This is a genomic window from Methylobacterium sp. E-012, assembly GCF_057836545.1.
In genome coordinates this window covers 1-113,070 of record NZ_JBYQEY010000001.1, presented here as the reverse complement: position 1 = coordinate 113,070, position 113,070 = coordinate 1, and the positions used below count along the sequence as shown (strand labels likewise).

101 protein-coding genes and 1 riboswitch (1 of these 102 only partly in view) are annotated in these 113,070 nt (G+C 69.2%); of the genes, 54 read left to right on the top strand and 47 right to left on the bottom strand.

Annotation, left to right across the window (positions count from 1 at the left end):
- Window positions 1–703: the beginning of a TonB-dependent receptor gene (locus tag AC3IF1_RS00505; protein WP_489215017.1), read on the bottom strand. 1,460 nt of this gene lie to the left of the window's left edge; the window shows 703 of its 2,163 coding nt (coding positions 1–703); its start codon is at window positions 701–703; its stop codon lies beyond the left edge, outside the window.
- Window positions 704–813: 110 nt separating this feature from the next.
- Window positions 814–1,011: riboswitch (cobalamin riboswitch) on the bottom strand.
- 515 nt (window positions 1,012–1,526) lie between these two features.
- Between AC3IF1_RS00505 and AC3IF1_RS00500 the strand changes: the two genes are divergently transcribed.
- Window positions 1,527–3,614 (top strand): hybrid sensor histidine kinase/response regulator, encoded by a 2,088-nt coding sequence (locus AC3IF1_RS00500; RefSeq protein WP_489220293.1) that lies wholly within the window; start codon window positions 1,527–1,529, stop codon window positions 3,612–3,614.
- Window positions 3,615–3,669: 55 nt separating this feature from the next.
- Window positions 3,670–4,641, top strand: a complete 972-nt coding sequence (locus AC3IF1_RS00495; RefSeq protein WP_489215015.1) for an NADPH:quinone oxidoreductase family protein — start codon at window positions 3,670–3,672, stop codon at window positions 4,639–4,641.
- Between the two features lie 4 nt (window positions 4,642–4,645).
- Here the strand turns inward: AC3IF1_RS00495 and AC3IF1_RS00490 are convergent, their stop codons facing one another.
- The 6 genes from AC3IF1_RS00490 to AC3IF1_RS00465 form a co-directional block, all read right to left on the bottom strand.
- Entirely contained in the window at window positions 4,646–5,659 is a 1,014-nt protein-coding gene (locus tag AC3IF1_RS00490; protein ID WP_489215013.1) for an adenosine kinase, read from the bottom strand.
- A 219-nt stretch (window positions 5,660–5,878) separates the two neighbouring features.
- Complete coding sequence (locus AC3IF1_RS00485) at window positions 5,879–7,288, bottom strand: MFS transporter (RefSeq protein WP_489215011.1); 1,410 nt, start codon at window positions 7,286–7,288, stop codon at window positions 5,879–5,881.
- 181 nt (window positions 7,289–7,469) lie between these two features.
- Complete coding sequence (locus AC3IF1_RS00480) at window positions 7,470–8,399, bottom strand: glutaminase (RefSeq protein WP_243973401.1); 930 nt, start codon at window positions 8,397–8,399, stop codon at window positions 7,470–7,472.
- 121 nt (window positions 8,400–8,520) lie between these two features.
- Complete coding sequence (locus AC3IF1_RS00475; RefSeq protein WP_489215008.1) at window positions 8,521–10,284, bottom strand: ABC transporter ATP-binding protein; 1,764 nt, start codon at window positions 10,282–10,284, stop codon at window positions 8,521–8,523.
- 258 nt (window positions 10,285–10,542) lie between these two features.
- The gene (locus AC3IF1_RS00470) at window positions 10,543–11,910 is read right to left on the bottom strand and encodes an MFS transporter (protein WP_489215006.1); all 1,368 of its coding nucleotides are present in this window, start codon (window positions 11,908–11,910) and stop codon (window positions 10,543–10,545) included.
- On the bottom strand, window positions 11,907–12,572 hold the full coding sequence (locus AC3IF1_RS00465; protein WP_489220292.1) for a PRC-barrel domain-containing protein: 666 nt from the start codon (window positions 12,570–12,572) through the stop codon (window positions 11,907–11,909). Before AC3IF1_RS00465 ends, AC3IF1_RS00470 begins: the two co-directional genes overlap by 4 nt.
- Window positions 12,573–12,904: 332 nt before the next feature.
- On the opposite strand from AC3IF1_RS00465, the gene AC3IF1_RS00460 reads away from it, so the two are divergent.
- The gene (locus tag AC3IF1_RS00460) at window positions 12,905–13,312 is read left to right on the top strand and encodes a hypothetical protein (protein ID WP_243973404.1); all 408 of its coding nucleotides are present in this window, start codon (window positions 12,905–12,907) and stop codon (window positions 13,310–13,312) included.
- A gap of 46 nt (window positions 13,313–13,358) precedes the next feature.
- On the opposite strand, the gene AC3IF1_RS00455 is transcribed toward AC3IF1_RS00460, so the two are convergent.
- The 3 genes from AC3IF1_RS00455 to AC3IF1_RS00445 form a co-directional block, all read right to left on the bottom strand.
- Window positions 13,359–13,793 (bottom strand): PRC-barrel domain-containing protein, encoded by a 435-nt coding sequence (locus tag AC3IF1_RS00455; RefSeq protein ID WP_489215004.1) that lies wholly within the window; start codon window positions 13,791–13,793, stop codon window positions 13,359–13,361.
- 94 nt (window positions 13,794–13,887) lie between these two features.
- A complete protein-coding gene (locus tag AC3IF1_RS00450) occupies window positions 13,888–14,373 on the bottom strand; it encodes a DUF2721 domain-containing protein (RefSeq protein WP_243973406.1) in 486 nt (161 codons plus the stop codon).
- A gap of 49 nt (window positions 14,374–14,422) precedes the next feature.
- On the bottom strand, window positions 14,423–14,545 hold the full coding sequence (locus AC3IF1_RS00445; RefSeq protein WP_279598656.1) for a hypothetical protein: 123 nt from the start codon (window positions 14,543–14,545) through the stop codon (window positions 14,423–14,425).
- A 243-nt stretch (window positions 14,546–14,788) separates the two neighbouring features.
- Here AC3IF1_RS00445 and AC3IF1_RS00440 point away from each other — a divergent pair, with 243 nt between their 5' ends.
- Window positions 14,789–15,148, top strand: a complete 360-nt coding sequence (locus AC3IF1_RS00440) for an SWIB/MDM2 domain-containing protein (RefSeq protein WP_243973407.1) — start codon at window positions 14,789–14,791, stop codon at window positions 15,146–15,148.
- Window positions 15,149–15,406: 258 nt separating this feature from the next.
- Here AC3IF1_RS00440 and AC3IF1_RS00435 read toward each other — a convergent pair whose 3' ends face one another.
- From AC3IF1_RS00435 to AC3IF1_RS00415, 5 genes are all read right to left on the bottom strand, one after another.
- A complete protein-coding gene (locus AC3IF1_RS00435; RefSeq protein WP_489215001.1) occupies window positions 15,407–16,204 on the bottom strand; it encodes an SDR family NAD(P)-dependent oxidoreductase in 798 nt (265 codons plus the stop codon).
- Window positions 16,205–16,273: 69 nt separating this feature from the next.
- Window positions 16,274–17,689 carry an MFS transporter gene (locus AC3IF1_RS00430; protein ID WP_243973409.1) on the bottom strand — a complete coding sequence of 472 codons (1,416 nt, stop codon included), beginning with the start codon at window positions 17,687–17,689 and terminating at the stop codon, window positions 16,274–16,276.
- Between the two features lie 436 nt (window positions 17,690–18,125).
- Window positions 18,126–19,472: an ATP-binding response regulator gene (locus AC3IF1_RS00425; RefSeq protein WP_489214999.1), complete on the bottom strand. Its 1,347-nt coding sequence runs from the start codon at window positions 19,470–19,472 to the stop codon at window positions 18,126–18,128.
- Window positions 19,469–20,692 carry an FIST signal transduction protein gene (locus AC3IF1_RS00420; RefSeq protein WP_489214997.1) on the bottom strand — a complete coding sequence of 408 codons (1,224 nt, stop codon included), beginning with the start codon at window positions 20,690–20,692 and terminating at the stop codon, window positions 19,469–19,471. Before AC3IF1_RS00420 ends, AC3IF1_RS00425 begins: the two co-directional genes overlap by 4 nt.
- A 133-nt stretch (window positions 20,693–20,825) precedes the next feature.
- Window positions 20,826–21,407, bottom strand: a complete 582-nt coding sequence (locus AC3IF1_RS00415) for a c-type cytochrome, methanol metabolism-related (RefSeq protein ID WP_489214995.1) — start codon at window positions 21,405–21,407, stop codon at window positions 20,826–20,828.
- A 251-nt stretch (window positions 21,408–21,658) separates the two neighbouring features.
- Between AC3IF1_RS00415 and AC3IF1_RS00410 the strand changes: the two genes are divergently transcribed.
- Together AC3IF1_RS00410 and AC3IF1_RS00405 are read left to right on the top strand one after the other, a co-directional pair.
- Window positions 21,659–22,339 carry a transglutaminase-like cysteine peptidase gene (locus tag AC3IF1_RS00410; RefSeq protein ID WP_489214993.1) on the top strand — a complete coding sequence of 227 codons (681 nt, stop codon included), beginning with the start codon at window positions 21,659–21,661 and terminating at the stop codon, window positions 22,337–22,339.
- Window positions 22,340–22,500: 161 nt separating this feature from the next.
- Window positions 22,501–22,785: a hypothetical protein gene (locus AC3IF1_RS00405; protein ID WP_489220291.1), complete on the top strand. Its 285-nt coding sequence runs from the start codon at window positions 22,501–22,503 to the stop codon at window positions 22,783–22,785.
- A gap of 176 nt (window positions 22,786–22,961) precedes the next feature.
- Here the strand turns inward: AC3IF1_RS00405 and AC3IF1_RS00400 are convergent, their stop codons facing one another.
- The gene (locus tag AC3IF1_RS00400; RefSeq protein WP_489214991.1) at window positions 22,962–23,405 is read right to left on the bottom strand and encodes a hypothetical protein; all 444 of its coding nucleotides are present in this window, start codon (window positions 23,403–23,405) and stop codon (window positions 22,962–22,964) included.
- A 182-nt stretch (window positions 23,406–23,587) separates the two neighbouring features.
- The gene (locus tag AC3IF1_RS00395; RefSeq protein WP_243971688.1) at window positions 23,588–24,058 is read right to left on the bottom strand and encodes an arsenate-mycothiol transferase ArsC; all 471 of its coding nucleotides are present in this window, start codon (window positions 24,056–24,058) and stop codon (window positions 23,588–23,590) included.
- Between AC3IF1_RS00395 and AC3IF1_RS00390 the strand changes: the two genes are divergently transcribed.
- Window positions 24,033–24,116: a hypothetical protein gene (locus tag AC3IF1_RS00390; protein ID WP_409564864.1), complete on the top strand. Its 84-nt coding sequence runs from the start codon at window positions 24,033–24,035 to the stop codon at window positions 24,114–24,116. The two genes, AC3IF1_RS00395 and AC3IF1_RS00390, sit on opposite strands and share 26 nt — an antisense overlap.
- Here AC3IF1_RS00390 and AC3IF1_RS00385 read toward each other — a convergent pair.
- Genes AC3IF1_RS00385 through AC3IF1_RS00375 form a run of 3 tightly spaced genes read right to left on the bottom strand, consistent with a single transcriptional unit; the run spans window position 24,082 to window position 26,369 of the window.
- Window positions 24,082–24,564 carry a UPF0262 family protein gene (locus AC3IF1_RS00385; protein WP_243971686.1) on the bottom strand — a complete coding sequence of 161 codons (483 nt, stop codon included), beginning with the start codon at window positions 24,562–24,564 and terminating at the stop codon, window positions 24,082–24,084. The genes AC3IF1_RS00390 and AC3IF1_RS00385 overlap by 35 nt on opposite strands.
- A 10-nt stretch (window positions 24,565–24,574) precedes the next feature.
- Window positions 24,575–25,870 (bottom strand): histidinol dehydrogenase, encoded by a 1,296-nt coding sequence (gene hisD / locus AC3IF1_RS00380; protein WP_489214988.1) that lies wholly within the window; start codon window positions 25,868–25,870, stop codon window positions 24,575–24,577.
- A gap of 19 nt (window positions 25,871–25,889) precedes the next feature.
- Window positions 25,890–26,369: a DUF2948 family protein gene (locus AC3IF1_RS00375; protein ID WP_243971682.1), complete on the bottom strand. Its 480-nt coding sequence runs from the start codon at window positions 26,367–26,369 to the stop codon at window positions 25,890–25,892.
- Between the two features lie 212 nt (window positions 26,370–26,581).
- On the opposite strand from AC3IF1_RS00375, the gene AC3IF1_RS00370 reads away from it, so the two are divergent.
- Window positions 26,582–26,992 carry a hypothetical protein gene (locus AC3IF1_RS00370; protein WP_489214986.1) on the top strand — a complete coding sequence of 137 codons (411 nt, stop codon included), beginning with the start codon at window positions 26,582–26,584 and terminating at the stop codon, window positions 26,990–26,992.
- A 591-nt stretch (window positions 26,993–27,583) separates the two neighbouring features.
- Here AC3IF1_RS00370 and AC3IF1_RS00365 read toward each other — a convergent pair.
- Window positions 27,584–28,825, bottom strand: a complete 1,242-nt coding sequence (locus AC3IF1_RS00365; RefSeq protein WP_489214984.1) for a transglycosylase SLT domain-containing protein — start codon at window positions 28,823–28,825, stop codon at window positions 27,584–27,586.
- A gap of 336 nt (window positions 28,826–29,161) precedes the next feature.
- On the opposite strand from AC3IF1_RS00365, the gene AC3IF1_RS00360 reads away from it, so the two are divergent.
- The 11 genes from AC3IF1_RS00360 (at window position 29,162) to AC3IF1_RS00310 (ending at window position 42,218) form a co-directional block, all read left to right on the top strand.
- Window positions 29,162–30,352, top strand: a complete 1,191-nt coding sequence (locus AC3IF1_RS00360; RefSeq protein ID WP_243971677.1) for an inositol-3-phosphate synthase — start codon at window positions 29,162–29,164, stop codon at window positions 30,350–30,352.
- A 147-nt stretch (window positions 30,353–30,499) separates the two neighbouring features.
- Complete coding sequence (locus AC3IF1_RS00355; RefSeq protein WP_489214981.1) at window positions 30,500–31,429, top strand: HD domain-containing protein; 930 nt, start codon at window positions 30,500–30,502, stop codon at window positions 31,427–31,429.
- A 44-nt stretch (window positions 31,430–31,473) separates the two neighbouring features.
- Window positions 31,474–32,856 (top strand): class I SAM-dependent methyltransferase, encoded by a 1,383-nt coding sequence (locus AC3IF1_RS00350; RefSeq protein WP_489214979.1) that lies wholly within the window; start codon window positions 31,474–31,476, stop codon window positions 32,854–32,856.
- Entirely contained in the window at window positions 32,856–33,851 is a 996-nt protein-coding gene (locus AC3IF1_RS00345; protein WP_489214977.1) for a Gfo/Idh/MocA family protein, read from the top strand. Before AC3IF1_RS00350 ends, AC3IF1_RS00345 begins: the two co-directional genes overlap by 1 nt.
- Window positions 33,852–34,070: 219 nt before the next feature.
- Window positions 34,071–35,672 (top strand): YcaO-like family protein, encoded by a 1,602-nt coding sequence (locus tag AC3IF1_RS00340; protein WP_489214975.1) that lies wholly within the window; start codon window positions 34,071–34,073, stop codon window positions 35,670–35,672.
- Window positions 35,669–36,541 (top strand): sugar phosphate isomerase/epimerase family protein, encoded by an 873-nt coding sequence (locus AC3IF1_RS00335; protein ID WP_489214974.1) that lies wholly within the window; start codon window positions 35,669–35,671, stop codon window positions 36,539–36,541. The genes AC3IF1_RS00340 and AC3IF1_RS00335 overlap by 4 nt, the downstream gene beginning before the upstream one ends.
- 313 nt (window positions 36,542–36,854) lie before the next feature.
- A complete protein-coding gene (locus AC3IF1_RS00330; protein ID WP_489214972.1) occupies window positions 36,855–38,093 on the top strand; it encodes a glycosyltransferase family 4 protein in 1,239 nt (412 codons plus the stop codon).
- A 176-nt stretch (window positions 38,094–38,269) separates the two neighbouring features.
- Window positions 38,270–39,031 carry a PIG-L deacetylase family protein gene (locus AC3IF1_RS00325; protein WP_489214970.1) on the top strand — a complete coding sequence of 254 codons (762 nt, stop codon included), beginning with the start codon at window positions 38,270–38,272 and terminating at the stop codon, window positions 39,029–39,031.
- Window positions 39,021–39,686 carry a uracil-DNA glycosylase gene (locus tag AC3IF1_RS00320; RefSeq protein WP_489214968.1) on the top strand — a complete coding sequence of 222 codons (666 nt, stop codon included), beginning with the start codon at window positions 39,021–39,023 and terminating at the stop codon, window positions 39,684–39,686. The genes AC3IF1_RS00325 and AC3IF1_RS00320 overlap by 11 nt, the downstream gene beginning before the upstream one ends.
- A gap of 159 nt (window positions 39,687–39,845) precedes the next feature.
- Window positions 39,846–40,931, top strand: coding sequence for a lysylphosphatidylglycerol synthase domain-containing protein (locus AC3IF1_RS00315; protein ID WP_243971660.1), 1,086 nt, complete (start codon window positions 39,846–39,848; stop codon window positions 40,929–40,931).
- Window positions 40,932–40,946: 15 nt separating this feature from the next.
- Window positions 40,947–42,218 (top strand): ATP-binding protein, encoded by a 1,272-nt coding sequence (locus AC3IF1_RS00310; RefSeq protein WP_489214966.1) that lies wholly within the window; start codon window positions 40,947–40,949, stop codon window positions 42,216–42,218.
- Here AC3IF1_RS00310 and AC3IF1_RS00305 read toward each other — a convergent pair.
- Entirely contained in the window at window positions 42,200–42,811 is a 612-nt protein-coding gene (locus AC3IF1_RS00305; RefSeq protein WP_489214964.1) for a glutathione S-transferase family protein, read from the bottom strand. The two genes, AC3IF1_RS00310 and AC3IF1_RS00305, sit on opposite strands and share 19 nt — an antisense overlap.
- Before the next feature lie 262 nt (window positions 42,812–43,073).
- On the opposite strand from AC3IF1_RS00305, the gene AC3IF1_RS00300 reads away from it, so the two are divergent.
- On the top strand, window positions 43,074–45,560 hold the full coding sequence (locus tag AC3IF1_RS00300) for a heavy metal translocating P-type ATPase (RefSeq protein WP_489214962.1): 2,487 nt from the start codon (window positions 43,074–43,076) through the stop codon (window positions 45,558–45,560).
- Between the two features lie 37 nt (window positions 45,561–45,597).
- Here AC3IF1_RS00300 and AC3IF1_RS00295 read toward each other — a convergent pair whose 3' ends face one another.
- Window positions 45,598–47,442, bottom strand: a complete 1,845-nt coding sequence (locus AC3IF1_RS00295) for a hypothetical protein (protein WP_489214960.1) — start codon at window positions 47,440–47,442, stop codon at window positions 45,598–45,600.
- Between the two features lie 174 nt (window positions 47,443–47,616).
- Here AC3IF1_RS00295 and AC3IF1_RS00290 point away from each other — a divergent pair, with 174 nt between their 5' ends.
- Window positions 47,617–48,789 (top strand): M20 aminoacylase family protein, encoded by a 1,173-nt coding sequence (locus tag AC3IF1_RS00290; RefSeq protein WP_489214958.1) that lies wholly within the window; start codon window positions 47,617–47,619, stop codon window positions 48,787–48,789.
- Entirely contained in the window at window positions 48,747–50,120 is a 1,374-nt protein-coding gene (chrA, locus tag AC3IF1_RS00285; RefSeq protein ID WP_489214956.1) for a chromate efflux transporter, read from the top strand. Before AC3IF1_RS00290 ends, chrA begins: the two co-directional genes overlap by 43 nt.
- Window positions 50,121–50,128: 8 nt before the next feature.
- On the opposite strand, the gene AC3IF1_RS00280 is transcribed toward chrA, so the two are convergent.
- Window positions 50,129–51,529, bottom strand: a complete 1,401-nt coding sequence (locus tag AC3IF1_RS00280; RefSeq protein WP_489214954.1) for a leucyl aminopeptidase family protein — start codon at window positions 51,527–51,529, stop codon at window positions 50,129–50,131.
- Between the two features lie 125 nt (window positions 51,530–51,654).
- Between AC3IF1_RS00280 and AC3IF1_RS00275 the strand changes: the two genes are divergently transcribed.
- On the top strand, window positions 51,655–52,464 hold the full coding sequence (locus AC3IF1_RS00275; protein WP_489214952.1) for a CDC27 family protein: 810 nt from the start codon (window positions 51,655–51,657) through the stop codon (window positions 52,462–52,464).
- A 66-nt stretch (window positions 52,465–52,530) separates the two neighbouring features.
- Here the strand turns inward: AC3IF1_RS00275 and AC3IF1_RS00270 are convergent, their stop codons facing one another.
- The 3 genes from AC3IF1_RS00270 to dnaK all read right to left on the bottom strand — a co-directional run bounded on the left by AC3IF1_RS00270 (window position 52,531) and on the right by dnaK (window position 56,728).
- A complete protein-coding gene (locus AC3IF1_RS00270; RefSeq protein ID WP_489214950.1) occupies window positions 52,531–53,169 on the bottom strand; it encodes a class I SAM-dependent methyltransferase in 639 nt (212 codons plus the stop codon).
- Between the two features lie 140 nt (window positions 53,170–53,309).
- The gene (dnaJ, locus tag AC3IF1_RS00265) at window positions 53,310–54,452 is read right to left on the bottom strand and encodes a molecular chaperone DnaJ (protein ID WP_489214948.1); all 1,143 of its coding nucleotides are present in this window, start codon (window positions 54,450–54,452) and stop codon (window positions 53,310–53,312) included.
- Window positions 54,453–54,811: 359 nt separating this feature from the next.
- The gene (dnaK, locus tag AC3IF1_RS00260) at window positions 54,812–56,728 is read right to left on the bottom strand and encodes a molecular chaperone DnaK (RefSeq protein WP_243971636.1); all 1,917 of its coding nucleotides are present in this window, start codon (window positions 56,726–56,728) and stop codon (window positions 54,812–54,814) included.
- 393 nt (window positions 56,729–57,121) lie between these two features.
- Here dnaK and AC3IF1_RS00255 point away from each other — a divergent pair, with 393 nt between their 5' ends.
- A complete protein-coding gene (locus AC3IF1_RS00255) occupies window positions 57,122–58,114 on the top strand; it encodes a hypothetical protein (RefSeq protein WP_489214946.1) in 993 nt (330 codons plus the stop codon).
- Between the two features lie 4 nt (window positions 58,115–58,118).
- Here AC3IF1_RS00255 and AC3IF1_RS00250 read toward each other — a convergent pair whose 3' ends face one another.
- Window positions 58,119–58,739 carry a YqgE/AlgH family protein gene (locus AC3IF1_RS00250; protein WP_243971633.1) on the bottom strand — a complete coding sequence of 207 codons (621 nt, stop codon included), beginning with the start codon at window positions 58,737–58,739 and terminating at the stop codon, window positions 58,119–58,121.
- A 172-nt stretch (window positions 58,740–58,911) separates the two neighbouring features.
- Between AC3IF1_RS00250 and AC3IF1_RS00245 the strand changes: the two genes are divergently transcribed.
- Both AC3IF1_RS00245 and AC3IF1_RS00240 read left to right on the top strand, forming a co-directional pair.
- Window positions 58,912–59,190, top strand: coding sequence for a hypothetical protein (locus AC3IF1_RS00245; RefSeq protein ID WP_489214944.1), 279 nt, complete (start codon window positions 58,912–58,914; stop codon window positions 59,188–59,190).
- A gap of 105 nt (window positions 59,191–59,295) precedes the next feature.
- Window positions 59,296–59,775: a peroxiredoxin gene (locus AC3IF1_RS00240; RefSeq protein WP_243971698.1), complete on the top strand. Its 480-nt coding sequence runs from the start codon at window positions 59,296–59,298 to the stop codon at window positions 59,773–59,775.
- A gap of 66 nt (window positions 59,776–59,841) precedes the next feature.
- On the opposite strand, the gene AC3IF1_RS00235 is transcribed toward AC3IF1_RS00240, so the two are convergent.
- A complete protein-coding gene (locus tag AC3IF1_RS00235) occupies window positions 59,842–60,591 on the bottom strand; it encodes a restriction endonuclease (protein ID WP_489214942.1) in 750 nt (249 codons plus the stop codon).
- A gap of 96 nt (window positions 60,592–60,687) precedes the next feature.
- Window positions 60,688–61,101, bottom strand: coding sequence for a Ros/MucR family transcriptional regulator (locus tag AC3IF1_RS00230; protein WP_243971628.1), 414 nt, complete (start codon window positions 61,099–61,101; stop codon window positions 60,688–60,690).
- A gap of 399 nt (window positions 61,102–61,500) precedes the next feature.
- Between AC3IF1_RS00230 and AC3IF1_RS00225 the strand changes: the two genes are divergently transcribed.
- Entirely contained in the window at window positions 61,501–64,191 is a 2,691-nt protein-coding gene (locus AC3IF1_RS00225; RefSeq protein ID WP_489214940.1) for a bifunctional acetate--CoA ligase family protein/GNAT family N-acetyltransferase, read from the top strand.
- Between the two features lie 274 nt (window positions 64,192–64,465).
- Here AC3IF1_RS00225 and AC3IF1_RS00220 read toward each other — a convergent pair whose 3' ends face one another.
- Complete coding sequence (locus tag AC3IF1_RS00220; protein ID WP_489214938.1) at window positions 64,466–66,139, bottom strand: L,D-transpeptidase family protein; 1,674 nt, start codon at window positions 66,137–66,139, stop codon at window positions 64,466–64,468.
- A gap of 221 nt (window positions 66,140–66,360) precedes the next feature.
- Here AC3IF1_RS00220 and AC3IF1_RS00215 point away from each other — a divergent pair, with 221 nt between their 5' ends.
- Window positions 66,361–67,488, top strand: a complete 1,128-nt coding sequence (locus AC3IF1_RS00215) for an acyltransferase family protein (protein ID WP_489214936.1) — start codon at window positions 66,361–66,363, stop codon at window positions 67,486–67,488.
- On the opposite strand, the gene AC3IF1_RS00210 is transcribed toward AC3IF1_RS00215, so the two are convergent.
- Window positions 67,475–68,650: an endo-1,4-beta-xylanase gene (locus tag AC3IF1_RS00210; protein ID WP_489214934.1), complete on the bottom strand. Its 1,176-nt coding sequence runs from the start codon at window positions 68,648–68,650 to the stop codon at window positions 67,475–67,477. The two genes, AC3IF1_RS00215 and AC3IF1_RS00210, sit on opposite strands and share 14 nt — an antisense overlap.
- 211 nt (window positions 68,651–68,861) lie before the next feature.
- Here AC3IF1_RS00210 and AC3IF1_RS00205 point away from each other — a divergent pair, with 211 nt between their 5' ends.
- From AC3IF1_RS00205 to AC3IF1_RS00195, 3 genes are all read left to right on the top strand, one after another.
- Complete coding sequence (locus tag AC3IF1_RS00205; protein WP_243971612.1) at window positions 68,862–69,704, top strand: SDR family NAD(P)-dependent oxidoreductase; 843 nt, start codon at window positions 68,862–68,864, stop codon at window positions 69,702–69,704.
- Between the two features lie 406 nt (window positions 69,705–70,110).
- The gene (zwf, locus tag AC3IF1_RS00200) at window positions 70,111–71,583 is read left to right on the top strand and encodes a glucose-6-phosphate dehydrogenase (RefSeq protein ID WP_489214932.1); all 1,473 of its coding nucleotides are present in this window, start codon (window positions 70,111–70,113) and stop codon (window positions 71,581–71,583) included.
- Between the two features lie 123 nt (window positions 71,584–71,706).
- Window positions 71,707–71,907, top strand: coding sequence for a hypothetical protein (locus AC3IF1_RS00195; RefSeq protein WP_489214930.1), 201 nt, complete (start codon window positions 71,707–71,709; stop codon window positions 71,905–71,907).
- Between the two features lie 6 nt (window positions 71,908–71,913).
- Here AC3IF1_RS00195 and AC3IF1_RS00190 read toward each other — a convergent pair whose 3' ends face one another.
- The gene (locus AC3IF1_RS00190) at window positions 71,914–73,428 is read right to left on the bottom strand and encodes an OpgD/OpgG family glucan biosynthesis protein (RefSeq protein ID WP_489214928.1); all 1,515 of its coding nucleotides are present in this window, start codon (window positions 73,426–73,428) and stop codon (window positions 71,914–71,916) included.
- 295 nt (window positions 73,429–73,723) lie between these two features.
- On the opposite strand from AC3IF1_RS00190, the gene mdoH reads away from it, so the two are divergent.
- Together mdoH and AC3IF1_RS00180 are read left to right on the top strand one after the other, a co-directional pair.
- Window positions 73,724–75,685 (top strand): glucans biosynthesis glucosyltransferase MdoH, encoded by a 1,962-nt coding sequence (gene mdoH / locus AC3IF1_RS00185; protein ID WP_489214926.1) that lies wholly within the window; start codon window positions 73,724–73,726, stop codon window positions 75,683–75,685.
- A gap of 235 nt (window positions 75,686–75,920) precedes the next feature.
- Window positions 75,921–76,577, top strand: a complete 657-nt coding sequence (locus AC3IF1_RS00180; protein ID WP_489214924.1) for a L,D-transpeptidase — start codon at window positions 75,921–75,923, stop codon at window positions 76,575–76,577.
- A gap of 51 nt (window positions 76,578–76,628) precedes the next feature.
- On the opposite strand, the gene AC3IF1_RS00175 is transcribed toward AC3IF1_RS00180, so the two are convergent.
- Together AC3IF1_RS00175 and AC3IF1_RS00170 are read right to left on the bottom strand one after the other, a co-directional pair.
- Window positions 76,629–76,955 (bottom strand): cupin domain-containing protein, encoded by a 327-nt coding sequence (locus AC3IF1_RS00175; RefSeq protein ID WP_243971601.1) that lies wholly within the window; start codon window positions 76,953–76,955, stop codon window positions 76,629–76,631.
- A gap of 285 nt (window positions 76,956–77,240) precedes the next feature.
- Complete coding sequence (locus AC3IF1_RS00170; protein ID WP_489214922.1) at window positions 77,241–77,666, bottom strand: gamma-butyrobetaine hydroxylase family protein; 426 nt, start codon at window positions 77,664–77,666, stop codon at window positions 77,241–77,243.
- 81 nt (window positions 77,667–77,747) lie between these two features.
- Between AC3IF1_RS00170 and moaA the strand changes: the two genes are divergently transcribed.
- The 3 genes from moaA to AC3IF1_RS00155 all read left to right on the top strand — a co-directional run bounded on the left by moaA (window position 77,748) and on the right by AC3IF1_RS00155 (window position 81,844).
- Window positions 77,748–78,806, top strand: a complete 1,059-nt coding sequence (gene moaA, locus AC3IF1_RS00165) for a GTP 3',8-cyclase MoaA (protein WP_489214920.1) — start codon at window positions 77,748–77,750, stop codon at window positions 78,804–78,806.
- A 129-nt stretch (window positions 78,807–78,935) separates the two neighbouring features.
- On the top strand, window positions 78,936–79,622 hold the full coding sequence (locus AC3IF1_RS00160) for a metal ABC transporter permease (RefSeq protein WP_489214918.1): 687 nt from the start codon (window positions 78,936–78,938) through the stop codon (window positions 79,620–79,622).
- 524 nt (window positions 79,623–80,146) lie between these two features.
- Window positions 80,147–81,844 carry a methyl-accepting chemotaxis protein gene (locus AC3IF1_RS00155; protein WP_489214916.1) on the top strand — a complete coding sequence of 566 codons (1,698 nt, stop codon included), beginning with the start codon at window positions 80,147–80,149 and terminating at the stop codon, window positions 81,842–81,844.
- A gap of 28 nt (window positions 81,845–81,872) precedes the next feature.
- Here AC3IF1_RS00155 and AC3IF1_RS00150 read toward each other — a convergent pair whose 3' ends face one another.
- Complete coding sequence (locus AC3IF1_RS00150; protein ID WP_489214914.1) at window positions 81,873–82,535, bottom strand: CoA transferase subunit B; 663 nt, start codon at window positions 82,533–82,535, stop codon at window positions 81,873–81,875.
- A gap of 25 nt (window positions 82,536–82,560) precedes the next feature.
- Window positions 82,561–83,301, bottom strand: a complete 741-nt coding sequence (locus tag AC3IF1_RS00145; RefSeq protein WP_489214912.1) for a CoA transferase subunit A — start codon at window positions 83,299–83,301, stop codon at window positions 82,561–82,563.
- Between the two features lie 317 nt (window positions 83,302–83,618).
- Here AC3IF1_RS00145 and AC3IF1_RS00140 point away from each other — a divergent pair, with 317 nt between their 5' ends.
- Window positions 83,619–85,451, top strand: coding sequence for an AsmA family protein (locus AC3IF1_RS00140; protein ID WP_489214910.1), 1,833 nt, complete (start codon window positions 83,619–83,621; stop codon window positions 85,449–85,451).
- A gap of 85 nt (window positions 85,452–85,536) precedes the next feature.
- The gene (locus AC3IF1_RS00135; RefSeq protein WP_489220290.1) at window positions 85,537–86,316 is read left to right on the top strand and encodes a DUF1499 domain-containing protein; all 780 of its coding nucleotides are present in this window, start codon (window positions 85,537–85,539) and stop codon (window positions 86,314–86,316) included.
- A gap of 16 nt (window positions 86,317–86,332) precedes the next feature.
- On the opposite strand, the gene AC3IF1_RS00130 is transcribed toward AC3IF1_RS00135, so the two are convergent.
- Both AC3IF1_RS00130 and AC3IF1_RS00125 read right to left on the bottom strand, forming a co-directional pair.
- On the bottom strand, window positions 86,333–87,253 hold the full coding sequence (locus AC3IF1_RS00130) for an MBL fold metallo-hydrolase (RefSeq protein WP_489214908.1): 921 nt from the start codon (window positions 87,251–87,253) through the stop codon (window positions 86,333–86,335).
- A 291-nt stretch (window positions 87,254–87,544) separates the two neighbouring features.
- Window positions 87,545–87,721, bottom strand: coding sequence for a hypothetical protein (locus tag AC3IF1_RS00125; protein WP_489214906.1), 177 nt, complete (start codon window positions 87,719–87,721; stop codon window positions 87,545–87,547).
- 204 nt (window positions 87,722–87,925) lie between these two features.
- Between AC3IF1_RS00125 and AC3IF1_RS00120 the strand changes: the two genes are divergently transcribed.
- Window positions 87,926–88,102 carry a DUF1328 domain-containing protein gene (locus tag AC3IF1_RS00120; RefSeq protein WP_007568853.1) on the top strand — a complete coding sequence of 59 codons (177 nt, stop codon included), beginning with the start codon at window positions 87,926–87,928 and terminating at the stop codon, window positions 88,100–88,102.
- Window positions 88,103–88,224: 122 nt separating this feature from the next.
- Here the strand turns inward: AC3IF1_RS00120 and AC3IF1_RS00115 are convergent, their stop codons facing one another.
- Window positions 88,225–88,494: a NepR family anti-sigma factor gene (locus tag AC3IF1_RS00115; RefSeq protein WP_489214904.1), complete on the bottom strand. Its 270-nt coding sequence runs from the start codon at window positions 88,492–88,494 to the stop codon at window positions 88,225–88,227.
- A 237-nt stretch (window positions 88,495–88,731) separates the two neighbouring features.
- Between AC3IF1_RS00115 and AC3IF1_RS00110 the strand changes: the two genes are divergently transcribed.
- Together AC3IF1_RS00110 and AC3IF1_RS00105 are read left to right on the top strand one after the other, a co-directional pair.
- On the top strand, window positions 88,732–89,535 hold the full coding sequence (locus tag AC3IF1_RS00110) for a response regulator (protein WP_043349459.1): 804 nt from the start codon (window positions 88,732–88,734) through the stop codon (window positions 89,533–89,535).
- Window positions 89,536–89,970: 435 nt separating this feature from the next.
- On the top strand, window positions 89,971–90,336 hold the full coding sequence (locus AC3IF1_RS00105) for a hypothetical protein (RefSeq protein WP_489214902.1): 366 nt from the start codon (window positions 89,971–89,973) through the stop codon (window positions 90,334–90,336).
- Window positions 90,337–90,492: 156 nt separating this feature from the next.
- Here AC3IF1_RS00105 and AC3IF1_RS00100 read toward each other — a convergent pair whose 3' ends face one another.
- Window positions 90,493–90,681 (bottom strand): con-10 family general stress protein, encoded by a 189-nt coding sequence (locus AC3IF1_RS00100; protein ID WP_043349455.1) that lies wholly within the window; start codon window positions 90,679–90,681, stop codon window positions 90,493–90,495.
- A gap of 255 nt (window positions 90,682–90,936) precedes the next feature.
- Here AC3IF1_RS00100 and AC3IF1_RS00095 point away from each other — a divergent pair, with 255 nt between their 5' ends.
- Window positions 90,937–91,143: a hypothetical protein gene (locus AC3IF1_RS00095; protein WP_489214900.1), complete on the top strand. Its 207-nt coding sequence runs from the start codon at window positions 90,937–90,939 to the stop codon at window positions 91,141–91,143.
- Window positions 91,144–91,155: 12 nt separating this feature from the next.
- Here the strand turns inward: AC3IF1_RS00095 and AC3IF1_RS00090 are convergent, their stop codons facing one another.
- Window positions 91,156–91,953, bottom strand: a complete 798-nt coding sequence (locus AC3IF1_RS00090) for an SCO family protein (protein WP_489214898.1) — start codon at window positions 91,951–91,953, stop codon at window positions 91,156–91,158.
- Between the two features lie 79 nt (window positions 91,954–92,032).
- Here AC3IF1_RS00090 and AC3IF1_RS00085 point away from each other — a divergent pair, with 79 nt between their 5' ends.
- Window positions 92,033–92,476, top strand: a complete 444-nt coding sequence (locus AC3IF1_RS00085; protein WP_489214896.1) for a cyclic nucleotide-binding domain-containing protein — start codon at window positions 92,033–92,035, stop codon at window positions 92,474–92,476.
- Window positions 92,477–92,482: 6 nt separating this feature from the next.
- On the opposite strand, the gene AC3IF1_RS00080 is transcribed toward AC3IF1_RS00085, so the two are convergent.
- Window positions 92,483–92,926 (bottom strand): VOC family protein, encoded by a 444-nt coding sequence (locus AC3IF1_RS00080; protein ID WP_489214894.1) that lies wholly within the window; start codon window positions 92,924–92,926, stop codon window positions 92,483–92,485.
- 180 nt (window positions 92,927–93,106) lie between these two features.
- Here AC3IF1_RS00080 and AC3IF1_RS00075 point away from each other — a divergent pair, with 180 nt between their 5' ends.
- A complete protein-coding gene (locus AC3IF1_RS00075) occupies window positions 93,107–93,778 on the top strand; it encodes a L,D-transpeptidase (protein ID WP_489220289.1) in 672 nt (223 codons plus the stop codon).
- Window positions 93,779–94,074: 296 nt separating this feature from the next.
- Here the strand turns inward: AC3IF1_RS00075 and AC3IF1_RS00070 are convergent, their stop codons facing one another.
- Window positions 94,075–95,475, bottom strand: coding sequence for a hypothetical protein (locus AC3IF1_RS00070; RefSeq protein WP_489214892.1), 1,401 nt, complete (start codon window positions 95,473–95,475; stop codon window positions 94,075–94,077).
- 1,102 nt (window positions 95,476–96,577) lie between these two features.
- On the opposite strand from AC3IF1_RS00070, the gene AC3IF1_RS00065 reads away from it, so the two are divergent.
- A complete protein-coding gene (locus AC3IF1_RS00065) occupies window positions 96,578–97,384 on the top strand; it encodes a phytanoyl-CoA dioxygenase family protein (protein ID WP_489214890.1) in 807 nt (268 codons plus the stop codon).
- 156 nt (window positions 97,385–97,540) lie between these two features.
- Here the strand turns inward: AC3IF1_RS00065 and AC3IF1_RS00060 are convergent, their stop codons facing one another.
- The 3 genes from AC3IF1_RS00060 to AC3IF1_RS00050 all read right to left on the bottom strand — a co-directional run bounded on the left by AC3IF1_RS00060 (window position 97,541) and on the right by AC3IF1_RS00050 (window position 101,049).
- The gene (locus tag AC3IF1_RS00060) at window positions 97,541–97,843 is read right to left on the bottom strand and encodes a hypothetical protein (protein ID WP_489214888.1); all 303 of its coding nucleotides are present in this window, start codon (window positions 97,841–97,843) and stop codon (window positions 97,541–97,543) included.
- A 42-nt stretch (window positions 97,844–97,885) separates the two neighbouring features.
- Window positions 97,886–98,755: a glycosyltransferase family 8 protein gene (locus AC3IF1_RS00055; RefSeq protein ID WP_489214886.1), complete on the bottom strand. Its 870-nt coding sequence runs from the start codon at window positions 98,753–98,755 to the stop codon at window positions 97,886–97,888.
- Between the two features lie 614 nt (window positions 98,756–99,369).
- Window positions 99,370–101,049: a GumC family protein gene (locus AC3IF1_RS00050; RefSeq protein ID WP_489214884.1), complete on the bottom strand. Its 1,680-nt coding sequence runs from the start codon at window positions 101,047–101,049 to the stop codon at window positions 99,370–99,372.
- Window positions 101,050–102,050: 1,001 nt separating this feature from the next.
- On the opposite strand from AC3IF1_RS00050, the gene AC3IF1_RS00045 reads away from it, so the two are divergent.
- The 9 genes from AC3IF1_RS00045 to AC3IF1_RS00005 all read left to right on the top strand — a co-directional run.
- A complete protein-coding gene (locus AC3IF1_RS00045; protein WP_489214882.1) occupies window positions 102,051–102,779 on the top strand; it encodes a sugar transferase in 729 nt (242 codons plus the stop codon).
- An 88-nt stretch (window positions 102,780–102,867) separates the two neighbouring features.
- Window positions 102,868–103,098, top strand: a complete 231-nt coding sequence (locus AC3IF1_RS00040) for a hypothetical protein (RefSeq protein WP_243965135.1) — start codon at window positions 102,868–102,870, stop codon at window positions 103,096–103,098.
- Between the two features lie 108 nt (window positions 103,099–103,206).
- Complete coding sequence (locus AC3IF1_RS00035) at window positions 103,207–103,392, top strand: hypothetical protein (protein ID WP_489214880.1); 186 nt, start codon at window positions 103,207–103,209, stop codon at window positions 103,390–103,392.
- Window positions 103,393–104,873: 1,481 nt separating this feature from the next.
- On the top strand, window positions 104,874–105,665 hold the full coding sequence (locus AC3IF1_RS00030) for a sugar transferase (RefSeq protein ID WP_489214878.1): 792 nt from the start codon (window positions 104,874–104,876) through the stop codon (window positions 105,663–105,665).
- 912 nt (window positions 105,666–106,577) lie between these two features.
- A complete protein-coding gene (locus AC3IF1_RS00025) occupies window positions 106,578–107,027 on the top strand; it encodes a hypothetical protein (RefSeq protein WP_489214876.1) in 450 nt (149 codons plus the stop codon).
- 109 nt (window positions 107,028–107,136) lie between these two features.
- On the top strand, window positions 107,137–108,420 hold the full coding sequence (locus AC3IF1_RS00020; protein ID WP_489214874.1) for a hypothetical protein: 1,284 nt from the start codon (window positions 107,137–107,139) through the stop codon (window positions 108,418–108,420).
- A gap of 33 nt (window positions 108,421–108,453) precedes the next feature.
- Window positions 108,454–109,622 (top strand): IS3 family transposase gene (locus AC3IF1_RS00015; RefSeq protein ID WP_489220288.1). Its coding sequence is split into 2 segments (ribosomal slippage): window positions 108,454–108,718 and window positions 108,718–109,622, totalling 1,170 coding nucleotides; the frame shifts between segments, so codons are not numbered across the junction.
- 183 nt (window positions 109,623–109,805) lie between these two features.
- Window positions 109,806–112,007 (top strand): GmrSD restriction endonuclease domain-containing protein, encoded by a 2,202-nt coding sequence (locus AC3IF1_RS00010; protein ID WP_489214872.1) that lies wholly within the window; start codon window positions 109,806–109,808, stop codon window positions 112,005–112,007.
- 687 nt (window positions 112,008–112,694) lie between these two features.
- A partial coding sequence (locus AC3IF1_RS00005) for a DUF3768 domain-containing protein (RefSeq protein ID WP_489214870.1) occupies window positions 112,695–113,070 on the top strand: 376 nt, incomplete at its 3' end.

Genomic DNA, 113,070 nt, shown 5'->3' with positions numbered 1-113,070 from the left:
CAGCCAGGAGCAGGTTGCCCTCGGCCAGCGGCACGGTGGTGATCGACAGGGCACGCTTGTAGCCGAAGCTGCCGATCGAGGTCAGCGCGACGTTCTTGGCGGTCGTATCGAGGTAGTCGATCCGGACCGAGCCCGCGGAGGCGAAGTCGCCGTCGCGCACGAAGTACGGCCCCTTGTGGAACTCCACGGCGCCGACGAGTTCGGGGATCAGGAAGTTGATGTCGGCGTAGCCCTGGCCGTGGGCATGGGTGCGCATGTTGAGCGGCATGCCGTCCAGGAACAGGGCGATATCGGTGCCGTGGTCGAGGTTGAAGCCGCGCAGGAAGAACTGGTTGGCCTTGCCCTCACCGGAGTGCTGGGTGACGATCAGGCCCGGCACCGCCTCCAGCACCTCGCCGGGCCGGGTCACCGGCCGGCTGTTGAGCTGCGCGCCCGTGATGACGCCGGAACTGGCGGAGGCTACGGGCGTGCTGATCCCGCCAATGCCGGTCGTGCCCCCGACATAGCCTGCGCTGGCAGATGGACCGGCCTGCGGTGACGCCGCTGCCGCGGTCTCCGCGGTTACCGAGATCTCCTCCAGCGTCGTTTCGGTGGTTGCGGCACTGGGAATGGATCGGTCTTGAGCTACAGCCGCTGACGCTAGGACAGCGAGGCTGACGCCCGACAGGGTCGCGAGCGTTCGGGTGGTCGGACGATGAGACACGGGACCTCGGGCGACGGCAGTGGCACGTCACCGCGAATGAAGCCTCGCCGATCGCGCACGGGCACGAGCGTCTCGGCACCCGCCAGGACACCCCGCCCGGCGCGTTTCGCGTGTGACCACGGCTGACGGCAGGTCTCCTGGCTCGCGGGTCACCGCCCTCGCACCGTCTTCCCGGATGAGGCTCATCCAGTGACGCGGTGGTGCTGGGCTCGCCGCTTACAGTTGCGGGGGCAGCCGTGGCATCGAGCTTTCACTCTCACCACGTTCCCTTTTGATCCCCGGGGGGAACCGTCACGGTCAGGCTAGGTGATCGGCCGACGCTCGGTCAACGCGACGAAACGGGTTCCTGTGGTGTGTGCCCTTTTGGCTGCATTCCGGAAATCGCCTTTGCGAGTGGCCGATCGCTGCCGATGGGACTAGAACAGGCTCATGCCGGGGTCCGCTTCCGGATGTCGAGCCAACTTCCGCTGTCCCCCCCTGAGCCGAAGTTGATTGAGGTCCGGCGAACGACTGCTTTGGAGAAACGCAAACGACGTTCCCGGCGGCTGGGTTGGGTCGCGAGCAGTCATCGCATGCTTAAGCTAATTGGGTTCAGGCTTTAGGAAGCTGGTTGGATCGAAGCTCGGCCCGACCGACTTTGCGAGCGGCGCGGAGCCATCCAGTCGGCGCCACGCTCACGAATGTCCCGCTGCCCTAAGTTGCCTCGCTCCGCTCGCAAAGACGGCGTTCTGTAACGACGTCCTCGAACCGCGAGCGGCATCTTGGAGATGCCGCCAAAGGCAGTCATACGCCGTACGCCCATGACATGCTGCATTCCGAACTCGTGACCGACCCCCTCTCCTTCCTCGCCGGCGGCGGCGAAGCGGCGCGCATGATCCGCGCGCGCGACTGGACCGGCCACCCCCTCGGCCCCCCGGAGACCTGGCCGGCGGAGTTCCGGGCGGCGCTCTCGCTCGTGCTCAACTCGCCGGAATCGATGATCCTGGCCTGGGGGCCCGATCTCCATTTCTTCTTCAACGACACCTACTTCCCGCTGCTGGGGCCGCGGCTGCCCTGGGCCATGGGGGCGCGGTTCGACGCCGTCTGGGCCGATGCCTGGGAGCAGGCCGGGCCGATCATCGCGGCCGCCCTGGAGGGCCGGCCAGAGCGGTTCGTCGACCTGCCGTGGCAGCTCGACACCGACCGGGGCGCCCGGGAGACGTGGTGGACCTTCTCGTATTCGCGGGTGCTCGATGCCGTGGGCGGTGTCGCCGGGCTGTTCATCCTCACCAACGAGACCACCGGGCGGGTGCTGGCCGACGCCGCCCTCACCGAGAGCCGGGCCCAGCTCGAGACCGCGCTTGCGGAACTCGGCAGCCTCAACGCCACCCTGGCGCAGCAGGTCGCGGAGCGGACCGCCGACCGCAACGCCCTGTGGACGCTCTCCTCCGACATGATGCTCCGCTGCCTGTTCGACGGCACGATCACCGCGGTCAACCCGGCCTGGACCGAGGTGCTGGGCTGGGGCGCGGACGCCCTCGTCGGCACCAAGCTGATCGACTTCGTCCACCCGGACGATCTGGCGCGCACGATCGCGGGGGCGGAGCAGCTCTCGGCGGGCGAGCGCCTCGCACGCTTCGACAACCGCTACCGCCACCGGGACGGCAGCTACCGCTGGATCAGCTGGGCGGCCCGGCCCGGCGACGGCGTGATCAACGCGGTCGGCCGCGACTTCACCGCAGAGCGCGAGCGCGCCGACGCCCTGGCGGCCGCCGAGGAGGCCCTGCGGCAATCGCAGAAGATGGAGGCGGTGGGCCAGCTCACCGGCGGCCTCGCCCACGATTTCAACAACCTGCTGGCCGGCATCTCCGGCTCGCTGGAGCTGATCCAGACCCGGCTGAGCCAGGGCCGGATGATGGATGTCGACCGCTACATCAACGCGGCCCAGGGCGCGTCCAAGCGCGCCGCCGCCCTGACGCACCGGCTGCTCGCCTTCTCGCGCCGCCAGACCCTCGACCCGAAGCCCACCGACGTGAACCGTCTCGTCGCCGGCATGGAGGAGCTGATCCGGCGCACCGTGGGACCGGCGGTGGTCGTCGAGGTGATCGCCGCCCCCGGCCTGTGGCTGACCCTGGTCGACCCGCCGCAGCTCGAGAACGCGCTGCTCAACCTGTGCATCAACGCCCGGGACGCGATGCCCGAGGGCGGGCGGATCACCATCGAGACCGCCAATGCCCGGCTGGACGCGCCCACCGCCCGGCACCACGACATGCCGCCGGGGCCGTATCTCTCGCTCTGCGTCGCCGATACCGGCACCGGCATGGCGCCGGAGATCGTCGACCGGGTGTTCGAGCCGTTCTTCACCACCAAGCCGCTGGGGCAGGGCACCGGCCTCGGCCTGTCGATGATCTACGGCTTCGCGCAGCAATCGGGTGGCCAGGTGCGGATCGTCTCGGAGGTCGGCCGGGGCACCACGGTCTGCCTCCACCTGCCCCGCCACGCCGGCGCGGTGCCGGAGGAGGAGGCGCACGCGGCGATCGGCGCACCGCCCCGCGCCGCCCCGGGGGAGACGGTCCTCGTCGTCGACGACGAGCCCACCGTCCGGATGCTGGTGACGGAGGTGCTGGAGGATCTCGGCTACACGGCGATCGAGGCCGCCGACGGGGGCGCCGGCCTCAAGGTCCTGCAATCGGACGTGCGCATCGACCTGCTGGTCACCGATGTCGGGCTGCCCGGCGGCATGAACGGCCGCCAGATGGCCGAGGCCGGCCGGGAGAAGCGCCCGGGGCTCAAGGTGCTGTTCATCACCGGCTACGCGGAGGCGACGGTGCTCGGCAGCGGCCAGCTCGCCCCCGGCATGCAGGTGATCACCAAGCCGTTCGTGGTCGAGGTGCTGGGGGCGCGCATCCGCGAGATGATCGGGACGGCTTGACCGCGCGGCCGGATCGGGCCTCATCGGCACGAAAGGCCGGGGAGGAGAGAACGCGATGCGGGCGCTGCTGTGCACGAGGCTCGACGGGCCGGAGCATCTGGAGATCGCCGCGCGGCCCGATCCGGTCCCGGGGCCCGGGCAGGCCCTGGTGCGGATCCGGTTGGCGGCGCTGAACTTCTTCGACACGCTGATCGTGGCCGGGCGCTACCAGGTGAAGCCGCCGCTGCCGTTCTCGCCGGGCGGCGAAGGGGTCGGCGTGGTCGAGGCGCTGGGGGAGGGGGCCTCCGGCGTCGCCGTGGGCGACCGGGTGATCGTCCATGCCGGGCACGGCTGCTGCGCCGAGCGGATCGCGATCGATGCCGGCCGGCTCACGCCGGTGCCGGACGGGGTGCCGGACGAACAGGCGGCCGGGCTCACCATCACCTACGGCACCTCGCTCCATGCGCTGGCCAACCGGGCGCGCCTGCAGCCCGGGGAGTGGCTCGCGGTGCTCGGCGCCTCCGGGGGCGTTGGCCTCGCCGCCGTGGAACTCGGACGGCTGATGGGCGCCCGGGTCATCGCCTGCGCCTCCTCGGAGGAGAAGCTCGCGGTCGCCCGGGCCCACGGGGCCGAGGCGGGCCTGGTCTACGATCCCGCGACCCTGAAGGACGACCTGCGCCGGATCTCCGGGGGCGGGGTCGACGTGGTCTACGACGCCGTCGGCGACGCCTATGCGGAGCCGGCCCTGCGGGCGCTCGGCTGGCGCGGGCGCTACCTCGTGGTCGGTTTCGCGGCCGGCGGCATCCCGCGGCTGCCGCTCAACCTGATGCTCCTGAAGGAGCTCGACGTGCAGGGCGTCCACTGGGGCGCCTTCCTGGATCGCGAGCGGGAGGCGCACCGGGCCGACCAGCGCCGGCTCCTCGACTGGGTCGCCGAGGGCAAGCTCACCGCGCAGGTGCATGGCACCTACCCCCTGGCGGAGTTCCCCGAGGCCTTCGGCCTGCTGACCCGGCGGGCGGCGGTGGGCAAGGTGCTGCTGCGGCCCTGACGCCTCAGAGCAGGCCGCGCTCCCGGGCCAGGCCGATCAGGTCGGCCTGCGGGCGGGCGCCGATATGCTGGATCACCTCGGCCGCCGCCAGGGCGCCGAGGCGGGCGCTGGCGACGTTGTCGAGGCCGCGGGCGTGGCCGGCCAGGAAGCCGGCCGCGAACAGGTCGCCGGCCCCGGTCGTGTCCACCACCCCGTGCACCGGGCTCGCCTCGACGGCGCGGACCTCGCCGCCCTGCACCACCAGGGCGCCGTCCGCCGAGCGGGTGACGAGGCCGAGCAGGTGCCGGCCCCGGGCATTGCGCTCGTCGCGCAGCGCCGCCACGGCGGCCTCGGGATCGTCGGTCTGGTAGAGGCTCTGGAGCTCGCCCATGTTGGCGAACAGGATGTCGACGCTGCCGTCGCGCACGAGGCCCAGGAACTCGTCCCGGTAGCGGCCGACGCAGAACGCGTCCGACAGGGTCAGCGCCACGGCGTTGCCGGCCTGGTGGGCGATCTCGGCTGCCTTGCGGAAGGCCTCCTTGGCGGCGGGCGGATCCCAGAGATAGCCTTCGAGATAGACCACCCGCGCGGAACTCACGAGGGCCTTGTCGACATCGTCCGGGCCGAGTCCCTGGCAGGCGCCGAGATAGGTGCTCATGGTGCGCTCGCCGTCCGGCGTCACCAGGATGAGGCAGCGGGCCGTGGCCGGCCCGTCCTTCGCCTCCGGGACGGTGAAGTCGACCCCGGTGGCCTTGAGGTCATGGCCGAACAGGCCGCCGAGCGCGTCGTCCCGGACCTTGCCGACGAAGCCGGTCCTGGCGCCGAGGAGCGCCGCCCCGACCGCGGTGTTCGCCCCCGAGCCGCCCGACACGATCGTGGCCTGTCCCATGGCCTGGAACAGGGCCTCCGCCCGGGGCTCGTCGATGAGCTGCATCGCGCCCTTGGTGACGCCCTGTTCGGCCAGGAAGGCGTCGTCGGCGCGGGCGATCACGTCGACGATGGCGTTGCCGAGCACGAGGAGATCGAGGGAGGCTGTCATCGGGGCGTCCTGATTGGCGTTCTCGACGCTGTGGCATCCGCCTCGGGTGGGATCAAGCCGCGGGATCTGCGGGGGGCGGCAGATCGGCGAACAGATCGGCGACGGGCAGGCGCAGGCCGGGCGGCCTCAGGTCCAGCATGCCCGCCGAGACGATATGGGTCTCGACCCCCCGCCCTTGCCCGCGGCGATGATGGATTCGGCATCGCGCTGCGGCCGGCATCACCCCGCGATCTTCTCCAGCGCCACGTCGCGGGTGCGCGGCCCGAGCAGGCCCACGAGCAGCCCGGCCACCAGCATCGCCGCGGAGATGAACAGGAACACCCCCGGGGTACCGGCCTCGCGCAGCACGAAGGCGATGACGAACCCGGTGAAGATCGCCGAGAAGCGGCTCCAGGAATAGACGAAGCCCACCGCCCGGGCGCGGATGCCGGTGGGGAACAGTTCGGCCTGATAGGCGTGGAAACTGTACGACATCACGTTGGAGGCGAGCGTCAGCCCGATCCCCAGCGCCACGATGGCGCCGACCTCCCGGGTCCGCGCGAAGGCCAGCCCGCAGGCGATGTAGACGAGGGCGGCGGCCACGATGACGTGCTTGCGCTCGAACCGATCGGCGATGGCGAGGCCGATCAGCGGCCCGATCGGGGCCGCGAGCGCGATCAGCGCCGTGTAGGCGAGGCTTGAGGTCACCGTGATGCCCTGCGCCACCAGCAGGGTCGGCACCCAGTTGGCGAAGCCGTAGAAGCCCACCGTCTGGAAGACGTTGAAGCCCGCCATCATCAGCGCCCGGCGCCGGTAGGGCGGCCTCCACAGGTCGCGGAAGGCGCCGCGCGGCTGGACCGGGTCCGGCGACGCCGGCGGCGGCAGCGGCCGGCCGGTCTCGTCGGCGATCTGCGCCTCCAGCCTCCGCAGGATCGCCTCGGCCTCCGCCAGCCGTCCGTGCTCCACGAGCCAGCGCGGACTCTCCGGAAGGCCCGCGCGCATCCACCAGACCACGAGGGCCGCCGAGGCGCCGATCAGCACGACCCAGCGCCAGCCGTCGATCCCCAGCGGCGCCGTCGGGATCAGCAGGTAGGACAGGAACGCCACCACCGGCACCGCGGTGAAGCCGATGCCCTGACACAGGGCGAAGGCGCGGCCGCGGATCGCCTTCGGCACCAGTTCCGAGAGGTAGCTGCCGATCGTCACCATCTCCAGGCCGAGGCCGATCCCGGCGACGAGCCGCCAGAGGTTGAGCCCGAACGCCTCGGTCTGGCAGGCCATCGCGACGTTGGCCGCCGTGTAGGCGAGGAGCGACCCCGTGAAGATCGCCCGGCGCCCGAACCGGTCGGCGAGCCAGCCGCACGCCAGGGTGCCGATGAACAGCCCTGTGAACAGGGCGGCCACGAAGCTCGCGACCCCGCTCGCCCCGAACAGGCCGGGCGTGGTCGGCGTGAGGATCCCGGCCCTCACCAGCCCCGGGGCGACGTAGCCGGTGAACAGCAGGTCGTAGAGTTCGAAGAAGAAGCCGAGGCCCAGCAGCGCCACGAGGCGCCAGATCGTCCGCGTCGCGGGCAGGCGGTCCAGGCGGGCGAGGAGGGTGCCGGGATCGAGATCGCTGGCCGACACCCGTGCCGCCGTGATCGTCGCCATGGTGCCACGTCCCCCTCAGGCGCCGGATCGACGCCCCGGCGCAGTGCCGCGGAACCCTCCGCGGCGCAAGCTGCGCCTCAGAGCCTGCTTGACTGCGCGGTTGCCATCGCGTGACGGTCTTGACCGAGGTTACGCCACCTCAGGACGCGGTCGAGACGGGAGAGACCGGTCAAACCGGCCCTCAGACCCCGAACACCGACCAGCCCATCCGCTGGGTCAGCTGCTCCAGGGCGACGCGGCCGAGATGGGAATTGCCCGCCGTGTCGAGGCCCGGGGCCCAGACGGCGATCGAGGCCTTGCCGGGCGCCACCGCCAAGATACCGCCGCCGACGCCGCTCTTGCCGGGCAGGCCGACCCGGTAGGCGAACTCCCCCGAGCCGTCGTAATGGCCGCAGGTCAGCATGATCGCGTTGATGCGGCGCGCCCGCTCCGCCGAGACCACCGAATGGCCGGTCGCCGGGTTGCGGCCGTTATGGGCCAGGAACCGCCCGGCCGTGGCGAGCTGGCGGCAGTTCATCGCGATGGCGCAGTGGTGGAAATAGACGCCCAGCGTGTAGTCCACCGGATTCTCGATGACCCCGAAGGACTTCATGTAGTTGGCGAGCGCGGTGTTGCGGAAGCCGGTGCGCTTCTCCGAGGCCGCCACCCGCTCGTCGATGGCGATGGTGGGATCCTGGGCCAGGAACTGCAGGAAGCGCAGGATCTCGCCCAGGGCCTCGCGGGGCTCGTGGCCGGAGAGGATCAGGTCGGTCACCGCGATGGCGCCGGCGTTGATGAAGGGGTTGCGCGGCACCCCGCGCTCCCGCTCCAGCTGGACGATGGAGTTGAACGGGTTGCCCGACGGCTCCCGCCCGACCCGCCGCCACAGCCGGTCGCCGACCATGCCGAGCGCCAGGGTCAGGGTGAAGACCTTGGAGACGCTCTGGATCGAGAACGGCGTCTCGCTGTCGCCACCGGTGAAGACCTGCCCCTCGCCGTCGATCACCGCGATGCCGAACTGGTTCGGGTCGATCCCGGCGAGTTCGGGGATATAGTCGGCGACCGCGCCCCGGTCGGGACGCTGGGCCATCTCCTCGGAGATGTCCCGGATGACGAGGGCGAGGTCGGGCACGGTCGGGCTCGGGCGGCGAGAGGCAACGGCCGCGGCGGATCCGGGCCGGCTTGCGGTCGTCTCGGGCAATGCAAGGTCCGGTCCGGCCGTCGCGCGGGGAGGGGCCCGGAATCGGCCGCCCTCAGGCGGCCGCGAGCGCTCCGGTCATGGATTCCTTCTTCATCAGCTCCCGGAAGAAGCCGTCGAGATGGGTCAGCTTGTCGGGCGACCCGTCCTGGATGATGCGGCCGCCCTCCAGCACGACGATCCGGTCGAAATCCTGCAGCGTCGAGAGACGGTGGGCGATGGCGATGACCGTCCGGCCGGTCATCAGGTTGGCGAGCGCGTGCCGGATCGCCTGCTCGGACTCCGCATCGAGGGCGGAGGTCGCCTCGTCGAGGAGCAGGATCGGCGAATTCTTGAGGATCGCCCGGGCGATGGCGATGCGCTGGCGCTGGCCGCCCGAGAGCTTGACACCGCGGTCACCCACGATCGTGTCGAAGCCCTCCGGCAGGGCCTTGATGAAATCCGTGCAATGGGCCGCCTCGGCCGCCTGCCAGACCTCGTCGTCGGTGGCATCGGGCCTGCCGTAGCGGATGTTCTCGCGCAGGGAGCGGTGGAACATCGAGACGTCCTGGGGCACCACCGTGATCGCCTCGCGCAGGGAGTCCTGCGTCACCCGCTCGATCTTCTGACCGTTGATGCGGATCGCCCCGCTCTGCACGTCGTAGAAGCGCTGGAGAAGCGAGAACAGGGTCGACTTGCCGCCCCCCGACTTGCCGACGAGGCCGACCTTCTCGCCGGGCTCGATGACGAGATCGAAATCCGTGAAGACCGGGCGTCCGTCCGGGTAGTTGAAAGCGACGTGGTCGAACGCGATCCTCGCGCCCTGGCCGGTGAGCGGCTCGGCCTCCGGATGGTCGACGAGGTCGTGGGGCTGGAGCAGCGTGTGCAGGGCCTCGGCCAGGCGGGCGGTGTGCTGCGTCGCGTCCACCAGGGCGACCGCGAGGTCGCGGGTGGCGGCGAGGATGCGGATGCCGAGGGTGCAGACCAGCACGACCTGGCCGTTGGTCGCTTGGCCGGACTCCCACATCTGGATCGCCCAGTAGAGCAGGCCGAACACGGCGAGCACGGTGAGCACCGCGTGCACGATCCGCAGCTTCTCCAGATAGAGCAGCGACGAGCGGCGGGCCCGCATCTCGGTGCCGATCGTGCCCTCGAAGCGCTGGCCCTCGCGCTTGAAGGCCGAGAAGGCGCGCACGAGTGACATGTTGCCGACGAGATCGACCATCTCGCCGTCCACGGAGGCCGCCTTGGCGGCGAAGTCGTGGTGCAGCGGCTTGCCGGCCGAGGCCATCTTGAACATCAGCACGACGACCGCGGCGAACACGCCCGCCAGGATCCCCGCCATCGTGGTGTTGACCGTGGCGATGTAGCCGATCGACCCGAAGGCCGCGACGGTGGGCGGCATCACGTTGAACACGAACATGTTCTCGACCGTGAAGATCGCGTTCGAGGTCGCCGTGATGCGCGACGCCAGGGTGCCGGGCTGGCGGTCCGAGAAGAAGGTCGGGGAATGGCCGGTCATGTGCCGGAACAGGTCGCGGCGGATGTCGCCGGTCACGCCCACGAAGGTGAAGGCGCCGGTCAGCGCCGCGACGCGCCACAGCATGTTGTCGGCGGCGATGAAGGCGATCAGGACCGTGAGCGCGCTCCACACCACGGTGTTGCCCGGCCCCTTGGTCAGGGCGTCGACCACGCCCTTGAGCGCGTAATCGGTGGAGACCGAGAAGCCCACGGCGCCGAGCACCGAAACCAGGATCACCAGGTGGGGCAGCCAGCGGCGGCGGAGATACCGCCCGACGAAGGCGAACGGCCTGTCGGCGTATCGGTGCAGCTCTTCCATCGCGGTGACCATTCCGTATTCGCGCGGCTTTGGCTTACGGGCAAGGCGGAGTGCAGCGCGGGCGCAGTCGAACCCGCAGCGGCAACGCGAGAGCGTTGCCATATGTTGCACCAGGCCGCACCTCCCGTGCGCTTTTATCCGTCAAACCTGAACGCCGCTTGAGCGGCCGGGAAACACCCAAGCGAATCCGGTGCCGCAGGCCTTCAGACCGGGTCGCGCGGGCGGACCGCGCTGAGTCAGGCGCATCAGGGTCCGGTATCAGGCCGCGGTCTCCGTCTGGTGGGTCTCGGGCATGATCAGCGCCACCAGCAGGAAGGCCGCGAAGCCCATGCAGGCGAGCCCCAGGAAGGCGCTGTGGCTGCCGAGGCGGTCGGCCATGATCCCGGCCAGGGAGGTCGAGAGGGCGGCGCCGATGCCCATGGCGGTGCCGACCGCGCCCAGCGCGAGGTTGAAGCGCCCGGTCCCGCGGGTGAGGTCCGAGACGATGAGCGGCACCATCACCCCGAGGACGGAGGCCGAGATCCCGTCGAGGACCTGCACGGCGACGAGACCGTAGGGATTGGTCGTGTAGGCGAGCATCAGGCCGCGCACGGGGAGCGCGCCGAAGCCGAACAGCAGCACCGGGTAGCGGCCGAACCGCTCGGCCGCCCGCCCGACCGCGGGGGCGCTGACCGCCAACACCGCCTGCGGGACCATGATGCAGGCCGCGACCAGCGCGGTCGCGGTCTCGCTTGCCCGCAGGGTCAGGACGCTGCCCACGAGGGGCAGCATCGCGGCGTTGGCCAGGAAGAACAGCACCATGCAGGCCGAGAAGCTCAGGAGCCCGCGGTTGGTCAGCAGGGCGCGGATCCCGTCCGGCCCAGCGGCGCGCGCCGCCTCGGGCCTGGCCGGCTCCTTGAGCACTGCGGGATCGATATCCCGGGCGCGGATGCGGGCGAGGGCGATCACCGTCGGGATGCCCAGGGCCGCCGTCAGGTAGAAGACCGCGCCGTTCGACAGGTAATAGCCGATGGCCCCCATCCCGGCGGCGCCCAGCGCGTTGCCCAAGGCCGCGAAGCTCGCGTTGCGGCCGAGGCGCTCCCCCGCATGGGCGCGCCCGACCAGGCCGATGCTGATCGCCGCGATGGCGGGCGTCAGCACGCAGCTCGCCCCCGAATGGATCGCCATCGCCAGAAGCACCACCGGGAAGCTCGGCCAGACCGCCAGGGCGAAGGCGCTGCCGGCGATGCCGATCACCGCCACCGCGGCGGCGAAGCGCTTCGAGCGGACGATGTCCACGAACGCCCCGCCCGGAACCTGGCCGAGCAGGGCGACCAAGCTGCCCACGGTGAGGGCGAAGCCGATATCGGACTGGGTCCACTTGGCCTGCGAGAAGTAGACGGCCAGGAACGGCCCGAAGCCGGTCTGCAGGTTGGCCACGAAGAACGCGAAGGCGTCGAGGCCGTGGCGGCTCGCCGGCGAGGCCGCATGCCCGGCCACGCCGGCCCCGGTCGCCTGGGCCGGCGCGCGCGGGGGCTCGGCCGTCTGATACTTCAGGCGCACGACACGCGCGCGGATGTCCGGCCTGGGCATCTCGCGCTCGCGATGGGAGACGACGGTTCGTACCTTCAATCGGGCCACCGTCATTTGTCCGGCGCCTTCTCCGGAGCGCCGGCGGGCGGGGTCGGGACCGTCGCCGCCGGAACCGTCGGCGCCACGGCGGGTGCCCCCGGGGCGGCCGCCGGCGCGGCGGCCTGATCGCCCTCGACCGAGGGGGCGGCCGGGCTGGCGGGGCCCAGCACCACGATCGGCTCGCCCGCCTTGTACTCGGGCGAGACGCGGACCTGGTTGCGGGTCAGCGCCACCGACAGCTTGCGCTCCTTGCCGCCGTCGGGCGTGAAGCGCAGGGCGCGCCAATCGACCGCGATCTTCCGGGTGCCGACCCCGAGGAACCCGCCGAAATCGATGATCGCGGCGCGCGGATGCCCCTCCTTGTCGATGATGATGTCGATCACCCGGCCCAGCTCGTCGCCCCCGGCGCTGCGCACGCTGCGGCCGAGCAGGCTCTCGTAATCCTGGGTGTCCAAGACGGTGGCCGGGGTGCCCTGCTGCGGCGCCGGCGTCCCCGCGGCAACGGGGGGCGGCGGCGCCGGGGCCGCGGGAGCGACCGGGGCCGGACTCGCCGGAGGGGCCGGACTCGCCGCAGGGGCCTGCGGCGGGGCTTGGCCGGACGCGCCGTCGCTCCCGCTGGGCTGGACCTGCGCCGCGGCTCCCGACGCCCAGAGGGCGAGCGTCACGGCCGCGATCATCCGGTTGGTTCTGAACACGCGTCGTCCTCTGAGGAAAGGTCGGGCCGAGCCGGTACCCCGGCGCAACCGCGACCATGTCGGCCGGGTCCGGGCCCGCCGCCGGCAGGACCCTGCCTGCGGATGGCCGTCGTGCCGCAGGACCTGGGCGAAGTTATGGACCCGGGCGGCCGGGCCGCAAGGTCCGGGCCGGCCTGCGCGCGGGGGCGCCCGACGGGAGACACGGAACCGGCGGCAGCGCGGATGTCTGGTTTTCGCCGCAACCGCGGCGTAGACAGCGGCCGATAAGCCATGCGAGCCGCGGAGACCAACGCGGCCCTTTCGAGGACTGCACGATGTCGACCCTCCCCTCGTCGCGCTGCGCCACGGTGCGCGGACTCGCGCTCGGCGTCGCCCTGGCCGGCCTCATGGCCGGCTGTCAGGCGCTCGGCGGGGGCGGCGGCGTGATGCCGGCGTCCGATGTCGGGCTCCCGCCCTCCATGCGCGGTGCCCTGCCCAACCGCGAGGCGCGCAACGCCCCGGCGGATGCCGACGGACAGCCGCTTCAGACCGCGCCGACGCGGCAGCTGGACCTCCCGAAGACCGCCGGCGGCGCGACCCGGTCCGCCGATGCGGGTGAGCGCCGCATCCGGCGCGAGGATCTCGACGGCGGCAACGGCGCGGTCGCGGGCAGCGGCAGCAGCGGCTCGATGGGGCCGATGATGGCGCCCGGCGGCTCCGTCGGCCTCGGCGGGAAGTTCTGAGCCCCCGGCGCCGGAGCAATCCGCTCCGGCACCGGGGCGCGGCCGGTCACGCCGTCGGCGCGCGCAGGCCGTAATAATCCTCGATCCGGCCGCGATAGGTCGGGTCCGCGAATCCGTCCTCGCCCGCCCCGTGGCTCGGTGCGCCGGCGAGGGCACCCGGGTCGATATCGACCACGTAGCCCCCGAGGTCGGGGCTGTAGGTCAAAGCCTTCCACGGCAGGGGATGATGGGCCTCGCCCAGACCCAGGAAGCCCCCGAAGGCCAGCACCGCGTAGGCGACCTGCCCGGAGACCTTGTCGACCATGAAATTGTGGACCGCGCCGAGATGGCGGCCGGTATGGTCGTAGACGGCCGTTCCCTCGACCTTGTTCGAGGCGATGAGCCGGGCCGTCTCGTCGATGGCGATGCCCTCGCCGGCGGGGTCGAGTTCCAGGGTTCCGGGCTTCCTCACGGCGCGTTCGTTGGGCAGGTCCGTCGGCATGATCACTCCCGCTCGCCGGATGCGGTACGGCCCGCATCCCGTTGATCCTGCGAACCAAGCGGGCCGAGGGCGCCGGGTTCCGCGCGGCGGGCGGTCAGGACTCGGCCGGGATGCCGGCACGGGCGCGCCGCTCGCTGACCCGGTCGCGGACGGTGCGGCTGGCGAGGAGCATCTCGAAGCCGAAGGCGACGAGGGCACACAGGGTGCACAGGATCGCCGCGCCGAACAGGCCGAACAGCAGCGTCGCCACGGTCGCGTCGCGCAGGGCCCCGACGAACAGCGTCAGCACCGCGCCGCAGGTCGCGACGCCCCCGAGGGCGGCCAGGAACACTGCGGCGTCCAGGGCCAGCGAGCGCCGGTGCAGGCGGTCGAGGCGGGCGCCCAGGCGGACGCGCTCCGCATCCCCGGCGCCGGCGAGCAGGCCGGAGACGTGCTCGGCCTGATCCGCCACCCGGGCGAGCCGCGCGCCAAAGACGTTGAGCAGCGTCGCGATGCCGGACAGCAGGAAGACGGGGCTCAGGGCGACCTGGACGACATGGGCCGTGCTTTCGAGGTTCGCGGGGGTGATCGGATCGGTCATGACGCCGGGCAGATGCACCGGGTCGACCGTTCCCGCAATCCCGGGCCGCTCAGATCAGGCCGCGGCCGGGTTCCATGCCCGATGCGGCCGGCTCGGCGCGGATGCCGAGTCCGAGACCAGTGACGAGCGCGGCGGCGAGCAGAAGCGCGAGTGTGAGAGCTGGGGCGAACATGACTGTACTTCAGGCGGAAGTTTATTAAGAGCAGGTTTCGCGCGGCTCGATCCGGTGAATAATCTTCGTGAGCGTGCCGACCCGGCGCTTCCGGTGCGGTTTTCCGCGCCTGCCTTGTGGATGAGGGGCCCGCGGAGGCGATTTCCCCTTGGAACAGCAGCGGCACCGCTTAGTTGCTGCTATGCTGGCTCGGCCGTGGGGTGATCTTGCCCCGGCCTGCGGCCCGAGAACCGGAGGAAGTAGATGGCCACAAAGACCGAGAAGGCTGCGCCCAAGGCGGCCAAGACCACCAAGACTGAAGAGAAGGCCGCTCCGGCCAAGGCTGCCAAGCCCGTCGCCGCCAAGGCCGCCGGCGCCAAGCCGAACGCCCTGCAGCAGCCGCTGAAGCCCTCGGCCGAGCTCGGCGCGATCGTCGGTACCAGCCCGCTGCCGCGCGGCGAAGTGGTCAGCAAGGTGTGGGACTACATCAAGAAGCACAACCTTCAGAATCCCGAGAACAAGCGCGAGATCGTGGCTGACGACAAGCTGAAGAAGGTCTTCGGCAAGGACAAGTGCTCGATGTTCGAGATGAACAAGCATCTCGCTGCGCATCTCAAGGCCTGATCGCTCCCTAGAGCCTTGCCCGGTCGAAGGCCCGGACCTTCGGCTCTAGGAGCACACGCGTCGGCGCGGGGACGGGCCAGCACCCGGTTTTCGCAGGGCGCCGCAGATCCCAGCCAGGTCCCAGCCAGGGATCCAGACCCGCAGGTCCGACCGGACGAGCCGCGCCGCGAGGTGCCCTCGACGGGCCCGGATCGCGGCCCGCCTCCCGCTGACCGGCGCCGGACCCTGGACGCGAACACGCGCCTGAAGCCGCGCCGCCTAGGCGATGCCCTGCACGACGCCGCCATCGACCCGCAGCGCCGCCCCGGTCGTGGCGCTCGCCGCCGGGCTGCAGAGATAAGCGACCAGGTTCGCCACCTCCTCGACCCGCGCGAGGCGCTTGATCAGCGAAGAGGGGCGGTGCTCGGCCACGAAGGCGCGGCCCATGGCGTCGAGATCGGCGTCGGCCTTGCCTCCGGCCATCTGGATCATGAAGTCTGCCACGCCCTCCGACAGGGTCGGGCCCGGCAGCACGCTGTTGACGGTGACGCCGCTCCCCGCGACCGTCTGGGCGAGGCCGCGGGAGATCGCGAGCTGCGCGGTCTTGGTCATCCCGTAATGGACCATCTCGGTCGGCGTGTTGAGGCCGGACTCGCTGGAGATGAAGATCACCCGTCCCCAGCCGCGCGCGGCCATGCCGGGCGTATAGGCCCGCGACAGGCGTACGCCGCTCATCACGTTCACCTCGAAGAAGCGCTGCCAGTCTTCGTCCGGGATCTCGAAGAACGGCTTCGGCTCGAAGATGCCGGTGTTGTTGACCAGGATGTCCACGTCCGGCACGGCGCGCACCAGGGCGGCGACGCCCTCCGCGGTGGCGACGGTCCCCGCGGCCGCAAAGGCGCGGCCCGCCTTCGCCTCGCCCCGCAGCGTGGCGAGGGCCGCCTCGACCCGTTCGGGGGTGCGCCCGTTGATGCCGACCTCGGCGCCGAGATCGCAGAGTTCCTTGGCGATGGCGTAGCCGATGCCGCCGGTCGAGCCGGTGACCAGGGCCTTCCGGCCGGTGAGATCGAGATCCATCAGAGGGCTCCAGCACAGGATATTTGGGGACAACGCGTGCCCGGGCCGGGCGTGGCATGAGGCGTCCGTCTAGCCGCTCCGACTCCGCCGCAGGACGCTGGCGCACCCGCCGATCACCGACAGGGCCGCCGCGCAGGACAGCGAGAGGGTCACGGCCCGGCCGGGTCCCTGACCGTGGGTCAGGCCGAAGATCACCGCCACGAGGGCGGCGCCGAGGGACTGGCCGGTGAGCCGGGCCGTCGACTGCATCCCGCTCGCGCCGCCGGCCCGCTCCCGCGGCGCGGAGGTGACGATGACCTTGTTGTTGGGCGACTGGAACAGGCCGAAGCCGAGGCCGCACAGGGTCAGGCGCCAGACGATGTCGAGGGTGGCGGGCGCGTCGGGCAGACGCGTCATGCAGACGAGGCCGGTCGCCAGCATGGCCAGCCCGATCCCGCCGAGGATCCCGGGCGGGTAGCGGTCGGCGAGGCGCCCCGACACGGGCGCCATCACCGCCACGGCGATCGGCCAGGGGGTGAGCAGGAAGCCGGTCTGCGTGCTCGACAGGTGCAGCACGTCCTGGAAGTAGAAGGGCAGCGCCACGTAGGAGACCATCTGGGCGCAGAACGAGGCGACCGAGGTCGCCATCGACAGGGCGAAGGCCGGGATGCGCAGCAGGTCCACCGGCAGCAGCGGCGCCGGCAGCCGGATCTGGCGCCGCACGAACACCGCGCCGATCACCAGCGCGCCTACGAGCTCCGCGGCCGCGATCCCCTGGCCCCCGGGGTCGCCCAGCCCGTCGATGCCGATGATCAGCAGGCCGAAGGTCAGCGCGTTGAGCACGGCGCTGACGAGATCGAAGGGGCGGCCGCTCGCCGGGGTCACCGGCAGGGTCCGGGAGGCCACCGCCAGCGCCAGGAGGCCCACCGGGATGTTGACCAGGAACAGCCAGGGCCAGGTCGCCACCGAGAGGATCGCGGCCGCCACGGTCGGGCCGGCCGCGGAGGCCACCGCCACCACCAGCGCCACGTTGGCGACGCCCTGGCCGATCATCCGGTGCGGATAGATGAAGCGCACGAAGCCGATATTGACGCTCATGATCGCCGCGGCCCCGAGCCCCTGGACGATGCGCCCCGCGATCAGGAGCGGCAGGCTCGGCGCCACCGCGCAGGCGAGCGAGGCGGCGACGAAGACCGCCAGGCCCGGCAGGTAGACCCGGCGGAAGCCGAAGATGTCGCCCAGGGCCGCGAAGGGCAGGAGGCTCGCGGTCACGGCGATCTGGTAGGCGTTGACCACGAAGATCGCCTCGGCGGGCTTGACCGCGAGGTCCTTGGCCATGACCGGCAACGCCACGTTGACGATGGCCCCGTCGAGGACCGCCATGGTCATGGCCAGCCCGATCGCCGCCATGGCGAGGACCCGCGCACGCGGCGGCAGGCCGTCGTGGGAGCTGCCGGGCGTGCCCCCAGCGGCGGCGGCGCCTGAACCAGCCGGGACCTGCACCATGATCGCGCGCACTCCTGCGGCGTCCCGGACGGGCCCGTGACGTCGATCGCTGGGGAAGTCCGGGCGCGGGACGCGCCGCGGATGCCGCTCCCTGTCGCGCGCGGGGGACCGGCCGTCGAGGGGCGTCGTGTGTCCTATGTCACGGCGCGGACGGGTTTGTTCGCGGCGCGGCCTTCCGCCGGTTCACCGTTTGCATTCTGCTTGCGCGGCGTGCGCCTGGGAAAGGGTGTTGCGCTTCGTCCTGCGCCGCGCCCGTTCCCCGACAGCTTCGGGCTCACCGGTTGCAATGGGCTCTCCCGACTTCCCCTGCGCCTTCCCTCCCCCGCAGAGGGGGAGGGAGACGCGCGGATCCGACCTCTGCCAATCTCGATGCCTCACCATCAAAGCCCGCATGGGAGAGGGGGCACGCCGCGCCCTGTGATCAGCCTCGCGGCGCTCAGGCCAGCATGTGGGTGAGCAGCGCGCGGAGCTGGGCCGGCTTGACCGGCTTGCGCACGAGCTCGGCCCCCGCCGCCGTCACCCGCGCCTCCACCGCGGCGGAATGGTCTGCGGTGGTCACGATCGCCGGGAGCGGATCGGCGCGCAGGCCCCGCAGATAGGCGGCGACGTCGAGGCCGCAGGCGCCGTCGTCCAGGTGGTAGTCGAGGACGAGGATGTCCGGCCGCGCCGCCCCGGCGGCGATGGCCGCCCGCACCCCGGCGAGGTTGCGGAAGGTCGAGACCCGGGCGTCCCAGTTCTCGAGCAGGCGGCCCAGGGCCTCGGCGGTGGAGGCGTCGTTCTCGACCACCAGGACATGGGCCCCCGAGAGGCGGGTCGCCACCGGTGCCGGCGGCGCGGCCGCGGCCGGGACCGCGCTCAGGGGCAAAACCAGGCTGACGCGGGTGCCGTGGCCGGGCCGCGAGGCCAGGGTCAGGGGATGGTCCAGCGCCTGGGCCATGCGGCGGACGATCGACAGGCCGAGGCCCAGGCCCGGCTCCTCCCCGCCGCCCGAGCGGACGCCGCCGCGGAAGAACTCGTCGAACACGAGGTCGCGCTCCTCCGGGGCGATGCCGCAGCCGGTATCGGTGACCTCGATCCGGACGCCGCCGGACCGCCTGCGGGCCGCCAGGACGATCCCGCCGGTCTGCGTGTACCGGACCGCGTTCGAGACGAGGTTCTGGAGGATGCGCTGCAGCAGCACCACGTCGCTGGTGACGGTCAGGTCCGGGCAGCGCACCGCCAGGCGCAGGCCCTTGCGCTCGGCGAAGGGCTTGAAGCTCTCCGCCAGCTCGGCCAGCAGGCCGGGCAGGAAGACCGCTTGCGGCTGCGGCCGGACGATGCCGGCATCGAGCTTGGAGATATCGAGGAGCGTCTTGATCAGGTCCTCGATGGTCTGCAGCCCGCGCTCGACCTGACCGGCGATGGCGCGCGCCTCCGGCGGACCGTCGAGGTCGGCGAGCGCCGAGATCGACAGGCGGGCGGCGTTCACCGGCTGCAGCAGGTCGTGGCTCGCCGCCGCCAGGAAGCGGGTCTTGGAGCGGTTGGCGGTCTCGGCCTCCTCCTTGGCGGCGGCCAGGGCCGCGTTGGAGCGTTCCAGCCGGTGCATCAGCCCGGTCAGCTCCTCGGTGCGGGTGCGGACGCGGCCCTCCAGCATGATCGCGGTCTGGAACAGCGAGTAGGCGCTGCCGCGCTGGTCCATGCTGCGCTCGACATGGGACATCAGCGCCGCGTTGATCCGCTCGAGCTTCGCGATCCGCCGGCGCAGGGCGGCGTCGGTCTCCAGCCCGTTCGGATGCGTGGTCACGACGCGGCCGGCGCCTCGCCGGAGGCCGCCAAGCTCTCGTCATTGAGGTTTCTGCCGATGGCGATGCCCGTGAAGGTCTGGTTCAGGTGCATCGCCCGGTACTGCTCGCCGAAGGTCTCGAAGCCGACGACGTTGTAGCGGCGGTAGAGGTCGGTGATGCCGTGGCGCACCTGACGGCTCTCGGCGTCCAGGCGGCGCAGGACGCATTCGAAGCCGATGATCAGGTCGACGCCGCCCAGCACCCGGTCCAGGCGGGACAGCTCGGCGCGGGTCGAGGCGACGATGTCGTGCGGCTCGGCGAGCGTCAGCACCACCCCCTCGTCGACCGCGCAGAAGAAGCTGAGCGAGCCGTCCTCGTTCATCCGCCGGATCGAGCGGCAGAAATACTCGCCGCCGACCTTCACGGCGAGCGGATAGGCCGCGAAGCTCATCGGCGACAGGCCCTCGGGGTCCAGGCCGATCGCCATGGCGTATTCCCGCGCCGCCGGCTCGGCGTTGAGTTCGTGCACCGTGCGGCGCTCGCCGTCCGAGGCGGTGACCACGAACTTGGTCCGGGTCGGCTCGAAATTGTCGCTCTTGAAGATCTCGACGGCGAAGTCGGTCTCCACCAGCACGAGGATCGCGGCCTTGCGGTGGATCCGGCCGCCATGCAGCATCACCGCGTCCCGGAAGCGCAGGTCGTCGCCGGCCGAGCCCCCGACGATCGGGATGCCGTCGAGGGCCCAGGCGATCGCCGACACGACGGTCTCCTCCGCGTTGGCCAGCCCGTCGATCAGCGACAGGGCGAAGCGGCGGCCGGTCGGGGCCGGATCGCCCTCGCGGCCCTGGTCCAGCGGATCGAGGGTGCGGCGCAGCCCCCGCACCGCGGAGGCGGTCCGCTCCACGTCGAGGTGGTCGATGGCGTCGAGCACGGTCGAGACGATGCGGAAACGCTCGGCGGGGAACGCGATGGCGACGAGGCCGCGGTCGAGGCCGCCGGCCGGCGCGATGCCCCCCGACATCGAGCAGCCGGAGACCGGCACCGCGGGGAACCGGGCCGCGAGTTCCAGGGCCAGGATCCCGGCGTCGTACTCGGCCGAGAAGAACACGACGATCTGCGACAGACGGGCCTCACGGATCGCCCCGGCTATGTCCGCGACCGCGTCGGTGGCCGTGGCCGCCTCCGTCCAGGCCGTCCAGATACCGCACAGATGGCGGCGCACACCCGATCCCAGAGCCACGTCTCACCCCCTGCGGCCCCCCTTGGCGGACTTGTCGTCCGCTCTCCCGTGTCGCGGGCCGAGTATGTCGCGCGCAATCGACCGGCGCAACGGGGTGTTCCGCCGGCCAATACCGGGTGTCCGGCGCCGGGCCTCACTTCATGCACGCATCCTCGGCCTTCTCGAAGGCCGCGGGCTTGGGCTCGTGCTCGGAGGGGCGGTTGCGGCCCAGCGCACCATCCGCGCGGGCGCGCAGGTAGGTGTAGATGTCGGGCATGTAGCACATGACGTTCCGGTTATCCCCGAAGGCCGGCATGACCAGTTCCTGGGCGGCGTTCACGTCCTTCTTGCCGCCGACGATGATGCCGGCGAAATGCGCGTAGTCCATGCCCTTCAGGGCGTCGACCAGCGAGGGCGCGTAGGTCGAACCCATGCCGTCCGGTCCGTGGCATACGATGCAGTTCGCGCTGTACCGGAGGTAGCCGGACATCGTGTACCAATCGACCTTCTTGCCGTTGTCGGTGACGTGATAGGTCGGATCGCCGTTCTTGTCCGTGTATTGGCCGTCCTGCACCTTGGCGGGCTGCGTCGGCCCGTCGCTCTTCAGGTCGGACGAACTCGCGGGGGTATCCGGTGCGGCGGCGGGAGGGGCCGCCGCGGCCGGAACCGTCCAGAGGGCCATGGCCGCAAACCCGGCCACGATGGTCCCGGCAACCCCGTTCGATGCGTACCCCATGGGCATTCCTCCTGCCGCCCACTTGCATCCTCGCGGTGGCACGGTCGGGGGACAACGGCGATCGGCCGCGCCGGGCGCAGGGTCCCGCCTTCACGATTTCGCGCTGCCGCCCGGGCCGCCCCCGGGCCCGGCGCTGTGGCGGTCTTATCCGCGTTGCGCACAGCGTTAACCTTTTGTTAATCGGCGCATTGCCGCCGGGCCTCCGGCGTGAGAGCTTTCGTTAACGAGAGCTTAACGGTTGAGTCCCGGCGATGCGGTTCGCGGTTTCCAAGGTGCAGGGACTGGTTTCCCGCTCTGCATCCCGTCGGCTCTCCCGCGGCTGCCGCGCGGCGTTCGTCCTGGTCCTGGCGTCTCTCGGCCTGGGCGGCCTCGCGGCCGAAGCCCAGACCCTGGCGAGCCTTCCGGCGGAGGCGGGCGCGCGAATCCAGGGGGAGGCGAAGCCGATCGCGGCGTGGGTGACGTTCTGCCAGAGCTACGGGGCGGAGTGCGCGGTGGACCGGAGCGAGCCGGCGCGGATCAGCCTGACGGCGTCGACCTGGGCGACGATCGTGTCGGTGAACCGGCGGGTCAACAAGGCGGTCGAGCCGATGACCGACCAGGATCACCTGCACGTGGCCGACCGCTGGGACCTGGCCGAGGACGGCATCGGCGACTGCGAGGATTTCCAGCTGCTCAAGCGCCACCTGCTGGCCGAGGCCGGCCTGCCGCGCCGGGCGATGCGCATGACCGTGGTGATCGACGAGAAGGGCGAGGGCCACGCCGTGCTCACGCTGATCACCGACCGGGGCGACCTCGTGCTCGACAACAAGACCAGCGCGATCCTGCCCTGGCACAAGACCGGCTACGTGTTCATCAAGCGCGAGAGCCAGGACGCCGTCGCCTGGGTCTCCCTCGGCGGCGTCACCTCCCCGGTCACGACCGCAAACCGCTGAGCGGGGCAGGGCGGCCGATGGGGCGCCGGTCCGGCGGGGGATCGGGGGAGGGCGGTTAACCGGGTGCTAACCCGCTCCGCGCCACCCTGTCCCGGGACGGACGGAGTGCCCGATCGATGCCGCCAGCCCGCCATATCTTGCCGGTGCCCATTGCCGTGGCCATGCTCGTCCTCGGCCTGTCCTGCACGGCCGGGGCGGCCGGCGAGACCGCGACGCGGCACACGATCTGGCGCGACTGCCTCGCCCGCAATTTTCGGATTCACGCGGCGCTGACCGCACGGGATCGGGCCGCCGACGCCGCCTTCCGCGCGTGCCGGACTCCCGAGAGCGCCTATCTCGACGCCCTGGCGGGCTCCCCGCTCCTCGACGACGAGGACGTGACCCACGCCCGTCCGTTGCTGGCCGGCCGCCTCCGCGCACGGTTGATCGGCGGCGGTTCCGGCTGAGGCCGGAGCGGCGCCCGAACGGCGATCCGGGTTTCGAACGGATGCGCTACGGCGCTCGCCGCCGCGCCGGACGCCGGTTCGCCTCGCCCGAGGGTGACCGGGGCCGCGCGCAGAACGCCCGCCGCCTCGTCGCGCGCATCAGCCCGGACCGGGGATCGGCGCGACGCGCCCCATCCTCAAACCCCGCAGGCGCAGCAGCTCCTGACGTTGGCGATCCGCTGCTCGGGCGCGCCGTAGCTGAAATTCTTCGCGCCGTACGCTCTCCAGTAGGTGATCCACTGCCGGACATAGTACGGGCCGTTCGGGGCCGTCGCCAGACGATGCGCGGCCCAACAATCGGCCAGCTTCTTGGAACTGGTATGGATCGCCAGGATCGCGTAGGCGTGAACAAGATCGAAATGACTCGCATCCGCCACCTGAGAATCGACAATCCTGGCGCGTACCGGACAGTAGAAGATCCCGTCCGACTTCGCCGTGGCGACCTCGTCCCGCGTTACGGAACAGTTGTTCGTGACCGGGACATCGAGTAGCCCGCCGACCGGACTCCATTGTGAGTCGGCGGAGCAGATTAAGAATGTGTATAGAATAAAAATTGCGCTGCAATAACGGACGATCGTCATGACGGGCTACCGAATCATTCTTTGCGAACGGTTTGTAGCAGGAATTTGCATCGTGGGCTTGCCGACCGGATGCCCACACGTTGTGGGACCGGCAGGGTGCGTCCACCATCATGCGCGGTGACTCCGCAGGCTGCGACCGCGGCCGGGCATCCCAGCCCGAGGCGTGACGCGGCCCGGCGCGGCTACCCCTTGAGCCTGGCCTTGATCCGTCGGGTCAGCCCGTCGCGGACATCGCGATAGGCGTCCAGGCGCTGCTCCCGGGAGGCGTCCTGCAGCAGCGTCGGGTCCGGGGTCGGCCAGTATTCCACGTCGGCCGCGAGCGTGTGCGTCAGGGCGAGGGCCCGGTGGTGGGCCTCCGGCGCGAGGGTGATGATCAGGTCGAAGTTCAGCCCCTCCCAGTCCTCCAGTTCCTCGATGGTGCGGGGGCGGTGCCGGCTCGCGTCGATGCCGAGTTCGTCGAGCGCCGCGATCATGAAGGGGTCCGTCGGCTCGCCGGAGCGCACCCCGGCGGACTGTACGTAGGTCGACTTGCCGAAATAGGCGCGCGCGATCGCCTCCGCGGCCACCGAGCGCACGGCGTTGTAGTTGCACATGAACAGGACCGACTGGACCCGCCGCTTCTTGGGAATGGTCTCGGGGACGGGGTCAGCCATCGCGCTCGGGGCCGGACGGCGCCCTAGCCCTTCCAGTGCAGGGCGAAGATCAGGGTGAACAGGCGGCGCGCCGTGTCGTGGTCGAGGTCGACCTTGCCTTCGAGGCGCTGCCGCAGGGTCTCGGACGCCTCGTTGTGCAGGCCCCGCCGTCCCATGTCGATCGCCTCGATCTGCGACGGGGAGGCGGTGCGGATCGCGTTGTAATAGCTCTCGCAGATCATCTCGTAGTCGCGGATTACCCGCCGGAACGGCGTCAGCGACAGGAGGTGCGTCATCACCGGATCGCCCTCCACGGTGCCGATCGCGAAGGACAGCTTGTTCTCCACCAAGCCCAGCGTCAGGACGTAGGGGCCCTCGCGCCCGGGGATGGCGAAGACGTTGTCCTCCAGGATGTCGAACAGGGCGATCGCCCGCTCGTGCTCCTGGTCCGGGTTGCCGCGGGCGATGGACGCCTCGTCCAGGCTCACCTTCGCGAGGCGGTTCGGCCCGCGCTGCTTCTCCGCCATCCCCAAAACCTCACAGGTTCAACCGGATCGCGACGGAGCGGGCATGCCCCTCCAGGCCCTCGGACCGGCCGAGGGTTATCGCCGCCGGGCCGAGCGCCCGCAAGCTCTCCGGGGTGCAGGCCAGGATCGTGGTCCGCTTCATGAAGTCGAGCACCCCGAGCCCCGAGGAGAACCGCGCCGAGCGGGCGGTGGGCAGGACGTGGTTGGGGCCGCCGACATAGTCGCCGATCGCCTCCGGCGTGTGGGAGCCGAGGAAGATCGCCCCGGCATTGCGGACCTTGGCGGCCAGTGCCTCGGCATCCTGGGTCTCGATCTCCAGGTGCTCGGGGGCGAGGCGGTCGACCAGCGGGACGGCCTCGTCGAAGTCGCGCACCCGGATGACGGCGCCGTAATCGCGCCAGCTCGCCCGGGCGATCTCCCGGCGGGGCAGGGTGGTGAGCGCACGCTCGACCGCCGCCTCCACGGCACCGGCGAGATCGGCGCTGTCGGTGACCAGGATCGCCTGGGCGGCCACGTCGTGCTCGGCCTGGGCCAGGAGGTCCGCGGCGATCCAGTCCGGGTTGGCGTGGCCGTCGGCCAGGATCAGCACCTCGGAGGGGCCGGCGATCATGTCGATGCCGACCTGGCCGAACACCCGGCGCTTGGCCGCCGCCACCCAGGCGTTGCCGGGGCCGACGATCTTGGCGACCGGCGCGATGGTGGCGGTGCCGTAGGCGAGCGCCGCGACCGCCTGGGCGCCGCCGACCCGGTAGACCTCGTGGACGCCGGCGAGCCGCGCGGCGGCGAGCACCAGCGGGTTCATCTGCCCATCCGGGGTCGGCACCACCATGACGAGGCGCGGCACCCCGGCGACCCGGGCCGGGAGCGCGTTCATCAGCACCGAGGAGGGGTAGCTCGCCGTCCCGCCCGGCACGTAGAGGCCGACCGATTCCAGCGCCGTCCAGCGCCAGCCGGCCGTCACCCCGAGGGCGTCGGTGGCGCGGTGATCCGTCGGCCGCTGGGCGCGGTGGAAGCCCTCGATCCGCTCGGCGGCCAGGCGCAGGGCCTCCAGGGCGTCGCGCGGGCAGGCCTCGACCGCCGCGGCGATCTCCGCCTCGGTGACCCGGAGGGTCCCGGCGGAAAACGCCGCCCCGAGCCGGTCGAACCGCCGCGAGAAGTCCACCAGGGCGTCGTCGCCCCGGGCGACCACGTCGGCGATGATGCCGCGCACGGCCTCGTCGACGTCCTCGGAAATTTCCCGCTTGACCGTGAGCAGCCGCGCGAAATCGGCGGCGAAATGCGGATCTGTGCTGTCGAGCCGGACCATCGGAAGCCTCTGTCTCCTCTCAGGCCGCCGGGCCGGGGGCCGGGTTGGCCCTGTCGATGCTGGTCCTGTCGAGATCGATCCGGTCGACGTCGTGGCCGGGGCGCGTGGCCGCCTCCCAGACCGGACCGAGATCCTTCATCCGGACCTCGATGCATTCGACCTCCAGCCGGACCGCCGCGCCCCCGGAGAAGACGAGATCGACGTGGCCGGAGGGCGCGTCGGTGGCTGCGAAGGTCAGGGCCAGCAGGCTCATGGGCATCGCGTCGTCCCGCACGAGCCCGCGCGTCCTCACGGCGCGGACGCGCTCGACATGCAGGCCGGTGAGGCGCCGCCGGGGCGGGACGTCGGGCGTCCAGTCGAAGCGTCGCGCGACCATCAGGAACCGCTGCTCGTCGCCGAGGTAGGTCAGATCCTCCGGCCGCAGGATCGCGTCCTGGAGATGCGCGGAGATCACGGTCAGGTCCTCGGCGTCGAGGGCGGCGAGCCTGAGCAGCTCCATGAAGCGGTCCTCGGGTGACTCTGGGCCGGGCGGGATGGGCTGGACGGGATGGCGGCGGGTCGGCGCACGGCAGAGCGTAGGTAGCGGCCCGATCCCGTTCGGGCAACGGCCGCGCCCGCGATCGCGATCCCCCTGCGTTTTCGCCGCGGCACAGGTTCAGGCCAGCCCGAACGCGCAGGATCGCGCGTCCGAGGATTCGAGGCAGGACCGGGATGGGACAGTGGATCACGCATGCGACCGTGGCGGTCTGGGCGATCTTCACCCTGGGCGCGCCGCTCGCCGGTCCCGCAGCGGCGCAGGTCGGACCGGATCCGAAGGTGTACATCTACGGACAGCCCGGACCGGCCCGCTACGAATACGCCCCGTCCAGGCCCGTGCCCCGCCCGCCGCCGCCAGCGGGCGACGACGACTGGGACTGGTCGCGGCGTCCCCCGCCGCCGCCCTACGACGGGTATGAGCGCCCCCGGGATCGGGGCCGCGAATCCTTCGACCGGCGCCGGTGGGACGACAGCGTCTGCGTCACGTCCCGCGGGACCTGCCCGACACCGCCCGCGCCGCCCGACGCGTCCTGCGGCTGCGAGATACCGGGCTTCGGGTACAAGCGCGGCCGGATCGGCGATTGAACGGGGGGCGGCGGTCTCCGTTTTCGTGCGGGCGATGCGGTTCGCACATCGGGTTTTGGATCGTTCCGGATGGACTTCAGGCCCGCCCTAGAGATGACACGCGCCCTCCGTCCCCCTCTGCGGGGGAGGGTGCCCCCGGAGGGGGCGGGAGAGGGGAGCGACGGTGCAGAAGGAAGCGTAAGCCTTCATGAGGGCCGCGCCGTCTTCTGAAACCGGGTCCCCTCCTGCGGGACTACGTCCCGACCCGACCCCTGCTGACGCAGGGGCCACCCGGCCCCGCAGGGGAGGGAGGGAGACGCGACTGTGTCCGGCCGCCGCCCGCTTTCGTCGAAGATGTGGGCATCCGGTAGCCCGCAGAGGGGGCAGGGCGGGCGCGTGGCAGCGCTGGAGCGAGCCTTCGTTCAAGCCGAGGACGATCCGGAGCGGGATGCGTGACTCACGTAGCCCGTACGGTAGAGGGGGCGCGGCGTGCCTTGTCCGGGCGGCCCGTGAACACCGTCACCCCACGTGGCGGGGGAGCCATCGCGCTCAGCCGCCGGCGTCGAGCCTCAAGTCCGGAGCACCCAGGAGCGAGACCGGACCCGGCGCCGCTCACACGCCGTCCGGCGGCAGCGCCTCCGTCACCTCGACGCGGCGGGGGCCGGCATCCGGGGCCGTATCCTCCGTGGCGGTCTCGGTCGGGGCCGGCGCCTTGTCGAGCGCCACCGCCACCGCGGCCACGCCCTGATAGCGATTGAGCCGCCGGTCGATCATGCCGTCGATCCGGCCGTGCAATTCGGCGACCGTCAGGCTGCGGCGCCTGCCGCCGGCCTTCTCGGTGAACAGGCCGCGATTGGCCCGGGCGGCGCTGCGAAACTCCCGACCCGCGACCTCGTCGGGCTTCTCGGAGGACAGCGACAGGAAACGCCCGGCGCTGGCGGTGCCGAGGAAGTGGGCGAGGTAGAGTTCCGTGGTGGTCAGCGCGCGGCCGAGCCGGGCCTCGATCCGCTCCCGGTCTCGCTTGATCAGTTCGGCGGCCATCAGCGCCGCGATCCGCGGGTCGTTGCGCAGGCCGAGCACCCGGGCGCGCATGGCGCCGGCCACGGTGATCGCATTGCCCCGGCCCTTCACGGCGGCGGCCTCGTCGGCGAGCCCGTAGCGGGCGCCGTAATCGCGGATCATCTCCAGCCAGGTCCGGGCGACGAACTGGAACAGTCCCTGGGCCGAGGAGGTCGCGGCCTTCGCGTCCGTGTCGAAGCTCGATTCCTTATCGGCCAGCGCCATCATGTAGACGGGGTCGACGCCGGCCTCGTCGGAGGCCTTCACGATCGTGTCGACCACCTTGCGCGGCACGGTGCGCTCGCCGAACCGGACCGCGTCCGCGCCCTGATCCTGCGTCATCCGCGGCAGGGCGGCGAGGTCGTCCTGGATCAGCGCCGTCGTGGCGGGCTCCTGCTCCGGCACGGGCAGGCCGTTCCAGTCGGTCGGGGCCTCGGTCGAGGCGTCCTGCGGCACGTCCTGGTCGAGGCTCGACCGCAACGGAAAATCGGGCGCCGGAGCCTCGGCGGCGAGGGCCCGGGCCGCGTGGGGGCTGGTATCGACCCGATCGTGGGCCTGCGCGGAGGGCGCGAAATAGGCCGGCGCGAAGGCCGCCTGCGGCAATCCGAAACCGGCGACGAGACCCAGGGCCAGCGTTCCGGTAATCTGGCGGAGCCGCGCTCGGCCCGAGCGGCGCCCCGTCCCGCGGCCGTCCCGCGGCAGCCATGCCACCGCGTCATCCTCGAAACGGCTCGCGTTCGGCACGAGTCGGCTCACGTCGTCGGCGCAACGCGCCGGCTCCGGGAAAACCCCCATCACTGGTCCTCTTCAGATCTGTCCCTGCGTCGGCCCGGCATCTGGCGGCCGGGCTCCGTGAAGCGGCGGCCCTATCGGCGCCGGCCGTGACCAGAATGGGACGGCCCGGTGATCCAAGCGTGGCACGGTCAACGAAGGGTTAACCGTGGCCGTTAAGGCCGCGCCGGCGCCGCGATCCGGACACGTCTCGCTCTCTGGAGGCGCAAAGTTGTCGCATTCGGCTTGGAACGCCGCACGCCGGAGCCAGTTAGGTACGGCCCCGGGGGGGTCGACCTTTCCGTCCCAAGACGCTTCCCCAAGACGCTTCGCGCGTCCCCAGAAGGACACTATTTTCCGATGAGCATGCAGTCCGGTCGCCGCGTCGGTGTCGCCTTCGTTGGCATGGGGGGCGCCGTCGCCACCACCGCCATCGCCGGCATCGAGATGATTAAATCCGGCTCGAACCGGCTCGACGGGCTGCCGCTCGCCGGCCTCTCCGTGGCGGGCATGGCCGATTACAAGGACCTGGTCTTCGGCGGCTGGGACCTGAACGGCGACGACCTCGCGTCCGCGGCGAGCGGCCACGGCGTGCTCTCGAAGGACGACATCGAGGACGGCGCCACGGCGCTGAAGGGCATCACCCCCTGGCCGGCCGTGGGCAGCGCCAAGTTCTGCAAGAACATCGACGGCCAGAACCGCATCGTCGCCCGGGACCACCGCGAGGCGGTCTCGGTCATCGCCAACGACCTGCGCCGGTTCCAGAAGGAGAGCAACCTCGACGACGTCGTGGTGGTGAACCTCGCCTCTACGGAACGCTGGCCCGATCTGAACGACCCGACCCTGAACTCCACGGCGGCCTTCGAGAAGGGCCTGGATTCGAGCGACGAGGCGATCTCGCCGGCGATGCTCTACGCCTACGCGGCGATCAAGAGCGGCATCCCTTACGCGAACTTCACGCCGAGCGTCGCCGCCGACGTGCCGGCGCTCCTCGATCTCGCCAAGGAGCTGAACGTCCCGGTCGCCGGCAAGGACGGCAAGACCGGACAGACCATGATGAAGACCGTGCTCGCCCCCGCCTTCAAGGCGCGCGCGCTGCATGTCGACGGCTGGTTCTCGACCAACATCCTCGGCAACCGCGACGGCCTCGCCCTGAACGACCCGAACTCGCTGCAGTCGAAGCTCAACACCAAGGGCACGGTGCTCGATTCGATCCTCGGCTACCCGGTCGAGGACCACCTCGTGCACATCCACTATTACCGCCCGCGCGGCGACGACAAGGAGGCCTGGGACAACATCGACGTCACCGGTTTCATGGGCCAGCGCATGCAGATCAAGGTCAACTTCCTCTGCAAGGACTCGATTCTGGCCGCGCCCCTGGTCATCGAGATCGCCCGGGTGCTCGACCTCGCCAACAAGCGCGGCGACGGTGGCGTGCAGGAGCAGCTCTCGACCTTCTTCAAGGCCCCGATGGTCAAGAACGGCCACGGGCCGGAGCACGCCTTCGGCAAGCAGGAGCAGATGCTGCGCGACTGGCTGGGCGTGCACTGAACGGGCGCTGATGCGCCACCGCGCACTCCCCTCCCCGCAAGGGGAGGGGACCCGCGCTTCCACCTTCGAAAAGTGATGGTCCGGAGGGGCCTGCGCGGAATTCGGTGAACGCCCGCTCGAACCGCCGACCGCTGCCTGAAAGAGCCGATGCCCAGCGAGAACCAAGGATCCGCTACCGGCGCCGCAGCGCCGGAGGCGTTGTGTGACCTTCTGGTCGAGATGAACGACCTCAAGCGCGTTCGCTCGGCGGGCCGCGACGGATCGATCGCCGAGCGGTTGTTCGCGCAGGGCTGGGGCCTCCTCACCGGCGGCACCCCGCCCGAGGATGTCGCCCTGGACATCACCGCCGTCGCCCTCGCGGCGACCCGCCTCTGCGACCTCGACGCCGCTTTCCTGACCGCGGCCGGACTGTCCGAGGACGCGGCCTCCGCCGTACTGGTCGCGGGCTTCGACGCGGTGACCGGGGATCTCGATCCGGATCTCCGGACCCGGCTGCGCGCCAGGCTGGCGCCGCGCCCGGCAGGCCGGCCCGGTTCGCTGCCCGGTTTCGTCGGCGCCCTGGCGCGGCAGCCGCGGGCGGGCGTGACCTGTCCCGGCCGCGCCCGGATCCTGCTGGAGCCGCCCGAGAACCACGCCGAGCATTGCCTGATCGTGGCGGCCTACGGCGTCTGCCTCAGCCCGTTCTACCGGGCGGATCCGACGACCGTGTTCCTGGCCGCGATGGCGCACCATTTCCACAACGCCGCGATGCCGGATGCCGGCTTCACCGGCGAGATGCTGCTCGGCGACCATCTCGGGCCAATCATGGCGACCACGACCGCCTGGGCGCTCGCCGAACTCGCCGAGCCCCTGCGGGGTCAGGTCGAGCGCGCCCGCGCCGTGCTCCCGGACGACGCCACCGCGGAGGGTCGCGCCTTCCATGCGGCCGATTGCGTCGACCGCGTGCTCCAGATCGCCCAGCACCTGCGCGGGGCTTCGACCACGATGGCGATGGTGCTCGACGAGTGGGAACTGGTCCATGCCGGGCCGGTGAAGGGTTTCCACGATCGTGTCCTGCGCGACATGCGCATCCCTTGATCGCAGGACCCCGCCGCCCATCTGCCGGGGCGGTCCCGAAAGCCATGATCCCCTTCGAACTCAGATCGCCGGATACCGGCAACGCGCTGAAGGCCGACGGCCCGCACGCCCTGCGCGATGCGGAGACCGGCGCGCGCTGGCCCGTGATCGACGCCATCCCGTACCTGCGCGTCGGCCGCGAGGCCCTGGTCGAGCGAGTGCTGGGCCATCTCGATGCCGGTGAGGCCGACGAGGCGCTGGCCGCCCTGCTCGCGGACCAGGACGATTGGTGGACCGGGCCCCCGGCCGACCCCGCCGGGATCATTCGGCTGATCAGGGAGCGGCGCACGGCGAGCCTGCGGGACGCCGTGCATCTCCTCGGCTGGGGCCGCGTCGGCGACTATTTCCTGCACCGCTGGAGCGACCCGACCTTCCTGGCCGGCCTGTCGCTGCTGGAGGCGCATTGGAACGATCCGATCTGCGTGTTCGAGTTCGCCTGCGGCATCGGCCATTACCTCCGGGCGCTGCAGAGCCGCGGCTGCAAGGTCGCGGGGGCCGACGTGGTCTTCGCCAAGCTTTGGGTCGCCCGCCACTGGGTGGTGGGCGAGAAGGCCCAGCTCGTCTGCTTCGATGCCGGCTCGCCGCACTGGCCGATCCCCGGGGCGCCGGTGGATCTCGTCGCCTGCAACGATGCCTTCTACTTCCTCGACGATAAGGCGACTCTGCTTGACTGCCTGCGCCAGAATGCCGGCGACGACGGCTGGCTGGCCCTGAGCCACATCCACAACCGCGACTGCCCCGGCTTCTCGGCCGGGCGGGCGGTGACCGCCGAAGAGATCGCCGAACTCTTCCCCGACGCCCTGGTCTACGACGACGCGGAGCTGACCCGGGCGCTGGTCGCGGCGCGGGCACCGTCCCCGCAGGAGCCCGCCGCCCTACGGACCTGCGAGGCCTTCTCGGTGGTGTGCGGTCCCGGCATGCGCCCGGCGCCCCGCGCGCTGGTCGACGGGCTGACCCTGCCGAAGCCCGGGACGGTGCTGCGGCTCAATCCGTTGTACGAGCCGGTCGCGGCGGGTTCCCTCCCTCCCCCCTCTGCGGGGGAGAATGGCCCTCGCGTCAGCGAGGGTCGGGAGAGGAAAGCGACGGTTCAGGAAGAAGCACCGACCTTCGTGACGGCCGCGTTCCTTCCGGACGCCGGGCTCCCCTCTCCCGACCCCCTTCGGGGGCCACCTTCCCCCGCGGAGGGGAAAGGGAGTGATGCGGAGCCGGTAGCCCACTACGCCATCCGCTGGCCCTCGGAGCGCTACGAGGCGGAATACGCCCCCCGCGCCACCTATCCGATGCGTTCCCCCGGCCCCGAGCACCTGACCTTCGACGGCAGCCTCGACAGGCCGCAAACGCAGCGCGTCCGGGTCCGCGAGTTCGTCGACCTGCCGGAGCGGTGGTGATGGATTCGGTCGGCTGGGGCATCGTCGGCTACGGGTGGGTCGCCCGCGACTACATGGAGCCGGGCATCCGGGCCGCCGGGCACCGGCTGGTCGCGGTCTGCGATCCGGACCCGGCGAGCCGAGCTGCGGCGGAAGGTGTGGGGGCCCGGGGCCATGCCGATCTTGCCGGCCTCCTCGCTGAGCCCGAGGTCGAGGCGGTCTACGTGGCGACGCCGAATCACCTCCACCGCGTCGCCGTCGAGGCGCTGGCCGCCGCCGGCAAGGCGATCCTCTGTGAGAAGCCGATGGCTGCGACCCTCGGGGATGCGCAGGCCATCGCGCACGCGGTCGAGGCCAAAACAATCTTCTACGGGACGGCCTTCGACCAGCGGCATCATCCGGCCCACCGGGCGATCCGCGCCCAGGTCGAGGCCGGGCGGCTCGGGACCGTGACGGCCGTGCGGATCGTCTATGCCTGCTGGCTGGGGCGCGACTGGTCCGAGGCCGGCCAGCCGAACTGGCGGATCGATGCCGCCCAGGCCGGCGGTGGCGCGCTGATGGACCTCGCCCCGCACGGACTCGACCTTGTCGATTTCCTGCTCGATGAGCCGATCACCGCCATCGCAGCCCTCACCCAGACCCGCGCCCAGGATTACGCAGTCGATGACGGCGCCCTGCTGATCGGGAGAACCGCGGGCGGTGCGCTGGCGAGCCTGCACGTCGCCTACAATTGCCCCGACGCGCTGCCCCGCCGCCGCCTGGAGGTGGTCGGCACCAGGGGCCTGCTGGTGGCCGAGAACACGATGGGCCAGACCGCCGGCGGATCGCTGATCTTCATCGACGGCGCCAGCGGCCGCGCGGAGCCGCTCGCCTTCGACGCCGGGAGCTCGCCCTTCACCGAACAAGTCCGCGCCTTCGGCTCGGCCCTGCGCCGGCCCGAGGAGCGGGCGGCCTGGTCGGCGGCGCGCGATCTCCACACCATGCGGCTCGTCGCCCGCGCCTACGGGCACGGGTAGCGGACAGGATACGCAATCGCGGAACCAGCCGCAGCATCTCCCACTCACGCCCTCATCCTGAGGTGCCCGCGCAGCGGGCGTCGAAGGAGGCCTCCAGCCGGCCGCGCGATTCCTGGAGCCCTCCTTCGAGGCCTCCGCTGCGCTCCGGCGCCTCAGGATGAGGGGGATGGGTGGGATGGGGCGGTGCGGGCGGCGGTTCGAGGCAAACGGGAACACGACGTGAGCAACGCAGACGCCAACCACGACCAGGACGACCGCGCCCGCCACGAGCGGATCAAGGCGCCGCGCCCCTACCGCTTCGGCGCCAGGCGGTCGATCGAGGGCCTGCCCGAAACCCTGCCGGACCCGGTCAAGGCCTATCTCGATGTGCTGCCCGAGGGGCGCATCGTCGGTTTCCCGCTGGCGCCCCTCGACCGCACCGGCGTGCCGGTCTGGTTCGTGGCCCTGTTCCTCGACGACCCGTTCTTCGTCGGCGCCATGCCGTCGGGCATCGGCTACGGCGCCACCGACGACGAGGCGCTGATCGGCGCGGTCGCCGAGATCGCCGAGAACCTGATGCCCTCGCTCGCCGTGCTGCCGCGGGCCAAGGAACGGGCGAGCTACAACGATCTGGCGCGCGTCTACGGCGCCAAATCCGTCGCCGACCCGCTCACCCTCTGCCTTCCTGCCGGCTCCCCGGTCGGCCGCGATACGGTGCTGGAATGGACGCCGACGGTGCGGCACGCCACCGGCGATATCGTGCTGATGCCGCTCGATATCGCGGCCACCGACTATTTCGAGCTGTCGGAGGGCTACAAACCCTTCACCAACCTGATCACCAACGGCCTCGGCGCCGGGCCGGACGTGCCCTTCGCCCTGGGCCACGGGGTCCTGGAGCTGCTCCAGCGGGACGGCAACGGCCTGCTGTTCCGGGCCCTCGACCAGGGCGTGATGCTCGACCTCGACGGCATCGGCCCGGAGAACACCGCGATGCTGGCCCGGCTGAAGGACCTCGGGATCCGGGCGCTGCCGAAATTTGCCACCGACCAGTTCGGCCTGACCAACCTCTACGTGGTCGGCTACGACGCGGATCCGGCCCGCACCCCGGCGCCGATCGCCCTCTCGGCCTGCGGCGAGGCCTGCGATCCGGACCGGGACCGGGCCCTGCGCAAGGCGCTGCTGGAGTTCCAGGCCGCCCGGGTCCGCAAGACCTTCGGGCACGGCCCCCTCGACATGGCCGCCACCGTGACCCCGCCGGGCTACATCGACGCCTTCATCGAGAAGGCGCTGCCGAGCCTCGACCTCGAGGAGAGCCGCGCCCTTCAGGCGATGCTCGAATGGATCGAGATGCCGGCGGCCGACCTCCGCGGGGTTCTCGCCGACACGGTCTATTCCGAGCGGAGCACCAAGCGTTTTTCGGAATTGCCCTCCACCCCGGCGGCCGACGGCCATGCCCGTGGAAAGATCGCCTGCGACCGCCTGCTCGAAGCCGGGTTCGACGTGCTCTACGTCGATTGCACGCCCCCGGGCGGCGGGGTCGGCGTGGTCAAGGCGATCGTGCCGGGGCTCGAGGTCGAGACCATGAGCTATTACCGGATCGGCGAGCGCAACACGCGCAAGCTCATCGACCGCGACCACCCGCTGATCCGCTTCGGCACCGAGAGCGAGACCCTGCGCCCGGTGCGCCTCACTCCCGAGGCCCTGGAGCGGTTCGGCGGCCAGCCGCTGTTCGACGTGGCCCTGGCCGAGCGGATCGTCGGGCGCCACTATCCGCTCTACCGCGAGCCGGAATCGCACCACGCGCCGTTCCGCCTCGCCCAGCGCCAGGGGAGGGCGGCGTGACGCTTCGCTTCGCCTACAACACCAACGGCGCGGCCAACCACCGCCTCGACGACGCGCTTCACCTGATCAAGGCCGCGGGCTACGACGGCGTGGCCCTGACGCTGGACATCCACCACCTCGACCCGTTCGCCGAGGCCTGGGCCGCGGAGGCAGGCCGGGTCGCGAGCCTGCTGGAGAAGCTGGAACTGGCCTGCGTCATCGAGACCGGCGCCCGCTTCCTCCTCGACCCGGGCGCCAAGCACGAGCCGACGCTGGTCACCGCCGACGCCGCGGGCCGCAGCCGCCGGGTCGGCTTCCTGAAGCGGGCGGTCGAGATCGGCGCCATGCTCTCCGCGGAGGCGGTCTCGTTCTGGGCGGGCGTACCCAAGCCCGGGGTGGACCACGGCGAGGCCCGGCACTGGCTGGTGGAGGGGCTGCATACGGTGGCCGCCTTCGCCACCGAGGCCGGCATCGTGCCGTGCCTGGAGCCCGAGCCCGGCATGCTGATCGAGACGCTCGACGATTTCGCCGCCCTCGACGTGCCGGGGCTGAAGCTCGCCCTCGATACCGGCCATTGCCTCGTCACCGGCGAACGCGAGCCGGCCGCGGCCGTGCGCGAATTCGCCGACCGGATCGGTACCGTGGCGATCGAGGACATGAAGCGCGGCAGCCACATCCACCTGCCCTTCGGCGAGGGCGACATGGACGTTCCGGGGGTGCTGGAGGCGCTGGAGGCGGTCGGCTTCGGCAAGCTGATCTGCGTCGAGCTCTCCCGGGAGAGCCACCGGGCGGACGTGATGATCCCGCAGGCGCTGGACTATCTCCGCGGCTGCCGGCGCGCGGGCCCGGTGCTGACGGGCGCTCAGGAGACCCGGCGGCAATGGCAGTGACGGTGGCATCGTTGCCAGATGAGGGCGATGGCCGGACGCAGGCGCCCTCCCTCCCCCCCCTGCGGGGGAGGGTGGCCCCTGCGTCAGCAGGGGTCGGGAGAGGGGAACCCGGGTTCAGGAGTGGGCAGAGCAGATGTGCGGGCGTGCGCCCCGGTTTGCACCGTCGCTCCCCTCTCCCGACCCCCTGCGGGGGCCACCCTCCCCCGCAGGGGGGGGAGGGAGAGCCGAGGTGTCTCCAGGGTATCCTGCCAAACCGGATGAGTGAATCCGATAGCCCACACGGGGGAGAGGCATCTGGCCTCCCGGTGTACCGATGAGAATCCTCTTCCTCAGCCGCCGCTACTTCCCGGCGATATCGGGCATGAGCGTCTACGCGCAGAACCTGCTGCGCGAGTTGGTCGAGGCCGGCCACGACGTGACGATGATCTCGCAGTACCGGGGCGACGCCTTTGGCACCCGGGTCTACGGGGGCGGTCCGCCGCCGCCGGTGCCGGGGGTGCGGGTGATCGGGCTGGAGCAGCTCGGCGAGCAGACCTCCGGCGACTTCGAGCGCGACATCGCCACCATGGTGGACGCCATCGTCCGAGAGCACGCCAGAAAGCCCTTCGACGTGCTGCACGCGCAGTACGGCTATCCCACCGGCTGGGCGGTGCTGCTCGCCGCCCGCAGGCTCGGGGTGCCGAGCGTCGTGTCGATCCAGGGCGGCGACGGCCACTGGGTCGGCTCCTGCTGCGAGACCCACCGCGTCGCCATGTGCGAGGTTCTGGCCCACGCCAACGCCCTGCTGATCGGGGGCGCCTCCTTCGTGGACGAGGTCTGCGGGCGGCTCGGCTCGGACCCCGACCGCTTCACCATCGTGCCCGGCGCGGTCGACACGGGCCGGTTCGCGCAAGGGACGCCGGACGGGCTGCCGGCGCCCCATGCCGGCCCGGTGCGGCTGTTCTATCACGGCCGGGTCGACCGCCGGAAAGGCGTGCTCGACTTCATCCAGGCCCTGGCGATCCTGCGCGAACAGGGCACGCCCTTCGCGGCCACGATCTCGGGGATCGGACCGGATGTGGAGCCGGCCCGGGCCCTCGCCGCGGAACTGGCCTTCCCGGAGCGCGACATCGCCTTCACGGGCTACGCCGAGTACGGCGACGTGCCCGACCTCTACCGCCGGGCCGACGTGTTCGTCTCGCCGACCTACGCGGAGGGCTTCTCCAACACGATCCTGGAGGCGCTGGCGGCCGGGCTCGCCACGGTCTCGTGCCACGCGGTCGGCGTGTCCGACTGCCTGCGCGACGGGGAGAACGGGCTGCTGGTCGATCCGGGCGACGTGCCGGCGCTGGCCGCCGCGCTGACCCGGATCATCACCGACGCAGGACTGCGCCGCCGCCTCGCCACGGCCGGCCTGGCGGAGTGCCGGCGGGTCTATTCCTGGCATGCGGTCGGGCGCCAGATCATGGACGTCTACGGGCGCGTGCGCGGTGAGACGCCGGCGACCGATTTCGCGGAGGATCTCCCCTACGATCCGAGCTGCCGGTTCCGCGCCGAGCCTCATCTGCTTTGACGGCGAATTCGGAATGTCCCACCCACCTCCCTCATCCTGAGGTGCCCGCGTCAGCGGGCCTCGAAGGAGCCCTCCAGCCAGCGCTGCGATCCCTGGAGCCCTTCGTCGAGGCTGCTCCGCAGCACCTCAGGATGCGGGCGCGGGTTGGATCTGTCCAAGCCGATAGGCTCTGACCCATGCCCAAAGCCCTCGCCCTCTCGCCCCATCTCGACGACGCGGCCTTCTCCTGCGGCGGCCTCCTGGCCAGCCTGGCGCGGGACGGCTGGCGCGTGGTGATGGCGACCCTGTTCACCGGCAGCGTCGCCGACCCGACGGGCTTCGCCCTCGCCTGCCAGCTCGACAAGGGCCTTTCGGCGGCAGTCGACTACATGGCCCTGCGCCGGGACGAGGATCGCCGCGCCGCCGCCGAACTCGGCATCGTCCCGCCGGTCCATCTGCCCTTCCGGGAGGCGCCGCACCGGGGCTACGGCTCGGCCCCGGAACTCTTCTCCGACCCGCGCGCCGACGATGCCGTCGCGGCCGATCTGGCGCCCGCCCTCGCGGACCTGATCGCCGCCGAGACTCCCGATCTCCTCCTCGCCCCGCAGGCGATCGGCGGCCATGTCGACCACGTGCAGGCGATCCGGGCACTCGACAGCCTCGGTCCGGCGCAGCCGGTCCTGTGGTGGCGCGACTTCCCCTACACGGTCCGCGAGACCGTACCGCTTGAGCCGCTCGCCGGGCAGTTCATCGACCGGCCCGCGCGCAGGATGCGCCTCGCACCGGAGGCCCAGGCCCGGAAGCGGGCCGCCTGCGCGGCCTATGCCACGCAGATCGGCTTCCAGTTCGGCGGCCCGGCCGGCCTCGACGCGCGGCTCGCCCGGGAGGACGGGATCGAGCGGTTCCGCCTCTCCGGCCGGCTCGACGCGGCGGCGATCCCCGGCCTCGATGCCGGCTGAGCCGCCGGCACCGAAATCGCTCGCCGATCCGGACGCCCTCGCGGCCCGCCGCGCCCTGATCGAGGCCCCGCACATCGCGCCGATCCGGGCCCTGGCCGCGCGGATCGCGGCGGAGCGCGGCGCCCCGGTGCCCGCGCCCGACCCGCTGGACGGCGGCGTCGGCGCCCGGATGCTGCTCCTCCTGGAGACGCCCGGCCCGGCGATGCTGCGCACCGGCTTCGTCACCCGCGACAGCGCGAACGGCACCGCCGCCAACCTGTTCGGCTTCCTCGCCGGGGCCGGGATCGACCGGTCCGATACCCTGATCTGGAACGCCGTGCCCTGGCTGATCCACGCGGAGGGCGCCCGCAACCGGGCGCCCCGCCGGGCCGAGGCCGCCGCCGCCGTGCCGTATCTCGCGCCGCTCCTCGACCTGCTGCCGCGCCTCGCCGTGGCGGTGCTGGCCGGCCGGTTCGCCGGAGAAGCGGCGCCCGCATTCGTGACGCTCCGGCCCGACCTGCCCGTGATCCGGATCCCGCATCCGAGCCCGACCTATGTCTGCACGTCGCCGGAGGTGGCCGCCCGGATCCGGCGCGGCCTGTCGGAGGCCGCGGCGCTCCTGAAGGGGCAAGTCGGCTCGGGCAATCTGACTGAGGGATCGTCGGCTCAGGGATAGTCGGCTTGGGATAGAACGCCCGCCACCGCGGCCCCTTCCCTGGCCTTGCGCGCCGGTTCGGCCTACATGCGGGGCAACGGGCCGCGGTCCGGGATCATCCGGCGCGGGCTCGACGCCCTCGGCGGGGCCGCGCAACCGGAAGGGCGGACGCCGAACGGCATGAACTTTCAGGGACAGCACCGGACGCCGCCCGAACCGGCGGAGCCGGTCCAGCATGACGCCGCGGCCGCGCCGCGGAAGAGCCGGGCCAGCCGCTATGCCTGGATCGGCACGGCCGCCAGCATCGTCCTGTTCGCGGTCTCCCTCGGCGTGCTGTGGAAGCTCGTCCAGAGCGTGAGCTGGGCGGAGGTGCGCACCGCGGTCACGGCGGCGACGGGGGCGCAGCTCGGCCTCGCCTTCCTGTTCGTCGGCATCAGCTACCTGTTCCTCACCGGCTACGACGCGCTGGCCCTGCGCCAGCTCAAGATCAAGGTGCCCTACCGGATCACCGCGCTCGCCTCGTTCACCAGCTACGCGGTGAGCTTCACCCTCGGCTTCCCGCTACTGACCGCCGGCACCATCCGCTACTGGATCTATGCGCGGCAGGGACTCTCCACGGCCAAGATCGCCGCGCTCACGGTGATCGCCGGCTTCACCTTCTGGCTGGGCATGGGCGTGGTCCTGGGCCTCAGCCTGATCATCGAGGCGGGCCAGCTCGCCGGGCTCGCATTCACGTCGATCCGGATCAACCAGTCGGTGGGCCTCGCCGCACTGGCCCTGGTGCTCGGCTACCTCGCCTGGGTCTCGGCCAAGAAGCGCAGCATCACCGTCAGGCAATGGCGCCTGGAACTGCCCGGCGCCTCGGTCTCCATCGGCCAGATGATCGTCGGCATCGGTGACGTCTGCGCGGCGGCGGCCGTGCTCTACGTCCTGCTGCCGCCGGAGACGACGCTGGCGTTCACCACCTTCCTGGCGATCTACGTGCTGGCCGCCATGCTGGGCATCGCATCGAACGCCCCCGGCGGCATCGGGGTGTTCGAGGCGACGGTGCTGCTCGCCCTGTCGAGCCTGCCCCGCAACGAGGTTCTGACCTCGCTCCTGCTGTTCCGGGGCTGCTACTATGTCGTGCCGTTCGTGACCGCCCTGGCGATGCTCGGTCTCTACGAGATCGTGAAGCGCGCCGGCGGGGCGCGCGATCCCGGACCGCCGGAGGGCACGGCCGGCCCCTCCGCGCAGGGATGGCACGACCAGCCCGGACCGCGCTGACCGGACCGGACGGCGATGTCCGACCGCCTGCGCAGCTCCCGAGCCTGGATCGGCGCCGCGACCGCCGCGGGCCTGTTCGGCCTCGCCGCCGCGCTTGCCGGGCACCTCGACCTCCCGCTGATCCTCGCGGGTCTCGGCGCGACCGCCATCGGCGGCTGGCTGGGTTCACGCGGCGCGGCGAAATCGCCGCCCCGACCGACGGCGACGGCGCCGCGTCACGCGGTCGCCGAAGCGTTGCTCACCCACGTCCCCGACCCGGTCATCCTGGTGGACCGGCGCACCCTGGTGGTGGAGGCCAACCCGGCCGCCCGGGCGCTGCTGCCGGCCCTGCACCATGGCCGGCCCCTGTCCTTCGCCCTGCGCGATCCGGAGGTCCTCGACAGCGTCGAGGCGGTGCTGAGTTCGGGGATGCCGCGCCGGGTCGCCCTGTCGACCCGGGTCCCCCTGGAGCGGACCTTCGAGGTGCAGATCGGCGCCCTGCCGATGCCCGACGGGTCCGGCGTCAGCGCGCTCCTGTTCCTGCGCGACCTCACCTCGGCCCGGCGCCTGGAGGCGATGCGGGTCGATTTCGTCGCCAATGCCAGCCACGAGCTGCGCACGCCGCTCGCCACCCTGATCGGCTTCATCGAGACCCTGCAGGGCCCCGCCCGCGCCGACACGCAGGCCCGGGAGCGCTTCCTGGAGATCATGCGCGTCCAGGCCCTGCGCATGACCCGGCTGATCGACGACCTGCTGTCGCTGTCCCGGATCGAGCTGCGCGAGCACGTGGCGCCCACCGGCGTGGTCGATCTCGGGGCGCTCGCCCGCCAGATGGTCGACGCGCAGGGCCCCCCCGCCGAGGCCCGGGGCGCCACGATCCGGTTCGAGGACGGCGCCGGGCCCTACCGCGTCCCGGGCGATGCCGACGAACTCACCCGGGTGATCGAGAATCTCATCGAGAACGCCGTGAAGTACGGCGGCGGCCGGATCGGCGTCGGGCTGACCCGGGAGAACGACCCCCGGCTCGGCAGCCGGATCGTCCTGTCGGTGACCGACGACGGGCCGGGCATCCCGCCGGAGCACATCCCGCGGCTGACCGAGCGGTTCTACCGGGTCGACGTCGCCTCCAGCCGGGCGCGCGGCGGCACGGGCCTGGGGCTCGCCATCGTGAAGCACAGCCTCAACCGCCACCGCGGCCGGCTCACGATCGAGAGCACGGTCGGGGAGGGGACGGTGGTGCGGGTCAGCCTGCCGGATTACGGGGCCGCCGCCGCGCCGGCGGTGCTCGATCAGGCCGGCGCACCATAGGGCCCGATCCCGAGCCCGGCCTCGACGCGGCCGATCCAGGCCCGGACCGCCGGATAATCCGCGAGGTCGAAGCCGCCTTCATGCGCCATCCGCGTGTAGGCCACCAGCGCCACATCGGCGAGGGTCAGCGTCGGACCGGCCATGAAGGCGGTGCGTGCGAGGGTCGCCTCCATCAGCCGCAGCGCGTCCGCGCCGCGCTCCGCGAGCTTCGGGTCGAGCGCGTCCGGCGACCGCTTGAGGAAATGAAGCTGGTAGCGGCGAACCGCGATGTAGGGCTCGTGGCTGTACTGCTCCCAGAACATCCATTGCAGCATGCGCGCCCGGTCGAACGGCGTCTCCGGAACGAGGGCGGAGCCCTCCGCCAGGTAGACGATGATGGCGTTCGATTCCGACAGCACTTCGCCGCCGGGGAAGACGACGATCGGCACCCGCCCGGCCGGGTTGAGCGCCAGGAATTCCGGGGTGCGGGTTCCGCCCCCCGGGACGTCCACGTCGCGCCAGGTCGCCGGGAGGCCGAGATGGGCGGCGACCCATTTGACCTTCACGCAGTTCCCGGAGCCCGGATCGCCGTAGATCGTCAGCGGTTCGGCCATGTCGTCCCCCAAGTCCCGGCGCCGGGACGAGCTTGGCCGAAGGCCAGCGATCCGACAAGGATCGGTCGGGGAAACGGAGCCGTTCCCGCGGCCCATCCTGCACGGGATCCCGGGGCGCATCCCGCGTTCGCCCCATGCGCCCGGGAAAGGGGGAGCGCAGCGGAACCTGATCCGGGACCCGGCGCAGGAAAAAGCCGCGCCAGCGGTTCCGCGTGTGCCCACCCTTGACCATCCCCACCCCGGGATCCCCATCTGATGGGGCATGGACGCCTCGCTCACCTCCGCCGCCCGCCCGCAATCTGTCGCCCTGAACATCCCCGTGGAGGGGATGTCCTGTGCCTCCTGCGTCGGGCGCGTCGAGCGTGCGCTGGCGGCTCTGCCGGGGGCCCGGGACGTCGCCGTCAACCTCGCCACCGGCCGGGCCAGCCTCGTCCTCGGCGGAAGCGCCGGCCCGCTGGAGGCCGCGACGGCGCTGGCGGAGGCGGGATACCCGGTGCCCGAGGCGCAGAGCCTGCTGGCGGTGGAGGGCCTGTCCTGCGCGAGCTGCGTCGGCCGGGTCGAGCGGGCGCTGGCGGCGGTGCCGGGGGTGACCGGCGCCAGCGTCAACCTCGCCGCCGGGCGCGCCGCGATCCGCCACCCCGAGGGGCTGGTGGCGATCCCCGACCTCGTCGCGGCCGTGTCGGCGGCGGGCTACGAGGCCCGCCCCCTCGATCTCGCGACGCCCGTCGATCCGGCCGCCCGCCGGGCCGAGGAGGGCCGGGCCCTGCGCCGCGACCTGATCGTGGCCGCGCTCCTCGCGGCGCCCGTCGTGGTCCTCGATATGGGCGGTCACGTCCTGCCCGGCCTGCACGGCGGCCGGGTGACGGCGCTGGTCCAGGCGGTTCTGGCGACCCTGGTGCTTGCCGGGCCGGGCCGGCGCTTCTTCGTGCGCGGCGTCCCGGGCCTGCTCCGCGGCCACCCGGACATGAACGCCCTCGTCGCCCTCGGGGCGGGGGCCGCCTACCTCTACTCCCTGGTCTCGGTCGCGGCGCCCGGCCTCCTGCCCGCCGGCGCGGCGCATCTCTACTTCGAGGCGAGCGTGCTGATCGTCACGCTGATCCTGCTCGGCCGGACCCTCGAGGCCGGCGCCAAGGGCCGGACCGGCGCGGCCATCGCCCGGCTGATGGACCTCGCGCCCAAGACCGCCCGGGTGGTCCGCGACGGCGCCGAAGCCGATGTGCCGCTGGCCGCGCTGCGCCTGGGCGACGTGGTCCGGGTGCGCCCGGGCGAGCGCGTCGCCGCCGACGGCGTGGTGGTGGCCGGCACCGGCCACGTCGACGAGAGCATGGTCACCGGCGAGCCGGCGCCGGTCCGCAAGGCGTTGGGCGACCGGATGGTCGGCGGCACCCTCAACGGCCGCGGCAGCCTCGACCTGCGGGTCGAGGCTTTGGGCGGCGCCACCGTGCTCGCGCAGATCACCGCCATGGTCGAGCGGGCGCAGGGCGGCAAGCTGCCGATCCAGGCCCTGGTCGACCGGGTGACCGGGCGCTTCGTCCCGGCGGTGATCGGGATCGCCGCGGCGACCTTCCTGGGCTGGCTGCTGCTGGGCCCGGCGCCCGCTCTGGGGACCGCCCTGGTCAACGCCGTGGCGGTGCTGATCATCGCCTGCCCCTGCGCCATGGGCCTCGCCACCCCGACCGCTATCATGGTCGGCACCGGCCGGGCGGCGGCCCGGGGCGTGCTGTTCCGCGACGGTGCCGCCCTGCAGCGCCTGCGCGACGTGCGGGTCGTGGCCCTCGACAAGACCGGCACCCTGACCGAGGGCCGCCCCCGGCTCACGGACTTCCACGTCCGGCCCGGGATCGCCGAGGACGCGGCGCTGGCCCTCGCCGCCGGGCTGGAGACGCGTTCCGAGCATCCCCTGGCGGAGGCCGTCGTGGCGGCGGCGCGCGGGCGCGGGCTCGTGCTGCCCGAGCCGGAGCGCTTCGAGGCGGTGGAGGGGTTCGGCGTCTCGGGCCGGGTCGCGGGGAGGGACGTCGCGCTCGGCGCGCCGCGCTACCTCGACCGGCTCGGCATCGCCCGGGACCCGGACCTCGACGTTCGGGCCGGTCTCCTGGCCGAGGCGGGGCGCAGCCCCATCCACCTCGCCCTCGACGGCCGCCACGCCGCCGTGCTCGCGGTGGCCGATCCCGTGAAGACGGGCGCCCGTGCGGCGGTGGCGGCCCTGAAGGCGCAGGGTCTCACCGTCGCGATGGTGACGGGCGACGATCCCGGCGCCGCCGCCGGTGTCGCCCGGAGCCTCGGCATCGACCTCGTGGCCGCGGGGGTCCTGCCGGGCGGGAAGGTCGAGGCGGTCCGGCAGTTCCGGGCGGCGCACGGCCCCGTGGCCTTCGTGGGCGACGGCATCAACGACGCGCCCGCGCTCGCCGAGGCCGATGTCGGGCTGGCCATCGGCACCGGCACCGACATCGCCGTGGACAGCGCTGATGTGGTGCTGATGTCGGGTGCCCTCGACGCCCTGGTGGAGGCGCTGGCGCTCTCGCGGGCCGTCATGGCCAATATCCGGCAGAACCTGTTCTGGGCCTTCGCCTACAACGCGGCGCTGATCCCGATCGCGGCGGGTTTGCTGGTGCCGTTCGGGGGCCCCGCCCTGTCGCCGGTGCTGGCGGCGGGCGCGATGGCGTTCTCCAGCGTCTTCGTCCTGGGCAACGCCCTCCGCCTGCGCCACGCCGGCGGCGCGATGCCGACGGCCGTTCCCAAGACAGCCTGAGCGTGGAGGTCCATAGCGCGCGCGGAAAACCCCCGGCTCAGTCGCCGCGGATGCGCCATACCCTGAGCGCCGAACCGCCGGGCATGTCGCCGACCGGCGCGAGCCAGTCCGGGGCCGGTGCGGTGCCGCGGGCGAGGCTGGTGGCGAAGGGCTCGGGGCCGCCCGCCTCGGCCCCGTCAAGGGCGGATGTGCAGAGCAGCAGATAGTCGGCGCCGCGCTCCCGGGCGACCCGCCGCACGGTCGCCTGCGAACCCGCCGACGCCTCGATCGCGGCCCGCAACCCGACGCCGTTGCGGTGGTAGGGCGCGGCGACGACCGTGTGATGGGTCATCAGCAGGATGGCCGGCCCCAGATCGATCGCGCCGAGCACGAGCCCCGGCGGCAGGCGGTCGAGCGCCGCGTAGGCGGCCGGCGCGGTGCAGGCCTTCCAGTTCCCGTCGGCCACCGTCTGCGCCCCGATGGCGGCCGGTTCCAGGAGGCGCGCGGGCTGCTCGGCGGCGATGGCCCAAACCTTCCCGAGCATCGTCAGGGCCACGACGATCAGGGCCATCCGGTGCAGGCTCGACACCGGCCCCCGCAGCGCCAGGATGGCGCGGTCCAGGGCGATCGCCCCCATGAGGGGCACGAAGGCCCCCGCGATGTAGAGGCCCCGCGCCTGTCCGAGGGCGATCAGGGTGCCCGGGGCGATCAGCGTTGCCACGACGACGAAGAAGCGGCGGCGGTCCGGCGCCCGCTCGCGGATCGCCATCGCCCCGGCATAGAGGGCCGCCGCCACCAGGGGCGCGATGTTGGACAAGGCCACGTCCGGCTGGCTGCGGAGGATCTGCGGGAAGGCGCGCATCTCGTCGACCTGATCGAGCCAGGCGGTCCGCACGAGGGCATCCATGCCGGCGAACGGGCCGGCCAGGCAGGCCGGCGCGATCCCGGCGAACCCGGCCACCGTCGCCGCGCCGACGACGGCCGCCACGGCGCAGCGCCCGGTCCGGCCGAGACCGCGGCCATCCGCCGCCAGGGCCGCGCCGCCGAGGATTGCCGCCCCCGCCGCGAGCAGGAGCCAGGGCGGGGACAGCGCGTCGCAGGCCGGGACGCCCCAGAGGGCCGGTGCCGTCTGCACGCCGAACAACAGGAGGCTCGCCCCGAACAGGCCGGCCCCGTACCCGGCGAGCATGCCGGAGGCGCGTTCCCCGTGGGCGATCCAGTCCGCCAGGAGCAGCAGACCGGCCGCCGCGATGACCGGCACGGTCTCGAGGCCGATCGCCAGCGACAGCCCGGCGACGAGCCCGGCCGCGAGGCCCCGCTGCATCCGCCGGGCCGGATCGGCCAGTGCCAGGGCGATCGCCAGCATGGCGCAGAGCTGCGCGTTGTGGTGGTCGATCCGGCCGAAGCGGAAGACGTTCAGGAACACGGCGGTCTGGGGCGCGACGAACAGCACGAGCAGAGCCGCGCGCCAACCGAACAGCCGGCGCATGCCGAGGCCGGCGAGCACCCCGTAGAGGAGGAACAGCAGCACCGGCCACAGGGAAACGGCGGCGGCCTCCGCCAGCGTGTCCCCGAGGAGGGGCGTGAGCGCCAGGACGAGGCCGGCGATCGGCAGGTCGATCAGGCGGGACCAGTGCGAGGCGATCCCCGCCGGGGGCAGCATCCGGTGCTGCACGCTGTCGAACCAGCCCTGGCCGGCCAGGAGGTCGCGCACGCCGACGAGGCGCATCATGTCGTCGGTATCGGGCAGCCGCAGCCCGTCGACGATCGGCGCGAGGCCGCGCGGATCGTAGAGGCCGAACAGGGCGACCAGGGCCAGCGCGACCAGGACGGCCGGGCTGTCGAAGGGCGAGCGCCCCGCCCCCGCGCGGCGGACGGGCGGCGTTCCGACAAGGCTGGTCATTCAGGGGTCCCGGGCTCGGCGGCATGGTCGCATCACGGGCTTACCGGGTCGTGAAGCGGGCCGGTCCCGGACGCGCGTGGACGGCCGGCGTCCCCGCGCGCGACCGTTGACGGCGGCTCTGGCCCCGGCTTTGCTGCTCCTGCCGAGACCCGAAGGCGTTGAGAGCCCAGAGCCATGCCCGTCCTCGAACGGATCCGCGACTTCGCCGGCACGATGCAGGCGTGGCGGCACGACCTGCACGCCCATCCCGAACTCCTCTACGACGTCGAGCGCACGGCGGGGTTCGTGGCCGACCGCCTCCGGGCGTTCGGCTGCGACGAGGTGGTGACCGGCATCGGCCGCACCGGGGTGGTGGGCGTGATCCGCGGGCGCGGCCGGTCGTCCAACCGCGCCATCGGCCTGCGGGCCGACATGGACGCGCTGCCGATCCAGGAGGTGCGCGATCTGCCCTACCGCTCCACCGTGCCGGGCAAGATGCACGCCTGCGGCCATGACGGACACACGGCCATGCTGCTCGGGGCCGCCAAGTACCTCGCCGAGACCCGCGATTTCGACGGCGCCGCCGTGCTGATCTTCCAGCCGGCCGAGGAAGGCGGCGGCGGCGGCGACGCCATGGTCGAGGACGGGCTGATGGAGCGGTTCGGCATCGAGTCGGTCTACGGGATGCACAACATCCCCGGGATGGCGGTCGGCACCTTCGCGATCCGGCCGGGCCCGATCATGGCCTCGACCGACCGCTTCACCCTCATCATCGAGGGCCGGGGCGGCCACGCCGCGCTGCCGCAGAACGCCGTCGACAGCGTGCTGGTCGCCAGCCACGTGATCATCGCCCTGCAGAGCATCGTGTCGCGCAACCTCGACCCGTTGCAGTCGGCGGTGGTCTCGGTCTGCGCGCTCGATGCCGGGGAGGCGTTCAACGTGCTACCGCAGACGGTGACCATGCGGGGGACGATGCGCACGCTCTCGCAGGCGGTGCGGGCGCAGATCAGGGGACGCATCGAGACGCTGGTGACGGAGGTGGCGGCGGCCTTCGGCGCCACCGGCGTCACCGAGTTCGGCAGCAGCTATCCGGTCACCGAGAACCACCCGGCCGAGACGGACTTCATGGCCGATGTCGCGGAGGCGCTGGTCGGCGGGGCAAACGTCGATCGGGCCGTGGCGCCGATGATGACCGCCGAGGACTTCTCGTACATGCTCGGCCGCCGCCCCGGCGCCTACATGTTCATCGGCAACGGCGACAGTGCCTCGCTCCATCACCCGCATTACGACTTCAACGACGCGGCTGCGCCCTACGGAGCCTCCCTGTGGGCGCGCCTGATCGAGACCGGGCTGCCGCTGACGGCCTGAGCGCCGCGCCGAGCCTCGCTGGGACCGTCCCGGTCTGGCTGCGGGTGACGGCCCTGTCGTTCGGCGGTCCCGCCGGCCAGATCGCCGTGATGCACCGGATCCTGGTGGAGGAGCGGCGCTGGATCTCCGAGCGGCGCTTCCTCCATGGGCTCGGCTTCTGCACGCTCCTGCCCGGGCCGGAGGCGCAGCAGCTCGCGACGTATATCGGCTGGCTGATGCACGGGCCGGCGGGCGGGCTCGTCGCGGGCGGCCTGTTCGTGCTGCCGGGCCTCCTCGCCGTGATGGGCCTGAGCTGGCTCTACGTGCTGTACGGCCATGTCGACGCCGTCGCCGGCCTGTTCTTCGGCCTGAAGGCGGCGGTGCTGGCGATCGTGCTCCACGCCCTCTGGCGCCTCGGAGGCCGCGCCCTGCGCCGCCGGACCGACCGGATCGTCGCGCTCGCCGCCTTCCTGGCGCTGTTCGTGCTGGCTGTGCCGTTTCCGCTGGTGGTGATCGCCGCGGGCCTCGCGGGCCTCGCCCGCCGCCGCGGTGCCGATCCGGTCGCCGCCGATCCGGGTGCGGACGAGGCCGGCTTCCGCGTCGGCGCGGCGATGCTGCCGCGGGAGCGCGTCGGCGCGGCGGACTCGCTGCGCATGGCTGCGCTGTGGCTCGCGATCTGGCTGCTGCCGGTGGCGGCGCTGCTGGTCCTGCCCGGCGTGCCGCCGGTCTTCGGGCGGGTGGCGCTGTTCTTTTCCAAGATGGCCCTCGTGACCTTCGGCGGCGCCTACGCGGCGCTCGCCTACGTCGCGCAGCAGGCGGTGGAGCAATACGGCTGGCTGAAGCCCGGCGAGATGCTCGACGGGCTCGGCCTCGCCGAGACGACCCCCGGCCCGCTGATCATGGTGCTCCAGTTCGTGGGCTTCCTGGCCGGGTTTCGCGCGCCCGGCGCTCTGCCGCCGTTGCTGGCCGGGACGCTCGCCGGGCTCCTCACCACCTGGGTCACCTTCGTGCCCTGCTTCCTCTGGATCTTCGCCGGCGCCCCGCTGATCGGGCGCCTGCGCGGCAGCCGCCGCCTCGCGGGGGCGCTCTCGGCCATCACCGCCGCGGTGGCGGGCGTGATCCTGAACCTCGCGGTCTGGTTCGGGCTGCGGACGCTGTTCCGGCAGGTCGAGACAGTGCCGCTCGGTCCGCTGCGCCTCGATTGGCCGGTGCCGGGAAGCCTCGATCCGGCGGCCCTGCTGCTGACGCTGGCGGCGATCCTCGCGGTCTTCCGGTTCGGGCTCGGTACGCTGCCGGTCCTGGCGCTCTGCGCCGGCGCCGGGGTCCTCCTGCGGCAGGCGGGATTCGGCTGACGCCGCGGTCAGGCCCCGTAGCGCGCCTTGAGCAGGGCGTAGGTGAGCCGCGCGGTCTGGACCTCGCCGCCCTCCGGACGTCCGGGCTTGGCGGAGGGGTTCCAGCCATAGAGGTCGAAATGGCCGTGCGCCTTCGTGTTCGGCGCGAACCGGCGCAGGAACAGGGCCGCGGTGATCGCCCCGGCGAACGGGCCGCCGGAGACGTTGTTCAGGTCGGCGATCTTGGACTCCAGCAGGCTCGCGTAGGGGGCGTGCAGCGGCATCCGCCAGACGGGGTCGACGGCGCGCCGGCCGGCCTCGGCGACGGAACCGGCCAGGGCCTCGTCCTCGGTGAAGAAGGCCGGCAGGTCCGGCCCCAGCGCCACCCGGGCCGCGCCGGTCAGCGTCGAATAGTCGAGGAGCAGCTCCGGGCTCTCCGCCTCGGCCAGCGTCAGCGCGTCGGCGAGGATCAGCCGGCCCTCCGCGTCGGTGTTGCCGATCTCGACGCTGAGCCCGGCCCGGCTCGCCAGGACGTCGCCCGGGCGGAAGGCGTCGCCCGCCACCGCGTTCTCCACCGCGGGGATCAGCACCCGCAGGCGTAACCGGAGCCCGGCGCCCATGATCATGGCGGCGGCGGCGAGGGCGGCTGCGGCCCCGCCCATGTCCTTCTTCATCAGCAGCATCGCGGCGGACGGCTTGAGGTCGAGCCCGCCCGTGTCGAAGGCCACGCCCTTGCCCACCAGGGTCACCCGCGGCGCCGCCGCCTCGCCCCAGGTCAGGTCGATCAGCCGCGGCGCCCGGGGCGAGGCGACGCCGACCGCGTGGATCAGGGGGAACTCCCTGGCGAGCGCGTCGCCCTGCGTGACGGCGACGGAGGCGCCGTGGCGCTCCCCGAGCGCCCGGGCGGCCGCCTCGATCTCGGCGGGGCCCATGGCGTTGGCGGGCGTGTTGATCAGGTCGCGGCCGAGCGCCACCGCTGCGGCGATCCGCTCCACTTCGGCCACGTCGATGCCAGCCGGCGCCGCGAGCCGTGCCTTGGTGCCCCCGCCGGACCGGTAGCGGCCGAAGCGGTAGCTCCCCATCAGCCAGGCCAGGGCGGCCTCGGCGGGCTCGGGGGCGCCCTCCAGGCGGAAGCTGCCCTCCGGCAACAGGCCGGGCAGCTTGCCGACGAGCAACCGGTCATAGGCCGCGGCCTCCGGATCGCCGAGGCCGAACAGTACCCGCGCGAGGCTTCCGTCCGGTCCAGGCAGCAGGGCGAGGCGTCCCGCCTTCGGCTCGAAGCCGGTCGCCTGCGCGAAGGTGCGCTGGGCGGGGTCCAGGGCGGCCTGCGCCGCGGCCCAGGATCCGGCGGTGACCAGGGTCACCGGCACGGCGGGCGCGTCGCCGGGCAGCAGGGCGGGCGTCGTCGCCTGGGTCTCGGCCTGGATCATGTGCCCCTCGCGCGCCGCGGCGGGTGCGGCTTAACCGGTGGTTAGGGTTAACGCTCTATCACCGGCCGGCCGGAGGGGTGAAGCGCGGGCCAGAGCCCCCGGCCCATCCGGAGGCGGAGCGACCCATGATGACGGCCCTGTTCCGGATCGCCCGATACGAGGTTCGCGCCGGACGCCGTGCCGCCCTGGCTCTGGCCCTGGTCGGCCTCGGTCTCGCCGGCTGCAACACCTCCGGGCCCGAGACCACCGGCTCGATCGGCGCGGTCGGCAACCGCCCTGCGGCGCCGCACCAGAATCTCGAGGCCCTGGCCGAGCGCTACAACGCCGATCCCGCCGATGGCCGCGCGGCCCTGGCCTATGCCCGCGCCCTGCGGGCCAACGACCAGATCAGCCAGGCCTCGGCGGTGCTGCAGCAGGCGGCCCTGCGCAACCCGCGCGACACGTTCCTGCTCGGCGCCTACGGCAAGTCGCTGGTCGAGGTCGGGCGCTACCGGGAGGCGATCGACGTGCTCGCCAACGCCCATTCCCCGGCCGCGCCCGATTGGCGCATCCTGTCGGCGCAGGGCTCGGCCTCCGCGCAACTCGGCGATCAGGTGCGCGCGCAGGGCTTCTACGAGGCCGCCCTCAAGATCCGGCCGAACGAACCCTCGCTGCTGTCGAATCTCGGCCTGTCCTACGCGCTCTCGCGCAACCTCGACCAAGCCGAGCAGACCCTGCGGCTCGCCGGCGATCAGCCCGGTGCCGATGCCCGCGTGCGCGCCAATCTCGCCCTGGTGCTCGGGCTGAAGGGCCGCTTCGCCGATGCCGAGGCGGTGCTGCGCCGGGATATGACCCCCCCGGAAGCCGCCGCCACCGTCGCCGCCCTGCGCAAGCTCGCCGCGCAGCCGAACCGGTTCAAAGCGCTCACCGGCGCCGGGGTGCCGGAGCAGGGCTGAAGCGACGGCCGACCCTGGCGGCGGTGCGGACTGACGCGCGTCTGGACGCGCGCGCCGCGTTCAGGCTCAGGGCCGGCGGTAGACCCAGACCCGCGCGGGCGGCAGGTTCAGCCAGACCCGGTTGGAGCGGTCGGCCGTGTAGCTGCCGGCCTCGCACCGGGCCGGGATCGGCGGCACCACCGCGTAGGTGAACTGCACGAAGGGCGCGCCCGCCTGCATCAGGTCGTGGGCGGTGTTGAGCAGATCGAGCCTTTGCTCCAGCGGCTTGGTGAACAGCGGCAGGCTCGAGATCGTGGCGGCGGCCGGCTGTGCCAGCACGTCCCTGAGGCTCGCCCGCATGTCGTAGGCATCGCCCCGGATCACCGTCACGCCGGGGAAGCGGCGGGTCAGGAGGCTGCAGAAATCGGGGTTGAACTCGACCAGGATCAGGCGCTCGGGCGCGACGCCGCGCCGGATCAGCGCCTCGGTGACCGGACCGGTCCCGGGGCCGAGCTCGACCACCGGCCCGTCCCGGCGGGGATCGACGTAGGACGCCATGGTGCGGGCGAGCATCTTGCCCGACGGCGTCACCGCGCCGGTGACCAGCGGGCGCTCCAGCCAGGAGCGCAGGAACCGGGCCTCGTCCTCCAGGGGGTCGCGCCGCGGCCCGAAAATCGCGCTCCGGGTGGCAGGAGCCTTCGCGGTGGGACGGCGGAGCGGCGGCAAGTCCTGGATTCCTCGAGCCCGGATGGGAATGAAAGTTCCGATAGGTCGCTGTCTTACAGTCAAGCTGGGACGGCGCCTAGGGTACGCAAGCCACGCCGGGGCCGCTTGCATAACGGGCCACCGGGGTTTCGGATCCGGCCTTACGGACGAACCGCACCCCCGAAGAAGTCCCGCACCTTCGAGAAGAAGCCCGCCGATTCCGGGTGGTTCTCCGGAGAGGCCGACTGATCGAATTCCTGCAGGAGCTCGCGCTGGCGCTTGGTCAGGTTCTGCGGGGTCTCGACGAAGACCTGAATGTAGAGGTCGCCGACCTCCCGGGCGCGGAGCACCGGCATGCCCTTGCCCTTGATCCGGAACTGCTTGGCGGTCTGCGTGCCCGCAGGGATCCGGACCTGGGTCTGCGTGCCGTCGATCACCGGCACGGTGATCTCGCCCGCGAGGGCGGCGGTGACCATCGAGATCGGCACCCGGCAGAACAGGTCGGCGCCGTCGCGCTGGAAGAACTCGTGCTGCTTGATCGACAGGAAGACGTAGAGATCCCCCGGCGGGCCGCCGCGCAAGCCGCTCTCGCCCTCGCCGGCGAGCCGGATCCGCAGGCCGTCATCGACCCCGGCCGGCACGTTGATCGAGAGCGTGCGCTCGCGGTTGACCCGGCCCGCGCCCTGACAGGCGGTGCAGGGATCGTCCACGATCTCGCCGCGGCCGTGGCAGTTCGGGCAGGTGCGCTCGATGGCGAAGAAGCCCTGCGCGGCCCGCACCCGGCCGTAGCCCGCGCAGGTCTGGCAGGTCCGCGGCTTCGAGCCGGGCTTGGCGCCGGACCCGTCGCAGGCCTCGCAGGTGATCGAGGTCGGGATCCGGATGGTCTCGGCCTTGCCCGCGTAGGCCTCCTCCAGGGTGATCTCGAGGTTGTAGCGCAGGTCGGCCCCGCGCTCGCGGCCCGGGGCGCCGCCCCGTCCCCGGGGGGCGGCGCCGCCGCGCCCGTCGCCGAAGAAATTGTCGAAGATGTCCGACATGAAGTCGCCGAACTCGTTGCCGAATCCGGGTCCGCCGCCGCCCTGGCTGAAGGCCGCGTGGCCGAAGCGGTCGTAGGCGCCGCGCTTCTGCCCGTCGGAGAGGCACTGATAAGCCTCGTTGATCTCCTTGAACTTGATCTCGGCGTCCTTGTCGCCGGGATTGCGGTCGGGATGATAGGTCATCGCGAGCTTGCGGAAGGCGACCTTCAGTTCGCTCTCCGTGGCGGTCTTGGTGACCCCCAGGATCTCGTAATAGTCCCGTTTCGACATCCCACCCCGTCTCCGGACAATCTTGAGCGCCGCTGCGTCCCGAAGCGCCGCCCGCTTGGTCCACCGCGGCCTGGCCAGGATGCGATCACGCGCAGGCTGACCGGACTGACGCACCGTCGCGCTCTAGCGCATCGGACCGGATACCGGAACCGGCCCGGCGCGCTAGCTTTCTGCTCGGCATCGTCTTTTCCGAAAGCCGGCAGCCACCTTTCGGGACGATGCTCTAGCACGGGCCGGACGTCCCCCGCGGTCCGGTCCGGGCCCTCTCCGATGCTCCGCGGCGGCCGCGCAACGGCCCCAGTCAAGCAAAGGCGGGGCCGGATCGCTCCGGCCCCGCGCCTCCGTCTCGGACCCGCGCCTCAGGCGCGCTTCTTCTGGTCCTTGTCGTCGACCTCCTGGAAGTCGGCGTCGATGACGTCGTCCTTCTTCTCGGCCCCGTGCGCCTCGGCGCCGGCCTCAGGGCCGCCCGCCTGGTTGGCGGCGTACATGGCCTCGCCGAGCTTCATCGAGGCCTGCATCAGGTCCGTGGTCCGGGCCTTGATGGTCTCGACATCCTCGCCCTCGAGCGCGGTCTTGAGCGCGGTCATCGCGGTCTCGATCGCGCCCTTGTCGGCGGCCGGGACCTTGTCGCCGTACTCGGTGACCGACTTCTCGGTGGCGTGGACCAGGCTCTCGCCCTGGTTCTTTACCTCGACGAGTTCACGCCGCTTCTTGTCGGCCTCGGCATTGGCCTCGGCGTCCTTCACCATCCTGTCGATATCGGCATCCGAGAGGCCGCCCGAGGCCTGGATGCGGATCTGGTGCTCCTTGTTGGTCGCCTTGTCCTTGGCCGTCACGTTGACGATGCCGTTGGCGTCGATGTCGAAGGTCACCTCGATCTGCGGCATGCCGCGGGGGGCCGGCGGGATGCCGACGAGGTCGAACTGGCCGAGCAGCTTGTTGTCGGCCGCCATCTCGCGCTCGCCCTGGAAGACCCGGATCGTCACCGCGTTCTGGTTGTCCTCGGCGGTGGAGAAGGTCTGGGACTTCTTGGTCGGGATCGTGGTGTTGCGGTCGATGAGCCGGGTGAACACGCCGCCCAGCGTCTCGATGCCGAGGGACAGCGGGGTCACGTCGAGGAGCAGCACGTCCTTGACGTCGCCCTGGAGCACGCCCGCCTGCACGGCGGCGCCGATCGCCACGACCTCATCCGGGTTGACGCCCTTATGGGGCTCCTTGCCGAAGAAGGACTTCACCACCTCCTGGATCTTGGGCATGCGGATCATGCCGCCGACCAGCACCACCTCGTCGATCTCGGCGGCCGAGACACCCGCGTCCTTGAGCGCCTTGCGGCAGGGCTCGATGGTCCGCTGCACCAGATCGTCGACCAGGGACTCGAACTTCGCCCGGCTGAGCTTCAGCGCGAGGTGCTTCGGGCCGGTCTGATCGGCGGTGATGTAGGGCAGGTTGATCTCGGTCTGGGTGGCCGAGGACAACTCGATCTTGGCCTTCTCGGCGGCCTCCTTCAGGCGCTGAAGGGCGAGCTTGTCCTTGGTCAGGTCGATGCCCTGCTCCTTCTTGAACTCGGCCGTCAGGTACTCGACGATCCGGTTGTCGAAGTCCTCGCCGCCCAGGAAGGTGTCGCCGTTCGTGGACTTCACCTCGAACACGCCGTCGCCGATCTCGAGGATCGACACGTCAAAGGTGCCGCCGCCGAGGTCGTAGACCGCGATGGTGCCGGCCTTCTTCTTGTCGAGGCCGTAGGCGAGCGCCGCCGCGGTCGGCTCGTTGATGATGCGCAGCACCTCGAGGCCGGCGATCTTGCCGGCATCCTTGGTGGCCTGACGCTGGGCGTCGTTGAAGTAGGCCGGGACCGTGATGACCGCCTGCGTGACCGGCTGGCCGAGATGCGACTCCGCGGTCTCCTTCATCTTCTGCAGCGTGAAGGCGGAGATCTGCGAGGGCGAATACTTCTTGCCGTCGGCCTCGACCCAGGCGTCGCCGTTGTCGCCGCGGGCGATCGTGTAGGGCACGAGGCCCTTGTCCTTCTGGGTCATCGGGTCGTCGTAGGTGCGGCCGACGAGACGCTTGATGGCGAAGAACGTGCGCTCGGGGTTCGTGACCGCCTGGCGCTTGGCCGGCTGGCCGACGAGCCGCTCGCCGTCATCCGTGAAGGCGACGATCGACGGCGTGGTGCGGGCGCCTTCCGAATTCTCAATGACCTTGGGCTGCGTGCCTTCCATGACGGCCACGCAGGAATTGGTGGTGCCCAGGTCGATACCGATAACTTTACCCATGGCGGGATCCCTCTTTTCGTCGCGTTCAAGCAGACCGCCGAGCCCCGAAGCAGCTCGGCCCATGGCGGTGTCCGGGAGTGATGTGAGTATGGGACCCGGGCCGGATCAAGGGCCGTGAACGGCTGAAACCCAGCGCGCAATCCCGCGTCGAAGGCGATATAAGAAGCCCGCCACGGGCTCGCAAGGCGAAGCCTCCCCGTCCGCGCCGACGGCGGGCTTCCCCGCTATCCTGCTGTATGCAAAGCTGAATCTTTCCCGATACGGCCGTTCCGCCGGGTGGCGTGGTTGTATTTTGTTGCTTTGCTGCCACGTCCGCGCCCTCGACGGCGTGTTAACGGTTCGACAAGGGGTTGAGCGTGGCCCCGCCACTTCGTGTCCCCATCGTAGAGTCCGATGCGCCCGACCCGCAGCCTCCTGCTCCCCGTCCTGGCGCTCGCCGTCGCGGCTCCCGCCCTGCTCGCCGCCCCGCCGGCACGGGCGCAGAACTTCTTCGAGCGGCTGTTCGGCATCAAGCCCGAGCGCCCGCCGGTGCCGCCCCGGGGCCTGCCCGAGGCGCCGCCGCCGGCCCCGGCAGCCCCCGGTGAGCCGGGCCAGCCCCCGGCGGCCGAGGCGCCGCGGCCCGCACCGGTCCCGGCCCGCCCGATCGTGCTCAAGACCCCGTCCGAGGACAGCGTGCTCGGACAGGACCTCCAGCTCAACGGAACCTCCGGTTCCCTGAAGCTGGAGCGGTCGGGCAGTGCCGTCACGGCCCGGATCACCCTGCCGGGGACCAGGATCTCGCAGCCGGCCGAATCCTGCACGGTGCCGCTCGCGGGGGGCAATCCCGTCCCCCTGAGCGCCGAAGGCAAGCCCGACGGGGTGCCGCGCTTCGAGGCGGCCGGAGCGGAGTGTCCGCTGCGCTTCGACGTGACCGAGGGCGCCGTCCTGGTCTCGACGACGGGCTCGGGCCCGACCTGCACCTTCTCGGCCGCCGATTGCGCCACGACCCCGGTCGGCCTGTGGGGACCGGCCCCCGCCACCCTGCTCCCGCGGGCCGGCGAGTTCGACACGGCCCGGGGCGTCGCCGACAAGGCGGTGCGCGACAATTACAAGCTCATGACCCAGCGCGCCCGGCGCGAGGACGTGCGGCCGATCGTGAGCGAGCAGGCGGCTTTCTCGGCCGACCGGGAGCAGTTCTGCCGCAGCTACGCCCGCGAGGGCACCCACGGCTTCTGCCATCTGCGGTTCACCGAGAACCGGGCCCTGGCGCTCGCCACCCGGCTCGGCGCCAACACGGCGGTGCCCACTGCGGCCGCGGCCCCGCGCAGGTCCCGGCCCAAGCCCGCCACGGAGCCCGCCGTCGACGGGATGAACCCGGACACGGCCGGCGGGATGCCGCCGGAATAGGGGTTCAGGCCCGGCCGGCCGTCATCGACAGCATGGCCGGGTCGATGCCGTTGGTCCGCAGGGCACGCTCGTATTTGGCGTCGAGATTCGTGTTGAAGATCAGCTCGGGGTCGGCCGGGCAGTTGAGCCAGCCGTTGGCCATAATCTCGCTCTCGAGCTGCCCCGCCTGCCAGCCGGCATAGCCCAGAGCCAGCACGGCGCTGGCCGGCCCCTCGCCGCTGGCGATGGCGCGCAGGATCTCGACGGTCGCGGTCAGGCAGATGCCGTCGTCGATGATCAGCGTCGATTGCTGGATGTGGAAATCGTCGGTGTGGAGCACGAAGCCGCGCCGCCCCTCCACGGGGCCGCCCATCAGGACCGGCATGTGCCCGACCCGCTCCCGGAGGCGGATCGCATCCGCCTCCGGGCAGACGTCGAGCTGGACCAGCAGGTCCGGCATGCTGATGTCGGTGGCCGCCTTGTTGACGATGATGCCCATCGCGCCGTCCGCCGAATGCGCGCAGACGTAGATCACCGAGCGGGCGAAGCGCTCGTCAGCCATTCCGGGCATCGCCACGAGGAACTGGCCGTCGAGGAAGCTCGGGCCGGTGAGCGTGGACTGCACGGGCGACGCTGGGTTCGACATGCGCGTATGCTACGCGGCCCCCTCGCCTTGTCCAGCGGACAAAGCGCGCGGGATGCCGGCCGGGCAGGGCCCGAAAGACGCTGTCGAATCTGCGGGCGGACCGCTACACTGCGCCGCTCTCACGCCTGAGATCGTTCGTGAGCCTGATGACGCTGTGAACGGAGCTGTTCCGGTGGCGGATGCTGCATCCCCTGCTGCCTTCGACATCGAGGCCCAGCGCGCCCAAATCCAGCGGGCGCAGGAGGAGACGAACAAGTTCGTCGCCGAGCAGCACAAGCTCATGGCCGAAGCGGCCAAGCTGGCCGCGGAGCAGCTCAAGATGTCGGCTGAAGCCGCCAAGCTCGGCCGCGACCGGGCCCTAGCGCCCTGGCAGGTCGCGCTCTCGGGCATGGCCGCAGGCGCGGCCTTCTTCGGCGCCGGCGCCGCCTTCATCAAGCTCCTGGGGGCCTGACCGCATCGGCGCCGCCCCCGTCCTCGACAGGCCCCGCCCGCCACGCTAGGTCAGGCGCGATTGTCCAGCGCGCGATCCGAGCGCGCGTCAATGAAGGGACCCGCGATGATCCAGGTCGGCGACCACCTGCCCCAGGCGACCTTCCGGGTGATCGGCCCCGAGGGCCCGATCGCCCGCACCACCGACGACGTGTTCAAGGGGCGGCGCGTGGTCCTGATCGGCGTCCCGGGCGCCTTCACGCCGAGCTGCCACCGCAACCACCTGCCGGGCTTCGTCACCCACAAGGACGCGATCCTCGGCCGCGGCGTCGACGCCATCGCGGTGACGAGCGTCAACGACGTGTTCGTGCTCGACGCGTGGTCGAAGGCGAGCGGGGCCGAGGGCCTGGAGTTCCTGGCCGACGGCAACGCCGATTTCGCCAAGGCCATCGGCCTGGAGATGGACGGCACCGGCTTCGGTCTCGGGATGCGCTCGAAGCGCTACGCGATGCTGGTCGAGGACGGGATCGTGCGGGTCCTGAACATCGAGGAGACGCCCTCGAAGGCCGAGATCTCCGGCGCCGAGGCCCTGCTGAAGGTGCTCTGAGCGCGGTTTTCGGGCTCGGCTTCCCGGCGGCGGCGAGCGCCGTCCCGGTCGGCTCGCCCGCGACCCTCACGCCTCCGCGAGGTCGATCGCGTCGAGTCCGTCGTGATGCAGGAGCAGCACGCCGGTCGCGGCCGCGAGCCGGCGCGCGGCCGGCGTGAAGCCGGCGTTCGAGACCACCGCGGCGCGGTCGCCCGCCCAGTAGCGCTGAGCCGCAGCTGCCTCCTGCACGGCGGCGTTGCCCACGGGCTTCGTCAGGCGCTTGCACTGGACGATCAGGCGCCGGCCGTCGCGGATCGCCACGATGTCGGCGCCCTGGTCGCCGCTCGCCGGGGTCCGGTGCGCCCGCCACCCCGCCCGGGCGAGGCGCTCGGCGCAGTAGCGCTCGTAGTCGAGGCCGTCCACCGGCGCGTCGTCCTCCTCCGGCAGGGCGATCGCGGCCGCCTCGGCCTCGACGATCGCCAGCATCCGCTCCCGCTCCGCGACGGCGAGGTCGGCGTCGCGGGCACCGATCTGCGGGATCACCGTGCGGTCGAGGAAGTAGTCGCGCTCGCGCAGCCAGCCGTCGGTGATCCAGTTGCCGTAGGCGTCGCGAAACCGCTCCTGCCGCCGCCGCAGGGCCAGGGTCTCCCCGTGCGCCCGGGCGATCCGCCGGACCCGGGCCCGGAAGCGGCGCGGCCGGCCGAGATGGCGCAGCAGCACGCAGGCCAGGGCGAGCCCTGTGGCCGCGAGGGCGGGGGCGCCGTACCAGAGCCCGAACGAACAGCCGATCACGGCCGTCCAGAACAGGCGGGCGACGGGACTGGGCTTGCCGGGCATCGGATCTCGGGGCGCGGACGGGTCACAGACCCTCGCAAGGCGCCCTTGCCCGATGCCTAACCACGGCCGGAAAGTTGTGGATGCGCGGGGGCGCCCTCAGCCCTTCCGGCGCTGGTGGCCGAGGCCCATGCTCTTGGCGAGGCTGGACCGGGCCGCGGCGTAGTTCGGCGCGACCATCGGATAGTCGGGCGCCAGCCCCCATTTCTGCCGGTACTCGTCGGGCGTCAGGTTGTAGTGCGTCCGCAGGTGGCGCTTGAGGGATTTGAACTTCTTCCCGTCCTCCAGGCAGACGATGAAGTCGGCCTGGACCGAGCGGCGGACCGAGACGGCGGGCCGCAGGTCCTCGGCCGGCGCGGACGCGGGCTGGCTGATGGAATGCAGAGCGGCGTGAACCGCGGCGATCAGCCCGGGCAGTTCCGGTGCGGGCACCGGATTGTTGCTCACGAAGGCCGACACGATGTCGACCGAAAGCGTGAGAAAATCCGTCTGCCCTTCGACCGTGGAATCCATTCCTCAAACCTCCTGGCGATCCCGGGCTCGCGCGGTCACACGACGCTAAAGATCGGAATCTGTTTCCATCCCGCCTGTTGTCGGCAGTTGAGGCGCATCTACTATTGTGATGCGACTTTTATGGCAAGAACAAATTACACATCGCCATAGCGGGCGTTCTAGCGAGGATAAAGGGTGACGGATATTTGATCTGCCTGGTGCTCGCAAGCCGGCCGGGCGGCGGAGGATCGCGCCGGGACTGTTCCGGGATAATGGGGCGTTGCCTGGGCGGCCGCGTGCGCCATCTGGTAGGATTGCGGGCACTCTGGATCCGCGTGCCCGATCCCGACGTGAGCGAGGGACACCCCATGCACGCCGGCACGACCGACCCGCGGGACCCGAGCCCGTGACGGTGGTCTCGTGAGCACCTACCGGTTCGACAAGCTGCTGGCGCCCCGGTCGATCGCCCTGGTCGGCGCGATGGCGCGCGAGGGCTCCCTCGGCCGCAGCGTCCTGGATGGCCTACGCGCCGCGGGCTTTCCCGGCGCGATCCTGCCGGTCCAGCCCGATCATGCGGAGGTCGCCGGCCTCCCCTGCGTCCCGCAGATCGCGGATCTGCCCACCATCCCCGATCTCGTCCTGATCGCGGTGCCGCCGCCGCGCGTCCCCGAGGTCGTCGCGCAGGCGGCGGCGGCCGGCGCGGGGGCAGCCGTCATCCTGACGGCCCGGCTCGGCTCCGGGCCGGACGATCCCGGGCCGACCGCGCACCGGATCGCCCGCGCGCACGGCCTGCGCCTGCTCGGCCCCGACAGTGCCGGCCTCGCCGTGCCCGGCGCCCAGCTCAACGCCAGCCTGTTCGCCCACGCGCCCGCCGCCGGCGACCTCGCCCTCGTCTCGCAATCGGGCACGGTCGCGGCGGCCATCGTCGAGTGGGGGGCCCGCCACGGGACGGGTTTCTCGGCGGTCCTCTCGCTCGGCAGCGTCCTCGATATCGGCGTGGCCGATTGCCTCGATCATTTCGCCGCCGATTATCGCACCCGCGCGATCCTGCTGTGCCTCGACCGGGTCGCGGATGCCCGCCGGTTCATGTCGGCCGCCCGCGCCGCCGCCCGGGCCAAGCCCGTGGTGGTCCTGCGCGCCGGGCGGCACGGGCGGGCGAACCGTACCGCCGAGACCCATACGGGGGCGCTGGCCAGGCCGGACGCGGTCTACGCCGCGGCCTTCCGGCGGGCCGGGCTGCTGGCGGTGCAGGATCTCGACGCGATGTTCTCCGCCGTCGAGACCCTGGGGCGCCAGCGCCCCTTCCCGGGCGACCGGCTCGCGATCCTGTCGAACGGCCGCGGCATCGGCCTTCTCGCTGCCGACCGGCTGATCGAGCGCGTGGGCATCATGGCCGGGGCCGCCGAGGCCGAGGGCCGCCCGGCCGGCAACCCCCTCGACCTCGGCATCGACGCGGCGGGACCGGCCTTCGCGGCCGCCCTCGGGCCGATCCTCGCCGACCGCACGAGCGACGCCGTGCTGGCGATCCACGTCCCCACCGTCCGCTCGAGCGCGGGCGAGGTCGCCGACGCGATCGCCGACACGGTCAAGCGCGCCCGCGCCGGCCAGACTCGCAAGAAGCCGCTCTTCGCGGTCTCCCTCGGGGATGCCGAGGCGGCGCGGGCGGCCTTCGCGCGCGCCGGCCTCCCGCATTTCGCCACCGATTCCGAGGCGATCGAAGGGTTCCTCCACCTCGTGCGCTACCGCGAGGCCCAGGACGACCTGATGCGGACGCCCGACTCGCTGCCCCGCGACTTCTCCCCCGACACGGCCCGCGCCCGCACGATCATCGCCCACTCCCTGCGCCAGGGGGCGGCGTGGCTCGATCCGATCGCGGTCAATGGCCTGCTCGAGGCCTACGGGATCCCGATCGTGCCGATCACGCTGGCCCCCGACAAGGATGCCGCGGCGGCCGCCGCCTGGCCGATCATCGCGGCCGGCGGCGCGGTCGCCCTCAAGGTCGTCTCCCCCGACATCGTGCACAAATCCGACATCGGCGGCGTCCACCTCGACCTCACCAGCGAGGCCGATGTCCGGGAGGCCGCGCGCAGCATCCTGGCCCGGGCGCGCCGGGAGCGGCCGGACGCCCGGGTGACCGGCTTCGCGGTGCAGCCCATGGTCCGCCGGGGCCAGCGCCGCGAACTCATCGCCGGGCTCGCCGAGGATCCGGTCTTCGGTCCCGTGGTGGTGTTCGGGCGGGGCGGCACGGCCGTGGAGGTGATCGACGACCGGGCCCTGGGCCTGCCGCCGCTCGACCTGACCCTCGCCCGGGATCTCATCGGCCGGACCCGGGTCGCCCGGCGCCTCGAAGCCTATCGCGACGTGCCGGCGGCCGATCTGCCGGCGATCGCCCTGACGCTGGTGAAGCTGGCGCAGCTCGCCGCCGACCTGCCGCAGGTCCGCGAACTCGACATCAACCCCCTGCTGGCCGACGAGACCGGCGTCCTGGCCCTGGACGCCCGGGTGCGGATCGGGCGCTGGGAGAAGGGGCGGCACGGGCGCGGCCATCCGCGCTTCGCGATCCGGCCCTATCCGGCGGAATGGGTGCGGACCCTCAACCTGAAGAACCGCACGATCCGCGTGCGGCCGGTGCGCCCGGAGGACGAGGGCCTGTTCCTGGCCTTCTTCCAGGGGCTCGACCCGGAGGACCTGCGCCTGCGCTTCTTCGGACCGGTGCGGGCGTTCAGCCACGCCTTCCTGGCCCGCCTCACGCAGCTCGATTATGCCCGCGCCATCGCGTTCGTCGCCACCGAAGTGGAGCCGCAGGGCGGCGAGCGCATGCTCGGCGCCGTCCGCCTGCACGCCGACGCCAACCACGAGAGCGGCGAATACGCCATCGCGGTCGGCCGCGACGCCAGGGGGACCGGCCTCGCCTTCGCGCTGATGCGCCTGATGATCGACTGGGCGCGCTCCGAGGGGATCGGCCGGGTCGAGGGTACGGTGCTGGCCGAGAACCGGCCGATGCTGGCGGTCTGCCGCCGGCTCGGGTTCACCCAAGGGCGGGACCCGGAGGATCCGGGGCTGGTGAAGGTGAAGCTGGACCTGACGGGCGGATCACCGGCGGCAGGCTAGAGCATCGTCCCGAATGGTGGACACCGACTTTCGGGACGATGCTGGAGGCCAGCGATCCGCCTTGCGAACGCCGATCTGATGTTCGTTCCGATCAATGGCTTCGGTTCCGCCGTCGTTGCGAGCGGAGCGAAGCAATCCAGGGCCGCACCCCGCCAGCAAGTCTCGCGCTGCCCTGGGTCACGTCGCTTCACTCGTGATGACGGAGGAGCCGCGTCAACTGAAACCGTCGAATCGAAACCGGCTGATTTCTGCTTCCCGTCTGACCGAACCAACGTCAGTCGACACGGGCCGCGGGTTCCGGAGGCCGATGCTCCGCCCGGGTCTTGATGGGCTCAAGTTTAGCCGCCGGGGCGGGCTTCGCGGGGACGGGCGCAGCGACCTTCCGGGCAGGGGCACCGGCGGACGACAGATTCACCGCGGGCGGTGCGGCCGCGGTTCCAGCCGGCGGGATCGCCCCCGTCGCGGCGGGCTCGGCGGCCGGCGTGTCGAGCTTGTAGATGTCGTCGCGGAAATGCGCCTTCCCGTCCGGGGTGGCGTAGCCCGTGAGGTACACGAAGGCCACCGGCACCGGCTTCACCAGCTTGATGTCGCGGCGCTCGCCGTCCGCGATGCCGGTCTCGATCTCGATCGGCCCCCAGCTCGTGCCCGGCCCGTTCGGCCCGTCGGCACCATGCAGCAGCCAGCCGACCAGCTCCTTGACCTGGCCGACCCGGACGCAGCCGTGGCTGTGGAAGCGCACGTTCGCGGCGAACAGCGACTTCGCCGGCGTGTCGTGCATGTAGACGGCAAAGCGGTTCGGCATGTCGATCCGCACCTGGCCCAGCGAATTGTCGAAGCCGGAATCCTGGCGCAGGGTATAGTTGACCGCCCTCTCGCCCGCCCAGTCGATCTTGGTCGGGTCGACCTCGCCGCTCTGGCCGAGGATGCGGATGTGGTTCTTGGCGAGATACCCCGGGTTCTTGCGCATCTGCGGGATGATCTCGTTCTTCACCACCGAGGCCGGCACGGTCCAGGTCGGGTTGAAGTTGATGTCGGTGATCCGCGTTTCCACCGTCGGTGTCGCCTTGTCGGGGGAGCCGACGACGGCGACGTAGCGGCGCACCACGGCGCCGTTCTCCACCGCCTCGACGGCGGCCGAGGGGATGTTGACCACGACGTAGCGCTCGCCGAACGGGAATTTCGAGCCCATCAGCCGGGCCGCGGAGGCGGCGAGCTGCCGCTGGCGCACCGGGGCGGGCACGTTCAGCGCGTTGATCGTGAGCCGGCCGAGGATGCCGCTGTCGGGCAGGCCGTGGCGGCCCTGGAAGGCCGCGACCGCCGCCACCAGCGGCGGGTCGAGGCGGTCGCTCGGGGGCGCGTCCGCCGGCAGGTCGCCGGTCAGGGTCAGGTGGTGGCGGAGCGCCGGGATCGCCGGGCTGGAGGCGCCGGGCGCCAGGCGCGCGAGGTCGTCGGGCAGCCGCTCCCATCCGCCGGCCTCCGCGAAGGCGGCGTAGCGCTCGGCCGCCCGGAGGGTGTCGAGGAAGGTGCGCGCGGTCAGCGTCGGGCTCGGATCGGTGGAGACTCGGGCGTAGACGAGGGGTGCAGGCTCGCGCGACGCCTTGGCGATGTCCGGCTTGGCCGGGATCGGCTTCAGTGCGGCGGCCGCGGCCTCCGGGGGCTTCGCCTCCGGGGCCCTCGTGTCGGGCGCCCTGGCGTCCGGGCCCTTCGCCTCCTGACCCTTCGCCTCCTGACCCTTCGCCGAGCCAGCCTCCGGACCCGAGGGCAAGGCGGAGACCGGGACGGCAGCCGGCGGGACCGGCGCGGTGGTGTTCGGGCCGGCGGCCGGTGCAGCCGCCTGGGACCCCTCCGCCCGCGCATCGCCCGGGACGCCGAGCAGGGCCAGTAGCGACAGGCCCGCACCGAGGGCGGCGCGCGGGCGGGCGCGGCGGCGGAGTTGGACCGGGACCATACGCGACACTCCCGAGGGCGCCCGGAGGGGCGCGGTCGGGGCGGATGGTAGGCGTGCGTGGTTACCAATCCCCTCCGTGTCCGGGCCCGGCCCGCGGCGGCGATTCACCAATCCGCGATGTGTTCATCGGCTCCGGTGCCTCTGCGGATGTCGCCGGGAACGAATATGCCGCTTACTGCTCTGCCACGGTCGTCTTTGCGGCGAAGGAGGAGCCGCCCGTCATGCCGGAACCCGGAATTGACGCGACCCGGAAAATCCCGGACGCGATGCCCTACCTGCCGCAGCTCGACGGGGTGCGGGCGCTCGCCATCCTGATCGTGTTCGCGGCCCATTGCGGCTACAGCCACGTCGTCCCCGGGGGCTTCGGCGTCACGGTCTTCTTCTTCCTCAGCGGCTACCTGATCACCACCCTGCTGCGGATCGAGCGCGCGCGGACCGGCGCGGTGTCGCTGTCCGCCTTCTACCTCCGGCGCAGCCTGCGCATCCTGCCGCCGATGTACCTGACCCTGCTGGTTGCCGGCGCGCTCTACGCCCTCGGGCTGCTCGACTGGATGGCGGTCGAGCCGGCGGCGATCCTCGGGCAGGCGACGTTCCTGACGAACTATCCCGGCCTGTTCGGCACCGAGGCGGTGCTGCCCGTGCCCCTGTGGAGCCTCGCCATCGAGGAGCATTTCTACCTCGTCTTCCCCCTGGCCTACGCCCTGTGGCTCGGGCGCCTGCCGCCGCGCCGGGCGGCTCTGGCCTGCCTGGCCGTCTGCGGGGTGGTGCTGGCGATCCGGTGCCTCAACGTCTGGCGGCTCCCGGATTACAGCCTGAACTACAGCTGGACCCACACCCGCATCGACGCGATCCTGTTCGGCTGCTGTCTTGGCCTGTGGAACAACCCGGTGATCCCGGCCGATCGCGCGTGGCGCCCGCGGGCCTGGCACGCGGCGGCGAGCCTCGCGGTGATCCTCGCGACCCTGGCGGTGCGCGCCCCCGCGTTCCGCGAGACTCTGCGGTACACCCTGCAGAGCGCGGCCCTTCTCGTACCCTTCGCCTACCTGCTGCACGGCGAGGGGCCCCTGGTGCGCCTGCTCGCCAGCCGGCCGATGCGCCAGCTCGGGCTCTGGTCCTACGGCTTCTATCTCGCCCACATGGCCGTGGTGGCGCTGGTGCTGCACCTGCGGCCCGGGCTGCACGGCGTCGGGCTGATGCTCGCGGCCTTCCCGCCGACCCTGCTCTGGTGCTGGGCCCTGTACCGGTTCGTCGAGCGCCCCTGCGCGCGCCTGCGCCGCCGGCTCCTGGCGGACCGGCCGCCCGAACCGGTCCTCGCCGACGGGGGCCGAACCGGGATCACGCCCGCCTGAGCCTGTCCCGCGCCGCCGTGTGATCCGGCGCCCCCGCAAAGGCGGCCTTCATCGCGTGCCACAGGGGCTTGCGCCGGAACTGCGCGTCCAGCGGCAGGGCCCGCTGGGGCAGCCCGTCCGGCCGCTTCCGGTAGGGATGGTCGTTCAGCCACGTGTCCGGGTCGTAGATGTCCCAGGTCACGACATCGAGCAGGGCCGGCTCGTCCAGCGCCACGTCGAGGTAGCGGCGCGCATAGTCGGCGACCATCCGGTCGCGGGTCGCCACGTCCGACGGGAAGGCCCGGTCGTCGATGTCGAGCTCTGTGATCGCGATCCCGAGCCCCATCTGGCCGATCTCCCGCAGGAAGCGCCGGAGCTGGCCCTGGTCGATCGGGATCGTGCTGGTGAGGTGCGATTGCAGGCCGAACCGCCGGATCGGCACGCCGCGGCCGCGCATCGCCTCCAGCCGGCGCAGGACCTTGGTGCGCTTGGCCTCCATCCAGGGCGCGCCCTGCTCCACCGCGTCCTCGTTCCAGGTGCCGGCCGCCGCCGGGTCGGTCTCGTGCAGGATCCGGAAGGCGAGGTCGACGTAGCCGGGGCCGATCGAGGCGAGCCAGGGCGAGTCGCGCAGGCCCCCGCCGCGGTCGGGATCGGCCTCGTTGCCAAGAGTCTCGTTGACCACGTCCCAGGCGACGATCTGCCCGCGGTAATGCCCCGCCACGGTCTCGATCCAGCGCCGCATGAAGTCCTCGCCCTGGGCGGCGGTGGCCCGTCCGAGCAGCGGGCCGACCCAGGGCGGGAGCGCCGCGTGCCAGACCAGGGTGTGGCCGCGCATGTGCTGGCCGTTGGCCCGGGCGAAGCGCAGGATCGCGTCGCCCCGGGCGAAGTCGGTCTTGCCTGGGGCGGGCAGGACCTCCTCCATCTTCATCTCGGTGCCGCAGACCAGGATCCCGCATTCCCGCGCCACTGCTTGGCGGTAGGCGGGGCTCGCGTCGAAGCGGTGGAACGGCACCTCGCAGCCGTAGAGCAGGCCCTTGGCGGCGGCCGCGGCCTGGAGGCTGTCGCCCGACCAGGACGGCGTGCCGAGGGGCCCGAACCCGCCGGGCGCGCCCCGGGCGGCCGTGGCGAGGCCGGTACAGGCCGCCCCGGCGAGAACGGACCGGCGGCTCGGACGAATCGGCATGCCGGTCCTCTGGATCCTGAGCACAAGGCGGACGGCGACCGCCGCCGGGCAGGGACGCCCCTCACCCCCATCAGACCACGGCTCTGCCCCGTTTGCGATCCGCTGTGACTGCCGGCCGGCGGGAAGTCGCACGATACCGTCCCGAAGCGCCAACTCGCCTTCCCCGGAGACCGCCCCATCTGAAGGGCGCCATTCAGCCGAGGACCGCGTGATGAGTCAGCACCAAGCCATCAGCCCCGGCCGCAGCGCGGTCGTCACCGGCGGCGCCAGCGGCATCGGGCTCGCGGCAGCGAAAGCCTTCGCGCGGGCCGGCATGAACGTCTGGATCGCGGATCTGCCCGGGCCGGCCCTGGAGGCGGCCCGCGGCGCGGTGGCCGAACTCGCCGCCGTCGAGGTCCGCGCGGTGCCCACCGACGTGTCCGACCGCGGCGCCGTGGACGCCCTGGCGGCCGCCGTCGCCAAGGCCGGCCCGCCCGCCATCGTCATGCTGAATGCCGGGATCGAGGCTGGCGGCACCCTGTTCTCCGACGCCGACACCTGGGCACGGATCCTGGGCACCAATCTCGGCGGGGTGGTCAACGGCATCCACGCCTTCGCGCCCGGCATGATCGCCGGGGCTAAGCCCGGCGCGATCATCGTCTCGGGGTCCAAGCAGGGCATCACCACGCCCCCCGGCAACGCGCCCTACAACGTCTCCAAGGCGGGAGTGAAGGCGGTCACCGAGGCCCTGGCCCACGATCTGCGCAACCGGGAGGGCTGCCGCACCACCGCGCATCTGCTGATCCCGGGCTTCGTCTATACCGGCCTCGCCAAGGCCCGCGGCGTCGCCGAGAAGCCGGCCGGCGCCTGGACCCCGGAGGAGACCGTGTCGTTCATGCTGGAGCGGCTCGACGCGGGCGATTTCTACATCCTCTGCCCCGACAACGAGACCACCCGGGCGCAGGACGCGAAGCGCATCGCCTGGGCGGCGGGCGACATCGTCGAGAACCGGCCGGCTCTCTCGCGCTGGCACCCGGATCATGCCGAGGCGTTCAAGCGGTTCCTGGCGGGGTGACGGCGTCAGTGCGCGCGCAGCGAAGCAATCCCGGGCGCCGCGACCGCAGCGGCCGGTGAGGCCCGGACGGATGTCTCGGTGGTGCTCAGAGACGCGCCGGACGAGGTCTGCGATCACGCCGGTGTCGGGCATCCCGTTCGGGTAGGGTGGCGTCCGGTCGGCTGCCGCGCGAAACGATTCACGACGCGGAGCCCTGGGTTGCTGCCCTGCGCGCGCAATGACGGAACGCATGTCATTGCGCGTGACTTTGGCGCCGCTGGATTGCGCCACGCTGGGCCGCCCTCATTCTTCCGAAGGCCGACGCGGCTGAACCACCCCCCTCGTCTGGCGAAGCACTTGCACACAGGGTAGGTCAGTGCGGCGCGCTCGCCGCACCGCACCCGCGCACGATACCAGGGAGCCGCACTTGGCCACGATCATCCCCGTCGCTTCCTTCGACTGCGTCGTGTTCGGCGCGACCGGCGATCTGACCGCACGGAAGCTCCTGCCGGCCCTGTTCTACCGCTTCCAGGACGGGCAGATCCCGGAGACCAGCCGGATCATCGGCGCCTCGCGCTCGGACCTGTCGGTCGATGCCTTCCGGGAGCACGCCCGGGACGCCCTCAAGCGCTTCGTCCCGGCCACGGACCTGGCGGAGGAGGTGCTCCACCGGTTCCTCGCGCACGTGGAGTACGTCGCGGTCGACGGCGCCGGGGACAGCGGCTGGGCCGACCTCGTGACCAAGCTCGACGAGCGGCCCGACCAGGTGCGGCCCTACTACCTCGCCACCTCCCCCGACCTCTACGGCTCGATCTGCCGCAACCTTGCCGCCCACGGGCTCGTCGGCGAGAAGTCCCGGGTCGTGCTGGAGAAGCCGATCGGCAAGGACCTGAAATCGGCCCGCGCGATCAACGACGCCGTGGGCGAGGTGTTTCCCGAATCGCAGATCTTCCGGATCGACCACTACCTCGGCAAGGAGACGGTCCAGAACCTGCTCTCGCTCCGCTTCGCCAACACCATCTTCGAGCGGCTCTGGACCTCGGACGTGATCGACCATGTCCAGATCACCGTGGCCGAGACCGTCGGCGTCGAGGGCCGGGCCGGCTATTACGACACGTCGGGCGCCATGCGCGACATGCTGCAGAATCACATGCTGCAGCTCCTGTGCCTCACCGCCATGGAGAGCCCGCTCAACCTCGAGGCGAACTCGGTCCGCGACGAGAAGCTGAAGGTGCTGCGCGCCCTCAAGCGGATCACCGCCCACGACGTGCAGGCGGTGACCGTCCGCGGCCAGTACGTGGCGGGCGCCGTCGACGGCAAGCCGGTCGAGGGCTACCTGTCCGAGCTCGGCCACGAGAGCCGGACCGAGACCTTCGTGGCCATGAAGCTCGAAGTGCAGTCCGGGCGCTGGGCCGGGGTGCCGTTCTACCTGCGCACCGGCAAGCGCCTGCCGCAGAAGCTGTCGGAGATCGTGGTCCAGTTCCGGGCCTCGCCGTTCTCGATCTTCCCCGAGGAGGCGTTCGGGCGCGAGCCGAACCGGCTGGTGATCCGCCTGCAGCCGCAGGAGGGCATGAAGCTCGAGGTAATGACCAAGGATCCGGGCCCCGGCGGCCTGCGCCTGCGCCCGACCGACCTCGACATCTCCTTCGAGGAGACCTTCAAGCAGCGCTACCCGGACGCCTACGAGCGCCTGCTGATGGACGTGGTCCGCGGCAACGCCACCCTGTTCATGCGCCGCGACGAGGTCGAGGCCGCCTGGGCCTGGGCGGACGGGGTGCTCAAGGCCTGGGCCGACCGCCCGGAGGCGCCGCGGCCGTACCCGGCCGGGAGCTGGGGGCCCACCGCCGCCATCGCGCTGATCGAGCGCGACGGCCGGACCTGGCACGAGGAGCTGCGCTGAGACGCTGTCCACAGCTTACGGCCAAGCTGCCATGATACCGTCAAGCCGGAGATGGACCGTACCCGTGCCGCTGGTCACCGCCCCGCCAGAGGGCGGACACGGCCTCGCACGAGGGATCATCGCATGCTGGACACCCATCGGGACGCGGCCGACCTGGCCGAACGCCGGCTGGAGCGTTCGGTCGCCTCGGCCCTGCGCATCATCGCGGCCGCCCATGACGAGCGGCAGGCCCCGCCGATCTCCGCGGCCCGCCGCCGCCTGAGCGAGGTCTACGGCGCCGCCCGCCTCGCGCGCCGCCTGGAGCGCCAGCGGCCCACGGCCTGAGGCCCGTCACAGGACGGCGTCCCAGGTCTCGCTGAGCGGCGTCGCCCCGCGGACGAGGCGGGCCCGCAGCACCACATCGCCGGCCGGCATCGGCGCCGGCGGACGCCACTCGACATAGATCCGCCAGCCGCCGGTCTGCGGCACGAAATTGGCCACCGGCTCGTGCGTCGTGCCGGCGCTGGCCGAGACCTCCGCCGCCACCGACTCGTCCGGCCCCCCGGGCAGGCCCGGACCCTCGAAATCGACCACGCAGAGCCGTCGCTCCGGGCGCGGCGGCGTCATCGGGCGCAGGCGTTCCGCTGCGCCGAACCGGGTGGCCGTGACCCGGGCGAGGCCCGCCCCGGGGATCGCCGCCGCCGGCTCCGCTCCGACCGTGGTGAGGCCGTAGGCGAGCCGCAGCGCCGCGCCCGGCCGCGCCGCCTCGGCCGGCACGAAGGCCGCCACGATGTTGTCCATGTATTCCTCGCCGGAGGGGATCTCGTAGAGCTGGACGGCGCCCGCCGCGAAGGCGCCCCCTGCGGGGTCCGGGGACACCCACAAGCCGGGCCGCGCCTCCTGCCGCGCCTCCACGTCCAGATAGGCGGCAAAGTTTCTCTCCCGCTGCAGCAACCCGAACCCCGCGAGCGGCTTCGAGGCGAAGGCCGAGATCTGCGGTCGCGGGCGCCCGTTGACCAGCGGCCGCCAGAGGCGGTCGAGCCCCGCCGGGGCGGTGCCGGAGGCGACGCACAGCCCGTCGGAATCGTGCACCTGCGGGCGGAAATCGTCGAACGGCTTCGCGCCCCGGGCGCCGGGTCCGTTCTCGCCGTACAGGAACATGCTGGTGAGCAGCGCCAGACTGAGCTTGGCGATCGGACGCCGCGGGTGGAGCGCGGCGGTGACGTCGATCCGGGCCGGGTCCCCGGGGGCGATCACGAAGCGGTAGGCGCCGGCCACGCTCGGGCTGTCGAGGAGCGAGAGCACGGTCAGGCTGCGCGCCTGCGGCTCCGGTTCGCAGAGCCAGTGGGCGACGAAGTCGGGAAACTCCTCCCCCTCCGGCGCCCCCGTGCCGATGGCGAGGCCCCGGGCCGAGAGCCCGTATTCCTGGTCGGCCGCGCGCAGGCGGAAATAGGAGGCGCCCAGGAACACCAGAAACTCCTCCTGGAACCCCTTCGGACGCCAGGCGGGCGTGTTTGGGAAGGCGTAGTGCAGGCGGAAGCCCGCGAAGCCGAGATCCGGCGGAAAGCTCTGGCCGGCGAGCCGTGGGCCCGGATCGAACAGGCGGCTCTCGTAGGGGATCGGACGCGCCGGCCCGGCGAGCGGCTGGAGATTGAGGGCCACACGCTTGCGCTGCAGGAAGCCGCGATGGAAGAACTGCGCGCTGAACAGCCGGCCGAGCGGCAGGCTCTCGGCCGGCCGGAATGTGATGGCCCGGTAGCCGTCATAGTCCAGGGCGGCGAGCGCGGGCGGCAGATCCTCGGGCGGCGCCGCGTAGGGGGCGGCGGCCCGCTGTGCGGCCAGTTCCGAGAGGGCCTCGAACGTCATTCGGCCATCCCGCGCCGCCCCCTCGGTCCGCGCCTGCGACGGAAGCGCCGACCCGGCCCACGTTCTGGACCCATTCAGATCGGCCGCGCTAGGTATCGCCGTGCCGGCAGCCGCGGTCAGGACGATCCGAAGAACGCGGCGTCGGGAGGGGGGATCGATCCGTTCGGCATCCGGCCGCCCGTTCGGCCGGTGCGGCTCCGTGTCCTCGCCCCGCCTATCGGTGTCCACGGTCATCGGTTCCCGGCCTCAGGCGGCGGGGCGGCCGGCAGCCTTCCACGGTCGAGTTCCTCGCGCCATGTCGCCTCGCGCCAGATCGCCTCAGCCCACGTCCCCACGCGCCACCTCCTCCGCCGAGCGGTCGCAGCGGAACGCGTGTCCGGGCGTGCCCGATCCCTCGGATCCGGAAACCGACCGCGCGGTCTGGAGCGGCGCGCGTCCCGGCCGGGTGCTGCGCGTCCGGCGTCTCGCCCTGGCGATCCCCAGCCTCGTCACCGCGGGGGGCCTCGCCGGGCTCGCCGCGCTGGCCTATCCGGCCGGCGTCAGCCCGCTCGCCTGGGCGGTGCTGGTGCTGTTCAGCCTCGTGATGGGCTGGCAGGCCTTCGTCGCCTGCCAATACGCCTACGGCCTCGTCGCCGCCCTCCTCGGTGACCGGGCGAAGTCGGCGCTGGAACGCCGCTCGGACGAGCCGGGCGCCGCTCCCGCCGGGGCCGGCCGCACCGCCGCCGTGGTGGCGATCCACGCCGAGGACGCGGTGGCGGTCTTCGCCCGCCTGCGGGTGATGGCCCGCTCGCTGGCCCAGGCCGGGGCCGGCGACATCGACATCTTCGTCCTCTCCGACACGCGGGACGGGGCGATCGCCGCCGTGGAGGAGCACGAACACGCCCGGATCCAGGCCTGGGCCCGGACCGACCCGGCCCTGCCGCGGATCCGCTACCGGCGCCGGGACGAGAATGTCGGCCGCAAGGCCGGCAACATCGGCGCGTTCTGCCGCAGCCACGGCGGCGAATACGCCTTCATGATCGTCCTCGACGCCGACAGCCTCATGACCGGCGCCACCATGGCCCGCCTCGTACGGCTGATGCACGAGAACCCGCGCACCGGCCTGATCCAGACCGTCTCCTATGCGGCCGGTCGCGACACCCTGTTCGCCCGCATCCAGCAATTCGCCGTGCGCCTCTATGCGCCCCTGGCCCTGCGCTGCCTGGAGACCTGGCAGGGCCCGGAGGGCAGCTACTGGGGCCACAACGCCATCCTGCGGATCCAGGCCTTCGCCGAGAACGCGCAGCTCCCCCGGCTGCCGGGCCGGGAGCCGCTCGGCGGCGAGATCCTGTGCCACGACATCGTCGAGGGCGCGCTGATGGTGCGCGCCGGCTGGGAGGTGCGCCTGTTGCCCGAGATGGGCGGCACCTGGGAGGAGATGCCCACCAACCTCGTCGACCTCCTCGGCCGCGAGCGCCGCTGGTGCCAGGGCAATCTCCAGCACCTGCGGGTGCTGCCCTGGGCCGGGCTCCACGCCGCGAGCCGGTGGCACCTCCTGGTCGGCATCCTCTCCTACGGCATCCTGCCGCTGTGGATCGCCTTCATCGGGCTTTCCGCCTGGCAGGCCGCCCGGACCGGGGATCTCGGCCTCCTGGCCTACGGGCTGACCGGGCCCGGCGCCGCCGCGCACGCCCTCGCGGCCCTCAGCGTCGCCGTGCTCGGCCTGCCGAAGATCCTCAGCGTCGGCTACGTCCTGGCCTCCCCGGGGCGCCGGGCCGCCTTCGGGGGCGCCCGGGCGCTGCTGGCGAGCGCCGCCCTGGAGCAGGCCGTCTGGGTCGTCCTGTGGCCGGTCCTCACCCTGTTCACCGCCGGCGCCGTCGTGGCGACCTTCCTGGGCCGGGTGGTGCGCTGGGAGACGCAGGATCGCGACGACCGGCAGGTCTCCTGGTCGGAGGCGTTCCGGCTCCAGGCCGATGCGGTGGTGGTCGGCGCGCTCATCGCCTTCGCCCTGGTCCTGGTCGGTGACCCGTGGCTCGCGCTCTGGATGGCGCCCCTCGCCCTGGCGCTCCTCACCAGCCCGGCCCAGAGCGTCTGGACGAGCCGGGCCGATCTCGGCCGCGCCGCCCGGGCCCGCGGCCTGTTCCTGAACGCCGACGACACCGCGCAGGCGCCGGAACTCGCCGAACTGGCGCAGGTCCGCGGCCTGCCGACCCTTCCGGTCCCGGTTCGCCCCGAACCGTTGAAGCCCGCCATCTGGCTCGCCGCCGACGAGGCGTGAGGGCCGGCATCTGCCGGACCGGTCCAGATCCCGGGGCCGCGGACCGCCCTGGGGTCACGGCCAAGCTGCCACAGTGTTGCCATCGAGTCACGGGCGGACGGAACCGGCCGCGCGGGCCGGTTTGAGGCTTGGTTTTAAGGCGCGAGCGTTTACCCCTTGGCGAGGATCGGCACGGCATCGTGCCCCGGTATTCGCCGCGTTCCCGCCATATTCCGCGCCTGCCCGAGAGGCTTTGATGCGTCGTTTTCTTCCCGCCCTGATCGGGCTTCTGGGCGCGGCCGCCTGCGCCGCCCCGGTGCTCGCCTACGAGATCGACCCGCTGACCCGCCAGCCGCTGACCGACGCGCTCGCCGTGCGCGTGCGGCCCCAGGCGGTCGCGGTCCCGGTGGCCAACGCCTCCCTCAACACGGCCGACCCGATGGATCCGGACGCGGCGGTGCCGCAGATGTCGGCGATCCCGCGGGAGACCGTGGCGTATAACGGCCCCTACGGCGCCGGCACGATCGTGGTCTCCACCGCCGAGCGGCGGCTCTACTACGTGCTGGGCGGCGGGCAGGCCCTGCGCTACGGCGTCGGCGTCGGCCGGCCGGGCTTCACCTGGGGCGGCGTGCAGACCATCACGATGAAGCGCGAATGGCCGGATTGGCGCCCGCCGTCGACCATGCTGCGCCGCCGGCCCGACCTGCCGCGCTACATGAAGGGCGGGATCGAGAACCCGCTCGGCGCCCGCGCCATGTATCTCGGCGGCTCGATCTACCGGATCCACGGCTCCAACGAGCCGGAGACCATCGGCACCGCGGTCTCCTCGGGCTGCATCCGCATGACCAACGACGACGTGATGGATCTGTACACCCACGCCAAGGTCGGCACGAAGGTCGTCGTCCAGCGCTGATGGTTTGCGACTTTTCGGATCGGGCCGGCCGCGAGGTCGGCCCGTTTGCGTTCAGGCTGCCGGCAGCGTCACCAGCGCGTCGGGGCGCTTCACCTCGATCTCGATGAACGCGATCGGATGTTCCGAGCCGTTCATCACGTCGTGCCGGATGCCCGCGGGCCGCATGTAGGATTGCCCGGCCGCGAGCGCCGTCTCGCTGACCGCCGCGCCGTCGTGGACGCGCAGCACGCCGTCGACCAGCATCACCACGAAATACGGCCAGCCATGCTCGTGCCAGCCGGTTACGGCGCCGGGCGGGAAGTCCCAGCGGGTGATGCGCACCGTGGCGTCATCCTGCTGGACGGTGGGCGTTGCGGGGATGGTGCAGGTGAAGGCCATGGTGGCTCCAAGCAAAGCGGTCGATCGATCGGCGCGCTTCCGGAACGATGCAAGCCTTCAGCCTTTTCGATGACGTGCATGAACCCCCGCCGGCATCGCGCGCGGATCGAAGCGACCCCGGACAGCGCGGGGCCGGGCAGCGTGGCGCTGCCGGAGTGCCGCGCTCCGCTCGTAAGGACGGCGGTGTCACCCGGTTTTCCGGTCAAATGCGGCTCCCGACGCCGCCCGGCGGCCGTCGCTCAAAACAACGGGTGAGCGAGCCGGCGCGGTGAGACGCGGTCGACCTCAATGGCACCCGCACGACCCTGAGCCGCAGCCTCCGCCCTGCTGCTTCACCGAGGCGGTACGCGCCGTCTCGCGGTCGAGGCCCCGCTCGGCGAGCTCGGACAGATAGGTGCTCCAGCGGCTGTCGTATTCGCGGCCGAGCGTGTGCAGGTAGCCCCAGCCGAAGATGCCGGTGTCGTGCATGTCGTCGAAGCCGAGCTTGACCGCGTAATTGCCGATGGGCTGCACCGCCAGGATCGCCACCGCGCGCTTGCCGCCGATCACCTTGCGCTCCAGCGGCGAGTGACCCTGGACCTCGGCCGAGGGGCTCGACACCCGCAGGTACTCGGCCGGCAGGGCGAAGCGCGACCCGTCCTCGAAGGCGACGTTGAGCACCTGCCGGTCCGCCGACAGGCGGATCTCGGTCGGCCACAGATCCTCGTTCACGGGGTACACTCCTCAAACAAGCCGGGACTGCGGCCCGGGGGCTGCTTGCCCGCGACCGTATCGGGCATCATATGCTCAATCATGCTCGATGACATCTCCAGCACGCCGCAGGGGCTCACGGCCGACGCGCCCCGCGCGCCGTCGCCCGCGCCGCTGATCGACCCGTTCCAGCGGGCGATCTCGTATCTGCGCATCTCGGTGACGGATCGCTGCGACCTGCGCTGCGCCTACTGCATGTCGGAGACCATGCAGTTCCTGCCCAAGCGCGACCTGCTGACCCTGGAGGAGTTGGACCGGCTCTGCGGCGTGTTCATCGCCCGGGGCGTGCGCAAGCTCCGGATCACCGGCGGCGAGCCCCTGGTGCGCCGCGACATCATGCATCTGTTCCGCCGCCTGTCGCGCCACCTCGATTCGGGTGCGCTGGAGGAGCTGACGCTGACCACCAACGGCACCCAGCTCACCCGGTACGCCGACGAGCTGGCGAGCCTCGGCGTGCGCCGGATCAACGTCTCGCTGGACACGCTCGACGCGGAGAAATTCCACGCGATTACCCGCCGGGGCGACCTCAAGGTCGTGCTCGACGGTATCGCCGCGGCACGGGCCGCGGGCCTGAAGGTCAAGATCAACGCGGTGGCGCTCCGCGACCTCAATGCCGATGAACTCCCCGACATGATCGCCTGGGCGCACGGCCTTGGCATGGACATGACGCTGATCGAGGTCATGCCGCTCGGCGAGATCGAGGCCGACCGGACCGATCAGTTCCTGCCCCTCTCGGTGGCGAGGCAGCGCCTGGAGAGCCGTTACACCCTGACGCCGCTGCCCGATCGCACCGGCGGCCCGGCGCGCTATGTCCGCGTCGAGGAGACGGGCGGCAAGCTCGGCTTCATCACGCCGCTGACCCACAATTTCTGCGAGAGCTGCAACCGGGTGCGGCTGACCTGCACCGGCCAGCTCTACCTGTGCCTCGGCCAGGAGGATTCGGCTGATCTGCGCGCAGTGCTCCGCGCCTCCCCGGACGATTCGGTGCTGGCCGCCGCCGTGGTCGAGGCGATCACCCGCAAGCCCAAGGGGCACGATTTCATCATCGAGCGCCAGCGCCCGGCCGCTGTGCCACGGCATATGAGCGTGACCGGGGGGTAAGCCGACCGGCTTGTCTCGCCGGCGCAGCCCGGTTTCTCACGGCACATCCGAGGTCTTGCCTTGCGCGCAACCTTGTTTTGCGCGCGCCGGACCCCATAACCCGGCTCCGGAAGCCAGGATGGGACCCCGATGAAGCATCTCAAAATTACCTTCGCCGCCGCCGGCCTGACGGCCCTGCTGTCGAGCACGGCCTTCGCCGCCCAGGTCGAGCGCGTCCGCGGTACCATCGACAAGGCCGAGGGCAGCACGCTCACGATCAAGACGGACGACGGCAAGTCCGAGACCGTCGACGTCGCCGGCGCGAAGTTCGCCTGGGTCGTGCCGTCGAGCCTCGACGCGATCAAGGACGGCGTCTTCATCGGCACCGCCACCAAGGGCGAGAATCCGATGACCGCCCTTGAGGTGGTGCTGTTCCCCGAGGCGATGCGCGGCACCGGCGAGGGCCATTACGGCTGGGATTCGATCACGGATCAGACCGCGGGCGCCGGATCCAAGGTGAAGAGTTCCATGACCAACGGCACCGTGAAGGCGGAGACGTCGAACGCCCCGAAGGTCAAGAGCGCGATGACCAACGGCACCGTGAAGGCCGACAAGGCGGCCTCCGGCGGCGAGCGCACCCTGACGGTGAGCTATGGCAAGGACGGCGCCAAGGAGATCGTCGTGCCGTCCTCGGCGCCGATCGTCGCCTTCGAGGCCGCCGACAAGGCGATCCTGAAGCCCGGCGCCAAGGTGTTCGCGGTCGTCGCCAAGGACGGCGCCAAGGCCGAGGGCAAGCTCGTGGCGGTGGGCAAGGACGGCCTCACCCCGCCGATGTGATCCGACGGCGCGCGCCGTGGCGTTGACGGCATCGGTCGCGGCGTTCGGGGGGCATCCTCCGGGCGCCCGATCCGGCCCGCCGCAACGGGACATCCGGCGCGCCTCCGTCCGAGACAGGCCCGGATTACCCTGTGGCCTGGAGCGTTCGCCACCGAAGCGGACATCGGTTCGGCATCAGCCAGCGCGTCTGAAACGCTGAGAGCCGTTCCCGCTTGTGACGCGATCGGGAGTGGTTCCGGCCAGGCCATATGTGGTCGGTCGACGTCGGACCCTGAAGATCCGAAGTTCGGCACAGCCGACGCCGGCGCCGAGCGAAAATCTCTATCTGTCGTTAGCAATTGATATATGACACGCTGAAGATACTGCATCTCGACTTTTTATCTTTGACTAGTCTCTGACTTGCCGATCTGACAGGCAAGTTTGCAAGCAGACCTGGCACTGATTGCGTCGGAAATGACGTTGATATAGTGCTAAAAGTGTCGGATGATCGCGGATCGATCTCTACGGATCCGAGAGACGGCGCGATGAAGGTCCTGACCGACGCGAAGATACTCGTAAAGTTTGCGCTTCCCTTCGCGATCGTTGCTTTGGTGGCCGGCGGACTGATCGTCTATGCGCGCGCGAATCTGGTCGCGCTGACAGCGCAGACGCGCCGGATCGTCGATGTGCAGGCCAAGCGTCTCGAGCTCATCCTGGGCGTCCAGATCGCCGTCGGCGAAGTCTCCCTGCAGGGGCGCAACCTCGCCCTCGAGACCCGGGAATCCCAGATGGTCGGCTACGAGACGCGCATCAAGCAGGCGAAGGCGACCGCCTTCCAGCAGATCGCCGAGCTGGCGGCGCTCGCCGAGGCGCCCGAGCAGCGCGCGGCTCACGATCCGATGCGCGACACGCTGACGGCGCTCGGGGCGGTCGTCGACCGGGTGATCGTCAGCGCGAACCAGGGCGATCCCGAGGCCGCGCGGGACATCCTGCTGGGCGAGGGCAATCCGCTTTGCGCCAAGCTCGCCGACATGGTCGACGCGCAGGTTGAACGCCTGCGCACCGAACTCGGTCAGGCGCGGGACGCCTCGGAGCGATCGGCCCACCGGACCGTCCTCGCGCTGGTGATCGCCGCCGTGGCCGGCCTCGCCGCCGCCCTCGGGATCGGCGTCGCCGTCGTGATGTACGGCGTCACACGTCCCCTGGCGGCCCTGGTCCGGACCCTGGATCGCATGGCCCTCGGCGAGATCGATGCCGAGATCAGGCAGGCTGCCCGCGGCGATGAGATCGGCGCCGTCGGGCGCGCCGTCGAGGCCATCAAGCGGATGGTCGCCCAGAGGGCGACCGAGCAGGCCGAGGCCGTGCGCAGGGCCGACGAGGCGGCCGCAATCGAGCGCAGGCGCGCCATGTTCGCCCTGGCGGAGCGGTTCGAGCACGCGATGGGCGGGATCGTCGATACGGTGTCGTCCTCCGCGACCGATCTGCGCGTGGCCGCCGAGCGCATGACCGATACCGCCCATGAGGCGGCCGAGCAGGCGGCCGCGGTGGCGTCCTCGGCGGAGGAGGCCGGCAGCAACGTCCAGACCGTCGCGGCCGCCGCCGAGGAACTCGGAACCTCCATCGGGGAGATCGGGCGGCAGATCTCGGGCTCGGCCGATCTCGCGCGGACTGCCTCGGGCGAGGCGAGCCGGACGACCCAGCTCGTCGCGGTCCTGAGCCGGACGTCGACGAAGATCGGCGAGATGGTCGGGATGATCGCCAGCCTCGCCAGCCAGACCAATCTCCTGGCGCTGAATGCCACCATCGAGGCGGCGCGGGCCGGGGAGGCGGGGCGCGGCTTCGCGGTGGTCGCCGCAGAGGTCAAGGAACTGGCCGGCCAGACCGCCAAGGTGACGGACGCGATCACCGGACAGATCGGCGAGATCCAGTCGGCGACCGGGCAGACGGTCACGGCGATCAACGGGATCGCCACGCGGATCGAGGAGATCAACGGCGTGACCGCGAGCCTCGCGGTCGTGGTCCAGCAGCAGGGCGCCGCCACGCAGGCGATCGTGCGCAACGTCGCCCAGGCCGCCGCCGGAACCGACGCGGTGACGCGCACCATCGCCGGGGTCGCGGCGGCGTCCGAGCGGACCGGCGTGGCTGCCACGCGGGTCCTGAGCGCGGCGTCGGCCCTCTCGGATCAGTCCGCGCGCCTGCAGGCCGAGGTGGTCCGGTTCCTCGACGGTGTACGCGCCGCCTGAGCCGCGCGCGGCGCCCGGAGGGCCGCGCTCACGTCCTGAGCGCGACCGTGTAGGCCGCCTCGGTCTTCCCGCGGATCTCGTCCTCGGTGACGCCGTCGGCGAGTTCGATGAGGCGCATGCCGCCGTCGCCCTTCTTGTCGATCTCGAACACGCCGAGATCGGTGATCACGAGGTCGACCACCTGCGTCCCGGTGAGCGGCAGGTCGCAGGCCTTGAGCAACTTTGGGCTCTCGGTGCCGTCCTTGTTCCTGGCGACGTGCTCCATCACCACGATGACGCGCTTCACCCCCGCCACGAGGTCCATGGCGCCACCCATCCCCTTCACCATCTTGCCGGGGATCATCCAGTTGGCGAGATCGCCGTTGCCGGCCACCTGCATGGCGCCGAGGATCGACAGGTTGATGTGCCCGCCGCGGATCATCCCGAAGGAATCGGCCGACGAGAAGTAGCTCGTGGTCGGCAGCGCGGTGATCGTCTGCTTGCCGGCATTGATCAGGTCCGGGTCCTCCTCGCCCTCGTAGGGGAAGGGGCCCATGCCGAGCATGCCGTTCTCGGATTGCAACTGCACCGACATGCCGTCGGGGATGTAGTTCGACACCAGCGTCGGGATGCCGATGCCGAGGTTCACGTAGAAGCCGTCTTCCAGCTCCTTGGCGGCGCGCGCCGCCATCTGCTCACGGGTCCAGGCCATGGTCTAAAGCTCCTTTCCCGTCCGATCAGTGCGTGCCGCCGCCGGCCGCCGCGGCCGGGGTGCTGTCGCCGCGCTTGCGGGTCGTGCGCTGCTCGATGCGCTTGTCGCGCGTGCCCACGTCGATGATGCGCTTCACGAAGATTCCGGGGGTGTGGATCGTGTCCGGGTCGATCGCACCCGGCTTCACGAGGTGCTCAACCTGCGCCACCGTCATCCGGGCCGCGGTGGCCATCATCGGGTTGAAGTTCCGCGCGGTCATCCGGTAGCGGAGGTTGCCCTCCGTGTCGCCGGTATGCGCGTGGACCAGAGCTATGTCGGCGAACAGGCCGCGCTCCATGACGTAGGTCTCGCCATCGAAGTCCCGCACCTCTTTGCCCTCGGCGACCTTGGTGCCGACGCCGGTCTTGGTGAAGAAGGCCGGGATGCCGGCGCCGCCCGCGCGGATCCGCTCAGCCAGGGTCCCCTGCGGATTGAACTCGATCTCCAGCTCGCCGCCGAGATACTGGCGGGCGAATTCCTTGTTCTCGCCGACATAGGACGAGATCATCTTCCGCACCTGGCGGGTGTCGAGGAGCTTGCCGAGACCGACGCCGTCGATGCCGGCATTGTTCGAGACGATGGTGAGGCCCTTGACGCCGGAGAGGCGCACCGCCTCGATCAACTCGTCCGGGATGCCGCAGAGGCCGAAGCCGCCGCACATCACCATCATGTCGTCGCGCAGGAGGCCGGCGAGCGCCGCGGCGGCATCCGTGTAGACCTTCTTCATCGAATCGTCCTTCTTCCGCGGGATCCGACCGGCTGAACCCTCGCCGCATCCTCGAAGCGCGCGTTTCCTCACGCCTGCTCTTCCCGATTCCGGGCGCGAAATCCAGTGCCGCGCCGCGCCGGCCGGTTCGGTCCCGGGCGATCCGTCATCGGTTCTCCCCCGGACGGCACGGCTCCCCGCGCGAGTCCAGCAGACAAATCCCGGCGCGGGCGCTAAAAGGCCAGCGCGACGTGCAGACCCTGTCGGGCCGCGACGGCTTGAGGGGGCCGCTCGCGGCACCCGGCTAGGGCCGCAGCCGCGGTCCCGTCCGGAGCATGATGTCGCTGCGTTCTCCGTTCCTCCTCCTCGTCCCGCTGGGGCTGATCGCCGTCGGGCTCGGCCGGCACGACTGGCCGATCGATGGCGGCCGGGCGAGCGCCTTCGCGGATCACGCCCTCGACGCGTACGGACTCGCCCTGACCGTCCAGGGACCGGCGAGCCTGACGCTGCTGCCCTTGCCCCGCCTCACCCTCGGGCGCGTGCGCGTCGCGTCGGATGCGGGCGGCCCGGCCCTGGTGGACGAAGCCCGGCTCGGCATCGACATCGATCTGGTCGGTCTCCTGGCCGGGCGCGCGGAGGTCGGCGGCCTGCATCTCGAAGGTGGCCGCCTCTCGGGGAGCGCCACCGGCTGGAACGGGCCCCTGGCGCGGCTCGCCGAGCGGGTCCGGTCCGGCGCGTCGGTCCATCCGAGCCGGATCACGGTGAGCGGGGCGCGCATCGCCGGGGACGACGCGGCCCAAGACATCGATCTCGACGTGGCGTGGCCCTTCTGGAGCGCGTCGGCGGAAGCGAGCGCGCGCCTGACATGGCGGGGCGTCCCGACGCGGATCACGGTCACCCACCTGCGTCCGGCCGACATCGCCTTCGGACGGCGCAGCCCGATCACCGCCGAGGCGACGTGGCCGGGCGGCAGCGTCGCGGTCGACGGCACGGTGGAGACGGCCGGACCGGGAGCGGCATGGCCCGTCCTGGCCGGGCAGATGCGCGGTGAGACTCGTTCCCTGCCGGAAAGCCTGACCTGGATCGGGTGGAACGTGCCGCTCTCGCCGCTCACGGGCGCGTTCTCGATCGCCGGCGCCTTCGAGACCGCGGACCGGTCCATATCCTGTCCGCGGCTGCGCATTGGGCTCGGCCAGAACGTTCTCGAGGGCGCGGGCGCCGTCGCCCTCGGCTCCGGCGCCGCACCGCGCCTCTCGGTGCAGGCGACCCTCGCGGCAGAGACCCTCGACGTGGCTCCCCTCGTCGAGGATGCGGCGCGCCTGTTCGGCCGCGACCCCCAGCCCCTGGCCCTGGCACCGTTCACCCGGGGCGACCTCGACCTGCGCCTGTCGGCCGCGGCGGGGCGTGTCGGCCCCGTCCAGGTTCAGGACCTCGCGGCGAGCGTCCTGGTGCGGGAGGCGGCGCTGGAGATCGCGGTGAACCGGGCACGGGTGCAGGACGGCACCGTCAAGGGCCGCGTGATCCTCGCCAGCGGGGCCGATCCGGCCGAGACCGGGATGCGCCTGCAGGCGAGCCTGGACGGGATCGAGCTCGGCACCGTGCTGGGCGAGATCGGCGCATCGCGCTGGCTGGCCGGACCGGCAAACGGGCAGTTCACCCTGGAGGCGAGCGCCCGGGATTCCGTCGGTCTGCTGGCGCATCTCGGCGGCCGCGCGGCGCTCAGCATCGCCGGCGGGACCATCACCGGGCTCGATCTCGTCGATGTCGTCCACCGCAATGGCGCCGTGGCGCTCGGAGCCCTGGCGCGTCGCAACGGCCGGACGGCGATCGAGCGTGCCGCGATCGCCCTGCGCTTCGTCGACGGGATCGGCGAGATCACCGAGGCGGGATTGCTCGGCCCGAGCGTCGGGGCGACCGTGCGCGGACTGGTCTCCGTCCCGGAACGACGTCTCGATCTCCGCGGCGACCTCGTCCTGCGGGGCCCGGCCGACCCGTCCCGCGGCCTCCTGTTCGAGGTCTCGGGTCCCTGGAATGCCCCCACCGCTCAGACCGCCGCGCGGGGCGAGGGCGCCGACCCGGCGCCCCGGGTCGGGGAGGCGATGCCGCCGGACATCAACGGGCGGCCCGGCGCGGAGGGGCTTCCGGTGAATGCCCGCGCCTACGTGCCCTGAACCGCCGTATTCCGCTGCGCCGCCGCGATGGCGCCCCGGCCGGCCAAGCTCTATGAGTGGGCGCCGGAACCCGTCCATGAGTGCCATGCGCCGTCTGCTCGTCGAGGAACCCGTCACCCGCGCGGGGCCGCTGGCCCGGCAGCTCGCGGTGTTCTCCATCGTCGCCACGGGGATCGCCATGATCCTGGTCCGGGATCCCCGCGCCGACACCGACGCCGCCCTCGTCGCCCTGGTCGCCGGGCTCGGTATCGCGCTCGCAGCGGCGGCGGCGGCGGTCTTCGCCTTCGTGCGGGTCTGGCGCGAGGGCGCGCGCGGTCTCGGGGCCGCCCTGGGCGGATTGATCCTGGCGCTGCTGGTGCTCGGCTACCCCGCCTATTTCGGCCTGCGCGGATTGCGGCTGCCCGCCCTGTCGGACATCACCACCGATATCGACAATCCGCCCGCTTTCTCGCGCTCCCGCGCGGCCTTCGCGGCCCGCGGCGGCCGCTATCCGCCCGATCCGGGTACGGCGCTCCGCGAGCGCCAGCGCGGCGCCTATCCGCAGATCGCCCCGCTGACCCTCGATATCGGCGCCGACGAGGCCTTCGAACTGGCCCGCCAGGCCGCGCTCAAGCGCCACTGGCAGATCGTCGAGGCGATCCGCCCGGGCGGGCGCACCGGCAACGGCCGGATCGAGGCCGTGGCGCGCGGCCTCGTCCTCAACCTGCCCAACGACGTGACCGTCCGCATCCGCCCCCGCGCCGACGGAACACGGATCGACGTGCGGTCCGCCTCCCGGCTCGGGGGGCGCGATTTCGGCAGCAACGCCGATCGGATCCGCACCTATCTGGACGACGTCGCCAATCTCGCCCTGGCGGTGAAATGATCCGCCCCGACCCGGTTCAGACCGGCGCGTAGGTGCCGTCCAGTCGCGGCGTACCGTCCACGGCCACGAGGCCGCGCTCGACCAGATCCTCCAGATGCGCGAAGACCGAGAGCGAAGCCGCGCCCCTCAGGCGCGGATCGAGCCCCTGGTAGATCGCCGCCACGATCTGCGCGATGCCGGTATCGCCGGCGCCGAGGCGCGCGCGGATCGCCGCCTCGCGCTGGCGGCGGTGGCAGGCCAGCCCGCGCAGGAACCGCGCCGGCTCGCGGACCGGGCCGCCGTGACCCGGCCAGTATAGCGTCTCATCGCGGCTGCGCAGCTTGTCGAGGGAGGCCATATAGGCCCGCATCTCGCCGTCCGGGGGCGCCACGATCGTGGTCGACCACGCCATGACGTGGTCGCCCGAGAACAGGGCCTGCGCCTCCGGCAGGGCGAACGCCAAGTGATTCATCGTGTGGCCGGGGGTCACCACGGCAACCAGCGTCCAGCCGGGCCCGGAGACGACGTCGCCCTCCGTCATCACGCGGTCGGGGGCGTGAGCGCGGTCGGCGCTGGCGTCGAGGAGCGGCACCTCCCCCTCGGCGAGCGCCCGGGCGGCCCGATGCGGCCCGCACCCGACGATCGGCGCGCCGGTGCGGGCCGCCAGGAGACGCGCCCCCGGCGAGTGATCCCGGTGCGTGTGGGTGACCACGATCGCCTCGATGTGCTCGCCGGCGAGATCCTGAAGCAGCGCGTCGATATGGACTGGATCGTCCGGACCGGGATCGAGAACCGCGACGCGGCCCTCGCCGACCACGTAGGTGCAAGTCCCGCTCGCCGTGAACGGGCCGCCGTTCGGCGCGATCCGTCTCCGGATCAGCGGTGCGACCGCCTCCAGCCGTCCGGCGGCAGGCATCGATCGGTCGAGGGTCAGGTTGCTCTCGTCCGCGTCCGCCATCGCTGCCCCGCACAGGTGGTCAGCGGGGTTCTAGCGCATCGCCACAGGGATCGGAACCGTGACGATACCGAAGGGCTGGATCCGCGTCGTCGCTTCGACGCGTGCCGCCGACAGTCGCCCCGGGGGTTACCATGGGGTCGCTCCCGGGAGCGGTCGGACGTGAATCGGCCTGTTTTCCCGGCTGGGACAGACCGGATTGATCGCGGGGCCGGACGCGCACGGCCCCGGGTGTTCTTACTTAAAAAACCTAATCCGTCATGGCGTGGGGACCGGGACGGAAGGCGGGGTCGATCAGCCGATGCGGCCGGGCCGACGGTCTCGCACACGGACCGGCACGGGAACCGGTTCGGCGGCCAATCCGAGAGCGGCGGCGCGCAGCGCCTCGGCGACCGTGGAGGCCGCTTCGGCGAGGCGGCCCTGCAGCGCGGACAGCGTCGCACGAGCGGTGTTCTTGGCAGATTGCAGCATCACGGATCCCGAATCGAACCTGCAGACCTATCTTCGAACGCTACCCGCTCCGTCCCGTTCCGTCACATGTCGCCGCGCCCCGATCCCGGCGCCGAACGACCCACCGGACTTTGTCAAGGCGGCGGAACCAGAGCAGAACCTTGGCGTTTTTGTGTTCAGAACGATGCGGCCCAGCCGCGTCGATACTTCCGAAGGATACGAACCATGCTGGGTTGGGCCGTAACTTTTCTCGTCGTCGCTCTCGTGGCCGCTCTGCTCGGCTTCGGTGGCATTGCCGGAACCGCCATGGAGGCCGCTAAGCTGGTCTTCTTCGTGGCGATTGTCCTGTTCGCGATCTCGGCCGTCGTTGGTCTGATGCGCGGCCGGTCTCCGACCCTTTAGGGGTATCGATAGACGTCAGCCCTTGTCCGGGGCTGGCATCTCGACCTCGGAAGAGCCGTCGCCCCGTGCGGCGGCTTTTTCATAGCGGCAGGCAACACAGCCCACGCCGGGGGTGCCATACGTCAGGCCTTGCCACGTTCGGCGCTGTCGAGTTTTGCGATCAGTTCGGCGAAGCGGTCGGGCACCGGCTGCTGGGTGACCGTGTCGTACATCTCACGCAACTGCACGGCGAGGCGGTTTCGCGTGTGTTCGCTGAGGCCGTTTCGAGGCGTGGCTCGTCCCGCAGGTGTCCGGAGTCGACGCTCGGCCTGCGCGTGCGTTTGGTGATCTGAAGCAGTGCTCACCGGCGCTTCGCGCGCGCGAAGACCGGCGTCTTTGCCTTGATCGACCATCCCACACGCCCCTTACTGCCGAAGTCGGCTCGGCCGCATTGTGCTGCGGCTCGACATACGCCATGGCTGCGGTTGCAACGCCTGCCCGCCGGGATCGGTTCCGCCGGGGGGTGGAACGGAGTGCCGGCCTCCGCGTTGAGCGATAGGCTGCGCAGCATACAAGCCGGCCCCGGCACATCTTCGGTCACGAACCGAAGCGATCGTGGCCGGGCAACACGGCGAGGCACAGGGGATCGAATGTCGACATCGCAACTCGTGGTACAGCACCTGCCGTACCTGCGCCGCTACGCGCGTGCGCTCACGGGGAGCCAAGTGGCGGGTGACGCGTATGTCGCCGCCACCCTGGAGACCCTGGTCAACGAGCCGGATACGCTCGGGCGCAGCACCAACATCAAGGCCGACCTGTTCCGGGTCTTCACGCGGATCTGGAACTCGCTCTCGGTGAACGGCCGCAGCGAGCAGGTCCAGCACGATCTTCCGGCGGAAGTCCGCCTCGGCCAGATCACGCCGCTGCCGCGGCAGGCCTTCCTGCTCTCGTGCCTCGAAGGGTTCTCCGAGGAGGATGCGGCCATCATCCTCGGCGTCGACGTCTCCGAGGTCCGCGACCTCGTGGACGAGGCGGGCCGCGAACTCGCCGCCGACATGGCGACCGAGATCCTCATCATCGAGGACGAGCCGCTGATCGCCATGGATCTCGAGGCGCTGGTCGAGGGCCTCGGCCACAACGTCATCGGCGTTGCCCGGACCCGGACCGAGGCAATCAAGATCGCCGGCGAGGGCAAGCGCCCCGGCCTGATCCTGGCCGACATCCAGCTCGCCGACGGTTCGTCGGGCCTCGATGCCGTGAACGATCTGCTGAAGACCTTCGAGGTTCCGGTGATCTTCATCACCGCCTATCCCGAGCGGTTCCTCACCGGCGAGCGGCCCGAGCCGGCCTTCCTCATCGCCAAGCCGTTCCAGCCTGCCAACGTCTCCGCGGTGATCAGCCAAGCACTGTTCTTCCAGCAGACGGCCCGTCGGCGGGAAGCCAAGACGGCTTGAGATCCCCGCGGGACGGCGCCACGGCGCTCATCCCGCCGGTCCAGCAACGACTATTGATCGCAGCCCCGGCGCAAGCCGGGGCTTTTTTGTTGGCTGCCGCCGGTCCGACGGGGACGCAAAAAAACGGGCCGGAGAAATCTCCAGCCCGTCGAAGAGGTTCCGGCCGATGCACAAGGGGAATGCGGGGAGGACCAAGTGGCCGGGTGCTGGAAGAACGATTGCCGCCCCATGAGGTTCCAAAAAACGCACTTTGTCCGTGAGCGTTGCGCCGGAGCCACAGGGAATGGTTGTGGATTGCGTGGGTGCGCCACCGCACCAACACCCGCGCCGTGGCCGAATACTCAGGATTCCTGAAAGCGCGGCAGTCTAGGAACCTGCGATTGCAGAGCGCGTTATCAGAACATCCTGTCAAGCTCTCACGATGAGGTCGGGACGATGCTGCGGTCTGGTTTCATTCTGGGCGTGAGTGCTCCCGCCGCTCTTCTCACCGTGCTGGTCCAGCCGGTGGTCCGCGACACGGCCGACCGTTGGACGCCGCCTGTGCTGGTGGCCCAGTCCGCGCCCGCGTCACTGCCCGGTATGCGCCCGGCCTCTCTGGCGATCAGCCCGACCCGGATCGCTGGCGTCCAGAAGATCGGCGATCAGGTCACGCCGGTGGCCGGTGAGGCGCAGGATCCCGGCATCAAGCCGATTCTGAGGCAGCCGACGCGTCGACTCGTGCGGGAAGGCTGCGAGACGGCCCTCAGTTCCCTGGTCGGTCCCGAAGCGCGGCGCATGACCCCGGGTCGCTGCATCTCCTGATCCTGCTCCGCTCTCCACCATACCAAAAAGGGCCTGCCAGATTGGCGGGCCCTTTTTCGTGTGGTGGAAGTCCCGTCAGACAAACGGCAGGGATACGAAGAACGGCGCCGGTCCAGGGGACGCAGCGCCGTTACGCAAAACGCTGACGCGACCGCCTCACTCGGCGCGGCCGGTCCCCGTAGACTGACCGCCCTTACGTCCGGCGGACGAGGCGAGTTCGCGATCCTGGGAGAACGACCGCTTCTCGGCCGGCACACTGCGTCCGCCCTTGCTGGCGATCTCGCGCTGCCGCTCCAGGTTCATCGAGGCAAAGCCCCGCTTCGAGGTCGAATTTCCGGATGCCATCAGTTCCTCCTCTGGCTTCGCTTCACCCCGCAACAACCTTCAGCAGTAACCAAGGTTCCTGTGCCCAGACCTGGTCAAGCTTCCGGCAATCAAGCTTGGCAGCAACCGGGGTGTTGTCCGCCGCGTTGGTTGCGGAACGACCTGGATGGATGCCGGCGCCTGGCCGGGGCAATGCCTCGGAGGATTGGCGCTGGGCCCCGGGTCACCGCGCGCGAACTGTGTCGCTGCGCGGTTCGAGGAAGGGATGATGCCCGCATGACGAACCGCAACATGGTCAAAGACGCCGCCGGGGGCACGCCGGTGCCGCAGCCCAACACCCCCCCGCTGCCGCCGATGCCCGCGCCGGAGGATTCGTCCACACCGACGACCCGGGAGGAACCGGTCGATTCGCCGCATCTCAATGCAAGCCTCAAGCGCGACGCGCCCTCGCCCGGCACGCAGGGCTTGTCGACGAAGCGCTGACCCGCGGTCGATTCAGGCTGCCCGCCCCCGTGTGAGGCGGGTCAGGCCGAGGACGAGGAGGCCGATCGCGAGGATCGTCACGATCCCCGCCACGGTCAGGATGCGCTGAACCAGGGGCGTGTAGACCCCGCGGGCGGCGTCGTAGCCGTAGCAGAGCAGGGCGAAGCGGTCCGCCAGCCCCCCGACGCGCCCCTCACCGGCCTCGGTGAGGGCGAGGCGGAGATCCCGCCCGGTCAGGGCCAGGGGCGAGAGAATCCGGGCCACCCGCCCATCCCCGGCGAGCAACAGGGCGGCGGCCGGATGGGCGAAGCTGTCGGTCCCGGCATCGTAGACCGCCGTGTAGCCGAGTGACGCCGTGAGGCGGGCCAATGCGGCGTCCGAGACGATCACCGCCTTGGGCCGGACGGATGCAATGCGCTCGCCCAGCGTCTCGGCCAGCATGCGGCGTGCGGCCGCGGCATCGTCGCGGGGATCGATCCCGACGAGGACCCATGCGTAGTCTTCCGGTGCCAGGCCGGTCGAGGCCAGGGCATCCGCCGACATCGACACCATCGGGTCGCAGACATTGCCGCAGGTGTAGTCCACCGGCAGCAGCAGGGCAGGCCGCCCCGCGAGCGCCCGCCCGAGGGTGATGGCTTGCCCGGTGCGTGCGTCCGTGACCGGGAGATCGAGGGGCGCTCGGGCCCCCGGCGGCGGTGCCACCGCGACGCGGGCGAGGTCGGCCTGGACAAGGCGCGCGCAGGCCGGCCCCGCCGCGAGGATAAGGGCAAGCGCCAGCGCGGCGCCGGAACCTCCGGCGGGGCTGGACAAGTGTCTGACGAACCGCATGGATATGCGGGCCCGTCCGGCCCCGCCGTCCTGGGCCTCTGACCCGCCGCGGAGCCGCCGTATGACCCTCGACACCGAGGTTTCCTCCCTGAAGCAGGTGCCGCTGTTCCGAGAGGTGGAACCGGCCCGCCTGAAGCTCCTGGCCTTCACCAGCGAGCGCGTCCATTTCGAGCCCGGGCAGCGCTTCTTCGCCCGCGGCGATGTGGCGGACGCGGCCTACGTGATCCTCAAGGGGACCGCGGAGGTCAGCATCGACGGTCCGGGCGGTCCGGTGCGGTTGGCGCTCCTCAGTCAGGACGCCCTGGTGGGCGAGATGGGCATCCTGGCCGAGCAGCCCCGGTCGGCCACCGTTACGGCGGAATCCGCCGTAACGGCCCTGCGGATCGATCGCGGGGTGTTCCTGGAACTGCTCGCACAGTTTCCGCAGATCAGCATCGCCCTGATGCGTGTGCTGGCCCTGCGCCTGGAACAGACCAACCAAGCCCTGGCGGAGAGCCGGAGCTGAGGCGCGTCAAGGCGTCGGATAGGTGATGAATTCCAGGAGGGACCCGTCCGGATCCCGGAAGTAGACGCTGATGCCGGAGCCCGCGGCACCCGCCGTCGCGACGGGACCGAGTTCCACGGGGACGCCCCGCGCTTCGAGATGCGCGACCGCCTCCTCGATCGCCCCGGACCACCGGAAGCAGAGATCGCTGTTGCCGGGCATCACCGGATGCGCCGCCACCACGTTCGGGCTGACGCCGGGACCGTGGCAATTCAGTTGCACGCCGCCGAAACGATACGCGTAGCCATCGCCCCGCTCGACCACCTCCGCGCCCACCACGTCCCGGTAGAAGGCGTTCGATTGCGCCCAGTCGCTGACATGGATCACGCAATGATCGAGATGGATCGCCGGGCTGAGCGATCCCGGTGGCGCGACCGTCATCGCGTCGGGAAGCGTCTGGGTCTCGGGCATCGTTCACTCCGGGCAGGCGTCGACAGGACTCCGCTGCCCGATCTGAATTAGGGCGCAACCATGGCCGCGGGAGCCGTCCGGGCGCGCTTGGCTGCGGCGGAAAAGCTACATCGCCCCCGGCGGGGAGGCGGTACGCATATCCGGATGCATGGACACCGCGTGACAGACCCGATGAACCCGATGCGCCGCCCGGCCTGGGGCCGAATCCGGGGGATCCGGCTCCCGCGGGTCCTGCTCGCCCTCGTGGCGGCGGCCCCGCTCGCGGCCTGTCAGACCCGTCCCATGCAGGTCGCGCAGGATGACGACGCCGCCTGGTACATCGGCGCCAAGCCCGACAAGCCCTTCGACATCCCGCTGGTCGACACGCAGCGGCTCGACCCCAAATACCGCCGTCAGCAGGTCAGCTACAACGGTCCGGAGAAGCCCGGGACGATCGTAGTCGATATCGACAAGCGCCAGCTCATGCTGGTCCAGGCGGACGGGACCGCGATGCAGTACGGCGTCGGCGTCGGCAAGGCCGGCTTCTCCTGGAAGGGCGAGGCGCGGGTTGGCCGCAAGGGCGTCTGGCCGGACTGGAGCCCGACCACCACCATGGTCTCGCTCAACCCCGACCTGCCCCGGCTCCGCAAAGGCGGCCTCGACAACCCCCTCGGTGCGCGGGCGCTCTACCTCTATCAGGGCAACCGCGACATCCTGTTCCGCATCCACGGCACCAACGAGCCCTGGAGCATCGGTGAGCAGCTGTCGTCGGGCTGCGTGCGCATGCTGAACGAGGATATCGCCGACCTCTACGAGCGCGTGCCGGTGGGAGCGCGCGTCCTCGTCATGCGCAACGGCAAATACCGGGTCTGAGCGCCACGGCCCGATCTCAACCCGCGGGTTGAGTGGCCTGTGCGGCCGGACCGACGGCGAGCCGGTCCGGCGCCAACCCGGCGCACCCCAGGACGGACGCTGCCGTGAACCCGAGGGATGCCCGCGCGCGGCCGTTCGATCCGGTCCGACCGCCGGCGCCGTCCCGGCCCGCAGAATAGAGCACCGGCTGAGGGCATCGATCAGGGTTTTGAGAAACAGCATATCGAGCCATCATGGCTCGACCGCCGCCGCTCCCGCGCGGAATTCGGATCGGTTCGAAAACCCGAGTGCCCCGGTCATTCCCCCCGGAACTTGATGAGAATCGGATGTCCCTCCAACGCGACGGTCACCGATTGGGCCTTGCCAAGCGTCTGAATGGGCTCGGCGGCCTTGGTCGGATCGATGATGTCCACCTTCAAGAAGGCGCGGTCGCTCTCGACCGTGACATCCACCGCCGGGACGGGCACGGGCACGTTCTTCTCGCTATCCCAGATCTTCCGCTCGTCCCACACGATCAGGGTCGAGGACGTGCCGTCTCCGGTCACGAGGAGGCTCTTGACCTTCAGGTCACCGGACGACAGCGTGAGAGACGGCGCTTGCCCCTTGGCTGATGAGGTTTCCCGATCCCCGGTCGAGACCGTGTTGATCAGATTGCGGATCGCGGAGGCGGCGGGTTTGGGCCGATATCCGATATCGAACAAGCCGAAGTGCTTCTCCATTTCACTCGAAGACGGATCGGGATAGGCATCGAGCAACTGATACAGATAGATTTTTACGATACCACTATCGATGGCATCCAGGATCAGATTGAGCGACAGACTCGCCTGCGTCGCCTCGTCCACGCCGCCCCATGTGCCCTTCCCCGGCAACGTATAATAGCCGACCTCCGTGATCGCGGCCGAGCTGCCGTGATCCAGATCACGCAGATGCTCGACGATGGTTCGGACAGCCGCTTCCGGCTGCTCACCCTTCGGCGGATAGGTGTGCGCATTGTACACATCGAACTTGCCGATCAGCTCCGGCCAGGAGGTGAGATTATAAACCGGTCGTGTGTCGAGACGCGGACTGTTCTTGACGGCCTTGTAGAGAGCATCCTGGTACGCAACAGCCGCTTTCGGCCCCGTCTCGCCGTTGTATGTCACCGGCCAATTGTTGACCTCGTTCGGGCCCTCGATCGCCGTGATCGTATCCGGATGCGCCTCCGCAAAAGTCTCAAGCATCGATAACGTTTTCGCCAGCGGCAGATTTGGCGATACGACAAAGTCGAACTTGAAACCGGCATCCGCAAATTTGTCGAAGTGGTATCCGCCACCGCCCGGAAGCGATCGATCCGGCACCGAATCTCTGAGATTGCTGATGCCAACAAATTTCAATGCGTCAATCACCTTATCGACGTTTGCATAACCCCCATCTGTGTAGTGTATATGTGTATTGACGCCGATCCGGTCGAGGAAATCACGACTCTCGATTGCTTGGATCTGATTCGCGACGAGCTGCCCTGTCGTCGTACCCGCAGTCGTGTTCTGAGCCAGCACGGAAGCCTGATCATGCAGCGTCCGCTGTGCGACGACGGCACCGCCCATCCCAAGGACCGACGTGCCGACGATGACGGATGTCCACAAGCGTGATCGCATGATTGTGCTCAAAAACCTCAGATAATCACCAGGAGCCATAATACGCCAGTGAACATCGGTCAAATAGCAATCACCAAAAGTAGTAAGCAGCTAATACGCAGCAACGCCGCCTGCGCCGATCAACACCAGGATTCCTTTTCGACAGGCTTGGCCTTGCGCGGTTCGACCCGAGTATTATTCGACGCGACCCTATGCAAAATCTCGGATGGGTGATCCATCGATGCGCGGGCGGCGCATGAGAATCCCCCCTCGCGGTCCTCCCGACGCGACGGGTCGAAACAATACGAACCCTGCCGCGCCCTCGGGCCGGGATCCGGTCCGAACTCTCAAAGAAATGCAGAGCGTGCAATATAGTTTTAAAAATCTAAAGCGGAGAGACAATATTAAATCGCAATGATGTGCCATGAGATGAAATGATACACGGGATATTGCCGATAATAGCTAAAGAGGGACCGGAACCCCACTGGCCTTCGAAATCAAATCGAAAACGATACGGCTTTCGACCGCAAATTTATTTTCGAAGCGCGATGCGACAAGGCATCTTCGACTTCAGGACCAGGGTCTTATGAACGAAGCATGGTTTAGCCGGGGAGGAGACAATCCATACCCGACTGACCGATCCAGTGAACAAGATCTACGACGATCGATATACGAGCCTGCACCGAGCGAACCACAGCATTGCCGTATTTCATGACGGTACTCGCGAAGACAACAGGATCAATCGAATCCTCAAACCCCAAACGACTCCGCGATGGGGGAGATCCCGCACCTCAATATCCTTCTAAGATGCCAGAATGGAGTATAATACCTTTGAATTCGCCGCCTATAAATTAAAATTCTCGCGATGGACCGGAAATACGAATTGCTTGACAAGGGTCGAATATTTGGTGCTAACAATAACCGCATTCAAGATTCGAGGTCTAAATCTGCGTTCAATGAATAAACATAAAGCGCCTCGCCTATTGCTATCAGGCATAGGGATTGCATGAGGAGCGGGCACACAAGAGGGTTTGGCAAGATGTACGTCTTGAAGCGTGTCCGTCGAAAATTCGAAAGTACTGCTCGGAACGCGTTGCACGGATTTTTGTCAACTAAATTGGCAACACAGAGAATAGAACGTTACTATAGTTCGCTCCGCGCCACGCACCAGTCACGGACCGACTCCTTGGATGAGACGGAGCGGAAGATTGTAACGTCCCTGTGCGAGGATGGAATTTATCAAGCCCACCTCGATGATCTGAACCTCGACGGCGTCGTGCCGATGCTGGAGCAGGCGCAGAACGTGTGTCGGGATATCGAGTTGCAGCTTGCCGAAGCCTCCGCCCATCACAATGATCCGTATCTGATTCAGGCCAGCAAACGCGAACTGGCGAATCGGCCTGCGATCTATTTATTCGGACTCAATGAAAAGCTTTTGCAAATTGTCGAGGGCTATCTCGGGCTGCCGGTCGCGTTCGGAGGGTTCAATCTATTTTACACATTGGCGGATGGTCGAGAACGCGGCGCTCGTGTTTGGCATCTCGACGGAGAAGACGAGAGCATTGTCAAAATTGCGATATATTTGAATGATGTCGACATGGACGGCGGCCCATTTGAAATGGTCCGCAATCGAATTTTCAAAGGTGGGCGCCCATACAAACGCCCGGTGAGACACGACAAGCTTGAAAGGATCGTGGGGAAACCCATCGAAGCGAGTGACATCGTAACATGCGTTGGTCGGAGCGGAAGCGTCATTTTCTGCGACACCGCGCGCTATTATCATCGCGGCCGACCCGCGACCGGCAAGAACCGCGCGGCGATCTTTTTCAATTATTATCCCCGGCCGCCCCGGCGGCCCTATTTTTGCGGAAATCCGATCGTCGCACTTCAAGATTACAAGATGTCAGACCAAAATCTCAGTCATTACCAAATCCAAAGCGCGCTCTGGCGTGAACATCTTCCCGCTGTTGCGAAGTATGTTCTTCCCCGTTGATCGGGATCTAAAGATTCCTCGCCCGCCTACGGAACGAAAATCTGGACGTCGATGTTGCTGCGATCGATCCCGAGCAGTGGGCCAGACCACCGTTAGGCAGGGTTCCGCCCGTCTCCAACGAACTTCTCATCCGAGACGAACCGGCGTCCCATACGCTCAATTGCGGCACCGCACGGCACCGACAGTTGTCACGGAAGTGCCGCTTCCGAGATTGAGCGTCACCGAAATCGCGCGCCCACCTTTGGTCCACGCGCCGATATTCTGGGTCGTCGTGAAAGTCTGACGCCAGCCCTTCGATCTTAGCTTGGCGGCAGCCGTGTCGTAATCGATGCCGGATTTTATCCTGAGGCCACCGATCAGGTCGGCGCAACTCGGCTCGTCATCCTTGGCAAAAGCGCGCGAGATCGACAAGACGGTGACGACGAGGAGCAGCGTCGCCCTGGCATATCGTGCAGCCATATCCCTGAACTCGCTCTTAGAACACATGGACAACATGTCGGCTCAGGTCCGAACGAGCGATCGAAATTTTCTGGTCACGCGCCGCCACTGAAAATCCGGGAATTTTGATCGCCAGGGTGAATGCCGTTTCTCGGCAGCATAGGGCTTACCCTTCAGCGGGTTGGTCAAGTGATAACCGAGGTGCCAGGGCTTGAAACCGCCGACGTAGTGTAGGATCGCGGCATGGTCGCGCAAATGACCCTCGTCCTCCCGTCGCGGATGATCGATCATCATGTTCCATTTTTCGGGCACCTCAGTCAGGCGCGCGCTAAGAACCGCATTCAACGTGTCTTGATCGGCATGCTTGATGTCGGGCCGCGACGATACGAAGTCACAGAGCCGCGCTTCGGTATTTTCCGCGCGCCAGGCGTCAACATTTATGAGCAGAACACCAGAATTGAAGTAGATTTGATCTGGGGACAAGCCCAAGGACGATTTTAGATTTGTGTCGGGGTCCAGCCACGGGTCTCGGACGGCACCGAGCACGTCGACATCAGCCCCCAGTTCCCACAATTCTGTTAAATCTCGCCTGCAAACCACATCACAGTCCAGGTAGATGATCCGATGCACTGACGTAGGCAGTAGGTCGGCAAACAGTAGGCGTGAATAAGCCGCCCTGCTCAGATGATTCGCCATACGCAATGCTTTGGGAAGATTCGTGAGCTTCGATGAAATTTCGTAGCTTGAAAAATCATTTCCGTGCTCGCGAGCGATCATTCGGCATTTTACGATGTCGCGTGGATGAACTCCGTCTGAAAGAAGATGGAAATGGATCTTCGCGTCTCGCGTTACCGACATCGCGGATTGCATGACGATGCCGGCATAGGAGCCGTAGTTCCGATCGGCCGCACACATCACGTTGATCGGGGTCATGTGTGGTGCCGGGACTGATATAGGCACTGGCCTTAATCTCTCGCAAGTTGACAAATGGAAAGCTGAACATAACTAGTGCACTGGAGGACAAAGTCCACTCCGATTATAGATAAAAGGATGTCGGAAAGCCATTAGTACGGCAAAATCACGAATGAGTGGGCATAATATTAGATCAGTATTGCGAACCGCATTATGTCTATAGCCTGTGTCGTCTTTCTCTTTGCCAACAATCCGGAACTCAAAGATTTCCAATAAAATCGCTTCTATTGATTCGATCAATTGACAGATTTGCAGATTTATTGCTGCCAGAGATCAATCTCGATGCTTTTTAGATGTAGCACACCTCCTATCGGCGAGCCGGAGCCGTAAGACTCTATTGCTGCCCCAGGAGCGCCTTAGGCAGGCCATATAATCGATGCTGCTGCGGAGCATGGATCGTGAAGACGTTAAGTCGTCCGGAGGCCGTTGATCTGATTCTGATTGGCACTGCGAACATCGTGCGGATGCCCGCAAAACCTCATCCCGAAGGCGTAACCGGCACTCAGAGGGCGCCGGGGCACGTGTGCAGGAAAGCGGCTCTGCCAGCTTTAAGGCGGCAGGTCTCGCTTGGTGGCTCAGGCTTTCGACTCGTCTAAGACGACGCCGAGCAGGAGTGTCCCGCTCGCCCGGATGAACTCTGCCGCTTCAGCGACACTCTCTTTGGGCGATTTGCCAAGATGCGCGACCAAGATGACCGCGTCCGTATGCGCCAGCAACGACAGCGACGGTGGCATCACTGCAAGGCTGGGAAGACACACGATGATGTTGTCGTATACCCCAGCCACGGACGAGAAAATAAGCTTCTCAGACATGGTGCCGAAGGTCGAACCCGCATCGATGGGCGTTTCCAATTGAATGATCGACAGGTTCGAAGATACCTGCACAATGCGACTCCGATCATCGACCGCTTCGTCGTGCTCGGCTTGAACCGGCGGGTTGAAGCCTGATGCATAGGCGAGGGCCGACAGGGGATTCGCTCTGGATAGGCTTGCATCCACGATCAAGGTTTTCTTACCCGACAGAGCAAGCGCATTCGCCAACTGCTTCGTGAGGACCGCGGAAGCATCCCCCTCTGAAACAGCGAGAATACCGATATTGCGACACGAACTCTGCAGATGCGCGCTTTCGATCGCAACCATGACCCTGTTCAGGAAGAACTTTGTTCGCGTCTCGATTTTCAGGTGGGCCTTATTCCGGAGCGCACGCCTGGCCCCCTTGGCGAGGTTTGCTTTTCCAAAGCAGAGGCAATCCAGTTCGTCCTCCACCTGAGACGGCGATCGTACCGAGGTGTCCAGCGAGTCGAGAAGGGCAGCAACACTGATTCCGAACAACGCGCCGCCGAGTAGGGCGACGGCGATGACAAGCTTCGGATTGGGGAAGATGCGTGCTAATTCGGGGCTGGCAGAAGACACGATATTCGCATCGGCGACGAGAAACGAGGTCGATTGGACATTCTCGGTTAGCTTTTCCAGAGCAGACTCATACATCTTTCTGTACGTAGTCGTTGCACTGTCGAGCTGCGAGAGCGTGACCTCGGCATCCAATTGCCCAGTGGCTTGTGATTGGCCGCTGACGCCAGTTCGGAAATCTTGGGCGTCGTGCGCAGCCTTGTGCAACTGCGTTTGCAACTGTTGCACCCGGTGCTCCAACCACTCGCGTGAGCGGGTTGCGTCTTCGACCTTCCTCGCGAGCTGATTTTTGATATACGCTTCGCACAGTGCATTCACGATTTTCGAAGCTTTGCTCGAGCTCTGCGAGCGGAACGAAACTTGGATGATGTATGATTGGGAAACGCGTTTCACATCCAAGCGGCTGGCAAAACGGCCGACGACCCCGTAAAGCTGCTTGTTGCTAGCTGATGTTGCGTCGGCCCGGTTCGGCAACGCCAGTTCGTCGTCGGAATCGAGTTTCAGATCCTGAACGACCGGCAGAATCGTGCTGTACGACCGCATAATCTCGATCTGGCTCTCAACCTGGGAGTTGTTGAGCGTGAGATCGATGAGGCCCGAATCCTGTTTCAGGAGCTGCTGCGGCTGTGGCGGGTTGATAAGTATCTGCGCAGACGCCACAAAGTCCGGAGGCGAGAGATGCACGTATATGAATGCTAGAAGCGCGAAAAGAATGGCGCTTCCGCCAATAACGCGCGCCCATTTCAGCAGAAAATCAAATAAATCCTCCAGGCCAGTATGCCGTCGATCGCGGCTTCTGCTCTCCTGTAGTGGATCGGATTTGAAGATTTGTGTCTTGTCTAGCATCCGACTCGGTCCAGTGAGCGATTAAAGCAAATTGTGCGAGCACTCATATCTCTAGTATCGGATCTTCGCGATTTATCGGCCACAGATCATCCTGAAGGCACATGTTTCCGGAACAGCAAGGTCACCAGCGGATCGGATTTTTGGATTAATATTGACACATTACTATAAAGATTGTGTTGTAAAAGCCAGTATAGCCAATTTTATGGTGCATAGCAACCAGGGCGGTCTTTGGGGGCGGTTCGCGCTGTCGGTCACAGATATCGGCGGTTGCGGAGGTGGCGTGGTCCGCCCGGTTCGCGATGCTATTGAATAAGCCGACGCTGTATCGGTCCCCGCGCCGCAGTGCCTGACCAGGTGCGTCCGCTTTTGGGGTTGTGCTCGGCCGTGAGTCATCGGTGGCGATTGGTATGCGATGCATCGAGTCCATGGGTCTCGGAGGCGACGCGGTGGCGTCAACTCGGCAAATCGCGCCGCCTTGTGACGGGCTATCTCGCATCTGCTCACACGTCCACGGCGCAACGACATCATAGCGTCGGCGTCGTTCTCGATGCTGGTGTAAGATGACGTTCATCCAGCTAGCCATCGATCGTGAATTAAAATCGGACTGTATTTTCTAAAAAATAATCAAATCCCCATGCCCCAAGAGCTCTGGGGTCGGGATAGATGCTTCTTGCGATAGTAATTTTTCCAATGTGTCCGACGTATGCGAATAAAACCGATCCATCTACGTAGTTTCTGCCGCGCCGTGTATTTGACTTGCCGGTCCTGTGTCCGCGATTGTCTTGGGCCGATGGCCTCACTTTTGGCCCTTCTTGACCTCAATTCTAAGGTCAAAAGCTTTGACGACCTGCTTGTCAAAACAAGTTTTGGTCGCTACAAACCGCCTTAATAACCAATCATTAACGTTCGCCATTGGGCTCGCCAAAGGAGCTGAGACCATGCTGACTCGTGCCGAGCCTGCCGCGTCCGCCGACTTTGTTGCGGCGCACGGACTGGTTGAGATGACGGAGGTCGCCGAGCACGTGACCGGCCATCTGGTCGGGCAGGTGAGCGGGGCCGCCGAGGCCGTGGGCGTCACGGTGCTTCCGGCGACGCCGTTCGTGGCCCGTGGCCTGCGCCTGAACTGGGCGGCCAAGCGCGCGCTGGACGTGGGCGTGGCCGCCACCGCCCTGTTCCTGCTGCTGCCGCTTCTCCTGCTCATCGCCGGCCTTGTCTGGGCCGGGGACGGGCGCGCGCCGATCTTCCGTCACATGCGCCTGGGCCGGGACGGGCGCGGCTTCGGCTGCCTGAAGTTCCGCTCGATGGTCACCGACGGCGAGGCGGTGCTGGCCGCCCATCTGGCGACCGACCCGCAGGCGCGGGCCGAGTGGGCCGAGACCCACAAGCTCACCAACGATCCGCGGATCACGCCGATCGGCCAGGTGCTGCGCAAGACCTCTCTGGACGAGCTGCCGCAGCTGTGGAACGTGCTCCGCGGCGAGATGAGCCTTGTCGGTCCGCGCCCGATCGTGCCGGCCGAGGTCGCCCGCTACGGCCGGGCGTTTCCGACCTGCTTTGCCGTCCCGCCCGGGGTGACCGGGCTGTGGCAGGTGTCGGGGCGCTCGGACACGAGCTACGCTGAGCGCGTTGCGCTCGACCTGGACTACGCCAGCCGTTGGAGCCTGCGCCGGGATCTGGCGATCATGCTGCGCACCGTCCCGGCGGTGCTGGCCCAGCGCGGCAGCCGCTGAGACACGCGCGTCGCGGAATCAGCCGCAATGGCGCGGGGGGCGGGATCGGTTTACCACCTGACCCGGGCTTGGACGGGGACGGGCTGCGATGAAGGGTCTGCTGCTGAACGCGCTGCTCGGGCTGGGTCTGGGGCGGTTCGGCTCGGTGTGGTGGCTCCTTGCGTTTCTGCCGGTGGTGGCCACCGAACTGGCCTACGGTGTGTACGTCCATCATCTCAGCGCCGGTGGTGGCATGCGCCGCGGCCTAACCCTGCTCGTTTGCGGTCAGCTCGGCTTCCTGCTCGGCGCCCTCATGAGACCCATGCGCGGCGAAACATGAATCCCACCGGGCTCGCTCATCACATTCACCGATCTCGAAGGCGGTCCGGCTTTCGCGAGCTGTCAGGACAGGTCATTGCGTCTCAACCTGTGTGCGAGGGTTGGGGCCATGGATTCGTCTCAAAACGGTAAGGACAGTTTGAAGCTGTCGGGTCGTCGACGCAGTCTGGGCCAGCGATTGTTCGCGCGCTACGGCACCGTCGCGATCTTGATCACCGTGCTGCTCGTGGTCGTGACCTGGACAGGCTTCCTAGGTTGGATCCTGGTGTTGCTGTTCCAACGGCTCACCGGCTAGAGCGCTCTCCACGGACGTGGGCACCGTTTCGGCGCAAGAGCGCGCGTCACAACAAAGGTTTAGAGCGGTTTGCGATTGCAACGCGCTCGAAAACGGCTCCAGAGGCGGCGCGTCGCATTCGTCCTGCGGTGTTACGGGCGCCGTTCAGAGCCGGTGCCGATACCTACGGCCCGAATTATAGGAAGGTCGGCCAAAGGCCGCTGAGGGCGCATTCCGAGCGCTCTCTAGGATGTCGCAGACAGCCACATTTCAAATCCGGACGCGCGCACGGGATCGGCCTGGCTCCGCCGATGCGAGCAGATGGGCGCCGGCATTGCCATAGATCATCGTGACCGCACCGACGCGGAGAGCGAGATGCATTCATCCTGACCCTCGCTCCCGGGACGTTCGACGTTACCTTCCACGGCGTCATGCCATGTCTCCTAGATCTCGGAGGTTTGGAGGACGGCCGTCGTCCTGCCGTCGGGCGCACTCCCCCGGATCAGTCGGGCTCTTCCAGGTTCGGTATCAGGCTGGGTTAAAACGTGGATCAGGCCTGCGACTGACGCAGGCTCCAATCCAGCGCGAGCGCGTCTCCGACCTCCCTGCATCCCAGCCGACGAAGCGGCGTTCGCATGACCGAAGGCAGACCCGGGTTTCGGAGCGCGGGCCCCGAACTGGAGCTTCGTCCCGAAAGGCGGTCCCCGGCTTTCGGAAAAAACGATGCACAATTAAAAACCTACAGCATCGTGCCGGTTCCGGTATCCGGCACGATGCTGTGGTCCGACAAGGACCCGGGATCGTCCAGGTGCACCCTTCGCAACAGCGATTTCTGAAGTGGCCGTTTTGGCAGTCGTCCGGCCCGATACGACGCAGAATGCCTGAGAAAACGGACCGGCTCGCGATCCCAGCCGATAACGAGGGTGTCGGCTTGCCGAAGCGGGTCGAGCATCCCGAAGGTCGCACCAACGGCGTTCTCCGCGCCCTTCCCGTCGTATGTCCAGGCAAGCTGAGCCGGGGGATCTGACGTCTCGCCCCGTGCCGACCGGTTTTCACGCCGCGCGCGCCGATGGCGTGCCGTTTCGCAGACCGTGTTGCACGGTCGCGCGGCGTTGCAACGGTTTTGGCCCTTCGACCGTTTGGGGTTTGTCGCGGTGCAATAGCGATCGCATCGTACGCACCCGGCCGGCTTTGGCCACCCATGTGATGCGTTCAGGACCCTGCGCGACGCGAGGCTTCGCCGAGTCGTCAAATCCCGGCTGCGCTGATCAGACAGCCGGATAACTAATACGTATCAGTAGAAACTACCGGGCGGGTTTCCGTATCGGTGGCATCAGCGTGTCCGAATCAAGCCTAATGGATGCCCGCCGCCCTAGCGAAACCTGCTCTAATCTATGATTTTTCCCAAAATCGGGGTTGCCGACCCGGAAATATCAGATTATGAGCGGCGCAATAACCAATCATTAACGTTCGCCATTGGGCTCGCCAAAGGAGCTGAGACCATGCTGACTCGTGCCGAGCCTGCCGCGTCCGCCGACTTTGTTGCGGCGCACGGTCTGGTTGAGATGACGGAGGTCGCCGAGCACGTGACCGGCCATCTGGTCGGGCAGGTGAGCGGGGCTGCCGAGGCCGTGGGCGTCACGGTGCTTCCGGCGACGCCGTTCGTGGCCCGTGGCCTGCGCCTGAACTGGGCGGCCAAGCGCGCGCTGGACGTGGGCGTGGCCGCCACCGCGCTGTTCCTGCTGCTGCCGCTTCTCCTGCTCATCGCCGGCCTTGTCTGGGCCGGGGACGGGCGCGCGCCGATCTTCCGCCACATGCGCCTGGGCCGGGACGGGCGCGGCTTCGGCTGCCTGAAGTTCCGCTCGATGGTTACCGACGGCGAGGCGGTGCTGGCCGCGCATCTGGCGACCGACCCGCAGGCGCGAGCCGAGTGGGCCGAGACCCACAAGCTCACCAACGATCCGCGGATCACGCCGATCGGCCAGGTGCTGCGCAAGACCTCTCTGGACGAGCTGCCGCAGCTGTGGAACGTGCTCCGCGGCGAGATGAGCCTTGTCGGTCCGCGCCCGATCGTGCCGGCCGAGGTCGCCCGCTACGGCCGGGCGTTTCCGACCTGCTTTGCCGTCCCGCCCGGGGTGACCGGGCTGTGGCAGGTGTCGGGGCGTTCGGACACGAGCTACGCCGAGCGCGTTGCGCTCGACCTGGACTACGCCAGCCGCTGGAGCCTGCGCCGGGACCTGGCGATCATGCTGCGCACCGTCCCGGCGGTGCTGGCCCAGCGCGGCAGCCGCTGAGGCACGCGCGCCGCGGTTCGATGTGAATGACTCCTGGCGTTCCTAACGGGGAGGCCGATCGATCAGCGCGTCAGGAACTGACATCGATCGCGGCCGGTGGATCGGGAAACGAGTACCATTCCGGATCAGGTGCCGCCGTTGTTCCATTCATACAGCTGCACCATCTGGCGGTTGATGGATCACTCCGTACGTGACAGATGCGCCGAAGGAATGCGTGTCGCATCTCTAACGAAGAAAATGTCTACGCCCCCATTTGGGGTGTAATATAGTACTTTGGATGGGTGTGTTCAAACGCGGCCGCGAGAACGACATTCTCGGACTATATCGACCATATTTCCTGTTTGCCAGTCGTTCGCTTTATTTAGAGAATACACCCTCGGGGCGGTCATCATAGTGAGTGACGCGCAAGTGTATTCTCGTAACGGCGATTCGTCTCTCAAAATGGGTCCGGTGCGGCAAGATACGACCCCATGCGCGGCCGGTTAGTTGAGGGAGCGCTCCCGGTCATTATTTGCAGTCCCTGGCAGCACACAGCTCCTGCATCGTCGAGAAGCACCTTCTTCCGAACAGTGTAGATAAATCGGCCGGGCCCTTAGCGCCGACTGATCGAGCGCGTCGAAATCTTAACCTTTCCTTTGCTTATGATCGAAGCATTGGCCGACTTTTATCTTGCTCCTGCTGATTCGGAGGGATCTTCCCTTGAGCCATCGACGTCCGAAGCAGAACTGATTATTGTAGAGCGGCAAATGGTACGAACCTTGCTAAAAGCCGTAGTGTAAAACCGTCCCCAACATAACCTCAAGTGATCGGCATTGAGTGTTCACATCAAGGGCTTCGCGCTCATCAACCGAAGCGCCCACATGTGAACGCAGGCAGAAGGATCAGAGACTTGCCAGCCCGGAAGATCCATAAATGACGATTAAACGATTGGCCATGAGGCCATCGAATTTACAGATCTGGCTGCAAGATGACAGCCAAGAGCGGCCTGTTCGGCTTATCACTGTACAGAATGGCTTAATATTCTTCCTTATTGTAAGTCTGACGATATGGGCCGCTTGGCAGCGCGGCCCATGGCTGGATGAATTCTGGACGCTATGGCTTTCAAAACACGATCTACCCTTGGCGGAAACGGTGAGAGATCGCTGGCTGATTGACGTTCACCCACCCCTTTTTGTCGCCTTGAATTGGCTCGCCCAGCCGCTGATTGGTGACTCGGTATTAACCCGTCGCCTCGTGAATTTAATTCCATTATTTATAACCGTTCTGTTCGTCATTGCAATTTGCAGAAAATACCCTCGGAGCAAAAATTTTACGACCGTTTTCACGGTTATGGCGATTACATCACCGGTCGATTACATTTGACGCAAGGCAGTCGACTCAAACACAAGCGGGAACGTTCATCGCAGGACCGGGCGGATCATCGGCTATCCAAGTTGGCGCAAATGATCTTCCGTCGGCCATCGATACAATAATGAACATATCTGAAGAAGAGTCACAAAATGGCAAACCGACACCGGATGCTTGCCACGGAATGATGCAACGCGACAAAAAATACATTTCAATAATTGATAGTATAAATCCATCTGAATCGAGAAGTGCCGATCAAGATCAAGTGACCCTAAAGAACTACGAAAGCGACCTAGAATTTCTTAATAAACTCAAGCCTGTTGAGATGTGTCTAAAGGCATATTCCAATCGATACCTTGATTACAGGCTTCTACTAATAGATATCAAACCATTCATTCAGGCCATGAGTGCAATGGTAAATCGCCCTGAAAATATCAACAAGGCGACTATCGTGTCAGGCCTTATGAAAAATTCGATAGGATCGTTGATAAATCAGGCTCAACTGTACATCTCACTCGCTGGAGACAAAAATGAGATTTGCGAACATGCGAAACAAGCGATTGCCTCAGCCGACTTCGCGCCTACGCTGGCAAACAACGCTTTGCCATACAAAACCATTCTTCTTAGCTATGTTTTGAGCGCAGTCGGCTCTTCGGACCGGGCTATATTGGAACTCGCCACTTGGATCGAAATTAATCGTGCCAAAGCGCATCCATGGCATTTGATGCGAGCTCAGATTGAGCTGGCAATTCTACTATCAAACAATCTACCGGACGCAGAAAGGAATCCGTTTTATTATAATTATGTTTCTCATACATTCCCAGCTTATCAGTCACTTCTTGGCAATCCCCAATTAGAGAAATGGTCAAGTGAGTGCAGAACAAAATCGTACTATGAAAGACTGCTAATGTCGAGTTTTACGTCTGCGGCTAATGCATATGTCAAATCAGCCGCAAATTTAGACCGAATATCTCCGGCGATCATAAAGATTTCGAAAAACATCAAGAATGTAGACTTCTCTTGCTTTGGCGATATCCGAGGGTTCAAGGGCGAAGAAATGGGTTGGCAGGCTGCCATCTTGACGAGCCATGCCTCGGCACTGCTTGCGGCGTCATATAGCGATCGAATGTTTGGTAAAGAAGAGGAGGCCGATCAGAAGCGGTATCGTCAGGAGGCGCGGCGTAATCTCGTTGAAGCAATTAGACTTTTGAATGCATATGACCAAGATCAAAAGAGCAAATCCGGCGTTGGCACGTCACCTCAGGCCGAACCTGATTGCGGTGAATCAAAAGTAATCACATCGGATGCTGATGGCGAATTATCAAGCGCGACCAAACGCGCTCAAGAGATACTAGCTCGGCCCAGATGGGGCGATGTGGCCTGCCCCCTGAAAAGTGGTCCTCCCTGAGGTATGGCTTCGCGCCATGTGGAGGATGTTATGATGCGTCGGAAGAAGCATACGGCTGAAGAGATCGTCGCGAAGCTGCGTCAGGTCGATGTTTTGGTCTCGCAGGGCCGCAAGGTCTCCGAAGCAATCCGATCCATCGAGGTGACGGAGGTCACGTACTATCGTTGGCGATCCGAGTACGGCGGCCTGAAGGGTGATCAGGTCAAGCGGCTGAAGTCCTTGGAGACGGAGAACCTGCGCCTGCGTCGGGCGATCTCGGACCTGACGCTGGAGAAGCTCATCCTGAAGGAGGCAGCTTCGGGAAACTTCTGAGCCCGGCTCGCCGCCGGGCTTGCGTCGACTACGTCGTGGCCGAGCATGGCGTGTCGGAACGGTTCGCTTGCCGCGTTCTTGGTCAGCACCGCTCGACACAGCGCAAGCGCGCCGTGGTGGTCGAGGACGAGGCGGCATTGACCGCCGCCATCGTCGCACTGGCTCTCCAGTACGGGCGCTACGGCTACCGTCGGATCACGGCGATGCTCCGCCGCGATGGCTGGACGGTGAACGTGAAGCGGGTCGAACGGATCTGGCGGCTGGAGGGGCTCAAGGTTCCAGCGCGACAGCCGAAGCGAGCCCGCCTCTGGCTCAACGATGGCTCCTGCCTCCGTTTGCGGCCGGAGCGGCCCGGCCACGTCTGGTCTTACGACTTCGTCGAGCACCGCACGCACAATGGGCGCAAGTATCGGATGCTGAACGTGGTCGATGAGTTCACCCGTGAGTGCCTGGCCATCCGTGTGTCCCGTAAGCTGAAGGCGTACGACGTGATCGATGTCCTCTCGGATCTGTTCAGCCTGCGCGGCGTGCCCGAGCATATCCGTTCGGACAATGGCCCGGAGTTCATCGCCAAAGCCGTCCAAGACTGGATCACAGCGGTCGGCTCGAAGACGGCTTACATCGAGCCGGGCAGTCCTTGGGAAAACGGGTACTGCGAGAGCTTCAACGCGAAGCTACGGGATGAACTCCTCAACGGCGAGGTGTTCTACACCCTCAAGGAAGCCAGCGTCGTGATCGAGCGATGGCGGAGGTACTACAACAGCATCCGACCCCACTCGTCACTCGGCTACTGCCCGCCTGCGCCGGAGGTCGTCATCCGGCCACCGGAACCGGGCGGCTCAGTACCGTCCGCTCGCCCCGCCATCGTCACGCGACCGACGATGCACTAACTTCAAACCTGGGCCACCGGATGGGGGCAGGCCAGAGACCACCCCCGACTCGAATAGTAGGTTGGCATCGACAGCATGCGAAACGAGGCTTATGCCTTGCACAGTTCCGCACGTGGTTCGGTAGGGTGCTCAGCTACGATGCCTCTGTTCACAACGACGTCATATCCTCTATCGTCATTGGTCGTGGACATCGAGCACGGCAAAATTGGCCTCCCCGACCTACAACGTCCCTTCGTCTGGCCGAACGTCAACGTCAGGAACCTCTTCGACTCCCTCTACAAGGGTTACCCTGCCGGTTACCTGTTATTTTGGGAAACCGGCATGGACAGCGCCGTCAAGGCGATTGGTGCCGCGGCCGATAGCAAGCCCGCCTCCCTGGCGATCGTCGACGGCCAACAGAGACTGACCTCACTTTACGCGGTGATGAAAGGTAAAGAGGTCTTGCGAGCCGATTTCCGTAAGGAGCGGATCAAGATTGCCTTCGACCCCTTGAAAGAGCGTTTTGATGTCGCAGACGCCTCTACGATCAAGGACAAATCCTACATCCCGGATATCTCGGAGATATGGAAGACGGGCACCGCCCTATATCCTTTTGCGTCCGCCTTCATAAATGATTTGAAGAAATCACGTGAAGTTTCAGAACTAGAGATCAACAAAATACATCAATCGATCAGCGAACTGCATGCGCTTCAATCATATTCGTTTACAACCCTGACTTTGAACGCCTCGGTCGGACCGGACATTGTCGCTGAAGTGTTCGTCCGAATCAATGGTGAAGGCAAGAAGCTAAACCAATCCGACTTCATCATGACCCTCATGTCGGTGTCGTGGGAAGAGGGGCGTGTTGAGTTGGAGACCTTCGCGCGCGCGGCTACCTTGCCGACCCCCGACAGGGCGTCCCCGTTCAATCACTTCATCAAGCCGGCTCCGGATCAGATGCTCCGTGTCAGCGTCGGCCTGGGCTTGAAAAGAGCACGGCTAGAAAACGTCTACGGCGTCCTCCGTGGGCGGGACGCCATGACGGGGGAGGTCGACAAGGAAAAGAGCAAGGCACAATTCGCGATGGTGGCAGAGGCGCAAACCAAAGCCCTAAACCTCACGAACTGGCACTTTTTCCTCGGCGCTCTATCACTCGCAGGCTATCGCCACCAAAATATGATTTCGTCCCAGACGGCGATCATATACAGCTACGTTCTCTTCATGATCGGCATCGTCGACCACAGCATTCCAAAAACAATCATGCGTCAGGCTGTGGCCGAGTTCTTCTTCATGGCCTCAATGACTGGGCGTTATACGAGTTCTCCGGAAACCAGCTTTGAATTCGACATCGCACAGCTGCGCGGTCTTCAATCGGGCGAAGCCTATCTCGCTATGCTCCGTCAAATCTGCGAAACCACACTAACGAATGACTACTGGGAGATCACCCTACCAAACGCGCTGGCCACGGCCGCCTCGCGCAGCCCCTCTCGCTTCGCCTACCAAGCGGCTCTCGTATTGCTGAACGCAAAGGCACTCTACAGTCCCTTGAAGGTCGCGGATATGATCGATCCCGCGGTGAAGGGTCCGAAGGCCGCTTTCGAACAACATCATCTTTTCCCCCGCGGATACCTCAAGAAACAGGGGATCACAGAGATTCGCGAGGTCAATCAGATCGCTAACTTCGCTGTAGTCGAGTGGCCGGATAACCTCGTCATTTCCGACAAAGCCCCCAAGGACTACGCGCCTGCGTTCGACGCGGCCATGAGTGGGCTCGATCGTGATCAGATGCTCAAGTGGCATGCTTTACCTCATGAATGGTGGAGCCTGCCATACGAAGAATTCCTCAAGGCACGCAGGTCGCGAATGGCCGCGCTCATTCGGGAAGCTTACAGCAAGCTTTGCAATCACGGACCGAAGCCGGAAACTCTTGCTATTAACATTCAGGAACTTTTAGCCTCGGGTGAAGGCGACGGCATCGAGTTTAAATCGACATTGAGAACCAATTTACATACCGGTCAATTTGACGAGAAGATGCATCTGGCCTCACTCAAATCCATCGCAGGCTTCATGAACGCTAAAGGCGGGACGCTTCTGATCGGGGTTTCGGACGCCGGGGTTGCCCTCGGACTTGCGGCGGATGGGTTCGAGAATGAAGATAAGATGGGTCAACATTTAATCAGCTTGATCAAGGGGCGGCTCGGCGATGTGTTTCTAACCTACGCGCACGTGCATTTTGAGGACAGCCAGGACAAACGCGTTCTCGTTGTGCGGGCAGATCCGGCTTATAAGCCATGTTTCGTGAAGGACGGAAACACGTCGCGTTTCTATGTCCGGGCCGGCAACACAACGCAGGAGCTGGCCGGCAACTCTCTAACTGATTATGTTCAGCAGCGATTTAAGTCGTGATATAACCGTGTCGCGGCTGGTGCTGAGGTAGCGGCCCTCACGTTGTTAACCGAGCCTAGCGTTTCAGACTAATCCCACTCATCCTGAATCCCGCAGTGACGCAGAGACTGTTCCGAGTTGTTCGTTGACTGTGAAAAAATTTGAATAAGGCCGATGATCGAGTCGCTTCAAATTCGAGCTGGACGGGTAAATGCCGTCGACCAGGCTGAGCTTGGCCATAAGCGTGGGCGATCGGCTCGGCGTTGATCACAACGATCGTAAAACCAACGAACGGCGTTCTGACGTGTTCTGGGGGGCGTTTGGCAGCGTTGTGCTAGAGTTTGAGTGCATCGACGGGGGTTGGGCGACTGCATCCCGGCGCCTGGCCGCCACCCCACACCTACCGCTGCAAAACTCCGTGTAGCTCATGCATCTCGTGTAGGGGCGACGAGAAACCTGCCGTGCACCTCTGACCGAAGCTCTTGGCTTCAAGCCCTGCCGCCGCCGTAACCTTGATTTAATGCTTATATTCCTATATTTGATACGCCTCACCCTCCGTCGATCGCAGGCTTGTAATGCCGCCACCGCCCCTCCGACGAATATCGCCAGCACGGGCAAAAGGTGCCAGGGCCGCAGTCCGTCAAACCTATCTTACCGACATCACGCAGGGGTCCCTCATGGGCCCCTTCTTCGTTTCAGGAGCGCCTCGTGACCATCACGATTCTGAACGCCGCCAGCCACCGATCCGCGCCTTCGAAAGATAGCCCCGCATTGCACGACCCCGCCGAGCGGGTGCGGGCCCTGAACGATGCCTTCCGGCGCAGCTTTGCCGGTGGGCGGGTCGTCGTGACCCCGGCGGTGGTCGAGCTGCAGGAGGCAGACCGAATCACCCTGCTGCTGGCCGTGCAACGCTTCGCCAGCTTCGACGCCGACAACGACCCTGACGGCGAGCACGACTTTGGGGCGGTCGAGGTCGGGAGCGAGAGCTTCTTCTGGAAGATCGACACCTACGACCGGGCGCTACTCGGCCATTCGCCGGATCCGGCCGACCCCGGGGTGACGACCTGCGTGCTCACCATCATGC

Coding starts and splice junctions, on each gene's coding strand:
- AC3IF1_RS00495 (WP_489215015.1), top strand. CDS start 3,670: ATGCGGGCGCTGCTGTGCACGAGGCTCGACGGGCCGGAGCATCTGGAG.
- AC3IF1_RS00490 (WP_489215013.1), bottom strand. CDS start 5,659: ATGACAGCCTCCCTCGATCTCCTCGTGCTCGGCAACGCCATCGTCGAC.
- AC3IF1_RS00485 (WP_489215011.1), bottom strand. CDS start 7,288: ATGGCGACGATCACGGCGGCACGGGTGTCGGCCAGCGATCTCGATCCC.
- AC3IF1_RS00475 (WP_489215008.1), bottom strand. CDS start 10,284: ATGGAAGAGCTGCACCGATACGCCGACAGGCCGTTCGCCTTCGTCGGG.
- AC3IF1_RS00470 (WP_489215006.1), bottom strand. CDS start 11,910: ATGACGGTGGCCCGATTGAAGGTACGAACCGTCGTCTCCCATCGCGAG.
- AC3IF1_RS00465 (WP_489220292.1), bottom strand. CDS start 12,572: ATGATCGCGGCCGTGACGCTCGCCCTCTGGGCGTCGGGAGCCGCGGCG.
- AC3IF1_RS00460 (WP_243973404.1), top strand. CDS start 12,905: ATGTCGACCCTCCCCTCGTCGCGCTGCGCCACGGTGCGCGGACTCGCG.
- AC3IF1_RS00455 (WP_489215004.1), bottom strand. CDS start 13,793: ATGCCGACGGACCTGCCCAACGAACGCGCCGTGAGGAAGCCCGGAACC.
- AC3IF1_RS00450 (WP_243973406.1), bottom strand. CDS start 14,373: ATGACCGATCCGATCACCCCCGCGAACCTCGAAAGCACGGCCCATGTC.
- AC3IF1_RS00445 (WP_279598656.1), bottom strand. CDS start 14,545: ATGTTCGCCCCAGCTCTCACACTCGCGCTTCTGCTCGCCGCCGCGCTC.
- AC3IF1_RS00440 (WP_243973407.1), top strand. CDS start 14,789: ATGGCCACAAAGACCGAGAAGGCTGCGCCCAAGGCGGCCAAGACCACC.
- AC3IF1_RS00435 (WP_489215001.1), bottom strand. CDS start 16,204: ATGGATCTCGATCTCACCGGCCGGAAGGCCCTGGTCACCGGCTCGACC.
- AC3IF1_RS00430 (WP_243973409.1), bottom strand. CDS start 17,689: ATGGTGCAGGTCCCGGCTGGTTCAGGCGCCGCCGCCGCTGGGGGCACG.
- AC3IF1_RS00415 (WP_489214995.1), bottom strand. CDS start 21,407: ATGGGGTACGCATCGAACGGGGTTGCCGGGACCATCGTGGCCGGGTTT.
- AC3IF1_RS00410 (WP_489214993.1), top strand. CDS start 21,659: ATGCGGTTCGCGGTTTCCAAGGTGCAGGGACTGGTTTCCCGCTCTGCA.
- AC3IF1_RS00405 (WP_489220291.1), top strand. CDS start 22,501: ATGCTCGTCCTCGGCCTGTCCTGCACGGCCGGGGCGGCCGGCGAGACC.
- AC3IF1_RS00400 (WP_489214991.1), bottom strand. CDS start 23,405: ATGACGATCGTCCGTTATTGCAGCGCAATTTTTATTCTATACACATTC.
- AC3IF1_RS00390 (WP_409564864.1), top strand. CDS start 24,033: ATGGTCTCGGGGACGGGGTCAGCCATCGCGCTCGGGGCCGGACGGCGC.
- AC3IF1_RS00395 (WP_243971688.1), bottom strand. CDS start 24,058: ATGGCTGACCCCGTCCCCGAGACCATTCCCAAGAAGCGGCGGGTCCAG.
- AC3IF1_RS00385 (WP_243971686.1), bottom strand. CDS start 24,564: ATGGCGGAGAAGCAGCGCGGGCCGAACCGCCTCGCGAAGGTGAGCCTG.
- hisD (WP_489214988.1), bottom strand. CDS start 25,870: ATGGTCCGGCTCGACAGCACAGATCCGCATTTCGCCGCCGATTTCGCG.
- AC3IF1_RS00375 (WP_243971682.1), bottom strand. CDS start 26,369: ATGGAGCTGCTCAGGCTCGCCGCCCTCGACGCCGAGGACCTGACCGTG.
- AC3IF1_RS00370 (WP_489214986.1), top strand. CDS start 26,582: ATGGGACAGTGGATCACGCATGCGACCGTGGCGGTCTGGGCGATCTTC.
- AC3IF1_RS00365 (WP_489214984.1), bottom strand. CDS start 28,825: ATGGGGGTTTTCCCGGAGCCGGCGCGTTGCGCCGACGACGTGAGCCGA.
- AC3IF1_RS00360 (WP_243971677.1), top strand. CDS start 29,162: ATGAGCATGCAGTCCGGTCGCCGCGTCGGTGTCGCCTTCGTTGGCATG.
- AC3IF1_RS00355 (WP_489214981.1), top strand. CDS start 30,500: ATGCCCAGCGAGAACCAAGGATCCGCTACCGGCGCCGCAGCGCCGGAG.
- AC3IF1_RS00350 (WP_489214979.1), top strand. CDS start 31,474: ATGATCCCCTTCGAACTCAGATCGCCGGATACCGGCAACGCGCTGAAG.
- AC3IF1_RS00345 (WP_489214977.1), top strand. CDS start 32,856: ATGGATTCGGTCGGCTGGGGCATCGTCGGCTACGGGTGGGTCGCCCGC.
- AC3IF1_RS00330 (WP_489214972.1), top strand. CDS start 36,855: ATGAGAATCCTCTTCCTCAGCCGCCGCTACTTCCCGGCGATATCGGGC.
- AC3IF1_RS00325 (WP_489214970.1), top strand. CDS start 38,270: ATGCCCAAAGCCCTCGCCCTCTCGCCCCATCTCGACGACGCGGCCTTC.
- AC3IF1_RS00320 (WP_489214968.1), top strand. CDS start 39,021: ATGCCGGCTGAGCCGCCGGCACCGAAATCGCTCGCCGATCCGGACGCC.
- AC3IF1_RS00315 (WP_243971660.1), top strand. CDS start 39,846: ATGAACTTTCAGGGACAGCACCGGACGCCGCCCGAACCGGCGGAGCCG.
- AC3IF1_RS00310 (WP_489214966.1), top strand. CDS start 40,947: ATGTCCGACCGCCTGCGCAGCTCCCGAGCCTGGATCGGCGCCGCGACC.
- AC3IF1_RS00305 (WP_489214964.1), bottom strand. CDS start 42,811: ATGGCCGAACCGCTGACGATCTACGGCGATCCGGGCTCCGGGAACTGC.
- AC3IF1_RS00300 (WP_489214962.1), top strand. CDS start 43,074: ATGGACGCCTCGCTCACCTCCGCCGCCCGCCCGCAATCTGTCGCCCTG.
- AC3IF1_RS00295 (WP_489214960.1), bottom strand. CDS start 47,442: ATGACCAGCCTTGTCGGAACGCCGCCCGTCCGCCGCGCGGGGGCGGGG.
- AC3IF1_RS00290 (WP_489214958.1), top strand. CDS start 47,617: ATGCCCGTCCTCGAACGGATCCGCGACTTCGCCGGCACGATGCAGGCG.
- AC3IF1_RS00280 (WP_489214954.1), bottom strand. CDS start 51,529: ATGATCCAGGCCGAGACCCAGGCGACGACGCCCGCCCTGCTGCCCGGC.
- AC3IF1_RS00275 (WP_489214952.1), top strand. CDS start 51,655: ATGATGACGGCCCTGTTCCGGATCGCCCGATACGAGGTTCGCGCCGGA.
- dnaJ (WP_489214948.1), bottom strand. CDS start 54,452: ATGTCGAAACGGGACTATTACGAGATCCTGGGGGTCACCAAGACCGCC.
- dnaK (WP_243971636.1), bottom strand. CDS start 56,728: ATGGGTAAAGTTATCGGTATCGACCTGGGCACCACCAATTCCTGCGTG.
- AC3IF1_RS00255 (WP_489214946.1), top strand. CDS start 57,122: ATGCGCCCGACCCGCAGCCTCCTGCTCCCCGTCCTGGCGCTCGCCGTC.
- AC3IF1_RS00250 (WP_243971633.1), bottom strand. CDS start 58,739: ATGTCGAACCCAGCGTCGCCCGTGCAGTCCACGCTCACCGGCCCGAGC.
- AC3IF1_RS00240 (WP_243971698.1), top strand. CDS start 59,296: ATGATCCAGGTCGGCGACCACCTGCCCCAGGCGACCTTCCGGGTGATC.
- AC3IF1_RS00235 (WP_489214942.1), bottom strand. CDS start 60,591: ATGCCCGGCAAGCCCAGTCCCGTCGCCCGCCTGTTCTGGACGGCCGTG.
- AC3IF1_RS00230 (WP_243971628.1), bottom strand. CDS start 61,101: ATGGATTCCACGGTCGAAGGGCAGACGGATTTTCTCACGCTTTCGGTC.
- AC3IF1_RS00220 (WP_489214938.1), bottom strand. CDS start 66,139: ATGGTCCCGGTCCAACTCCGCCGCCGCGCCCGCCCGCGCGCCGCCCTC.
- AC3IF1_RS00215 (WP_489214936.1), top strand. CDS start 66,361: ATGCCGGAACCCGGAATTGACGCGACCCGGAAAATCCCGGACGCGATG.
- AC3IF1_RS00210 (WP_489214934.1), bottom strand. CDS start 68,650: ATGCCGATTCGTCCGAGCCGCCGGTCCGTTCTCGCCGGGGCGGCCTGT.
- AC3IF1_RS00205 (WP_243971612.1), top strand. CDS start 68,862: ATGAGTCAGCACCAAGCCATCAGCCCCGGCCGCAGCGCGGTCGTCACC.
- AC3IF1_RS00195 (WP_489214930.1), top strand. CDS start 71,707: ATGCTGGACACCCATCGGGACGCGGCCGACCTGGCCGAACGCCGGCTG.
- AC3IF1_RS00190 (WP_489214928.1), bottom strand. CDS start 73,428: ATGACGTTCGAGGCCCTCTCGGAACTGGCCGCACAGCGGGCCGCCGCC.
- mdoH (WP_489214926.1), top strand. CDS start 73,724: ATGTCGCCTCGCGCCAGATCGCCTCAGCCCACGTCCCCACGCGCCACC.
- AC3IF1_RS00180 (WP_489214924.1), top strand. CDS start 75,921: ATGCGTCGTTTTCTTCCCGCCCTGATCGGGCTTCTGGGCGCGGCCGCC.
- AC3IF1_RS00175 (WP_243971601.1), bottom strand. CDS start 76,955: ATGGCCTTCACCTGCACCATCCCCGCAACGCCCACCGTCCAGCAGGAT.
- moaA (WP_489214920.1), top strand. CDS start 77,748: ATGCTCGATGACATCTCCAGCACGCCGCAGGGGCTCACGGCCGACGCG.
- AC3IF1_RS00160 (WP_489214918.1), top strand. CDS start 78,936: ATGAAGCATCTCAAAATTACCTTCGCCGCCGCCGGCCTGACGGCCCTG.
- AC3IF1_RS00155 (WP_489214916.1), top strand. CDS start 80,147: ATGAAGGTCCTGACCGACGCGAAGATACTCGTAAAGTTTGCGCTTCCC.
- AC3IF1_RS00150 (WP_489214914.1), bottom strand. CDS start 82,535: ATGGCCTGGACCCGTGAGCAGATGGCGGCGCGCGCCGCCAAGGAGCTG.
- AC3IF1_RS00145 (WP_489214912.1), bottom strand. CDS start 83,301: ATGAAGAAGGTCTACACGGATGCCGCCGCGGCGCTCGCCGGCCTCCTG.
- AC3IF1_RS00140 (WP_489214910.1), top strand. CDS start 83,619: ATGTCGCTGCGTTCTCCGTTCCTCCTCCTCGTCCCGCTGGGGCTGATC.
- AC3IF1_RS00135 (WP_489220290.1), top strand. CDS start 85,537: ATGCGCCGTCTGCTCGTCGAGGAACCCGTCACCCGCGCGGGGCCGCTG.
- AC3IF1_RS00130 (WP_489214908.1), bottom strand. CDS start 87,253: ATGGCGGACGCGGACGAGAGCAACCTGACCCTCGACCGATCGATGCCT.
- AC3IF1_RS00125 (WP_489214906.1), bottom strand. CDS start 87,721: ATGCTGCAATCTGCCAAGAACACCGCTCGTGCGACGCTGTCCGCGCTG.
- AC3IF1_RS00120 (WP_007568853.1), top strand. CDS start 87,926: ATGCTGGGTTGGGCCGTAACTTTTCTCGTCGTCGCTCTCGTGGCCGCT.
- AC3IF1_RS00115 (WP_489214904.1), bottom strand. CDS start 88,494: ATGGTCGATCAAGGCAAAGACGCCGGTCTTCGCGCGCGCGAAGCGCCG.
- AC3IF1_RS00110 (WP_043349459.1), top strand. CDS start 88,732: ATGTCGACATCGCAACTCGTGGTACAGCACCTGCCGTACCTGCGCCGC.
- AC3IF1_RS00105 (WP_489214902.1), top strand. CDS start 89,971: ATGCTGCGGTCTGGTTTCATTCTGGGCGTGAGTGCTCCCGCCGCTCTT.
- AC3IF1_RS00100 (WP_043349455.1), bottom strand. CDS start 90,681: ATGGCATCCGGAAATTCGACCTCGAAGCGGGGCTTTGCCTCGATGAAC.
- AC3IF1_RS00095 (WP_489214900.1), top strand. CDS start 90,937: ATGACGAACCGCAACATGGTCAAAGACGCCGCCGGGGGCACGCCGGTG.
- AC3IF1_RS00085 (WP_489214896.1), top strand. CDS start 92,033: ATGACCCTCGACACCGAGGTTTCCTCCCTGAAGCAGGTGCCGCTGTTC.
- AC3IF1_RS00080 (WP_489214894.1), bottom strand. CDS start 92,926: ATGCCCGAGACCCAGACGCTTCCCGACGCGATGACGGTCGCGCCACCG.
- AC3IF1_RS00075 (WP_489220289.1), top strand. CDS start 93,107: ATGCGCCGCCCGGCCTGGGGCCGAATCCGGGGGATCCGGCTCCCGCGG.
- AC3IF1_RS00060 (WP_489214888.1), bottom strand. CDS start 97,843: ATGGCTGCACGATATGCCAGGGCGACGCTGCTCCTCGTCGTCACCGTC.
- AC3IF1_RS00055 (WP_489214886.1), bottom strand. CDS start 98,755: ATGACCCCGATCAACGTGATGTGTGCGGCCGATCGGAACTACGGCTCC.
- AC3IF1_RS00050 (WP_489214884.1), bottom strand. CDS start 101,049: ATGCTAGACAAGACACAAATCTTCAAATCCGATCCACTACAGGAGAGC.
- AC3IF1_RS00045 (WP_489214882.1), top strand. CDS start 102,051: ATGACGGAGGTCGCCGAGCACGTGACCGGCCATCTGGTCGGGCAGGTG.
- AC3IF1_RS00040 (WP_243965135.1), top strand. CDS start 102,868: ATGAAGGGTCTGCTGCTGAACGCGCTGCTCGGGCTGGGTCTGGGGCGG.
- AC3IF1_RS00035 (WP_489214880.1), top strand. CDS start 103,207: ATGGATTCGTCTCAAAACGGTAAGGACAGTTTGAAGCTGTCGGGTCGT.
- AC3IF1_RS00030 (WP_489214878.1), top strand. CDS start 104,874: ATGCTGACTCGTGCCGAGCCTGCCGCGTCCGCCGACTTTGTTGCGGCG.
- AC3IF1_RS00025 (WP_489214876.1), top strand. CDS start 106,578: ATGACGATTAAACGATTGGCCATGAGGCCATCGAATTTACAGATCTGG.
- AC3IF1_RS00020 (WP_489214874.1), top strand. CDS start 107,137: ATGAACATATCTGAAGAAGAGTCACAAAATGGCAAACCGACACCGGAT.